Raw genomic sequence first — 112,071 nt, 5'->3', positions numbered from 1 at the left:
GACGGCATCAGGGACGCGGGCGCTCATGTCGTGTCGATGGCGAACACCTGTCCCAACACCAAAATGGTGCTCGGCGGCTACTCCCAGGGCGCGGCCGTGATGGGCTTCGTCACGTCGCCAACGGTGCCGGACGGGGTTGATCCTGCGACAGTGCCCAAACCGCTCTCGCCTGCGGTGGCCAACCACGTCGCCGCGGTCGTTCTGTTCGGAACCCCGAATGTGCGGGCGATGAGCTTCCTCAACGAACCGCCCCTCACCATCGGCCCGCTGTATCAGCCCAAGACCCTGCAGTTGTGCGTTCCAGAGGACCCGGTCTGCTCTGACGGGATGAACTTCGCCGCGCACAACACCTACGTCGACGAGGGCAGCCTGATCAACCAGGGCGCGGACTTCGCCGCAAGCCACCTGCAATCGAGCCCCGGCGCCGCAGTGCCGGCGGCGTCTCCGGGCGGGGGTTTTGGAGAATGACTCGCGCCTGACTCGGTCCATACGACGCACCATCGAATCCACTTGGCGCAGCCAGATTAATCTGGCTCGCCGCCACAGCGCGATCGGCGAACTGCACCGCCAGTTGCTGACCGTGCTGATTGACCCAGGATGGCGCTACGACGTCGCCACTGGCGTTGACGTGGCCCTGGTCGGTCGGCTCGATGAGCGTTTCGCCGACCACGCGGTACAAATCGCTGAGCGTTTCGTCTTCCAAACCAACGGCCACCGCTCTGGCTATAGCACGCGGTAGCTTGCGGTGGCCCGGGGCAGCGCTTGGCGCAAGCGGGATGAAGCAATCCCGCGCGCATTGTGCCGAGTTCCGACTGGAGAATCGACCGAACCCGTAACGGATCAAACATAAAACGCGGCATCGGCGTTGCCGAAGAACCTCCTGGACATATTGCCTCATCTTTGTTAAGAAAAAGAGGTCGTGGTCTGTCTTTCAGACTGCCGGCAGCCATCCATCACGGCGCTCGGGGGCACCGCGCTACGAAAGAACGCCCCATGAGCCGTGTTATCGAACTCTCCCGGCCGGTAGTCGCGCGCACTGTTGACTGGCGTCGGTGTGCCACCAGCGGTTCGACGGTCATTGTCTCGGTGGTGGCTGACGTGGATGCCAGCAGTGAAGGCATCTGCAGCAACGTGCTGAGCAAGATTCCCCCGGCCATCAACGCGCCTGGACCTTGGCGGTGCACGTCGGCAATCCGCTGAAGCCGTCTGGTGGATGAGCCAACGCCGGAAGGGTGGTGGATGACGAAGTTCGTTGAGCTGAAACGAAATCCGCGGATCAGACTGATGGGCGGGAGCCCAACCGGACGGAAGGGATAGAGATGGATGCGGACAAAAGACGGTGGATGCGTCGACTGCTGAACGCCGGAGTTGTGGCCGCCGCACTACCGGGACTGGCTGGGTTGGTCGGGACTGCACCGCCGGCGCGAGCCGCTGCGCCCGAATTCCTCGCGGTGCCCTCGCCGTCGATGGGCCACGACATCACCGTCGAATTCCAGGGCGGCGGAGCGCCGGCGGTCTACTTGCTCGACGGGCTGCGCGCCCGCGACGACCGCAGCGGCTGGGATATCGAAACGAACGCCTTCAACGACTACGCCGGTTCGGGTATATCTGTGGTGGCGCCGGTCGGCGGACGCTCCAGCTTCTACTCCGACTGGTATGGCTCGGCGAATGGCCAAACTTACAAGTGGGAAACATTCTTGACGAATGAGCTTCCCGGCTATCTTTCCAGCAGAGGTGTGCGGTCGAATCGCAATGCTGTGGTGGGCGTTTCGATGTCCGGATCGTCGGCGTTGACCTTGGCCGCCTACCATCCGGGGCAGTTTGCCTACGCCGGTTCGCTGTCGGCATTGCTGAACCCCTCCCAGGGCAGCGGGCCGACCTTCGTTAAGTTCGCAATGAACGACGAGGGCGGTTTCAACCCCGAGGACATGTGGGGGCCGGCAGGCGGCCCCGGATGGCAGCGCAACGACCCCACTGTGCAGGCCGGCCGGCTAGCCGGCAATAACACCCGGCTGTGGATCTACAGCGGCAACGGCACGCCCTCGGAAAACATCGGCGAGGGCAGCGTCCCGGGCCAGGTCATCGAGCAGGTGATCTTGCAAAGCAACGATGCTTTCCGGAACGCTTACACCGCGGCCGGCGGACACAACGCGACGTTCAACATCGACAGCAACGGCGTTCACAGCTGGGGCTACTGGGGTAGCCAGCTGGCGGCCATGAAGCCAGATATGCAGCGGACGCTGGGCGCCGGTGGCGGAGCACAGACTTGACAGCGTCGTGGCCCCACGTCATTCATCTGCCGCGTGAACCACGACGGATACGAGCGTCATCAGCTATCCGACGGTGAACAGGGCATGGTCGACATGGCCCACCGAATCGATCGACACATTGCCGGCGATGGCCGAGAGAAAGCGGCCAGCAAGATCGCGGACCTTGATGTTGGTTTCTTGTGAGCGACAGACCAAGATGTCGAACGCCCGCTCCGCGGAGATGCCATGGGCCACCATCAGTACGCCCTTGGCCTGCTCGATTTGGGCGCGCGACGACGCGATTTCGGAAAGGGCAGTGCTGATATTCGACTGCAGTGACTCGGTGACATCGACGTAAAACCCGGTCGTGCCGGTAGCCGCGCCCGCTTCGCCGTACAGCACGTCGCCCACGACCACCACCCAGTGCGTGCGTCCGGCGGTGTCAATGATGCGATGACGGCTGCAAAACGGTTCGCCGGAGAGCACTCGACCCAACACAGCAGCGACTCGCTGCCGGTCGTCGGGATGCTTATGCTGCAGCAACAGTTCCGTGGTGGGTGCCACCGTTCCCGGCTGGTAGCCGTGCATGCGTGCGACCGCATCCGACCACTCCCAACGCTGCCCGTCGAGGAAGAACCAGAACCTGCCGACGCGTTGCGGCTCACCCGAGGCGATGACCGACTGAGCGGCACTCAGTTCGTCCGGCGTGAGCGCGTCCAGCATCGGCTCTGACGAGCCGGCAGCCGGGGTCTGACCGGACTTCGCATTGAGATGGTTCTCCATCGGCGACACCGTCCTTACCTGTCGCGTCCCGACGAAACTCGTCCGCTGGAGTACCCGCCGACGCCTGTGTCGAAGCCGGGTGGTAGGCGGGCATTAGTGCCCAAATATTTTCTGGTTTGACGGTGCGATCCGGTGGGCACCTCCTGCGGCATGATTGCACGTCACCTCGTCCGATTCCTTGGCCCTGCGGCAGTCGCCGCGTGGGGCCTCAGCGCTTGGTTCCTTTCTGACTCTGCTATTCCCACCGCTTCCGCACAGCCGTGCCCCGACGTCCAGGTGGTGTTCGCCCGCGGCACGGGGGACGATCCGGGCGTCGGCCCGGTTGGGCAGGCGTTCGTCGACAACCTGCAGCAGCGCGTTGGCCCACGGTCGTTCGACGTATATCCGGTCAACTATCCCGCCAGCGAACAGTGGGATACCGGTGTCGACGGGATCAGAGATGCCGGCGCGCACGTCCTTTCCACGGCGAACAGCTGTCCGCAGACCAAGATGGTGCTCGGCGGTTACTCCCAGGGCGCGGCCGTGATGGGGTTTGTCACCTCGGCTGCAGTCCCCGATGGCGTCGATCCGGCGACCGTCCCCAAACCACTGGACCCCGCCGTGGCCAACCACGTCGCCTCGGTCGTCTTGTTCGGAACGCCCAATGTTCGCGCCATGAACTTCCTCGGTGAGCCGCCGGTCGTCATCGGCCCGGCGTATCAGGGCAAGACCATCAAGGTGTGCGCCACCGAGGACCCGGTCTGCTCTGACGGGATGAATTTTTCTGCCCACAAAACCTACGCAGACGACGGCGCGGTGATTGACCAGGGAGCGGCCTTTGCCGCGAGCAGCCTTGGTGCAGGTCCCCCCGTCCCCGTGTCGGTGGCTGCTCCACCGCAAGGCTTTGGCGAGTGAGCTACCGCAGCTGCAAGCCCAGCACCGCCGCCAACACGGTCAGCGCAGCGAACATCCACGCGACGTAATCGCCGACATGGCCGGAGTGCGCTCTCCGTAGCGCGACGACACCCGGCCGGGTCACCGCCGCCGTGGCACACGGCAGTGCTGAGCCGTTGCTCCGCAACGCGATAGCCGCTACGCCGGCCGCGGCCAACACTCCGATGACGGCAAGGATCACGCCGGTGGCCGTCCAGCCGGGCGCCGGACCGGTCGGCCCGGCGGCACTCGAGCGTCCGAGGATGGCCGCGACATAGCCGGTGGTGTCGACGAATCCTCGGCCCGCGGCATCTGCGGCCTCGCCGGCACGGGGCACTATGCCGACTGCGAGGCAGCCCAGCAGCAGCACGCCGATCGGGACATACATGCTCGGCGGTATCCGGCGCAACACCGTGTCCGGTTCCTCCTCCCCTTTGGTCGCCTCCGATGCATCGGGGGGCGCGTCGGCGCCGTTGCCCCACCTCGTGAAGCAGCGCACTCCGGCGCGCAACACCGCACCGCCGGTCATCGCCGAAATCGCCAGGAACAACGCCGAACCCCATCCGGCACCAACGGCTTCCTCGCACAACGACTTTCCCAGCGCAGTGCCGAACGGCGGCAGACCGGCCAGCGCCAGCGTCGCCACCAGATACAGCGCCGCCAACAGATGCTGGCCGCGTCCGCGACCGGACAACTCCAGCTCGTCGACCGTCTGGTGGCGGTCGAGCAAGATCCCCACGATCAGAAACAGTGCTGATTTCGCCCCGGCATGGCCCACCACGTAGACCGCCGCTCCGCTGACCGCGTCGGGCCGCAGGGTCGCGGCAGCCACCAGAAACAAGCCCATGTGGCCGATCGTCGAATAGGCCAGCAGCCGCTTGAGATGGCGCTGCAGCACGCACATCACCGCGCCGACCACCGCAGTCAGCACGCCCACCGCCATGAACGTGTGCATGACCGCAGTCCGCGGCAGCGCGTCGGCGAACGTCACCCAATACACCCGCCACATCCCGTACAGGCCGAGTTCGACCATGACGCCGGAGAACAGCACGCATACGCCGGCCGGTGCGACGGCGTGCGCGTCCGCCAACCAGAAATGCAGCGGCACAATGGCGGCCTTCACCAGAAGACCGGCGAGAATCAGCACGAAGGCCGCGACGGTGGCCGTCCTCGGCGCCCCCTGGCCCAGCGCTATCCCGGCCTGAGCCATGCCGAGCTGGCCCGTCTGGGCGTAGAGAATCGCGATGCCCACCAGCGAAAGGCACGCCGAAAGCGATTGGATGATGCCGAAGTTGAGCGCACCCTGGATCGCCGACTTGTCTTCGATCTTGATGCCGGTCAACGCATACGCCACCGCGCCCATCAGTTCGAGAAATACAAAGAGGTTGAACAAGTCCGTTGCCAGCACGAAACCGTTCATCGCGGCCAGAAAGAGCAGCATCAGCGCGTCGAAGCGCGGTCCGGCCTCATCCAGCCCCAACCGGCTATAGAGCGCCGCGCAAGCCATCAGCAGGCTCACCAGCGTGGCCATGCCCGCAGACAGCGGGTCCGCGGCGAGTGCGATTCCGACCGTCGTGCGGCCCTGCATGGACCAGCCGCCGATCCAGGTGACCACCATGTGCTGACCGGCCGCCACCGTCGCGAACCCTGCGACCGCGGCCGCCGCGAGCGACACGGCCAATGTCAGCCAGGTGGCTGTCGCTCCGGATACCCGTCCGCCCAGCGCAAGCAGCAGGCACCCCGCAACGATGGGAACCGCGACCAGTAGCGGCAACAGCATGGCCGCGGTTGTCTGCACGGCCGGCTCAGCCCCTCAGCGCCGACAGTTCGTCGGGATCCAGGGTGCCGTGCCGTTTGTGGATCTGAATGGCCAGCGCCAGCAACAGCGCGGTGACAGTCGCCTGGATGACGATGTCGGTCAGCGTCATCGCCTGGACGACGGGATCGACGACATCGGCCGGCGCCGGCGGCTTCGAGCCGGCGAAGATCGGGGGCGCCGCACCACGTTGGTATCCGATCGCCAGCAGCAGCACATAGGTTCCGGATTGAGCGATCGACAGGCATACCACGGCGTGAATCAGGTTGCGGCTGCGCATGACTCCGAGCGCACCGAGCAGCACCAGCCAGCCGGCCACGCAATATGGGTAGACGCTCACGTGCTGTCACCCCGCTTGGCGACGGTGATCTCCTGGGCCAGAAATTGCGCCAGCAGCACCGTCATCCCGCAGGCAACCTCCACGCCGACAGCAAGGTTGAGCAGCGGCACCGAGCCGGACGACAGCAGGTTACCCAGCTTTCCGGTGGGCAGCAGGTTCGCCAGGAAAACGCCGCCGAAGACCAGCCCCGCCAACCCGATCGCCACGAAAGCCGCGGCGCCCAGAGCCTCTCCGATGTCGAACGCATTGACCGGCCGCAGCCGATCCAGCGCCCGGAAACTGCCGGTGATGTACAGCAGGTGCAACCCGGCGGCCAGCACCACCCCGCCCTGGAACCCGCCGCCCGGGGTGAGATGGCCGTGCACGACGATGTCGATGCCTAACGCGATGGTCACCGGCAGCATCAGATAACCGACCAGGCGAGTTGCGTCCAGCGCCGTGCGGCGGCCCGACGATTGGTATTCACGCTCTTCGATGGCCGGGCGCAACAGAGCCATCACCCCGGTCACCGAACCGAGCAGAATCGTCTCCTCCCCCAGCGTGTCCAGGGCACGCTGGTCGAAGTTGACCGACGCGACGACATTGGCTGTGGCCCGTGAAATTGCGGCCGGCACAGCCAGATCCCGGGATAGGTGCTGGTTTTGGCCGAACGGCGGCAGCTGGGCGAAGCTCAGCCACATCAGGATGCCCAGCCCGGCGGCCCCGGCAAGGAACAATGCGGTGCGCAGGCCGCGACTCACGGTGCCGTCTCCTGCTGTCTGGGCTCGTCAGTATCGGAGGCCTGCCGACGGACCGCCCGCAGGGTCAACATGACCATCAGCGGAACGACGACGCCACCGATTGCCAATTGCGACAACGCGACATCGGGGGCTTGTAGAACCACGAAAAGCACTGTGAGCACAAGCCCGAACACCGACAGCGGTATCGCCTGGCGCTCCGGCCGGTCGGTCAGCGCCACGACCGTTCCCATCACCCCGACCAGTGTCACGACAACCGACAGCAGAAGAGTCATGACGGCGAGTCCTGATCCACCAGTCGCTCATGTTGTGCCGTCAAGCGAGCCGTCGCCGCTGATATCACCGGGGAGCTGACCACGACGAGCACGACCGTCACGGCGATCATCGCCGACGGCTCCGAGAGGCCCTGCGACACGATCAGTCCCACACCGATCAGCGGCACCCCCAACGATGTGGTCGCGGTCAGCAGGTGCAGCCGGTCGAACACCCGCGGCAGCGCCGCCGCCCCCAGCGCCGAGCACACCATCACCGCGACGCCGGTGAAAACCAGCACCCAGGCGATCACGACTTACCCGCCAGCAGCCGGGTGAACACCAGCGTGCCCGGCAACGTCACCACCGCCAGCGTCAGCGCCACAATCAGATCCAAATCGCGTTGCCACCCAACGGCAATCAACATCACGGTGATGGTCGCACCGACACTGGCGAACTCCAGTCCTACCAACCGGGCATGCGGTTTACCGCGGGAAGCCATCCACGCGCCGGGCACGACCACGCCGAGCAACACCAGCACTGCGGCGAGTTCGCCCGCCGTCATCGCTGCACCGCCGCCGTCAGCCGGTCAGGTCGCGGCCGGACTCGGTGCAGTAGCACGGTCTGATCGGATGGATCACTGTCGAGCACAACCGTTCCCGGCGTCGTGGCGAATGCCAATACCGCCGCCGCGCGGCGCGCCGCCGCCACGGGCTCGGCTTCGGCCGGCAACACCACAGCACTGATCACGCCGCGCCGGCGCCCGACCGGGACGGTGGGAAGCGCTTTGAGCGCATACCCCCAGGCTTGGATCGTTTGTACCGGCACGGCCCACGCCACCGCGGCAACCCAACGGACCCAGCCGATTCGGAACCGCCAATAGCCCCCGTTGGCTTGTCGCGCCGCCCGCGCAGCCACCGCACAGGGCAGTGTGCACACCACCATCACCACCAATTCGGCGGGCGTGCGGGAACTCAGCGTCGCCAGCCAGACAACGGCGGTGACCACCCACCACAACAGAATTTCGCCCGATGCCCGGGCCAGCCGGTAGCGCGCCGGCTGCTCACCGGCCCCGGGCACGACGGTTGTGCTTTTTGATCGCGTCGACGAGTTCCGACTTGCTCATCGTGGACCGCCCGCGGACATCGAGGCGACGGGCGACGTCAAGCAGGTGCTTCTTGCTGGCGTTGGCATCAACGCCTTCCTCCGACGGGATCGGGTTACGCAGGCCGCCGCGCTCGGCGCGCTTGTCCGACGGGCCCTTCTTCTTCTTGGGCAACCAACGATCGCCGACTTTTTCGAAGCTGTGCTTGAGAGCCGAATAGGCGACGCGGTGGGCGCGCTGCTCGCTGCCATACTCTTTGGCGGCCGCGTCGTGCGCCTTGGCGAACGTACGCTGCGCCTTGGCGCCGGAACGTTGCAAAGTGCTCGGCAACTCGCCCTGCTTGGGTTTGCCGCCCTTCGTTGTCTTGGGCATGACTGACCTCCTCGCCTCCTCAACCCTCCGCGGACTGCTGGGCCATTGCGTACGCGAGCTGCAAAAAGTCAGCCCCCGCCAGCGCGGTGAAACTTCCGGCTACCAAGCGGGTGAATCTCGGCGCGAAAATCAGCCCGATGACGAATCCGGTGGCCACCCACATGTCCAGGCAGAACGGGCACGTAAGCAATTCGCCCAGGCTGTGCCGCAATTGGCTGGAGTGCCGCGTTTCCTCCTGCACCTCGGCGGGACCGCCGGTGCCGGCATAGTGGGCGAACGGAGCCCGCAGCGGGCTGGTCACCGCGTCCTTGGTCAGAGCGCGGGACAGCTTATGGGTGCCGCACATCACCGTCAGCAGATCCTGAGTCCGCCACCGTTCGGGCAACCGGCGGCCGGTGACCGCGGCCATCACCGCGCTGAGCGCGACGACCGTCCCGTAGACGACGAGAACCACCAGATAGCCGCCCAACGGCCGGGAACTGTCTCCGCGATACGCATCTGCTTCCTGACGCGCCCGCTTGGCCATGTCCGCCACGTCGCCCACTGCCACTCCTCGAGTCGGGTTTCGCACGCCGGTTACCCGATGTCGGGGCGCGGCAATCCCCGACCGGCTACCGGCCGCGTCGGCCGGCCGCCGACGGGGTACCCAGTAGCGGCCCACCACCCACGGAAGGATTGTTCGTAATGGCGCAACCCGCCCAGGTCGAGCCGGCGCGTGACAGCGGCGCCGGTGATAAACCGGCTGTCTTGTTCGACGTCGACGGCACGTTGGTCGATTCCAACTTTCACCACGTCGTCGCCTGGCATCGCGCCTTTCTCGACATCGGCAAAGAGGTGCCCTGCTGGCGCATCCACGGACTCATCGGCCGCTCAGGTTCTGAACTCGTGCGCATTCTGCTGGGCGACGAGTTGGCCGACGCCCACGGCGCACAGGTCGAGAAGTCACACACCCGCTACTTCCTCGACAGCGGGTCGACGCTGCGCCTGCTGCCTGGTGCGCGCGAGTTGCTCGAGGCGATCGCAGAACAGGGCTGGCGCGCGGTACTCGCCACGTCCGCCGGTGAAGACGAGCTTGCTCTGCTGCGCAGCGTCCTCGACGCGGAAGACCTGGTGGCCGCCGTGACGTCGGCCGCTGACGCTGACCGGGCCAAGCCGGAACCTGACATCGTCGCCAGCGCACTGGAGTGTGTCGGGGCACAACCGTCGCAGGCCGTCTTTCTCGGCGACACGGTGTGGGATGTGCAGGCGGGCCGGCGCGCCGGGGTCCCGACCGCAGCGGTGCTCAGCGGCGGAATCGCCCGCGAGGCACTAGAACACGCCGGCGCGGCGGCGATCTACGCCGGACCGCTCGACGTGTGGGCGCACCTCGACGAGTTCAGCCAATTGCTGCGGTTGTGACCCGCCGCCGCTCAGCCGAGGTGTGCGGAGAGCAACCAGCCCGCCACCGACTTGCGCCCGTTGCCCTCGTCGCGCAGATCCACCACCGGAAACTCGGCGGAAGCGCCGTCGGGGAAATTGGCGTGTATCCGGGCGGCCCGGATTTCGTCGATAACCCAGTACTTGGAGACCACGTCGCGCAACTCATCCTCGGTGACCGGATTGGCCGGGCTGTCCGGCATGCCCGCCCGGTCGAAGACCAGCACGAAATACGCCGCACCGGGAGCAGCGGCACGCACGATGGAGCGCTGGTATCCGTCGCGCAGCTCCACCGGCATCGAATGAAACAGCGTGCTGTCGACGATCGTGTCGAACCGACCGTCATAGCCGGTGAAGGCCGAGATGTCGGCGACCTCGAAGGAGGCGTTGGTCAATCCACGCTTGGCGGCCTCGGCCCTGGCCAACTCGATCGCGGTCGGCGAGGCGTCCAACCCGACCGTGTTGTGTCCCGATGCCGCCAGGTGCAGGGCCAGCGCGGCCTCACCGCAGCCGGCATCGAGCACATCGCCCCGGATTTTGCCCGCCTCGATCAGCGCCGCGATCTCCGGCTGCGGCTCGCCGAGACTCCACGGCGGTCGGACACCCGCGCCGAACTGGGCGGCCTCGCCGCGGTAGGCGGGATCGAAGTCGAAATCGAAATTCTTGGTTTCAGTCATACCGTCCGGTATATCAACCAGCCTGATATATGTCAAGATGGTTGACATGGGACGGATCGACGATGCACCACTCGGCTATCTGCTGTACCGGGTGGGCGCCGCACTCCGTCCGGAGGTAACCGCGGTACTGCGCCCCCTCGAACTGACACTGCCCGAATTCGTCTGCATGCGAATACTTTCCATGTACCCGGGGATGTCCAGCGCCGACTTGGCGCGGCAGACCAACGTCACACCGCAGGCGATGAACACTGTGCTGCGCAAGCTCGAAGACGTCGAGGTGGTGGCCAGGCCGGCAACAGTGCCGTCCGGGCGAGCGCTGCCGGCCACCCTGACCGGCGCCGGCCGGGCGCTGCTCAAGCGCGCCGAGGCGGCAGTGCGCGAAGCCGACGCGCGCATTCTGAGCAAGCTGTCAACGTCCGAGCAGCGTGAGTTCAAACGGATGCTCGACGCGCTGGGATCCGACTAGCGCCGGCGCCGTCAGCCCCCGCCGGCCTGGATAGCCGCCCACGGCCGCGCTTCTTCGAGCTCGTAGGCCAACTCCAGCAAGCGGGCCTCCGCACCGCGCGCCGCCGAGAACATCATGCCCTGCGGTAAACCGTTGGCGGTTTGGGCCAGTGGCAACGAGATCGCCGGATCACCGGTGGCGTTCTGTAGCGGTGTGAACGCGACCCACTCCATCAGCCGGTCGATGATCTGCTGATAGTCCGCGGTCGGGTCAAGGTGCCCGACGCCGGGAGTCTCGGTGGCCAGCGTCGGCGTCAACAACGCGTCGTAGCTGCGGAAGAACCGAGCGCTGCGCCGCGGCGAAGCCTTTAGCCGGGCGATAGCCAGCGGCAGCCGGTGCAGGCGGCGGCTGGCGTAGTGATCCAGCCCCAGCGTCAAGTTGTCCAGCCGGGTGCGGTCGAACGAGGGGCCGAATACGCGCCTCCCCCGCCGCACCAGCGCGGTAGACAAGAACGCCCAGTACAGCAGGAAGTCATCGGCGAAAGAGGCTGGCACCGGCGGGTTTTCGACGTATTCCACCCGATGGCCGAGTCCCTCCAGCAGGGCCGCGGTCTTCAATGTCAGCTCGCGCACTTCCGGGCTGGCTTCCCGGCCGATCGACTGGGTGACGACTGCGAGCTTCAACCGCCGCTTGGCGGGGCCGGTCACATTGCCGACCGCCGACAGCTTGCGGTTGGGCCAGATGCGTTCGGCCTCCCGGTAGAAGGCGGCGGTGTCGCGTACCGAACGGGTCACCACGCCGTTGTAGACGATGCGCACCGGCATCTGGCGGAAGTCGTTGTCCAGCGGCAATCGGCCGCGGGACGGCTTGAGACCCACCAGGCCGTTGCAGGACGCCGGAATACGGATGGAGCCGCCGCCGTCGTTGGCGTGCGCGATCGGCACCACCCCGGCGGCGACGAACGCCGCCGACCCCGACGAGGACGCGGCGGCGGTGTGGTCGGTGTTCCATGGGTTGCGGACCGCGCCCAGCCGGGGATGCTCGGCGGCGGCGCTGAATCCGAATTCGCTCAACTGGGTTTTGCCCAGCGGGTTCAGCCCGGTGGCGAGATACATCTGCGCGAACGCGCCGTCGACGGCGGCCGGGCGGGGGTCCCACGCGTCGGTGCCCTGCATGGTCGGCATGCCGGCCATATCGACGTTGTCTTTGACGAACGTCGGCACGCCGCTGAAAAAACCATTCTTCGGCGACGCGGACGCTTCGGCCCGTGCGCGGTCGAATGCCTCATACGCCAAGCCGTTCAGGACCGGGTTGACCGCCTCGGTGCGGGCGATGGCAGCTTCGATGACCTCGGCGCGAGAAACTCTGCCGGACTGGATGGCCTCAGCCAGTGCAACCGCGTCGAGATCGCCGAGGGCATCGTCGCCAAATGCGTGTACGTGTCGCATCCGGCTGATGCTACTGCTGACCCACCTCGAAGCGGACGAATCGCGTCACGGTGACACCAGCCTCGTCGAGCAGGGCTTTGACCGTCTTCTTGTTGTCGGACACCGACGGCTGCTCCAGCAGCACGACATCCTTGAAGAATCCGCCCAGCCGGCCCTCCACGATCTTGGGCAGTGCCTGCTCGGGCTTGCCCTCGGCGCGCGAGGTCTCCTCCGCGATGCGGCGTTCGCTGGCTACGACGTCTTCGGGCACGTCGTCGCGGGACAGGTAGCGGGCCTTGAGCGCCGCGATCTGCAGCGCGGCCGCGTGCGCGGCCTCGGTGTCCGAGCCCGTGTACTCCACCAGCACGCCCACCGCCGGCGGCAGGTCGGCCGACCGCTTGTGTAGGTAGGTCTCCACGGTGCCGTCGAAGAACGCGACCCGGCGCAACTCGAGCTTCTCGCCGATCTTGGCCGACAGCTCGGCAATGGCCTGCTCGACGGTCCTGTCCCCGGCCTGCGCGCTCTTGAGCGCCTCGACATCGGCAGCTTTGGCGGCGACGGCAGCGCTTACTACCTCGTTGGCCAGCTGCTGAAACTCGGCGTTCTTGGCGACGAAGTCGGTCTCACAGTTCAGCTCGATCAGCGCACCGTCCTTGGCGGCGACCAGACCTTCGGCGGTCGCGCGCTCGGCGCGCTTGCCGACATCCTTGGCGCCCTTGATCCGCAGCGCCTCGACGGCCTTGTCGAAGTCGCCGTCGGTTTCGGCCAGCGCGTTCTTGCAGTCGAGCATGCCGGCGCCCGTCAGCTCGCGAAGCCGCTTGACGTCGGCAGCGGTGAAGTTCGCCATCTCAGCCTTCCGTGGTGGTCTCGGTGGTGGTCTCCGACGGAACGGCGGCATCGGGCGCAGACGCGGTGGCACTGGCCAGCAGCTCCTGCTCCCACTCGGCCAGCGGCTCGGCCGAGTCCGCTTCCGGTTTGCCGTCACCGCGGCCCACGCCGGCCCGCGCCTGCAGCCCCTCGGCCACCGCCGAGGCGATCACCTTGGTCAACAGCGCCGCCGAGCGGATCGCGTCGTCGTTGCCCGGAATCGGGTAGTCGACCTGGTCGGGGTCGCAGTTGGTGTCCAGGATCGCGATCACCGGAATGCCCAGCTTGCGGGCCTCACCGACGGCGATGTGCTCCTTGTTGGTGTCGACGACCCAAACCGCCGACGGCACCCGCGCCATGTCGCGGATACCGCCCAGGCTGCGCTCCAGCTTGTTCTTCTCCCGAGTCAGACCAAGGATTTCTTTCTTGGTGCGACCCTCGAAGCCGCCGGTCTGCTCCATCGCCTCGAGCTCCTTGAGGCGCTGCAGCCGCTTGTGCACGGTGGAGAAGTTGGTGAGCATGCCGCCCAGCCAGCGCTGGTTGACGTACGGCATCCCGACTCGGGTGGCCTCGGCGGCGACGGACTCTTGCGCCTGCTTCTTGGTGCCGACGAACAACACCGTGCCCCCGTGGGCGACGGTCTCCTTGACGAACTCGTACGCCTTGTCGATGAACGTCAGCGTCTGCTGCAGGTCGATGATGTAGATGCCGTTGCGGTCGGTGAAGATGAACCGCTTCATCTTGGGATTCCAGCGACGGGTCTGATGCCCGAAGTGGGTGCCGCTGTCCAGCAGCTGCTTCATGGTTACTACGGCCATGCTTATGCCTTTATGTTGTGTCGGTTGTCGCCCGGCGACGGGTGAAGCCGGGCCCTGGTGTCTGCGGGATGCCGGACCCGCCTGAGGACGGGACCGCGCGGCATCCGTTCGGCTGCAGAGACGCGAAGTCAGCCCGCTTGGGCGAGCTGCGCGGACGAGTTTACACGGTTCAAGCAGGTGCTTTGTCCACAGCCCGGCTGGCGGACCCGCTCGCTGCGCATTGGACTGGGCCGGTGCGATGTGTTGTGGCGCTGCTTTTTGCGCTGCTGTGCGCTGCCCCGGCGGTTGCCGATGACGTCCGGCTGCAGTGGCCGCTGCGGCCGCCCCCGGCCGTCGTGCACCGCTTCGATGCTCCCTCGCCGAACTGGAATCCCGGGCATCGGGGTGTTGACCTGGCCGGAGTCGCCGGTCAGCCGGTGTACGCGGCGGGCAACGCGACGGTGGTGTTCGCCGGGATGCTGGCCGGTAGGCCGGTGGTGTCGCTGGCCCACCCGGGCGGCTTGCATACCAGCTACGAGCCGGTCCGAGCGGCTGTTCAGGTCGGTCAACGGGTGACCAGCTCGACGGTGATCGGCGAATTGGTGGCCGGCCACCCGGGGTGCGGGGCTGCAGCGTGCCTGCATTGGGGCGCGATGTGGGGCCGGGCGGCCCGAGCCGACTACGTCGACCCGCTCGGGCTGCTGGCGTCGACGCCGATCCGGCTCAAGCCGCTGCGCGGCTAGTTGCCGAGTGTGAAGTTAGGTTCACTTTCAACGCCGGGGGTGAACCCAACTTCACGTTCGAGAAGCTTGCCGCTCAGGCCCGCGGGTGAGCCTGATCATGGACGGCCCGCAGCCGAGCAACCGTGACATGGGTGTAGAGCTGGGTGGTGGCCAGGCTGGAATGGCCGAGCAACTCCTGCACGACACGCAGGTCAGCTCCGCCCTCGAGCAGGTGGGTGGCGGCGCTGTGCCGCAGCCCGTGCGGGCCCATGTCGGGCGCGCCGGCCACGGCAGACACGGTCTGGTGCACGACGGTGCGGGCCTGACGGACGTCGAGCCGGCGGCCCCGCGCGCCCAACAACAGCGCCGGCCCGGACTCGGCAGTGGCCAGTGCAGGCCGCCCCTCGGCCAGCCACACGTTCACCGCCTCGGCCGCCGGACCCCCGAACGGCGCGGTGCGCTGCTTGTCACCCTTGCCGAGTACGCGCAGCAGCCGATGCGCCGTGTCGACGTCGTCGATGTCCAAACCGCACAGCTCGCTGACCCGGACTCCGGTGGCGTAGAGCAACTCGACGATCAGCCGGTCCCGCAACGCTAGTGGATCACCTTGCTGCGAACCGGATTTCGCAGCTGCCATGGCCGCCAGCGCCTGATCCTGGCGCAACACCGACGGTAACGTGCGATGCGCCTTGGGCATCTGCAGTCGCTCGGCCGGGTCGGCGGTCAACAGCCCACCGCGCACGGCCCACGCAGTGAACGTCTTGACCGCCGACGTGCGGCGCGCCAGTGTCGTGCGCGCTGCACCTGCGCCGGCCTGGGTGGCCAGCCAGGACCGCAACAACGGCAGGGTCAGCGCGGCCAGGCCGGATCCGGGCGCATGCTCCTCGGCGAAGGCGAAAAACGACCGCAAGTCGCCCAGGTAGGCACGACGTGTGTGCGCCGAGCGATTGCGCTGCAGCGACAAATAGTCGTCGAACTCGTCGAGGACCGTCTCCACTCCCCCACGGTCGCAGACCGCGACCATCTGGCTCAGCTGACGCGCCGCAGCGCCTCGCGCGTCAGATCAGCCAGTGTCGGGTAGCCGTCGACGGCCATGGTCAGATCGGCCTCGGCCAGCAGCGCCCGCAGTACGTGCACGATGCCGTCGACGCCGCCGAGCGCCAACCCGTAGGCGTACGGACGACCGATGCCGACCGCCGTCGCGCCCAGCGCAACCGCCTTGACGATGTCCGCGCCGCTGCGGATGCCCGAGTCGAACAGCACCGGCAGGCCGTCGGCGGCATCGACGACGGCCGCCAGGCAGTCCAGCGCGGGCAGTCCGCCGTTGGCCTGCCGGCCGCCGTGGGTGGAGCAGTAGATGCCGTCGACGCCGCCGTCCTTGGCGCGACGCGCATCCTCGGGGTGGCAGATGCCCTTGACGATCAGCGGCAGACTGGTCAGCGAGCGCAGCCACGGAAGGTCATCCCAGGTAAGCGAATTACCAAAGAGCTGCGCCCAGCGCAGCACCACGGCCCGCGGATCGTCTTCCGGCGGCTGCTGCAGCCCGGCCCGGAACACCGGATCGCTGGTGTAATTGCTCAGGCAATGTCCGCGCAGCTGAGGGAAATTGGCGGTCGACAAGTCGCGCGGCCGCCAACCGGGCACCCAGGTGTCGAGCGTGACGATGATGCCCTGGTAACCGGCAGCCTCCGCGCGGTGCACCAGGCTTTCGGCGAGTTCCCGGTCGGTCGGCGTGTACAGCTGGAAAAAGCCAGGGGTACCACCGAATTCGGCGGCGACATCCTCCAGCGGGTCGGCGGTCAACGTGGAAGTGACCATCGGGACGCCGGTACGCGCCGCCGCGCGGGCGGTGGCCAAATCGCCGTGGCCGTCCTGAGCGCAGATCCCGATGACACCGATGGGTGCCATGAACATCGGCGACGGCAGCGTCATCCCGAACAGTTCGATGGACAGGTCGCGCTGCGTGGCGCCGACGAACATCCGTGGGATCAATCCCCAGCGCTCGAAGGCCTCGCAGTTGGCCCGCTGGGTGCGCTCGTCGCCGGCACCGCCGGCGACGTACGACCACACCGACGGCGGCATGGCGGCATGCGCCTTGGCCTCTAATTCGGCGAAACCCATCGGCAGCTTTGGCGCCACCCCGGCCAGGCCTTGCAGGTAGATCTCGAACTGGTAATCGCCGAATGCCATGACAGTGAGGATGCCAGCCGCCGATCAGCCTCCGCCTTCGGCTTCCTCTTTGGCGGCGAGCTCCTTCTTCCACTGCCGAAACGTCTCTTCGGTGCGGCCCCGCCGCCAGTAACCCGAGATCGACGCCCATTTGGCGTCGACTTCACGCTCTTTGCGGATGTAGGGGCGCAGGTTGTGCATGACGGCCTGTGCTTCGCCGTGCACGAACGCGTGCACCTGCCCTGGCAGCCACTGCGTGGTCGTGACCGCCTCGATCAACGGAGCGTGGTCACCGGCGCGATCCTCGGGAACCAGATCGGCACGCCCACCGCGGTAGATCCAGTTCACCGACACACCCTCGGGCGCGGTCAGCGCAATCTCGTCCTCGGGGTCGGCGGTTTCGATGAACGCCTTGCCGACGGCGTTGGGCGGCAATGCTTCCAGCGCCACGCTGATGGCCGGCAGTGCTGATTCGTCGCCGGCGAGCAGATGCCAATCGGCGGCCGGGTCCGGAGCGTAGGCGCCGCTGGGCCCCATCAGATAGGCCGGCTGCCCGGGTTCGGCCCCGACGGCCCACAGCCCGGCTGTCCCGTGTTCACCGTGCACGACGATGTCGATGGCGATTTCGCGCGCCGCCGGGTCGGCGCGGCGCACGGTCATGGTGCGAACGACGGGCTGCCGTTCGGCGGGCAGCTCGGCGAAGCTGTCCAATGTCAACGGGTGCGGCAGGCTGGTCACGTCGACGTCGTCGGCGACGAATATCAGCTTGACGTAGGAGTCGGTGAAGTCGCTGGGCGTGAAGGTGTCGAAGCCGCTGCCACCGAGTACCACGCGGACCATGTGCGGAGTGATTTCTTCGCTGCGCACCACTTCGAAGGTGTGCACTGGTCGACCGGCCACTTTGTCGACTATACGAGCCGCGCCGCCTGACGGACGATGCGCCATCGGCCTTCGCGGCGCTCGGCCAGCCCGGCCAGCTCCAAGATCGCCAACGGGCCCAGCGCCCGCGCGGGCGCCAGGCCCGCGGTGACTGCGATCTCGTCGATCGTGGCGGCGCCGCGACCCGGCAGCGCTTCATACACGTGGCGTTCGATGTCGCTGAGGCCGTCCAGCGCTGTGGTCGGCCGGGTCTGCTCGGATGCCAATTCGCCGATGCGGCCCACCAACTCGACGACGTCGGCTGCACGGGTGACCACTTCGGCGCCGTCGCGCAGCAGGACATGGCAACCCGCCGATACCGAGGAGGTCACCGGCCCGGGTACCGCGCCAACTACCCGACCCAGCGACCTGGCCCACGCGGCGGTGCTCGCTGCGCCGCTGCGTAAACCGGCCTCCACCACGACGGCTGCGTTCGCGAAAGCTGCCACCAGACGGTTGCGGGTCAAAAACCGGTGCCGCGCAGGCCGCACGCTTGGTGGATATTCGGTGACCAGCAACCCGTGTCTGCTGATGCGATGCAGCAGTCCGGAATGCCCTGCCGGATAAGGGATATCGATGCCCCCGGCAAGGACTGCGACCGTGACGCCATCTGCGGCCAGCGCGGCCCGGTGCGCCGCGCCGTCGATCCCGTAGGCAGCGCCCGATACCACCGCCACGTCGCGGTCGGCCAGTCCTGCTGCCAGATCAGCCGCCACGTACTCGCCGTATGTGGTGGACGCACGAGTGCCGACGACGGCAGCCGCGCGCTGCGCGACCTGGTCCAGCCGCTGTGGCCCGACCACCCACAACACCATCGGCGCTCTGCCCTGCGGTTTGGCCGCCGCGGCCGCGCCACTGAATGCGGCGAACGCCAGCACCGGCCACTCGTCGTCGGCGGGTGTGAGCAGTCGCCCGCCACGGCGGGCGAGCAGTTCGAGATCCTCGGCAGCCCGGTCGATTTCGCGCCTGGCTTCAGTGAACCGCGCCAACGTGTCGTCGACTTGCCCACGTCGAACCCGTTCGGCGGCCTCCTGCGGCCCCACACGTTCGACCAGCCCGGCCAGTTCGGTGCACGGTGGGTCGACAACGCGCGACAGGTATGCCCAAGCCCGCAGCGTCGGATCGCTCATCGCGACACTCCGGCTTGGCGGAAGCTCAGCGCGGCGGCCACCTCGTCGAGCCCCGGAGATGCATGGCCGGCCAAATCAGCCAGTGTCCACGCGACGCGCAAGGTGCGGTCGACGCCACGGACACTCAGCAGTCCGCGATCCAGGGCGGCGCGCAGCGGCTCCATCGCGGTGGTGCCGAGCCGGAACCGCCGCCGCAGCAACGGTCCGCTGACTTCGGCGTTGCTGTGAAAGCCGTGTGCCCGCCAGCGCTCAGCCGCCGCACCGCGGGCCACCGCTACCCGGTTGCGGACCTGCGCCGTCGACTCGGCCTGCGTCGTCGAGAACGCCGCGGTGCGCACGGAATGCATCTCGACCCGCAGGTCGACGCGATCCAGCAGCGGCCCGGACAGCCGGCCCAGGTAGCGGCGTTTGGCCGCCGCCGCGCAGATGCAATCCTGCGGGTCCGTCGGCGCACACGGGCAGGGGTTGGCCGCCAGCACCAGCTGGAACCGGGCCGGGTAGCGCGCCACGCCGTCGCGGCGGGCAAGCCGAATCTCGCCGTCCTCCAACGGCGTTCGCAGCGCCTCCAGTGCGCTGACACCGATCTCCGCACACTCGTCGAGAAACAGCACCCCGCGGTGTGCGCGGCTGATAGCACCGGGCCGGGCCAGGCCCGATCCCCCACCGACGAGCGCAGCGACGCTGGAACTGTGATGCGGCGCCACAAACGGTGGCCTGGTGATCAGCGGTGTGGCATCCGAGAGCAGGCCGGCCACCGAGTGGATTGCGGTGACCTCCAGCGACTCGCTGTCTGACAGTGTGGGCAACAGACCCGGAAGACGTTGAGCCAGCATTGTTTTTCCGACGCCGGGCGGCCCGGTGAGCATGAGATGATGTGCACCGGCTGCGGCCACCTCGACGGCGAAGCGCGCTTGGGACTGTCCCACCACATCGGCCAGATCCGCCGACGGTTCCGGCACCGGGAGTGCGCCGCTGATCCGCTCGTCCAGCCGCGCCGATCCCCCGAGCCAGGCTTGCAACTGACCCAGAGTGCGCAGGCCCCACACCTCGATACCGTCGACCAAGCTGGCCTCGGCCAAGTTCTCCGTGGGCACTACAACGGTTCGCCAGCCGTCGCGTTTCGCCGCCAGCACGGCCGGCAGTACTCCGCGCACCGGCCGCACCCGGCCGTCCAACGCCAGCTCGCCCAGCAGGACCACCGTCTCCAGCCGCTGCCAAGGTGTTTGGCGCTGCGCCGACAGCACCGCCGCCGCCAACGCGATGTCATAGACCGAACCCATTTTCGGCAGGGTGGCCGGTGACAACGCCAGCGTGAGACGTGCCTGCGGCCAACTGTTGCCACAGTTGGTGATCGCTGCCCGGACTCGGTCGCGCGACTCCTGTAGGGCCGCGTCGGGGAGGCCGACGAGGTGCACCCCCGGCAAGCCCGAGCTGATGTCGGCTTCGATCTCCACGATCTCGCCGTCTAACCCGCGCACCGCGACCGAGAACGCACGGCCCAGCGCCATCAGCCGACTCCTTGCAGGTGGGTGATCTCCGGGGTACGCCGGCGACCGATCCGCACTCCGATCACGTCGATGCGGATCGCCGCCCAGCTGCGGCCCTGACCGGCCAGCCAGATTGCGGCCAGCCGCCGCAGCCGGCGCACTTTTTGCTCGGTCACCGCATAGGCCAAGCCGCCGAAACCGTCACCCGTGCGGGTTTTGACCTCGACGAAGACCACCGCACGCGCGGCCGGGTCAGCGGCGATCACATCCAGCTCGCCGTAGCGGCAGCGCCAGTTTCGGACCAGGATCTCTAATCCCAAACCAATCAAGTGGTCGACGGCCAGCTGTTCGCCGAGAGCTCCCAACTGGGTCCGCGTCAACGTCGTCATACGGCCACCCTGCGTGACGGCACCGACACCGCGGAGCGCCCACCGCGCTTCCGCGGCCAGTTATCCCCAGTTGGCTGTCGATCCACAATTGATTGCGCGCCTGGTTGAACGCGGCGTAGCATCCCGCTAGGCGATGAAGCTCGCCTTAACCGCCGCACCTGGCTGATGGCTTCTACCCGTGAGTGAGTCGGGGTGGAAGGCGGGTAGCGGCGAATGGCACGACATTCCAGCATCTTTTTTAGGCGTCCTACGCCGCTGCGGAATGGCGGCCTGACTATTTCCTCGAAATTCCCTGTGGTGCATTGCCTCCCAGTTCGTGCACCCCCGGAAGCTTTCTCGGCACCGCCGCAACGACCAACGTCATCCAGAAAGGAATAGTCATGTCTTTCGTTACCGCGCAACCGGAAATGCTTACCGCAGCAGCAAGCAGCCTACAGGGGATCGGCTCAGCAATGACCGCTCAGAACGCCGCCGCGGCCGCTCCGACCACCGGAGTGATTCCCGCTGCCGCAGATGAAGTTTCGGCGCTGACCGCAGCGCAGTTCGCCGCGCACGCCCAGCTGTATCAAGCGGTCAGTGCCCAATCCTCGGCCATTCACGAGATGTTCGTCACCGCCTTGGGCACCAGCGCCGGCTCCTATGCGGCTACCGAGGCCGCCAACGTCATCGCAACCGGCTGAGCTGGCGGGCTCGTGTTCGATTTCGGGGCCTTACCACCGGAGATCAACTCAGCCAGAATGTATTTCGGCCCGGGCGCAGGCCCGATGCTGGCCGCCGCGGCGGCTTGGGATGCGCTGGCCGTAGAGCTGTCTGCGACCGCGGCCGGATACGGTTCCATCGTCTCCGAATTGAGTAGTGGCGGGTGGCTGGGACCGGCGTCGTTGTCGATGGCCGCCGCGGCGGCACCGCATGTGGCGTGGCTGCACAGCACCGCGGCTCTGGCCGAGCAGACCGCCATCCAGGCGAAGGAGGCAGCAGCCGCCTACGAACTGGCGTTCGCGATGACCGTTCCACCGCCGGTGATTGCCGCCAACCGCAGCTTGCTGATGGCTCTGGTTGCGACGAATTTCTTCGGGCAGAACACGCCGGCGATCGCGGCGACCGAAGCGCATTACGCCGAGATGTGGACCCAAGACGCGGCCGCCATGTATGGCTACGCCGGGTCCTCGGCGGCGGCGATTCGGTTGACCTCATTCGTCTCCCCGCGACCCACTACCGATCCGACCGGGCTAGCGGCCCAATCCGGTGCGGTCGTCAACGCCGTCAGCAATGCCGTCGCGGCGCAGCCGACGACAGTGCCGCAGCTGATGTCCGCTACGCCCGCCACGCTGCAGCAACTCGCCGCACCCGCTGCTTCGCTGTCGCCCTCGTCGGCACTCAGCACCGGTCTTTCGGTCACCAAGATCATGAACACGGTGTTCTCGACGAGCAACGCCGCAAACACCGGGCGCAGCATCGTGATCCAAGATGAGCGGCTCGCGTTCCAAGAGGCCCGGGACGCGGAAAAATCTGCCCTGTCTGGTGGCCGCCTTGTCTCGACCGCTCCTGTGAGAGGACTCGGCCCGCCCGTATCAGCGGGGATAGGCCGGGCCAGCGCCGTCGGGTCGTTGTCAGTGCCGTCCAATTGGACTATGGCCGCGCCAGAGATCCGAACGGTCGCACTGACCATGCCGGAGTCCGTCGGCGCAACGCCGGCAACGGCCACGAATATGCCGCCCGTTCCTGGAAATGCGTTCAGCCAATCCGTCTTGGGGACGCTGTCTCGATCCGGGTTCGACGGTCCCCGCGCGAAAAGTAAACCGGTGATCGTCCGCTCGCCGGCCGCCGGATGACGACGACACCACTAATAACATCCGATTGAGAAAGGTTTGCAGACATGGACTTTGGAGCATTGCCCCCAGAAATCAACTCTTCCAGAATTTATGCCGGTCCCGGTTCGTCCCCAATGTTGGCCGCGGCCTCCGCATGGAGCCAGCTGGCCCACGAACTGAATGCGTCGGCCGCCGGTTACGGGTCAGTGATCACCGGCCTGACAACCAGCGGCTGGCAGGGCCCGTCGTCGATGATGATGGCGAATGCGATTGCGCCTTACGTGGCGTGGATGCACAGCACCGCGGCTCAGGCCGAGCAGACCGCGTTACAGGCCACGACCGCCGCAGGCGCCTACCAAACCGCCTTCGCAATGACGGTGCCCCCGCCGCTGGTCGAAGCCAATCGCACGCAACTGCAGTCGCTGGTGGCGAGCAACTTTTTCGGTCAGAACAGCCCGGCGATCGCGGCAACCGAAGCCCAGTACGACGGAATGTGGGCTCAAGACGCCGCCGCGATGTACGGCTACGCCGCTTCATCAGGCACCGCATCGAGGCTCACACCGTTTATCAACCCGCCACGGACCACGGACCCCGCCGGGGTGGCCGCACAAACCGCTGCGGCCGCGCATTCGGCCGGCAGCCCAGCGCAGTCGGTCGCACAACTACCCACGACGCTGCAGCAACCTGCGGCGCCCGCGCCTACTCCGTTGCTGACTCCGACCGACGTCTTCAACGACACCGTGAGTTCGACGAGCGGCGCCGCGTCCATTACCAGTGCATCCTTTTCTGGATCGTCGATAGGCGTGACGAACCACGCAGTGGCGATCAATGCCGAACGCGACGCCACGCAAGGAATAGGACCATTCCTGGGAGGGCCGGCCGGGCCGCTGACACTGGCATCGTCTGCCGGACCGGCGAATGTTGGTGCGCCGACCGTGTCGGCGGTGACGGGGCGGGCCAGCCTGGTCGGCACTTTGTCGGTCCCGCAAACCTGGGCCGCCACGGCCACCCCGACGGTTAGCCCCGCGGCACTAACCTTGCCGAGCACCAGCGCCGCAGCCGTTCCGGCGGCCTCCGGTGTCATGTCTCCCGGCATGTTCGGTGAAGCCCTGCTGGGTACGCTGGCAGGACGTGGTGTCAGTAACGTCGCTGCGAAGCTGCGTACGAAGAGCGTCATACCCCGCTCGCCGGCCGCCGGCTGACATCACCGTTGTCGACTGATCCAGCCAGCCGGGCCGACGCCCGGTATACCGTGGTTTCCGGCCGATCAGGCGACGGACGACGTGCGAGTTCCTCAACGGGGGCAGCACCTGAAATGAGGAAGAACGTGGCAGAAGAGGCCAATAGCAACTCCGAGGCAATATCGCAGCCGGTCAAAGCCGACCCCGCGACGGTGTTCGCCGCGCTGGCCGAAATCATCTACCAAGGCTCGGACCCCGGCGAGGTGTATGCGGCTATCTGCATCGCGGCCACCCTGATCGTGTCCGGCTGCGACCACGCCAGCCTGCTGGTGCGCCGCGGCGATCGCTACGTGACTGTCGGCGCCAGCGACCAGGTCGCGCAGCACATCGACGACCTGGAACGCGCAGTCGGCGAAGGGCCGTGCCTCGACGCGATCGAGGAGGAGACTCCGCAGATCGAAACCGACCTGGCCACACCGTGCCAATGGCCCAAACTGGCCGCCCGCCTACTCGACGAGACGCCGGTCCGCGCAGCGATGGGCTTTCGAATCCTGGTCGATCGCCGCAAGTCCGGCGCGCTGAACCTGTTCAGTGACACTCCCAACGGCTTCAACACCCAGTCCGCCGGTCAGGCGATCGTGCTGGCGTCCTTCGCCAGTGTGGCGATCAACGCCATCGCCGCAGGCGAGGACGTCACCACCCTGCGGCGGGGGCTACTGAGCAACCGGGAGATCGGCAAGGCGGTGGGCATGTTGATGCTGCTGCACGGGGTTTCCGAGGACGAGGCGTTCGATGTGCTGCGGCGCTACTCGCAGGACCTGAACATCAAACTGGCCGACGTGGCACGAACGGTCATCGAGCATCGCGGCAACCCGGCCTTCAGCGACGACCAGCCGTCGCTGGAGAGCTGACCTGCGGCTACTCGGGCAAGCGCAACTCGGGCTTTTCCACCTCTTCGATATTGACGTCCTTGAAGGTGACCACCCGCACCTGCTTGACGAACCGCGCCGGCCGGTACATGTCCCAGACCCACGCGTCGGCCAACCGCAGCTCGAAGTACACCTCGCCGTCGGCGTTGCGTGGCACCATCTCGACGCTGTTGGCCAGGTAGAACCGCCGCTCGGTTTCCACGACGTAGCTGAACTGGCCCACGATGTCTTTGTATTCGCGGTACAGCGAGAGCTCCATCTCGGTTTCGTACTTTTCGAGATCTTCGGCACTCATCTGCTCGGTCGTCCTTTTACTCGGCTCGATGTGATGACCCGGCTTTCCCGGGCCGTTTGGATGGACCGCATCGTCGTCAGGCTAGCCCCATCGCCGGGCCCGGCTGGTCCGGATCGCCGGGCCGGCACTCGGCCACTACCCGGGTACCCGATCCGGTCGCCACCCGGCGGACGTTGATGAACGAATAACGGTGCTCGGCACAGGGACCAAGCTCGGTCAACGCCGCGGAGTGGGCCGGCGTGCTGTAGCCCTTGTGCTCGGCGAAGCCGTAGCCGGGATGCTCGGCATCCATCGCCACCATCAACCGGTCCCGGCTGACCTTGGCCAGCACACTGGCAGCAGCAATGCAGGCGGCCGCCGCATCGCCACCGACGACCGGCAGCGACGGCACCGGCAGTCCCGGCACCCGGAAGCCATCGGACAGCACATACCCCGGGCGCACCGGCAGGCCGGCCACCGCGCGTCGCATGCCCTCGATGTTGGCCGCGTGCACTCCGCGCCGGTCCACCTCGGTGGACGGGATGAACACCACGTGGTAAGCCAGCGCGTAACGGCGAATCAGCGGATACAGCTTCTCCCGCGCTTTTTCGGTGAGCTTTTTCGAATCATCAAGCAGAGCAAGGCTTTCCAGCCGGCCGGCACCCAACACACACGCCGCGACGACCAGCGGGCCCGCGCAGGCTCCGCGACCGACCTCGTCGACCCCGACCACCGGTCCCAAACCGTTGCGGTACAGAGCGGACTCCAAGGTGCGCAAGCCCGAGGATTTGCGGATCACCGTCCGCGGCGGCCAGGTGGTGGCCATGGCTACTGGCTCTGCTGTGGATTGACCGAACGCACACCACCCCAGCGCGACGGTGGCCACACGATGAACCTGGCCTTGCCGATCACATTGGCCACCGGCACCGTGCCAGACACCGGATCGCCAGTGCACAGCAGGCCCTTCATCGCATCGGCCGGGGTGCTGGTGCAATGGGCGCGGGAGTCCGCCGAGTGGGTGCGGTTATCGCCCATCACCCACAACCGGCCCTGCGGGACGGTGACCGGCCCGAACTCGTTGCCCAGGCATGGGTACACCGCGGGGTCGGTCATCAGCGTGGCCGGATCCAGATACGGTTCGGTCAACCGCGCGCCGTCGACCGTCAACCCGCCCTCGTTGCGGCACTGCACGGTCTGGCCGCCCACCGCGATGACTCGTTTGACCAGGTCGTTCTCGTCGGGCGGCACGAATCCGACGAACGACAACCCGTCTTGCAGCCAACGCACCACGGTGTTGTGTGAGCGGATCGACTTGTAGCCGAGGTTCCACGAGGGCGGTCCCTTGAACACGACGACGTCGCCGGGTTGCGGCGATCCGAAGTGGTAGCTGACCTTGTCGACCATGATGCGGTCGCCGACACAGCCCGAGCACCCGTGCAGCGTGGGTTCCATCGATTCCGACGGAATGAGGTAGGGCCGCGCCACGAACGTCAACATGACGTAGTACAGAATCACCGCGATCGCCGCGAGGATCGCGACCTCGCGCAGCGCCGCCCGCTTATTGCCTTTCGGCTCGTCGGCAATGTTCGCGTCGGGCTCTCGGGTGGCGATGTTGGGCTCCGCCGGACCGGAATCGGGTTCGCGCTCGGATGACGAGTCCGTGGTTTCGGTCACCAGATCAGCGTAGCCAGGGCGGTTCGCGCCGCCGTCAGCCGCATCCGCCCGACGTCGAAGGGGCCGCGATTCAGCGCTTTTCCTTGATCTTGGCCTTCTTGCCGCGAAGCTCCCGCAGGTAGTACAGCTTGGCCCGACGGACATCGCCGCGGGTCACGACCTCGATGTGGTCGATGTTGGGCGAGTGCACCGGAAAAGTCCGTTCCACGCCGACGCCGTAGCTTTCCTTGCGCACCGTGAACGTCTCGCGGACACCGCCGCCCTGGCGGCGGATCACCGCACCCTTGAACACCTGGATGCGCTCCTTGGCGCCCTCGATCACCTTGACGTGCACGTTGACCGTGTCGCCGGCGCTGAAGGCCGGGATGTCGTCGCGCAGCGACGCGTTGTCGACGAAGTCCAGCGTGTTCATTTCCGAAGACACTTCCTTGCGGTTCGCGGCTGGGGTTTCTGCCCGCGCCGGCGGCGCATGGGCGGTCAACCGAGCCGATGGATTCGGGCATCTTGACGCATCTCGCAGCAGGCGGAAGCAGCCCGGCCGCCCGGCAACCGCTGGAGACAACTGGTCAATTGTGCCAGATGGCGCGCACGCAGTGAAATCAGGCAAAATCACCGCTCAGGCCTGCCATCCGAAAGGGTGGCCGGGTGGTACACATTAAGGGGCCTGACCACCGCGTCCGACAGCCGGGCGGCTGGTGGCAACCCCCAGTTCAGGTGTTTCTTGCAACTCTTTCGAGGAGACGCATGCGAGCGCGGGCCCCGATGCTGCTCATCGCCGCGGCAGCGGCGCTGACGGTGTTGGTGGCCGGCTGCGAAGCCAAGGTGTACGGCGCATCCACCGCCAGGCCGGCGGAACCCCGGACGAGCCGGGTAGCCCCGCTGGTGGCTGCGCTGATCCCGCCCGAGTCGGCGTTCGTCGAGTTCGGCGCGGCGCTGGGCGGGCTGCAAAGGCGCATCCAGCAGGCCACCGACGAGGCCGCCGCGGACGGCGCGACGATCTCGGTGGCGCTCTTCGACCGCAACACCAGCCGGATGTTCTCCAATGGCAGGGACAAGCTGATCGGCATCGCGTCGGTGGCCAAACTGTTCATCGCCGACGATCTGCTGCTGGCCGAATCCCAGGGCAGGATCCGGCTGTCGCCGGCGGACCGACAAGCGCTCGACATCATGCTGCGATCTTCGGACGACAACGCTGCTGAGAATTTCTGGAATCAGCGCGGCGGCCAGGCGATCATCGCCGAGGTCGCCGAGCGGTATGGGTTGACCGCCACGACACCACCGGGCGACGGGCGCTGGTGGGACACCATGAGTTCGGCATCCGATCTGATCCGCTACTACGACATGCTGCTCAGTGGGTCCGGCGGCCTGCCGACGGACCAGGCCGACATCATCGTGCAGAATCTGACCCGGTCCACCCCGATCGGCATCGACGGCTACCCGCAGCGGTTCGGCATCCCGGACGGCTTGTACGCCGAACCGGTTGCCGTCAAACAGGGATGGATGTGCTGCATCGGCAGCGATTGGATGCACTTGTCGACCGGCGTTATCGGCGCGGATCGGCGCTACATCATGGTGATCGAGTCGCTGCAGCCGTCCGATGAGGCCACCGCGCGGGCCACGATCACCCAAGCGGTCAAGACGATGTTCCCGACCGGCCGGATCTGAGCCCCATCGGCGCGGCACCCCTATTGCAGTAAGTCCGGCCGACGCTCCCGGGTGCGCTGCAGTGCGGCCGCCCGCCGCCATTCGGCGATGCGCGCGTGGTCGCCGGACAGCAGCACCTCGGGCACGTCGAGTTCGCGCCAGCTGGGCGGCCTGGTATACGACGGGCCCTCCAGCAGGCCACCGGCATGCGAATCGTCTTGAACCGACTGCGGATTGCCGATGACATCCGGCAGTAGCCGGATGACCGCCTCGATCATCACCAGCGCCGCAGATTCCCCTCCGGGCAACACATAGTCGCCGATCGAAACTTCTTCCACCCGCATCCGTCGAGCGGCGTCGTCGATGACACGTTGGTCGATGCCCTCATAGCGTCCGCACGCGAACACCAGATGCGCCTCGCTGCTCCACCGTTGGGCGGTCTCCTGCCGGTAAGGCGTGCCGGCCGGCGTCGGGACGACGAGAAGGGTGTCCTCCGAACAGATTTCGTCCAGCGCTTCGCCCCAGACCGGCGCTCGCATCACCATTCCCGGACCGCCGCCGTAGGGCGTGTCGTCCACCGAACGGTGTACGTCATGGGTCCAGCGTCGCAAGTCGTGCACCCCGAGCTGCACCTGACCCGATTCGATTGCCTTGCCCGGCAACGATTGTCGTAGCGGGTCCAAGTAGCTTGGGAAGATCGTCACGACGTCGATTTTCATGTCGATGTGCCCCTCACTGCCCCAAGTCCAGCAGTCCGTCGGGCGGATCGATCTCGATGGTGTGAGAGTCCAGCGACACCGAGGTGACGATCGCGCCGACGAACGGCACCAGCAGCTCGGCCGCGTCGTCGCGGCGGACCGCCAGCAACTCACCGGCGGCGGTGTGCAGTACCTCGGTGACGCTGCCGATGTCCTGTCCGGTGATCGTGCGCACCGCAAGACCTTCCAGCTGGTGGTCGTAGTAGGTATCCGGCTCGTCGATGGGCGGCAGGTCCTGCGAGTCGACGAGGAACTGGGTGCCGCGCAGCGCATCGGCGGAGTCGCGGTCGCCGACTCCAACCAACCGAACCAGCAGCCGTCCGCCGTGCGCACGGGCGGTGTCGACGACATAGCTGCGCTCTCCGCCGTCGGATCCCTTGGCGCGCAAGACCGTTCCCGGCGCAAACCGGGTCTCGGGATCGTCGGTGCGGACCTCGACGACGACCTCGCCGGTGATGCCGTGCGCTTTAGCCACCCGCCCGACCAGCAGCTCCATCGGGGCTACTGGTCGGTGTCCACCACGTCGACGCGGATCCCACGACCGCCGATCCCGGCCACCAGCGTGCGCAACGCAGTCGCGGTGCGCCCGCCGCGGCCGATCACCTTGCCGAGATCGTCGGGATGAACGTGCACTTCCACGGTCCTGCCACGCCGGTTGGTGACCATGTCGACCCGAACATCGTCGGGGTTGTCGACGATCCCGCGGACCAGATGTTCGACGGCGTCAACGACGACGGTGGCCATGATCAGCTTTCGGCGGCCGGCTCGGCCTGCTCGGCCTGCTCGGCGGCCGGCTCGGATTCGTCGGCTTTATCGGCCGGTTTATCGGCGGCCTTCTTGGCCGGAGCCTTCTTCTTCTTGGGCGTTGCGGCCTCGGTGCTCGGCGCACCCTCGGCGGCAGCCAGCGCGGCGTTGAACAGCTCCAGCTTGCTTGGCTTGGCTTCGGCGACCTTCAACCGGCCCTCGGCGCCGGGCAGCCCTTTGAACTTCTGCCAGTCACCGGTGATCTTCAGCAGCTTGAGCACGGGTTCGGTGGGCTGAGCACCGACCGAGAGCCAGTACTGGGCGCGCTCGGAGTCGATCTCGATGAGGCTCGGCTCTTCCTTGGGGTGATAACGGCCGATGACCTCGATGGCACGGCCGTCGCGACGGGTGCGCGCGTCGGCGACCGAGATGCGGTACTGGGGATTGCGGATCTTGCCAAGCCGGGTGAGCTTGATCTTCACAGCCATGGTTAGCGACTTCTCCTATGCGTGTCACGCTGCAATTCAGCGATCCGGGCAGGATGCCGGGATCCGGTTTTGCCTCGCGTGTGCAGCCGCTCATTGTGCCAGAACGCCGCCCTTTGGCGCGAACAGACGCAGAGTCGCATGTCCAAGGGCGGAATCGTGCGATTCTGCGTCTGCTCGGCGGAGGTCAGGGGCGCCGGTCGAAGCACTTGGTCTCGACACGCCGACTCATCCGCCAGCCATCGGAGGTGCGGACGAACTCGTCGTCGTACCACAGGCCCAGCAGCATGGTGCTGGGCGTCTCTCCGCCGAACACCATCGGGTTGAAGCAGAAGGTCCGCGCGCTCGCGGAGTCACCGTCGACCCGGATCGACGGCAAACCCAGCATGTGGGCGTAGTTGGCGAAATTGGGCAGCACCTCCGCCAGCCAGGCCTTCACCTGCGGGTACTGCCCGTCGATGCCGCCCATTGCCCGGTAGTCGATGTAGGCGTCCGGAATGAATACCGCATCCAGGTCATCGAAGCGGCGCAGATCGATCGCCGTGGAGTAGTCCACCAGCAGCTGCTGGATTTCCCAGCGGTCGGAGATCTCGTCCTGACTCACCATGGCGGTTAGGCTAATCGCCCATGCGGAGGCTCTTTGCCGCGGTGGCGGCTCTTCTGGCGATCAGCTGCGCGACGGCCCGCGCCGATACCAGCGTGCAGCCCGTCGGCTCGGTGCCCATCCCGGACGGCCCGGCACAGACGTGGATCGTCGCCGACCTGGATTCCGGCCGGGTGCTGGCCGGTCGCGACGAGAACGTCGGGCACCCGCCGGCCAGCACCATCAAAGTGCTGCTGGCGTTGGCCGCCCTCGACGAGCTGAGCCTGGATTCCACCGTGGCCGCCGACGAGTCCGACACCCACGTCGAGTGCAACTGCGTCGGCGTCAAGGCCGGCCGCACCTACACGGCACGCCAGTTGCTGGACGGTCTGCTGCTGGTGTCGGGCAATGACGCCGCGAACACGCTGGCGCGGATGCTGGGCGGTCAACAGACCGCGGTGGCCAAGATGAACGCCAAGGCTGGCGCCCTGGGCGCGACCAGCACCCACGCGGCCACCCCGTCCGGACTCGACGGGCCCGGCGGTTCAGGCGCTTCGACCGCGCACGACCTGGCGGTCATCTTCCGCGCGGCGCTGGCCAACCCGGTGTTCGCGCAGATCACGGCCCAGCCCTCCGCGATGTTCCCCGGTGATAATGGCGAACACCAGATCGTCAACCAGGACGAGTTGCTTTACCGGTATCCGGGCGCGATCGGCGGCAAGACCGGCTTCACCGACGCCGCCCGCAAGACGTTCGTCGGCGCCGCGGCGCGCGACGGCCGCCGGTTGGTGATCGCGATGATGTACGGACTGGTCCGCGACGGCGGCCCGTCCTACTGGGATCAGGCCGCCAGCCTGCTCGACTGGGGCTTCGCGCTGGGCCCCCAGTCGGGCATCGGCGCCCTCTGAGTGCAGCGACGCTCCCAAACCCATCCCCTCCCCTGTGGATTGCAGCTTTGTGGGCTAGTCTTCTGATGCCGTGGCATCCTGTTGTCCGCGAGTCGGGTGTGCGGCGTGCGCTGGCAGCCGTCGGCGCTGGTTATCGGGTTGAGGCCACAGCCCACGGCCGAACATGCCGGCGCCGCGAGCATGCCGCGCAGACGCGTGCAAGGAACGAGGAAATGATGGCCGAACACCAGCAGGCTCCACCGGGTTCCACACCACAGCCCGGCAAGAATGACTTCAACGTCGACGAGCACTGGGTTGATCAGCTGGCGGTGGTCGCGGTGAGTGGCAGCGTGGACATGCTCAGCGCCCCCTGGTTGACCGAGGCGCTCGATGCCGCAATGGCGAAAAGCCCGGCCGGTTTGGTTGTCGACCTCTCCCGGGTGGAGTTCCTCGGGTCGGCGGGGATCAGTGTCATCATCACCGCCCACGAAAACATCGGTGACACGGACCGTTTCGCCGTCGTCGCCGACGGGCCGGCCACCCATCGGCCGCTCACCCTGCTGGGCCTCAACGAGATCATGTCGCTGTGCCGCACCCTGGACGATGCGCTGGGCAGGCTTTCCGGGATATAGCCGGGGCCTTAGCCCGCTGGGGCGTCGGCGACGTACATTCCGCTCAACAGTGACGCCAAGAGCGCGATCCGCTGAGCTTCGATTTCGGGTTGCGGCAACACCGCCCGCACCAAAGCGGCCCCGTCGAACGTATTGGTCAGCACCGCCACCAGCGCGGGGAAGACATCTTCGGGGATGCTGTCGGCGCCGGGCAGCGCCTTCGCCGCGTCGTGGATCTTGGCGCCGTACTGTGCCAGAACGTTTTGCAACGTGGCTTTGAGTTTTTCGTCGGTGCGTGCGGCAACCATGAGTTCGTACATCACGGTATTCGTCGAATTTGCCGTGAGATCGCGCAGGATCGCCAGCGCAGCCTCCAGAACCGGCTTGTCGGACGGTATTTCGGCGACCTTTTTGCTGAACTCGTCGAGTTGGCGGCGCATCACTTCGTAGGCGGTGGCCGCCATGAAATCACCCATGGTGTCGAAGTGCCGAAACAGTGCGCCCACAGACACGTTGGCGCGCTTGGTGATCACCGCGGCCGAGGCGCGGGCGTAGCCGACTTCGGTGATCGTCGCAATGCTGGCGTCGAGCAGGCGCGAAACGGTCTCCTCGCGGCGCTGCTGCTGGGTTCGGGCCATCTCACGCCTGCTGTAGTTGACGGGTGCCCGCACGCAGGAAACGGCCGGACTTCACCGTCGTGCCGTAGCCGTCGCGGAAGCGGCCGTTGCGGAACACAATCTCACCGCCGACCGCGGTAGCGACGACGGCGGCGTCATTGCGATTCACCATCCGGCTCAGATCGCCGTAGAACGGCACCTTCTCCTCGTAGTAGCCGTCCACCGCATCGTCGAGACCGGCCGGATCGATCACCGCGAAGTCGGCACGGTCACCGTGCCGCAGCGTGCCGGCATCCAGACCGAACCAGTCGGCCACCTCGGAGGTCAGCCGGTGCACGGCATGTTCGAGGGTGAGGAACGGCGCCCCCGCCTGCGTGGCATCCAGCGTGCGTTTGAGCAGTCGCACACCGTAGTTGTAGAACGCCATGTTGCGAAGATGCGCGCCGGCATCGGAAAACCCCATGTGGATGCTGGGGTCTGCGGCCAGCTTGTTGAGCTGCTTGGGCCGGTGGTTGGCGACAATGGTGGTCCACCGGACATTGCGCTCACCGTTATCGACGAGTACGTCCAGGAATGCATCGAGCGGGTGCAGCCCGCGCTCGTCGGCGATCTGCCCGAAGCTCTTGCCGATCAACGCCTTGTCGGGGCATTCGACGATCACGGCGTCGTGAAAGTCGCGGTGCCACAACGTCGGCCCGAGCTTACGGCGGTCGAATTCGCGGCGGAAGTTGCGACGGTATGCGGTGTCCTTCAGCAGCGTATTGCGCTCCAGTTGATCGCGAAGATGCAGCGCCGCGGTGCCCGCCCCGAACTCTTCGAAGACGGGAAGATCGATGCCGTCGGAATACAGCTCGAACGGCACCGGAAGGTGTTGAAACCGCACACTGGCACCGAGAACTGTGTTGAGTAGCCGGATGATCGGCCCGAAGACAGTGGCCGCTCCCGGCATCGACTTCGCGTCGGTCGACACCAGCAAGCTCATCCGAACTCCCTTGCGGCGTCCGAACAATCCGCTGCTGGACAAAAAGAACAGCAGCCCCGAGAGCGGATTGGCAACGTCGGGAGCGCTCTGCAAAATCCGACCACGCTTGCGCAGCACATTGATCAGCTTTCGGCGCTCCCGCCAGGTCGCGAACGTCGACGGCAGCGCCCGCGATCGGTAGCGATCACCGTCGAGCTTGTCGATGGCCGCGTCCATCCCGGACATGCCGAGCAGGCCGGCGTCCAGCGCCTCATCCAGCATGGCCGCCATCCGGTCGAGTTCGGCGTCGGTCGGCCTGGTGGTGTCGTCGGTGGCGCGGTCCAGCCCCAGCACCGCCGTCCGCAGATCCGAATGCCCCAGCAGCGAGCCCACATTCGGCCCCAGCGGCAGCGCATCGAGTGCCCGGACATAGTCGGCGGGCCCGGACCAGGTCTTGTTGTCTTCCAGCGCACCGAGCACAAATTCGTGGGGCACCGCCTCGACCCGGGCGAACAAGTCGGCGGCATCAGCGGAGTCGGCGTAGACCGTCGACAGCGAGCAGTTCCCCAACAGCACCGTGGTGACACCGTGTCGCACCGATTCCCGCAATCCGGGATCCAGTAGTACCTCGGCGTCGTAGTGCGTGTGCACATCGATGAAGCCGGGGACGACCCATTTGCCCGCGGCGTCGATCACCTCGGGGCAGCCGGTCTCGTCGAGCGCGCCCGCCGAAGTCGTCGCCACGACGCCGTCGCGAATGCCCAGCGTGCGGATCTGTGGTGGGTTACCGGCGCCGTCGAACCACAAGCCGTCGCGCACGATCACGTCGTAAGTCATTGCGCCGCTCCTCCTCATCACTTTCGCCCACGCTAACATAGATAGTAAGCGCTCACAATCTTTTGACGCTCGGAGGTTCAGCGGCCCGGCGTAGGTGGGGTTTGGCTGGACGCCGTGGGTTGACTCGGGGTGCTCGGCGCCGGAGACTCCGCGACCGGTGGCACACCGGGCACCGTGACCCCGGGCGCCACCGGCCCCAGCCGTCCGGCCACCGCCGGAATCACGATCCGGCCGCCCTGCTGGCCGCACTCATCGGTTTGGACCGTCACCGTCATCACGCCGCGCAACGGGCCGTGACTCTGCGGCTCAAGTGACAACACCTGGGTCATGGTCTGCTTATCCGCCGCTCCGTTGGGTCCTACGCAGGGGAACTGCAGAGTTTCCGGGCGTGACTGCCAGGCGCCGTCGTGGAAATCGAAGACAAGTGGCCGAAGCCCGGCTGTTCGGTGTGGGTTCTGGTGGTCCTGGTCGTCGAGCTGGATCCCGGTGGCAACACAACCAGTCGACGTGCACGACGAGTGAAACGCCCACCATGTCGTGACGTTGGGCGGTTGCGGATCAGGAAGATCGTTGAATGTCTGCTGGGCGCGGTTGACGTCTACTTGGTAGGTGCCATTGAGCTGTTGGCTCGCCGGAGGTAGCGCGGGGGCGCTGCTCGTCGGGAGGGCCGCCGGAGCCTGAGGCATCGAGGGGCCGTCCGCCTGTGCGGGCGACGCGTCGTGCTTTCGGCCGATCATGATGCCGGCCAGCAGACCGGTGAGTAAGAGCAGCAGCGCCGCCCCGGCCGCGGACCCCAGCAAAGTCCAGCGCCGTGTGCGCTTCGCCGGTACCGGCGCTGTGGCAGCGGCTGTTTCGGGCTCCGGGTCGTCCGGATAGTCAACGACGCCGAAAACCGCTTCCGGGCTGCGATCGCCCATCCACCCGCCGGCCCGCTCGGACAGGGCCGCGGCGAACTCGCTGCAGCGTCCGAACCGGTCGGCGGGATTGTTGGCCATGGCGGTGGCCAATACCTCGTCGAGCCGCGCCAGCTCGGGTCGCCGGTCGCTGAGCTTCGGTGGCGCGAAGCCGGAATGCTGCGGCGGCCCACCGGTGAACAGGTGATAAGCGGTGGCCGCCAAGCCGTACTGATCGGCGCGCCCATCGATGGACCCACCGGTCAACTGTTCCGGCGCGGCATAGGCGGCCGTTTCACGCTGCTGACCCGAATATCGGGCTAGTCCGAAGTCGGTCAACAGGATCCGTTGTTCACCCTCCTGCGGGTCGGTAAGCAAGATGTTGGTGGGTTTGACGCCGCGGTGCAGGATCCCCCGTCGGTGGGCGTAGTCGAGCGCGCCGGCCGCGGCTGCGACGACGACAAGGGCTTCACCGGTCGGCATGCCGGCCGGGTAGCGGTCGGCGACGAGTTGGGCCGCGGTGATCCCGTTGACGTAATCCATCGCGACCCACAGGTGGCCGTCGGATTCACCGCGGTCGGCCACCTCGACGATGTTCGGGTGATACAGCGTCGTCACCGCCCACGTCTCGGCGGTGAACCTCCGGCGTAAACCGTCGTCGGCTGACGCTGCGACAGGCAGCACCTTCAAGGCGAACTCACGCGGCAGGGTGGAGTGCCGAGCCAGGTAGACCTCGCCCATCCCGCCGAAGCCCAGGAATTTCTCGATGGTGTATCCAGCAAACGTCGCGCCGGCGGCCAACGACATCCTTCGATGCTAACGGGCCGTCGCCGGATGCGCCGGTCAGAACACCCGCCCACGCAGAATCAGCACGTCCGGCCGGTTCAGCACGGCCGCACCGCGGCGGGGATCGTCGCTGTAGCACAACAGGTCCGCGGATGCGCCGTGCTCCAGGCCCGGCCGTTCCAACCAACGACGGGCGTCCCAGCAGGCAGCGCCCAGCGCCTCGGTGGCGGTCATCCCGATCCCGGTGAGCGCGTCGACCTCGTCAGCGATCCGACCGTGGCTGACCATGCCGCCCGCGTCACTGCCGGCGTAGATCGGTACGCCGGCCTGGCGGGCCGCGGACAGCCGCTGCTTGCTCTTCGCGTACAGGTCACGCATATGAGCCGCATAGACCGGATACTTCCCGGCGGAATCGGCGATACCGGGGAAGTTTTCGACGTTGATCAGCGTCGGCACCAGGGCGGTGTTGTGTTCGAGCATCAACTCGACGGTGTCGTCGGTGAGCCCGGTGCCGTGCTCGATGCAGTCGATGCCGGCGTTGAGCAGTCCCGGCAGGGCGTCTTCGCCGAAGACATGGGCGGTCACCCGCGCGCCGTGGGCGTGCGCGGCGTCGATTGCCGCCTCGAGTACGTCGTCGGACCACAACGGCGCCAGATCGCCCACCGCGCGGTCGATCCAGTCGCCGATCAACTTGATCCACCCGTCGCCGCGCTGCGCCTGTTCGGCCACCGCTGCGGGAAGCTGTGCTTCGTCCTCGACGTCGATCGACAGGCCTGGGATATAGCGCTTGGGCCGGGCCAGATGACGCCCGGCACGGATGATGCGGGGCAAGTCGTCACGGTCATCGAGGCTCCGGGTGTCGATCGGCACCCCGGGGTCACGTAGGAGCAACACCCCGGCGCCGCGCTCGGTCTCGGCGTACCGGATGGCCTCGTCTCTTCCGACCGGTCCGTCGGGACCAATGCCGAGGTGGCAGTGCGCGTCGACGAGCCCGGGAATGATCCAACCGCCGTCGAAAACGGTGTCAGCGTCGGCGACCGGCTCGGCGCTGAGCTTCCCGTCGGCAATCCACCACTGCACCGGTTCGCCGTCGGGCAACCCGCGGCCGCGCACGTGGAGCCCCATGCGGCTACTTCTTGCCCGGGAACTTCAGCTTGGACAAGTCGAAATCGGCCAATCCGGGCGGCAATTCGTCGAGACCCTCGGGCATCTGGGAGAGGTCGGGGAAACCGGCGGGCATCGCCGGCATCCCGGGGCCGAAGGGACTCCGTGCCTTGGGTGGCGTCGGTCCGCGCTTCTTGTTCTTTTTCCCTTTGCCGCCCTTGCTCTTTCGGGAAGATGACTTACGGCCAAGGCCGGGAATTCCCATCGAGCCCACCATCGACGACATCATCTTGCGGGCCTCGAAGAAGCGGTCGACGAGCTGGTTGACCTCTGACACCGTCACCCCGGAGCCGTTGGCGATGCGCAGCCGGCGCGACGCGTTGATGATCTTCGGATCGGCCCGCTCCTGCGGGGTCATCCCCCGGATGATGGCCTGCAGCCGGTCGAGTTGTGTGTCGTCGACGGCGGCCAGCGCGTCCTTCATCTGGCCGGCGCCGGGCAGCATGCCCAGCAGGTTGCCGATCGGACCCATTTTGCGAATCGCCAGCATCTGTTCGAGGAAGTCCTCCAGCGTCAGCTCGCCGGACCCGATCTTGACCGCGGCGGCCTCGGCCTGCTGTGCATCGAAGACCTGCTCGGCCTGTTCGATCAGGCTCAACACGTCGCCCATGCCCAGGATGCGGCTGGACATCCGGTCGGGATGGAAGACGTCGAAGTCCTCCAGCTTCTCGCCGGTGGACGCGAAAAGGATTGGCACACCGGTTACTTCGCGAACCGACAGCGCGGCACCGCCGCGAGCGTCGCCGTCCAGCTTGGTCAACACCACGCCGGTGAAACCGACACCCTCACGGAATGCCTCGGCGGTGGTGACGGCGTCCTGGCCGATCATCGCGTCGAGAACGAACAGCACCTCGTCGGGGTCGACGGCCGCGCGGATGGCGGCGGCCTGGGTCATCATCTCGTCGTCGATGCCCAGCCGCCCGGCGGTGTCGACGATGACGACGTCGAAATGTTTGGTCTGCGCCTCGGTAAGCCCCGCCGCCGCGACGGCGACCGGATCACCGGGGCCGGCCTGCTGCGTCGGGTCCGCTTCAACGGAGGTGCCCGGATGCGGCGCGAACACCGCGACGCCGGCCCGTTCGCCGACGATGCGCAACTGGTTGACGGCGCCCGGCCGCTGCAGATCGCAGGCCACCAGCAGCGGCGTGTGGCCCTGGCCACGCAGCCACGCGGCCAGCTTTCCGGCCAACGTCGTCTTACCCGAGCCTTGCAGGCCGGCCAGCATCACCACGGTCGGCGGGGTCTTGGCGAACGCCAATTGGCGGGTCTGGCCACCCAGGATGCCAATGAGCTCTTCGTTGACGATCTTGACGACCTGCTGCGCGGGGTTGAGCGCCGCAGAGACCTCAGCGCCCTTGGCGCGGTCTTTGATCCGGCTGACGAAACCCCGCACCACCGGCAGCGACACGTCGGCTTCCAGCAGCGCCAGCCGGATCTCGCGGGTGGTGGCGTCGATGTCGGCGTCGGTCAGCCGGCCCTTGCCGCGCAGCCCCTGCAGTGCACCGGTGAGGCGGTCGGACAGCGATTCAAACACGTCGCCAGCCTAGTGGCTTGCCGACGGCGGCTGCGTTGGACGCGGGCGTGACGCCGGCATCAGTCGCTACGGCGCAACATCGCGACCAATTCCCGCTCGATCGCCGCTCGCACCCTGGCGGTTTGCGTGGCCGTCCCGGTCGGCAGCACGACGCAGAACGTGTCGTCCACCGTCGAACCCCGGGTGGCGACCTTCGCCCAGATGATGTCCGCTCCGCCCCGCTCCAACACCCCGGCCACCCGCGCGAGCAAGCCGGCGCGGTCCGTGGCGCGGATCTCGACGCTCAGCCGGTTGCCCGTGCCGTCGAACCACAAAACCCGTGGCGGGGCGGTTGGCAGATCGGCAGGAACTCCGGTCGGCACGTCGCGGACGGGCCGGGCATCGCCGTCACGCTGCGCCAGCGCGCTGAGGACGTCGAGGTCGCCGTCCAGGGCGCTGACGAACTGCTGGCGCAGCAGTCCAGTGGCCGGCGGCGCCCCGAAGTGCGGCGACACCACGAACTCGTTGATGGCCGAACCGTCATGAATGTTCACCGAGGCCGAATGGACTCGCAGCCTGTTCAACGCCAGCACGCCAGCGGCTTTCGACAACAGGCCGCGTTGATCGGGGGCAATCATCGTCACCCGGTAGGTGCGTCGTCCGCCGCCGCTGCCGATCTCGACATGCACTCCGTGGTCCGCTGCCAGCAAAAGATAATCAGGATCGATCGGGTCGGGCTGCGGCAGCGGCTCACCGGCCATCACCAACCGGCAGCCCCGCACCAGCTCGCCGACCAGCGATGCTTTCCAATCGCTCCACACTGCAGGGCCGGTGGCCAGCGCGTCGGCTTCGGTGAGCGCGTGCAGCACGTCGAGCAGTACCGGGTCGCCGTCGAGGGAGTCCGCGACGTTCGAAATGACTTCCGGGTCGTTCAGGTCATGCCTGGTGGCGACCTTCGACAACAGCAGGTGATGCAACACCAGCCGCGAAAGCATCTCGACGTCCGAGGGCCACATGCCCAGCCTGGTACCGATCTGAGTGGCCAACTGGGCACCGACAACGCTGTGATCGGCGCCTCGGCCCTTCCCGAGGTCATGCAGCAACGCGGCAAGCACCAGTAGGTCGGGTCGCGCCACCCGGGTCGTGAAAATCCTTGCGCGGGCGACAGTTTCGACCAGATGGCGGTCCACTGTCCAGACATGGGCGATGTCACGTGGTGGCAGGTCTCGGATTGCGGTCCATTCCGGGAATAGCCGGCCCCACAAGCCGGTGCGATCGAGCGCTTCGATCGTCGTCACCACCGCGGGGCCGGCAGCCAGCAGAACCAGTAGGTCGTCCAACGCCTCGCGCGGCCAGGGCGTGGGCAGTTCCGCTGCAGTATGGGCCAACCGGTTCAGCGTGGACGCCGCGATGGGTAATCCCGTGACGGCCGATGCAGCCGCTGCTCGCAACGCCAGACCGGGATCACGTTCGGGCCGGGCTTGGCGGGCAAGCACCACTTCCCCGGCATGCTCGACCACGCCGTCGTCCAGCGGTCGGCGCAGCCGCCGCCGCACACTCGACATCCCGTGGCGCGGCAACGCATTGGCAGCGGTCCGCAACCCGGCGTCGACGCGGTAGCTGATGGTCCGGGCCGCGTCGGACAGCAGGCGCGATAGGTCGTATCTGTCGCCGACATGCAGCACCTCGCTGATCTCGTCGGCGTACTGGGCCAGCAGCAGATCACGCCCGCGCCGCGAAACGCGGTGCAGTTCGGTGCGGACGTCGAGCAGGTTGAGGTATGCACCGGTCAGCGAGGCTGTCGGACTGCCCGACGGGAGGCGGTCGGCCAGCTGGGCGATGGCCAGCGCGTCGAGCAGCTGAACGTCACGTAGGCCGCCGCGGCCGCATTTCAGGTCGGGTTCGGCGCGGTGCGCGATTTCGCCACTGCGGTGCCACCGGGATTGCGTCGCATCGACGAGTTCCTCGAAGCGGGAACGTATTCCGGTTCGCCACTGGTGGCGCACGCCGTCGATCAGCCGGGTCGATAACCGCTGATCGCCGGTGATGTGGCGAATGTCGAGCATCGCCAGGCCCGCGGAAATGTCCGCACCCGCGACCTCCAGTGCCTCGGCGACCGTGCGCACACTGTGGTCGAGACGAATGTTGGCATTCCACAGCGGATACCACAAGGACTCAGCGATCTGCTCGATGATTCCTTCCGGCATGTCGTCGTGCATGAGCACCAGGTCCAGGTCGGAATACGGCGGCAGCTCGCGACGGCCCAGAGAACCAGTGGCGACGACAGCAAACCCGCTGCCGGTGGTGATACCGATCTCGGTCGCCTTCGCGGCCAGCCAGGACTCGTGCAGCTCTCCCCAGGCTTTGCGCAGCGCCCGCGAATCCAGCTGGTCCGGCGCGGCGGCGAGCAGCTGCTCCCGGGCCGCGACTAAATCGATTGCCGCGCTGGTACTTCCGCCTGTCCCTGTCTCCCACTCACCCGGCCCTGGCGGGTCCTGGCCGCGTGATGTCATTGCAGCCCGGCCGGGGGCAGAAAGTCAGAACGAATCTCATATCGCATCCGGCCCACGCTCGCCGGTGCGCACCCGCACCACGGTTTCCACGGGGCAGACCCATACTTTGCCGTCACCGATCTTGCCGGTGCGCGCCGCTCGCACGATACTGTCGACGACCTTGTCGGCGGCAAAGTCGTCGACCAAGACCTCGATTCGCACCTTCGGCACGAAATCAACCGAGTATTCAGCACCGCGGTAAACCTCAGTGTGACCTTTCTGCCGTCCGTAGCCCTGGACTTCGCTGACCGTCATCCCCAGTTGTCCCGCCTCCTCCAGGCTGGCCTTGATGTCTTCCAGCGTGAACGGCTTGACGATCGCGGTAATCAGCTTCATCGTTGTGTCCCTCTGCTCCGTCCGCTACGTCGTGATGTGCGAGAACCGAACTGCCGACAACAGCGAAGTCGTAGCCACCTTCGGCGTGTTGAGCTTCGTCGATGCCTGAGGTTTCATCCTCTGCACCCAGTCGCAGTCCGATCGTGTATTTCACGATCAGAGCCAAGATAGCGGTGCCGATAGCCGAATAGACGAGAACACCGCCTGCGCCGATGATCTGCCGCCACAGCTGATCGAAACCGCCGCCATAGAGCAAACCCGGCGACACCCCTGCGACGCCGGCGATGGCAACGGTTTCCGGGGCCGCGAGCAAGCCCACCAGCAAGGTGCCCACCAGACCGCCGACCAGGTGCACCCCGACCACGTCGAGCGAATCGTCAAAACCGAATCGGTATTTCAGGCCGACGGCCAACGCGCATGCGACGCCGGCCACCGCGCCGATCACCAGCGCGCCCACTACGTTGACCGACGAACATGACGGCGTGATCGCGACCAGCCCGGCCACAATGCCCGACGCGGCCCCGAGTGACGTCGCGTGGCCGTCGCGGATCCGTTCGGTGAGTAGCCAGCCGAGCATCGCCCCGGCCGTCGCGACCGTGGTGGTAATGAACGTCGAGCCGGCGGCGCCGTTGGCGGACAGCGCCGAACCGGCGTTAAAGCCATACCAGCCGAACCACAGCAAACCGGCGCCGAGCATCACCAGCGGCAAGTTGTGCGGCCGCATCGGCATGGCAGGCCAGCCCCTGCGCTTACCGAGGATGATGGCCAGCACCAGGCCCGCCGTGCCGGCGTTGATGTGGACGGCGGTACCACCGGCGAAGTCGATGGCGTGCAGCTTGTTGGCGATCCACCCGCCGTGCGCCGCCGTCACCTTGTCGAACGCGAAGACCCAGTGCGCGACCGGGAAGTACACGAAACTCGCCCACAGTGCGGCGAACAGCATCCAGCTGCCGAACTTCAACCGATCGGCCACGGCTCCGGAGATCAGCGCCACCGTGATGATCGCAAACATCAGCTGGAATGCGACGAACACGCTTTGCGGCACGGTTCCCGCCAGCGGAATCTCGACGGACGCCGAGTGGCCGGCCGGGTCGGCTGCGACGGCATTGACGCCGATGAGCCCCCTGAGGCCCCAGTATTGGGTCGGATTGCCCGCGATGGACCCGACATCGTCGCCGAAGGCGAGCGAGTAGCCGTAGAGCACCCACAGCACCGTCACCACGCCCATCGCGCTGACGCTCATCATGATCATGTTCAGCACGCTCTTGGCGCGGACCATGCCGCCATAGAAAAAGGCCAGGCCCGGTGTCATCAACAGCACCAGCGCGGAGCTGGCCAGCATCCAAGCGGTATCGCCGGTGTTCGGCACCCCCATCGTCGGGTATTGGTCCACGCGCCCAGACCTCCTTCGCCGAAGCCACCAATGACCTGGTCAAACAATGCGCAGTCGTTGTTTCGGCTCCGACGCGGCGTGGTTTCGCCAGCGTTACAGGATGCTCACGGGTGCCGATGGGTGGCGACCCGTCCCCCTCGCCGCTCCGCGGCTGGGGGTGCCCCCGGCGCCCGGCTGCGCCGCGCTGGCGATCGCACCGGGGGGCGTCAGCCCAGTAGGGCATCGACGAAGGCGGCGGGCTCGAACGGCGCGAGATCGTCGGGTCCCTCGCCGAGGCCGACGAGTTTGACCGGCACACCTAATTCCTGCTGCACCCGGAACACGATGCCGCCCTTGGCGGTTCCGTCCAGCTTGGTCAGCACGGCTCCGGTGATGTCGACGACGTCGGCGAACACCCGCGCCTGCGCCAGCCCGTTCTGCCCGATGGTGGCGTCGAGCACCAGTAGGACCTCGTCGACGGCCGCGCGCCGCGTCACCACCCGTTTGACTTTGCCCAGTTCGTCCATCAGCCCGGTCTTGGTGTGCAATCGCCCTGCGGTATCGATGACGACGACGTCAGCACCCGCGGCGATGCCCTTGTCCACCGAATCGAAGGCCACCGAGGCGGGGTCGGCGCCTTCCGCGCCACGCACCACTTCGGCGCCCACCCGGGCGGCCCAGGTCTGCAGTTGGTCGGCCGCAGCGGCCCGGAACGTGTCGGCGGCGCCCAGCACCACCCGGCGTCCGTCGGCGACCAGCACCCGCGCCAATTTGCCGACCGTGGTGGTTTTGCCGGTGCCGTTGACACCGACGACCAGCAACACCGACGGATGATCGGCGTGCGGCAGCGCACGGATTGAGCGATCCAACTCGGGTTGCAGCTCGCTGATCAGGACCTCCCGCAGCACCGCGCGGGCATCGGCCTCGGTCTGCACGTTTTGGCTGGCGAGCTCGCTGCGCAGGCGGGACACCACCGACGTGGTGGCCGTCGGCCCCAGGTCGGCCACCAACAGCGTCTCTTCGACCTCCTCCCAGGAGTCCTCGTCGAGATTCCCACCGCCCAGTAGGCCCAGCATGCTGCGCCCCAACGCGTTCTGCGATCTGGCCAGCCTCCCGCGCAACCGCTCCAACCGGCCTTCGGCCGGGGCAATCGCCTCGAGGTCCGGAGCTTTCGGCGCGGACGGTGCGGGCGGTGCCGGCGGCGCGGGCGGTGCTTCGGTTTCGGGTTCGGGCAGCTGAACATCGGCGACGGTGCGCTTCGGAGCGTCACGCGGGATGGTCGCGTCGTCGCCGACACCGGGCAGGCCGGTGGTGTCGATGCGCTCAGCCGGCTGGACCGGCGGAGCCGTCTGGCTGAAGGTGATGCCCGCTGACGTGGTGTAGCCGCCAGAGCGGTCGAGCGTTGCGGGCTGCTGCGACAAACTGATCCGTCGCCGGCGGTAGCGGACCAGGCCGAAGATCAGTGCGGCGATGACGACCAGTGCAGCGATGACCGCGACGGCGATCCACAGAGCTTCGGACACCACGCCATTGTTCCAGGGGCCACACGCAACACCGAGGGCCGGTCATTGGCGGCGCTATCCGGCGGTGACCAACTCCTGGCCGCGCATTCGCTGCGAGATCACCGCGGTGATGCCGTCGTCGCGCATCGTCACCCCGTACAGCGCGTCGGCCACTTCCATCGTCGGCTTCTGGTGAGTGATGACGATGAGCTGCGATTGGGCGCGCAGCTGTTCGAACAGCTGCAGCAGCCGGTGCAGGTTGGTGTCGTCGAGCGCGGCCTCGACCTCGTCCATGATGTAGAACGGCGACGGCCGGGCTTTGAAGATCGCCACCAGCATCGCCACGGCGGTCAGCGACTTCTCGCCACCGGACAGCAGCGACAGCCGCTTGATCTTCTTGCCGGGCGGGCGGGCCTCCACCTCGATGCCGGTGTGCAGCATGTCGTCGGGATCGGTCAGCCGCAGCCGGCCCTCTCCGCCCGGGAAAAGGCTTGCGAACACCCCTTCGAACTCGCGCTCCACATCGGCGTAGGCGTCGGTGAACACCTGCAGGATGCGGGCGTCGACGTCGGCGACGACGTCGAGCAGATCCTTGCGGGCGGCCTTGACGTCCTCGAGTTGGGTCGACAAGAAGTTATAGCGTTCCTCCAGCGCGGCGAACTCCTCCAGCGCCAACGGGTTGACCCGGCCCAGTTCGGCCAGCTCACGTTCGGCGCGTTTGGCCCGACGCTCCTGAGTGGGCCGGTCGAACGGCATCGGCGCCGGCGCGGTGACCTGCTCGCCGCGCTCGCGGGCCTGCTCGTATTCGGCGATCTCGAGTTCGGTGGGCGGCAGCGCGACATCGGGACCGTATTCGGCGACCAGGTCGTCGGGCGCCATCCCGAACTGTTCGAGAACCATCTGTTCGAGCTGCTCGATGCGCAGCGCCGCCTGCGCCTTGGCCACTTCGTCGCGGTGCAGCGCTTCGGTCAGCGTGGCGATCCGCGCGTTCAGGGTGTTGACCTCGTCGCGCACCGCCGTCATCGCCGTCGATCGCTGCTGGCGCTCGGTGGTCAGCGCGTCGCGGTTGCGCGATGCAGCGCCAACCACCCGATTGAGCCGCCCGGCCAACAGTTGCCCGGCGTCGGCCACCGCGGCTGCCACCGCCGCGGCGCGCTCGCGGGCGGCGCGGGCTTGCTGGGCGCGCAGCCTCGCCTCCCGTTCGGCGGCAGCGGCCCGGCGCAGCGAATCCGCTCGTCCGCGAACGGCATTGGCGCGTTCTTCGGCGGTGCGCACCGTCAACCGGGCTTCCACTTCGGCGGTGCGGGCAGCCTCTAAACCAGTGCGGGCCGCGGCAATCTCCTGCTGGTCGACGGGTTGCGTGGCCGACACATCTTGGGTCTGTTCGGCGTTGCGTAGCCGGGTCTCCAGCTCACCGAGCTCCTCGAGGGTCCGGGCGCGACCGGCCTCCAACTCCTCGCGCTGGTGCAAGAGCCTGCGCCATTCGTCGTCGGCGGCGCGGGCCTCCTGACCCAGCCGGCCCAGTTGCTCGTAGATCGCTGAGATCGCGGCATCGGATTCGTTGAGCGCGGCCAGCGCCTGCTCGGCGGCGTCCTGCCGCGCGCCCTGCTCACTGAGCGCGCCCGACAGCGCGGCGGATAGCTGGTTGACCTGAGCCTCGGCGGCCGCCAGTTCGGCACCGGCCTTGTCGATTTCGCCGGCCACCTCCAGCGTCGAGGGCTTGCGGTCTGATCCTCCACTCACCCAGCCGGCCCCGACCAGGTCGCCGTCGTGGGTGACCGCGCGCAACCGCGGGCTTGCCGCCACCAGATTCAGCGCCGCACTCAGATCGGCAACTACCGCGACGCCGGAAAGCATCGCCGTCATCGCGCCGCGCAGCCGCGGCGGCGCCTCGATGAGGTCCAGCGCCCAGCGGGCACCGTCGGGCAGCACGGCCGGGACCCGTTCGGGCTCGGCCGACCAGTCGCCCAGCACGATCGCCGCCCGTCCGCCGTCGGCCTGCTTGAGCGCGGTCACCGCTGAGCGGGCGGCGCCGAAGCTGTCAGCGGCGACGGCGTCGGCAGCCGCGCCCAGCACCGCGGCCAGCGCCGTCTGGTAGCCGGACTCAACCCTGACCAGCTTCGCAATGGTTCCGAAAATCCCTGCTTCGCTGCGGTTTTCGGTGAGCCAGGCGGCGCCGTCCTTGCGTTCGAGTCCCACCGACAGCGCGTCGATGCGGGCCCGCAGCGACGCCACCTGACGTTCGGCCCCCCGCTCGGCGGACTGCAGTTCGGCGACCCGCTCGTCGGCCAGTCGCAGCGCCGCCACCATCCGGTCGTGATGCTCGTCGAGACCTACCTCACCCTGATCGAGCTCACCCACGCGGCTCTGCACGGTTTCGAACTCCGCCACCGCGTGCTGCACTCGGGTGGCGGCCTCCTCGATGCGCTCCGACAACTTGGCGACGCTGTCGTCGATCGATTCGACCCGCGCGCGCATGGTTTCGACTTGGCCGGCCAGCCGGGCCAGGCCCTCCCGGCGGTCGGCCTCGGCGCGCACGGCCGCCAGGTGTGCCTGTTCGGCATCGGCGGCGCTGCGCTCACGGTGCGACAGCTCCGCCCGGGCGGCCTCCAACCCGGTGCGAGCGCCGGCCAACTCCGCCAGCAACCGCTGTTCTTGTGCGGCCACCTGTTGCGCTTCGGCGTCCAACGCGTCGGGGTCCGGACCGCCGGCAACAGCGGGCTCGACGTCGAGGTGCTGCGCGCGCTCGCTGGCGATACGTATGGTCGCGCTGACCCGTTCGGCCAACGCGGACAACCGAAACCATGTCTGCTGTGCGCGTTCAGCGCGTTCAGAAAGGCGGGCCAACGCGCTCTCGTGGGTGGCCAGCTCGTCGGAGGCCACCGCGCACCGGGTGGCGGCCTCGTCGTGCTCGCGGCGTAACACCGCTTCCGCCTCGTTGGTGTCGTTGAGCTCGGCCTGCCGGGTGACGACGTCGTCGGCGGCCAGCCGCAGCTTCGCGTCGCGCAGGTCGGCTTGGATGGTCTGGGCGCGACGGGCCACCTCGGCCTGGCGACCCAGCGGCTTGAGCTGGCGACGCAGTTCGGTGGTCAGATCGGTCAGCCGGGCCAGGTTCGCCGACATCGCCTCCAGCTTGCGGACAGCTTTTTCCTTGCGCTTGCGGTGCTTGAGCACCCCGGCGGCTTCCTCGATGAACGCCCGACGGTCCTCCGGCCGCGACTCCAGGATCTCGTTGAGCTTGCCCTGCCCGACGATGACGTGCATCTCGCGCCCGATACCGGAGTCGCTGAGCAGCTCCTGGACGTCCATCAATCGGCAACCGCTGCCGTTGATTTCGTATTCGCTGGCGCCGTCGCGGAACATCCGCCGGGTGATCGACACCTCGGAGTATTCGATCGGCAGCGCGTTGTCCGAGTTGTCGATGGTGACCGTGACTTCAGCGCGGCCCAGCGGCGCGCGCGACGACGTGCCGGCGAAGATGACGTCTTCCATCTTGCCGCCGCGCAGCGTCTTGGCGCCCTGCTCGCCCATCACCCAGGCCAGGGCGTCGACCACGTTGGACTTGCCCGAGCCGTTGGGCCCGACCACGGCGGTGATGCCCGGCTCGAAACGCAGAGTCGTCGGCGAGGCAAAGGACTTGAAGCCCTTGAGCGTCAGACTCTTGAGGTACACGGCGTGCAGACTACCTTTCGGTGAAGCCGCTGATCGGTTCGCCGCGCGGCGACCAATCGACAACTACGTTGTCGACGTGGCCAGGTGTTTTACCGGTTTGCAACAGCTGCAACAGCTGTTCACAGGCGTCACGTGAGCCCTGCGCGACGACCTGGACCCGCCCGTCGGGCCGGTTGGCGGCGTAGCCGGTCAGACCCAGTTCCAGAGCCCGGCAGCGGGTCCACCAGCGGAAGCCGACACCCTGCACCTTGCCGTGCACCCAGGCGGTGAGCCGCACCTCACCCACTGGTCACCTCGAAAGTCACGTTGGTGCCCGACTTGAGGGTGCGGCCGACCGTGCAGACCTGGTCGACGGCGCGCTCGACGACCGTCAGCACGCGCGCCTTCTCGTCGTCCGTCAAGCCCGACAGGTCGATCTCGAGGGTCTCCTCCAGCAGCGGATACCGCTCCTGCTCACGGTCAGCCACGCCGGAGACTTTGATGGTGGCCGGGTAGTCGTCTCCGAGCCGGCGGGCCAGCGGCTGGTCGCTGGCCATTCCGCTGCAGGCGGCCAGCGCGATTTTCAGCAGCTCCCCCGGTGTGAACACCCCGTCGACGTCCTCGGACCCGACGAGGACCTGCGCGCCCCGCGAGCTGTGGCCGGTGTAGCGACGGACCCCGGTGCGTTCCACCCACAGTTGCGTCATGGGTCAGTTCTACAGTGTGCGGCAATCGACGAGGTCGGGTAATACTGCAACCCATGGCCACCGTCGTCGCATTTCACGCCCACCCGGACGACGAGGTCATCCTGACCGGCGGCACGCTGGCGCGAGCGGCGGCAGCCGGGCACCGCGTGGTCGTCGTCACGGCAACCGACGGCCATCTGGACAATACTGAAGAAAGACCTCGGCTGGACGAATTACGTTCGAGCGCAGGCATTCTCGGAGCGCAGCGGGTCGAGTGCCTCGGCTACGCCGATAGCGGATACGGCCCTGAGTTCTATCCCGACCCGCCCGGACGCGTCAGGTTCGGACGAGCGGATGTCGAGGAGGCCGCGCAACGACTGGCGACGATACTTCGCGACGAAAACGCGGACCTGCTGCTGAACTACCAATCCAACGGCGGCTATCACCACCGTGATCATGTGCAGGTCCACCATGTCGGCAAGCGGGCGGCCGAACTCGCTGGCACGCCGCGAGTGCTCGAGGTGACGATGCCGCGGGAATGGCTGTGCCGGATCAGCGATCTCGCTCGGGTGCTGCGACTGCCGGCGCCGTACGAGCCGGACGTCGTCCGCACCGCATACGCTCCGCGGGCAACCATCACCCACCGGATCGACGTTTTCCGTTTTGCGCGGCAGAAGCGGGATGCGTTGGCCGCTCATCGCTCGCAGATCGGCAGTACCGGTATCGCCGCGCGCATGTTCGGGGTGCTGCTGCGCCTGCCACCTCAGGTGTTCGGGCTGCTGTTCGCTCGGGAATGGTTCGTCGATCCGGACGCGCCGCCGGGGTCGGTACGCCGCGACATCTTCGACTGACGCCCTCTGCGCGAGCGTGCGTGTTCCCGGTAATTTGCCCGGCGTGTCGCCCGGGATAGCGCACGCTCGCGCCCGGCCAAACAGGAGTCAGCGCGGGCGGGGCTGGCAGCGAGGGCAGTAGAACGACGAGCGGTTCATGAACTTTTCCCGGCGGATCACCGCGCCACAGCGCCGGCAGGGTTTGCCGTCGCGACCGTATGCATCCAGCGACCGCTCGAAATAGCCGGACTGGCCGTTGACGTTGACGTACAGCGCATCGAATGAGGTACCGCCCTGGGCCAACGCGTCACGCATCACCTCGGCGGCCGCGTCCAGTACCGCCGTCAACGTGCGGCGGGTCAACGCGTCGGCGAGACGGACCCCGTTCACCTTGGCCCGCCACAGCGCCTCGTCGGCATAGATGTTGCCGATACCCGACACCACGGTCTGGTCGAGCAGTTGGCGTTTGATCTCAGAATGCTTGCGCCGCAGTACGTTAACCACGGCGGCGAGGTCGAATCGCGGGTCGAGCGGGTCGCGGGCCAAATGCGCCACCGGCGCGGGGACCACGCTGCCGTCCACAGTCACCAAATCGGCCAGCAGCCACCCGCCGAACGTCCGTTGGTCGACAAAGCTCATCGTGGCCCCGTCGTCGAGCACCGCGGCGACCCGCAAATGGCCGACATTGGGGACAGTGCCGAGCAGCATCTGTCCGCTCATCCCCAGGTGGATGACCAGCGCCGCGTCGCCGTCCAGCGTCAGCCACAGATATTTGCCGCGGCGGTCGGAGCCGGTGATCCGCGCGCCGAGCAGCCGCGCCGTGAGGTCGGCCGGACCGGCCTCGTGGCGGCGCACCGCGCGGGGATGATGCACCCGGACCGCGGTGATCGTCTTGTCGACCACATGGTCCTGCAACCCGCGCCGCACCACCTCGACTTCGGGGAGTTCGGGCATCTACATCACGCGCTGTCGAGGGCAGTCCAGGCTGCTGCAGCGGCCTTCTGTTCGGCTTCCTTTTTGGATCGACCCACACCGGTGCCGTACTTGGTGTCCATGACGACGACGACGGCGGTGAACTCCTTGTCGTGATCGGGCCCGGTGGAGGTGACCTGGTAGGACGGCGCGCCCAAGCCGCGCGCCGCGGTCAGCTCCTGCAGGCTGGTCTTCCAGTCCAAGCCGGCGCCCAGCGTGGGCGCGGCGTCCAGCAGCCCACCGAACAATCGCAGGATCACCTGCCGGGCCGTGTCCATCCCGTGGTGTATGTAGACCGCGCCCAGCAGCGACTCCATCCCGTCGGCCAGGATGCTCGATTTGTCGGCGCCGCCGGTGTTGGCCTCGCCGCGGCCCAACAGCAAGTGGGCTCCGAGTCCCTGGTCAGTCAGCCCACGTGCGACGTCGGCGAGCGCTTGGGTGTTGACCACGCTGGATCGCAGCTTGGCCAGATCGCCCTCCGAGCGGTCGGGGTGGCGGCGGAAAAGTTCGTCGGTGATGGTCAGTCCCAGCACCGCGTCGCCGAGGAACTCCAGGCGCTCGTTGGTGGGCAGCCCGCCGTGCTCGTAGGCGTAGCTGCGGTGCGTCAGCGCCAATGTCAGCAGCTCGTCGGGCAGGTCCGTCCCGAGCGCCTCGAGCAGGCTGTTCACGACTGCGCCGTGTCCTCGTCCGGGCGCACCATGCCCGCCAGCTTGGCCCAGCGCGGGTCGATCTGGTCGTGGTGGTGACCGGGTTCGGCGGTGGCCAGCGGAACCCCGCAGTCCGGGCACAGCCCGGGGCAATCCGTGCGGCACACCGGCGACAGCGGCAGTTCCAACCCGACGGCGTCGATGACGGGCTGCTCGAGGTCGACGATGTCATCGACGACGCGGCCGAACTCGTCGTCCTCGGTGGTCACGTCGGTGGCGCTGTCGGGGTAAGCGAACAGCTCAGTCAGGTCGACCTGCACCTGCCCGGTGACCGATCCCAGACAACGGGTGCATTCGCCGCTGGTGGGCGCGGCCACTGTGCCGGTCACCAGCACGCCTTCGGACACCGACTCCACCCGCAGATCCAGCTGCATCGGCGCCCCGCGCTCGATTGCGATCAAGTCCAGCCCGATGCGCGACGGGCTGGCCACGGTGTCATGCACCGAGAACATCGCCCCCGGCCGTCGCGGCAGCCGCGCGACGTTGATCGCGAGCGGTGACGTTGGCCGCCGGTGCCTTGTCGAGCTGTGCTGCCTAGGCATGCCCGCGATTTTACGGGCGGGGCAGGCAGCAGTCCGAATCCGAACTAACGCGTCGCGTAGTCGTGGGTGCCGGCCCCGGTCCGCAGTTGGTGTCGACCGCGGTTGACCGAGCGCAGCGTGCCGTTGAGGTACTCCTCGAATTCGGCGAGCTTGGCATCGACGTAGATATCGCACTCGCCGCGCATCCGGTCGGCTTCGGCGTGCGCGGAGTCGATGAGCCGGGTGGCCTCCGCGTTGGCCGACGCCACGACTTCGGTCTGCGAGACCAGCCGCTGCTGTTCTTTGATGCCCTCTTGCACGGCCTTCTCGTAGGAGATGTTGCCCTCTTCGACCAACCGGTCGGATTCCGCCTTGGCGCGGCCGGTGGCGGCCTCGTATTCACGCTTGGCCGAGGCAGCGATGCGGACCGCCTCCTCGCGAGCTTCGCCGACCATCCGGTCACTGTGTTGGCGCGCCTCGCCCACCATCCGGTCGGCCTGCGACTTGGCGTCGGACAGGATCCGGTCGGCCTCCGAGCGGGCGTGGTTGAGCATCGACTCGGATTCGGTGGTCGCCGAGGACACCATGGAGTCGGCGTGGGTCTTGGCGTCGTGGAGCAGCGAATCGCGGGCGTCGAGCACATCCTGGGCATCGTCCAACTCACCGGGGATGGCGTCCTTGATGTCGTCGATCAACTCCAGCACGTCGCCGCGCGGCACCACGCAGCCGGCCGTCATCGGCACTCCGCGGGCTTCTTCGACTATCGCGCCCAGTTCGTCCAGGGCTTCAAAAACTCGGTACACGGCAACACCCTTCCGGCATCGTTTGTTGTTACCAGTGTGCCTGGTGTTGCTTCTGTGACTGGGTTGCCGTGCCCGGTGTGTCGGACATTGGCTGCTATGCCGCTCACCTGCACACTTGGCGTCATTATGTCGGCCCACGGGATCGGGGGCAACGCCGATAGGCCGGGACCAGCTAGCCGCCCGCCACTTCCTTTGCCAGGTGGCTCGGCAACACCCTTGGGCATGGTCGTCAGCTCCTCGTTTTATGAATACTCGTACCCCTCAAATCACTTGTGTCACTGTAGTTCTTCCTGTGGATAACCGCAGCGGTTGTCGCCGCCTTCCGGTATCATTCGAATATGCGTTCGAATAGCCGGGAAGAGATCGACGAGGTCTTCGATGGGCTGGCCGCCTACCTCAAACGCGCCCTGGACCTGTGCTTTGACGGGCTGACCACGCCTGAGCGGCTGGTCATGCTGCAGCGGTGTGAGACGCTGCGCCGCCAGCTGCCCGCCGTCGAGCATCCGCTGATCAACCAGCTCGGCGAGCAGGCCGACGAAGCCGAACTGGGGGGCAAGCTGTCATTTGCGCTGGCCGAGCGGTTACAGATCACCCGCGCCGACGCCGCCCGCCGCATCGGCGAAGCCGCCGACCTGGGTCCGCGCCGGGCGCTCACCGGTGGACCGTTGGAGCCGCTGTTGGCCGCGACTGCCGAGGCCCAGCGCGCCGGCCGCCTCGGGGCCGGTCATGTGGCGGTGATCCGCAGCTTTTATCACCGGCTGCCCGACGCCGTGGATGTGGAAACCCGCGAGCGCGCCGAAGCCCACCTGGCCGAGTTGGCCGGCGAGCATCGCCCCGACGACTTGGCCAAGCTGGCCGACCGGCTCACCGACTGCCTCAACCCCGATGGCGATTTCACCGACACCGACCGCGCGCGGCGTCGCAGCCTGATCCGGGGCAAACAAGACATCGACGGCATGTGCCCGATCACCGGATACCTGACCCCCGAAGCCAGCGCCACCCTGGATGCCGTGTTGGCCAAGCTGGCCGCCCCGGGCATGTGCAACCCCGACGACCCCACCCCCTGTGTGAGCGGCACTCCCTCGCAGGAGGCCATCGAGCGCGACACCCGCAGCATTGGGCAGCGCAACCATGACGCGCTGATCGCCGCCGGCCGTGCGCTGCTGGCTTCCGGCGATTTGGGTCAGCACAACGGGCTACCGGCGACGATCATCGTGTCCACCACGCTGGCCGAGCTCGAAGCCGGCGCCGGCAAAGCCCTCACCGGCGGGGGCACCTTGTTACCGATGTCTGATGTGATTCGGCTGGCCTCCCACGCTCATCATTACCTGTCGGTTTTCGACAAGGGCAAGGCGATCGGGCTGTATCACGTCAAACGGCTGGCCTCACTGGGTCAGCGAATCGTGTTGCACGCCAAGGATCGTGGCTGCACGTTCCCCAACTGTGATATGCCGGGCTACCTCACCGAGGTTCACCACGTCACCGACTTCGCCCAATGCCGGGAAACCGACATCGATGATCTGACCCTGGGTTGCGGGCCGCACCACAAACTGGTCACCTCCGGTGGCTGGAAAACCCGCAAACTCAAAAGCGGTGATACCGAATGGATCCCACCCCCACATCTCGACCACGGCCAACCGAGAACCAACAGCTACCACCATCCCGAGCGGCTCCTGCGTGAAGGCGACGGCGAGGATGACGAGGTTCCGTAACGAATTAGCTACCGCGCGAGAGTTTCAAATGCCAAGGGCCGCTGCAATATCGCTGAGACGTCGCCACAACCTTCCCTGGTCGAGGTCACGAAAGCCGCAGTGCCGGTGGAACTCTGCAGCGCGCTCATCGATGGCGTCTACGACGACGGCACGCGCACCGAACTCTGCGCCACCGCGGACACAACGACGAAGACAGTCGACCAGAAGATGGCCATCGAGGCGTCGCCCCTGCTCGCTACGGTCGAGCGCTAAACGTGCCAGAAGTACAACGGGCACTGGGTCAGGCATCCCCCGCCGTAGCCTTGACGGGGCGTCGCCGTGAGTGACCGAACTCATCGCCAGCGCGTAGTAGCCCACTACCGTTTCACCTCGGCGCAGCACATAGGTGGCCGCGGTCCCGGCTGAGGCGGCGACGAGCGCAGAATTGCGCAACCAACGATCGAGCCCGGCGATTCCAGAATCGAATCGATCAAGACGATCCTCACGAGAGAGCAACTCGACGGGTCGAAGGTGACTGCTACTCACCGGGAGGAGATCGGGCTGGACTCTTGCGCGTAGCGGCTCAGAGTTGGCATCGGCTCCGCCTGCCCGTCAAGCGCGGCGACGAACCGTTGGAATTCCGCGTTCTTCAAGGCGATTCGCCCGGCACGTTCGAGGACATCGTCGGCGCGCTCCCCGGCGGCCGAAAGCAAGAACCCGGTCAACGTTTCCCCGGCCGCCTCAGCGGCGGCTCGCAGACGTGCCTCCTGATTTGCATCGATCCGCAGGTTGATGCGTCCGCGGCTCGCGCGTTCTACCGAACTCATACCGTGAGTGTACTCACCTGGTACGTACGCGCAACAGAGTTCTGCAGGTCCGCAGATGGACAAGGCACATAGCCGAGCGACGACCAGACAAACGGCTGCCACGACGTGGTCGCGACGCAGAACGCGTCATACGTCCCGACGTTTCAGAAGCCGGCCCCCCTGTCGGTGCGTCTCGATAGGCTCGCAGCACCATGACGCAGGCAGTCATCCGCCGAGACGTGGTCCAAGAATCAAAGCAACGAAACGGGGAGCTTCACCAGTGGCCCTGAAGAAATCTGACCTCTATAGCTCGCTCTGGAAGTCGTGTGACGAACTGCGCGGCGGCATGGACGCCAGCCAGTACAAGGACTACATCCTGACGCTGCTGTTCGTGAAGTACGTCTCGGACAAGGCCAAGGCCGACCCGAACAGCTTGATCGACGTCCCCAGGGGCGGCTCGTTTGACAACATGCTGGCCGCCAAGGGCGACAAGGAGATCGGCGACCGGATCAACAAGATCATCGCCAAGCTTGCCGAGGCCAACGGCTTACAGAAGGTCATCGACCTGGCCGACTTCAACGACGAGGAGAAGCTCGGCAAGGGCAAGGAGATGCAAGACCGGCTCTCCAAGCTGGTCACCATCTTCGGCGACCTGGACTTCCGAGGCTCCCGCGCCGAGGGCGACGACCTGCTCGGCGACGCCTACGAGTACCTGATGCGCCACTTCGCCACCGAGTCCGGCAAGAGCAAGGGCCAGTTCTACACCCCGGCCGAGGTCTCCCGGGTGGTGGCCAAGGTGGTCGGCATCGGCGCGCAAACCCGCCGGGACGCGACGGTCTACGACCCGGCGTGTGGGTCGGGTTCGTTGTTACTCAAGGCCGCCGCCGAGGCGCCGCACGGCATGACGATCTACGGGCAGGAGAAAGACAACGCCACCTGGGCACTGTGCCGGATGAACATGATCTTGCACGGCAACGCGATCGCCGACATCCGCAAGGGCGACACGCTGACCAGTCCCCAGCTCACCAAGCAGGGCCAGCTGCAGACGTTCGACTTCGCCGTGATGAATCCGCCGTTCTCGGTCAAGTCGTGGACCAATGGGCTGGAGAACGAGTACAGCCGCTTCGACGGGTTCGCGCGCCCGCCGGAGAAAAACGGCGACTACGCCTTTCTGCTGCATGTGCTCAAGTCGCTCAAGAGCACCGGCAAGGCCGCGATCATCCTGCCGCACGGGGTGTTGTTCCGGGGTCACGCCGAGGCGACCATCCGCAGGGAGCTGCTCAAGCGTGGCTACATCAAGGGTGTTATCGGCTTGCCGCCCAACCTGTTCTACGGCACCGGCATCCCGGCCTGCATCGTGGTGCTCGACAAGGAGAACGCGGCCGGGCGCACCGGCGTGTTCATGGTCGACGCGTCCAAAGGCTTCATGAAAGACGGCCCGAAGAACCGGCTGCGCAGCCAGGATATCCACAAGATTGTCGACGTCTTCACCAAACGGCTGGACGTCGAGCGTTACTCGCGGATGGTGCCGCTGGCGGAGATCGCTGATCCGAAGAACGACTACAACCTCAACATTCCCCGCTACATCGACTCCTCGGAGCCCGAGGACATCCAGGATCTATACGCGCACTTGCATGGCGGCATCCCCAACCGCGATCTCGACGCGCTGGCCGGCTACTGGGATGCGTTCCCGGATTTGCGCACGGCGTTGTTCAAACGCAAACGAGCCGGCTACAGCGCCCTGCGAGTGGACATCGGTGAGGTTCAACAGACCGTCCTCGACTCCGACGACTTTGCGGTGTTCGCTAAAAGGGCGGCACGCAAGGTCGACAGCTGGTTCGCCAAGCACCGTCCGATACTGCAGAGCATCGACGCGACGACGGTCCCCAACGAACTGATCGCCATAATCAGCGACGACTTGCTGGCCAGGTTCAAGCCGGTGGCGCTGCTCGACGAGTACGACGTCTACGAGCAGCTGATGACCTACTGGCACACCGTCATGCACGACGACGTTTTCCTGATCATGAACGAGGGCTGGATGGGCGCGGCTAAGCCTCGCAAGACGATTGAGGACAAAGACCGCAAGCTCTCGGAAATACCCGATCTCGTCACCGGCTCGGGCCGCAGCGCTGCGAAGTACAAGATGGACCTCATCCCGCCTGCGCTGATCGTCGCGCGCTTCTTCGCCCACGAGCAGGCGGAGGTCGACGACCTCAACGCCGAAGTCGAAGAGTGCGGCCGTGCGATCGAGGAGTACGTCGAAGAGCACGCCGTCGAGGACGGGCTGCTCGCTGACGCGATGGACGACGACAAGATCACTAAAGCGCTTGCGGCTGCGCGACTTAAAGACGCCCGGCTTGAGAAGGCCGACGCCGACGAGATCGACGCGCTGACGCATCTGATCGGGCTTTATGACGCCGAGGCCGGAGTTAAGAAGAAAGCCAAGGAAGCGCAGGCGGCGCTGGACGTGGCGACCCTGAAGAAGTACGGGAAGTTGACGCTGCCGGAGATCAAACAGCTTGTGCTCGATGACAAGTGGCATGGGGCGGTGGCTAATCGGATTGCTGGAGAGGTCAAGGAGCTGACGCTCGGGCTAGTTTCGCGGATACAAGAACTTGGCGAACGCTACGGAGAAACCGTCGGCGCTCTCGACGTTGACATAGAGAGGCTCGAAGCGAAGATCGCGGGCCACCTCGAAGCCATGGGAATCAGATGACGACTGGGGCGCTACTAAGCAGGCGCACAAACATCGCAGCGATCGGTGCGCTACCTCGGGATTGGGAGATACAGACCCTTGCCGGTCTTGGTGGGAATGTAACGAGCGGTTCACGCGGTTGGGCGAGTTATTACTCCGATCACGGCGATCTATTTGTGCGCATCACAAACCTCAGACGAGAGAACATTCACCTTGATCTCTCAAATAACAGGTTCGTCATGCTAAGCGGAAACGATGCCGAAGCTGATCGAACACGCTTGCGTGTCGGCGATCTTCTTGTCTCTATCACAGCCGATATCGGAATCATCGGATATGTAGACGATGGCGTGCCGAGCCCTGCATACATCAACCAGCATATTGCGAGAGTACGATTAGATACCAAAAGAGTAGACAGTCGGTTCGTCGCATATTACTTGTCCAGCTGGCGCCCGCAAAGACAATTCGTTGCCTCAACCGATACCGGCGCAAAAACGGGAATGAATCTAACAGCGGTCGGCAATTTACAAACAGTTGCTCCACCGCTAGCGGAGCAGAAGCGTATCGCCGATGCTCTTACTGACTGCGATGACCTGATCGCCTCGCTAGAGCGCATGTTCGCCAAGAAGCATGCGATCAAGCAGGGCATGATGCGGCAACTTCTCACCGGCAGAACGCGTCTGCTTGGCTTCACAGCAGAGTGGACCCTCACAACCGTCGGGGATATTGCCGATGTGAAGACGGGGCCATTTGGCTCAACACTGCATGAGAGGGACTACGTCTCCGATGGCACCCCAATTATCACTGTGGAGCACCTCGGAGAACGAGGAGTAGCAGCCAAAGACGCGCCAATGGTTTCGAACGGAGATTGCCAAAGACTACACGCCTATGCCCTGCGTTCGGGTGACGTGGTATTCAGCCGCGTGGGTTCAATCGACCGCAATGCATTGATCTCTCCTTTCGAGGAGGGCTGGCTCTTCTCTGGCCGCTTGCTTCGTGTCCGGTTCGACAAGAAGCGGGCAGATCCCGCCTTCATGAGTGCACAGTTTCACTCTCAACGATTTCGTGAGTCAGTCCGGTCGGTGGCTGTTGGCCAGACAATGCCGTCGCTGAACACATCGATCCTTCGGGGCATCACCGTCGACCTGCCACCTATGGACGAGCAGAGTGCGATCGGCGAAATCGCCGCCGACATAAACCGTGAACTTGGTGTTCTCGACGAACGCCTTACCAAAGCCAAAGCCATTAAGCAAGGCATGATGCAGCAACTCCTCACGGGTTGTACCCGGCTGCCAGTCCCGGACTCGAGCGGATGAGCGAGCTAGAGCCCACACGCAGTCAGTTCCTCGTCTACCAAGACGAGGCCGGCGCCATCCGGATCGACGTCCGATTCGACGACGAGACGGTGTGGTTGACGCAGGCGCAGATTGTCGAGCTGTTCGATTCGTCCAAGCCCAATATCAGCGAGCACATCAAGAACGTCATCGACGAGGGTGAGCTTGGCCCGGCGCGAACTGTTCGGGATTTCCGAACAGTTCGACGTGAGGGCGGACGCGATGTGCAACGGTCGCTCACCCACTACAACCTCGACATGATCATCTCGGTCGGATACCGGGTGAAGTCGCGGACGGCGACGGCGTTCCGCATCTGGGCAACGCAGCGGCTGCGGGAGTACATCGTCAAGGGCTTCGTGCTGGACGACGAGCGGCTGAAGAACCCCGACCTGCCGTTCGACTACTTCGACGAGCTGCTCCAACGCATCCAGGACATCCGCACCTCGGAGCGACGGTTCTACCAGAAGATCACCGATGTCTATGCGACTTCGATCGACTATGACTCGGCCGCCGAACTGACGCAGACGTTCTACGCCACCGTTCAGAACAAGCTGCACTGGGCGATCACCGGGCAGACCGCCGCCGAGGTGGTTCGACGGCGCGCCGACGCGTCGAAGCCGAACATGGGATTAACCAGCTGGCGCGGCGCGCGGATCAAGAAATCCGACATCGCGATCGCCAAGAACTACTACGAACAAGACGAGCTACGGGCGCTGAACAATCTCGTCGAGCAGTACCTGGTGTTCGCCGAAGGCCAGGCGCAACGGCGGATACCGATGAGAATGGCCGACTGGGTCGCCAAGCTCGACGGGTTCCTGACCCTGAACGACCGCGACATCCTGACCTCCGCCGGAACGATCTCCCACGAACTGGCTACTGAACATGCGGCGGCCGAGTTCGAGAAGTTCAAACTGGACGAGTCTCGCGCCGTCGAATCGGATTTCGACCGGTTCAGCAAGAAGATGCTCAGCCAGCGCAAGCCAGATGACGAGGGACGGCAACTGTCGGGAGACCAACCATGAGCGTCGGTAAATCAGTCCGCCTTTTTCTCGCCGACGGCACGCCAGGCGGCTTGCTAACCGCCGAGATCATGAACTGGACAGGCCATGTCGTGGCCGCGCCCCGATCCGACCTGGCCGCGCTCGTCAAGCGGCCTGAGACGAATAGAACCGGTGTGTACGTCCTGCTCGGCGACGACCCGGGCAGCCTTGGCGGACAACTGGCCTACATCGGCGAAGGCGATGACATCAGCAAGCGGCTGTATCAGCATGCGCGGCCAGAAGAACTGGGCGGCAAGGACTTCTGGGACCGCGCCGTCGTCCTGACCAGCAAGGATGCCAACCTGACCAAGGCGCACGCCCGCTATCTGGAAAGCCGCTTCATCGCCTTGGCGCATACGGCGAAACGGGCGCGCCTGATTAATGGGACCGCACCCACACCGATCGTCCTACCCGAAGCCGACGTGTCGGACATGGAGTACTACGTCAGCCAGGTCAAAATCGTCCTGCCGGTGCTTGGTGTCAACCTCCTTCGTTCTGCCGCTACGAGCAATCCCACGACCGCAGCGTCCACAGGTGGGCAGACTACCGACACACCTGCTGAATCACCGTTGTTCGAGCTGTACCTCAAGAAGGAAGGCATCGTCGCTAGGGCTCGCGAGATCGACGGCGAATTCACCGTGCTGGAAGGTTCCCAGGCGCGCAACGCATGGGTAGGCGCCAGCAATCATGCCTATAAGGCGCTCCATCAGAAGCTGCTGCAGGACGGCTCGATCGCTGCCAACGGGGACGGTTTATTGCGATTCACCCACGACCAGGTCTTCGCCAGTCCGAGTGCGGCTGCCGGTGTTGTTTTCGGACGGACCGCCAACGGCCGTATCGAGTGGAAGATCCCCGACTCCGGGATCAGCTACGGCAGCTGGCAGAACGCGGGGGTTGAAGACGCCGCCGGAGACCAATCATGAGCACCGTCGGCCAGATCGAACGCAAGACCCAAGACCACGTCGTCGAGCTATTCTGCAACTCCCTCGGCTACGAGTACCTCGGCAACTGGTCAACACGCGAGCACAACAGCAACGTCGAAATCGAACTACTGAAGCAGCATCTCAAAAGCCATAGCTACAGCGACACGCTGATCACCAAGGCCATCGATCGGCTGAAAAGCGACGCGTCCCTCGGCGGTGGCCGAGACCTGTACGAGTCCAACCGCGACGTCTACGGCTTGCTACGCTACGGCGTCAAGGTCAAGGCCGGCAAAGGCCAACACAACGAGACGGTATGGCTCGTCGACTGGAAACATCCGGACGCCAACCACTTCGCGATCGCCGAAGAAGTCACCATCGCCGGCAGCCACACCAAACGCCCAGACCTGGTGCTGTATGTCAATGGCATCGCAATCGCCACCATCGAGCTCAAACGGTCCAAAGTGGCTGTCTCCGAAGGCATAAGACAGACCATCGGTAACCAGAAAGCCGACTTCATCCGACCGTTTTTCACGACGGTCCAGCTAACCTTTGCGGGCAACGACGTCGAAGGCTTGCGCTACGCAATCATCGACACCCCTGAGAAGTACTGGCTGAGCTGGAAGGAACCGTCAGACACCCAAGAGCCGCTCGACCGCGGGCTGACCCAGATGTGCGCGAAAGACCGCCTGTTGGAGCTTATTCACGACTTCATGGTCTTCGACGCCGGCGTCAAGAAGACCGCCCGCCACAACCAGTATTTCGGTGTCAAGGCCGCGCAAAAGCGCGTCGCCAAACGCGAGGGTGGCATCATCTGGCACACCCAGGGCTCGGGCAAATCGCTGACCATGGTGTGGCTGGCCAAGTGGCTGCGCGAGCACCAACACGACGCGCGGGTGCTGCTGATTACCGACCGCACCGAACTCGACGAGCAGATCGAGAAGGTCTTCGGCGGTGTCGATGAGCAGATCTACCGCACCACCTCTGGCGCGGATTTGCTCGCCACGTTGAACCAGAGCCCGCCGTGGCTGATCTGCTCGCTGATCCACAAGTTCCGCGCCTCCGAGGATGACACTGACGACGACCGGGCCGACTTCATCGCCAAGCTGAAGTCGAAGGTACCGAAAGACTTTGCCGCCAAGGGCAATATCTTCATCTTCATCGACGAAGCGCACCGCACCCAGTCCGGCACAATGCATGAAGCGATGAAGAAGCTGCTGCCAGGCGCTATGTTCATCGGCTTCACCGGCACCCCGCTGCTCAAGGCCGACAAAGCCACCAGCATCGAAACTTTCGGCAGCTTCATTCACACCTACAAGTTCGACGAGGCGGTACAGGACGGCGTCGTCGTCGACCTGCGGTACGAGGCACGCAACATCGACCAAGACTTGACCTCGCCGACCAAGGTCGACCAGTGGTTCGACGCGCAGACCAAGGGCATGACCGACCTATCCAAGGCCGAACTCAAGAAGCGTTGGGGCACCATGCAGAAGGTGGTCAGCGCCGAGCCGCGTGCCCGTCAGATCGTCGACGACATTCTCATCGACATGAACACCAAGCCGCGCCTGATGGACGGTCGCGGCAACGCGATGCTCGTCGGATCCAGCATCTACCAAGCTTGCACGTTCTATGAACTGTTCTGCCAGGCCGGCTTCAAGGGCAAGTGCGCTATCGTCACCAGCTACGCACCGAATCCGGCGGATATCTCGAAGGAAGACTCCGGTCACGGTGCAACCGAAAAGCTGCGCCAGTACGAGATCTACCGTCGCATGCTCGCCGATCACTTCGGTGAATCCGAGGACGCCGCGATGGGCAAGGTCGAACAGTTCGAGAGGGACGTCAAGCACGCGTTCGTCAACGAGCCGGGCCAGATGCGGCTGCTGATCGTGGTAGACAAGCTGCTGACCGGTTTCGACGCCCCCAGTGCCACCTACTTGTACATCGACAAGAAGATGGCCGATCATGGCCTGTTCCAAGCGATTTGCCGGGTCAACCGGCTCGACGGCGACGACAAGCGATACGGCTACATCGTGGACTATCGGGACCTGTTCAACTCACTGGAATCGGCGATTACCGACTACACCAGCGGCGCACTCGACGGCTACGACAAGGAAGACATCGAAGGGCTATTGACGGACCGTCTGACCGGTGGGCGTGAGGATCTCGATGAGGCACTGGAGCAGATCCGTGCGCTGTGTGACCGGGTCGCGCCGCCGAAGGACACGCTGCAGTATCAGCAGTACTTCTGCGCGCAGGAGGCGGGTAACGCCGAGCAGATCAAGGCCAATGAGGCCAAGCGCGTCAAGCTTTACAAGTCGGTTGCAGCCCTTACCCGCGCGTACGGCGAACTGGCCAATGATATGTCGGCCGCCGGGTACAGCGACGCTGACGCCGCCGCCATCAAGGCTGAGGTGGAGCACTACACGTCGGTGCGCGACGAGGTGAAGCTCGGCGCCGGGGAGAAGGTCGACTTCAAGCAGTTCGAGGCTGGAATGCGGTACATCCTCGACACCTACATCAGCGCTAAGTCGTCCGAGGTGGTGTCGAATTTCCGGGACGCCGGACTGGTGGAGTTGATCGTCAGACTCGGTAAGGGCGCCATCGACAAGCTGCCGCCGGGGATCAAGAAGGATCCCGAAGCCGTCGCCGAGACCATCGTCAACAACATGCGGAAGCTCATCATCGACGAGCACGCCGCCAACCCGAAGTACTACGACAAGATGTCCGATCTCCTCGACGCGCTGCTCGAAGAGCGGCGCAAGGGCGCATTGGAGTACAAGGAGTACCTGGCCAAGCTGGTCGAACAAGCCGCGAAACTCGGCAAGGGCGAGACGGACACGGTTTATCCCGACTGGGCCGACAGCCGCGCCCGTCGGGCACTGATCGACTTCGGTTGGCCAGACCCGGCTACACCGATCAAGGTCAACACCGTGATCCTGACCAACAAGCCGCACGACTGGGTCGGCAACACGATGAAGGAGAAGGTCGTGCGGCGTGCGATCAGCGGCGTCCTGCCCGACGGCTTCGACCGGCTCGATGAGCTGTTGGATCTGGTGAAGGCCCAAGATGAGTACCAGTAGCGGCTATCTCAGCGTCGCCGGTATCGACGTCGATATCGTCTACAAGGACATCAAAAACCTGCACATCGGCGTCTATCCTCCCCTAGGCCGAGTGCGGGTTGCCGCGCCACAGCGGCTTGACGACGACCATGTGCGCCTGGCGGTCATCGAGCGGCTACCGTGGATCAAACGACAGCGCAAGCAGTTACAAGATGCTGAGCGCCAATCGCAGCGCGAGATGGTCACCGGGGAATCGCACTATGTCTGGGGCGTTCGTTATCGCCTCAAGGTCGTCGAGCGACCCGGCCGGGCGCACTACGAGATCGACGGTGATCGCCTCATGCTCTACACGCCCGACGGCACCAGCCCGGAGCGGCGACGTCTACTGCTCGACCACTGGTATCGCCAACAGCTGCGAACCGTTGTGCCGGATCTGATCGCCAAGTGGGAGCCCGTGCTCCGCGTGTCGGTGCCGCGCTGGAGTATCCGCCGCATGAAAACCAAATGGGGCTCGTGTAACCGAGGGACCAGACATATCTGGTTCAATGTCGAGCTCGCGAAGAAGCACCCGGACTGCCTGGAGTACATCACTGTTCACGAGATGACCCATTACCTCGAGCGCAATCACAGCGAACGCTTCACCATTCTCATGGACGGCTTCCTGCCGGATTGGCGTGCCCGGCGCGATCTGCTGAACGAGTCGCCGCTGGCCCACGAGGAATGGGCCGGGTGAAACACCAGGCGATATATTAGGGTGTCGGCACTCGTTGCGGGAGATCCTATTCAACGTCAAACTGCTCGTCACGGAGCCGCTGGAGCGCCCGGCCATCGGTCAGTTCGGCGCGGCTTTCCGGGTGTTTCCAATAGTGACGGATCATCCAGTACAACGCAGTGCCGCGCGGAACGAAGTAGTCCAGACCGTTGATGACTTGCGGTGCGTCATCTTTCATGACCATGACGGCCGGAAATCGCCCTTTGCCGTCAGGAGCTTCATCGGTGATGTCAGTGACGTCGGCCCAGGATCCACGTTTGGTGAAGAAAATGTCAGCAGTTTCGAACCCACGTGGTGTTAACCGGACATGGCCTACTCCACCCCGAGCCATGGCACTACCCAATCCGATGAAACACCAGAGCACGATGAATCCCATGACGATCGGATAAAAGACCCGCTGCCCGGCGGTCATCATCGGGATGTCGAGCCCACCACCCGGCACAAACACGGTAAATAGCGTCCCGCTTGGAATAAACGCCACGATGGCGATACAAAACAGCCAGCTGACGGTCCGGTCGGCGCTCAGCATTGTTCCGGTGGAGTCGGATTCGGCCCGCAGCCTGACATGACCGAGATGGACCATGATCATCGCTAATACGATGCTGCACAAGGAAATCGCGAACCCAAGCATAACGATTGCTGTCAGGTATTCGCCACGAGCCACGACGATCGCCGACCAGGTAGCGCATAGCACACCGAAGGCTGCAGCGCCGATCAACGTAACGACCACAAGCACCGGTAGCCTTTCACGCCAGTGCTCGGGTCTTGGCAGCTCTAATACGGACAAACCACGTCACCCACTTTTGCGCCGACGCCACCGAGACCAAAACTTCCTCCAATCGCGCCGACACCAGCGAGGAAGGGGACAAAGAACGGAGCGCCTGGACCTGTCGCAGCGCCGGCCGCCGCACCGCCCTCAGCAGCAGCCCAACCACCCCCTGATCCGAAGATCCCGGAGATTGCCGCTACGCATGCGTCATGGCGGCTCTCAGCAGTCGCCATGTCGTAGGCCATGGTTCCGATGCCCAGCGCTGGACCGGCGAACCGTGCGGCTTTCCCGACGTCCTCCACCGATCCTGCGGTCAGCATGGGTATCCCGCCGCCTCTTTCGGCATGTTTCTCCAAGCCTGTGAGTGCGCCTCCGACTGTGGTAAGCACCGGATGAGAGAAGAAGGGGCTACTGGCAGGAACTACTCCGTGTCGACCGTCGGCGGTCGTCACCCCCGCAGTGCGGGATCCGTCGGGTGTCTCCGTCACCGTCAAGTTCGTCCTGTCTGCCCAAGTGACGCTGGTGTACTTGACCTTGGTCGAGGGGTCCCGCCACGAGCCGGTGTCCGAGATCAGGGCGCCGTCTCTACCGATGTGCTCGACGGACACGAAGTCCGACTTGGACGGGTCGAACCACGGATCGTATTTGGTGATTATCTGTTTGCTGCCGTCCTGCATCGTCACCGTGGTGACGTCGTTATTCCATTTGTCTTTGGTCCGTCTGCTCTCGCGGACCGCGACTCCCATGTCTTCGCCGCGAATCCTTCCCTGCTCCGCCAGACCCTGCATGGTTCGGGGATTGGGCACCTCGTCGGCGGGCTGAGACGGTCCTTGAGGGAAAAGTGATTCCATCGACTCCGGGCCTGGCTGCGTATAGCCGGCTTTTTTTGCAGCAGCCTGTACGCCGGCCGCAGTCTCATCGTCGGCGTCGCCAACCGCCGACAGCAGCCGATTGATGGTCGCTTGCTCTTGCTCCGCCTGCTTCTGAAGGGCCGCTGCCTTCTCCGCAGAGATCCGCGCCGGCTTGATTAATACCACCCACTGATCGGTGACGTGGAGTTCTCCTTGGTCGATCTCGTTTGCCTCGTTCAGTAAGGCAGTTCGCGCGCTACCGATGGAGCTAGCACCTTTCGAGAGTGCGGTGGCGATCCCATTCATGTAATGGGCGAAATCCGAAGCTTCCCTGGTCCCGCGCTGGAACATTCTGGTCGCCGCAGCGTGCGAAGCGCCCTCCCACGTCCCCGCATCCGGCAGGCGCTCACATCCGTCATCGATCCCGCGAACGGCGCCGTAGATCGACTGCCCCCCAGCGTTGACGCCTGAGGCCGCGGCCGTCAACGATTCCGGATTCCAGCCTTGCAGCCGAGGACGCGACGGCAACACCGCTCAGAACAATCCGTCGAAGCCGTTTGCCAGAGCATCATCGGTCACCTCGAACCGATCACCGGCACCACGTACGGCAACCCCCATATCGCTGACATTCTTTGCGATCGTTTTCGCGAGCGTCGCCACATGCTCGCTAACCACATGGGCCGCCACTTGGGTTGCAGATCCGGCAAGACCATCGGCGGCCGTGCTAACCATGTGCCCGACATCTGCACCATGTATCGCCGCGGACGCGGTTTCAATCTCACCCGCGAAACCACGCAGAAGCTCAGGGTTCACTCGCATTGTTGGCCCCCTCGCGCCCACCGTTCACATACGGCCTTAAGTTCACATCAGCCAAACGCTTCTCTGGACGACAATATTCGAACTTGTGCGTGCCGTCGCGGAAGAATCACACTATGTGTGGTTGGTCGCCATGCAAGATCGTCGAGCGACCGAGCTGGGCGCACTACGAACTCGACGGTGATCGCGTCGCGCTCTGCGCCTCCGAAGGAACCGTGGCAGAACACCGGTACACGTTGCTCGGCGTCCTGTTCCGCCAACAGGTGCGAACCGCTCTGCTGGATGTGATCGCCGAGTAAGAACCCGCGCTCCACGTGTCGGTCCCGCGCCGGAGTATTCGCCGCATCAAAACCAGTTGGGGCTCCTGCAACCGAGAGACCAAGCGCTCTTGGTCACCGTCGTCCTGGGACCGACGTGTTGCTGGGCACTGCGGAATTCGCCACGGCAGCCGTTTAGCAGATCAGGAACAGCGAGCTCTTAAATCACTGAATTAACTTGTGTCACTGTAGTTCTGCCTGTGGATAACCGCAGCGGTCGTCGCCGCCTTCCGGTATCATTCGAATATGCGTTCGAATAGCCGGGAAGAGATCGACGAGGTCTTCGATGGGCTGGCCGCATACCTCAAACGCGCCCTGGACCTGTGCTTTGACGGGCTGACCACGCCTGAGCGGCTGGTCATGCTGCAGCGGTGTGAGACGCTGCGCCGCCAGCTGCCCGCCGTCGAGCATCCGCTGATCAACCAGCTCGCCGAGCAGGCCGACGAAGCCGAACTGGGGGGCAAGCTGTCATTTGCGCTGGCCGAGCGGTTACAGATCACCCGCGCCGACGCAGCCCGCCGCATCGGCGAAGCCGCCGACCTGGGTCCGCGCCGGGCGCTCACCGGTGGACCGTTGGAGCCGCTGTTGGCCGCGACTGCCGAGGCCCAGCGCGCCGGACGCATCGGGGCCGGGCATGTGGCGGTGATCCGAAGCTTTTATCACCGGCTGCCCGACGCCGTGGATGTGGAAACCCGCGAGCGTGCCGAAGCCCACCTGGCCGAGTTGGCCGGCGAGCATCGCCCCGACGACTTGGCCAAGCTGGCCGACCGGCTCACCGACTGCCTCAACCCCGATGGCGATTTCACCGACACCGACCGCGCGCGGCGTCGCAGCCTGATCCGGGGCAAACAAGACATCGACGGCATGTGCCCGATCACCGGATACCTGACCCCCGAAGCCAGCGCCACCCTGGATGCCGTGTTGGCCAAGCTGGCCGCCCCGGGCATGTGCAACCCCGACGACCCCACCCCCTGTGTGAGCGGCACCCCCTCGCAGGAGGCCATCGAGCGCGACACCCGCAGCATTGGGCAGCGCAACCATGACGCGCTGATCGCCGCCGGCCGTGCGCTGCTGGCTTCCGGCGATTTGGGTCAGCACAACGGGCTACCGGCGACGATCATCGTGTCCACCACGCTGGCCGAGCTCGAGGCCGGCGCCGGCAAAGCCCTCACCGGCGGGGGCACCCTGTTACCGATGTCTGATGTGATTCGGCTGGCCTCCCACGCTCATCATTACCTGTCGGTTTTCGACAAGGGCAAGGCGATCGGGCTGTATCACGTCAAACGGCTGGCCTCACCGGGTCAGCGAATCGTGTTGCACGCCAAGGATCGTGGCTGCACGTTCCCCAACTGTGATGTGCCGGGCTACCTCACCGAGGTTCACCACGTCACCGACTTCGCCCAATGCCGGAAAACCGACATCGATGATCTGACCCTGGGTTGCGGGCCGCACCACAAACTGGTCACCTCCGGCGGCTGGAAAACCCGCAAACTCAAAAGCGGTGATACCGAATGGATCCCACCCCCACACCTCGACCACGACCAACCAAGGACCAACAACTACCACCACCCCGAAAAACTGCTACGCGAAAGCGACGGCCAGGATGACGACGTTCCGTAACGAATTACCTACCGCGCGAGAGCTTTTCGGCCAGCCGACGGTTGACGGGTTCGGGCAGCAGCTCCGATACGTCGCCACCCATCGACGCGACCTCCTTGGCCAGCGACGACGACACGAAGGAATACCGCGGCGCGGTTGCGACGAAAAACGTGTCCACCCCGGCGATGTGCTTGTTCATCTGCGCCATCTGCAGCTCGTACTCGAAGTCGGTGCCGGTGCGCAGCCCCTTGACGATCGCGGTGAGCCCCCGCGACCGGACGAAGTCGACCACCAGGCCCTCGCCCGACTCGACGCGAACATTCGCCAAATGTGGAGTGGATTCCTCGATCATCGCGATTCGCTCGTCGACGCTGAACATGCCCTTTTTATTTGGGTTGACCAGTACGGCGGCCACCACTTCGTCGAATTGCACGGCCGCGCGCTCGAGGATGTCGACGTGTCCCAGCGTCACCGGGTCGAAGGATCCTGGGCACACCGCGCCGCTCATGGCTGACGACGCTACACGCTGGCTCAGGACCGTTCGGCGAGCTCCAACCGGGTGTCACCGTAAACCCGCTGCTGCCAGGGCCGCCAGCCGGTCGGCCAGGTCAGCGGCGGGCTGCCGGCCGCCCGCTCCAGCACAACGACGGCGCCGGGTGCCGTCCACCCGTGCGCGGTCAGCGCAGCCAGCAGCGCTTCGATTTCGGCGGCGTCGACGGCATAGGGCGGATCGGCCAGCACAAGGTCGACCGGCGCGGGTGTGCCCGCTGCTACAACCGTCGAGACGTTCCCGCGGCGCAGCGCCGCGCCGGGCAGCCCGAGGGCCGCAATGTTGCGCTCGACGACGGCCGCGGCCTGCCGATCGGACTCGACGAACAGCACCGACGCCGCGCCCCGCGACAACGCCTCCAACCCCAGGGCGCCCGAGCCCGCGTAAAGGTCCAGCACCGACATCCCGGTCAGATCGATCCGTGCCGTCAACACGTTGAACAGCGATTCGCGGACCCGATCGGTGGTTGGTCGGGTTCCCCGCGACGGCACCGCGATGCGCCGGCCCCCGGCGACACCGCCGATGATGCGGGTCAGCGCAGCACCACCAGCAGGTCACCGCCCTCCACCTGGGCGGTGGCCGATACCGCCACCCGTTCGACCGTCGCATCGGCGGGAGCGGTGATCGGCGCTTCCATCTTCATCGCCTCGATCGTTGCGATGGTCTGCCCGGCGCTCACCTGGTCGCCTTCGGACACGCCAATGGTGACGACGCCGGCGAACGGGGCCGCGACGTGGCCGGAATTGCCACGGTCGGCCTTTTCTGCCGCCGGCACCGTGCTGGCGATGCTGCGGTCGCGCACCTCCACCGGTCGCAGTTGGCCGTTGATGATGCACATCACCGTTCGCACGCCGCGCTCGTCGGGCTCGGAAATCGCCTCCAACCCGATCAGCAGTTCCACACCGGGTTCCAACTGGACGCGGTGTTCCTCGCCTTGGCGCAGACCGTAGAAGAACTGGTTGGCCGACAGCTGCGACGTGTCACCGTAGGCTTCCCGATGCGATTCGTATTCCTTTGTCGGACCGGGGAATAGCAATCGGTTCAGGGCGGCCTGTCGTTTGGGCCCGGGCTCTGCCAGCACCGTCTCGTCGTCTGCGGAGAGCTCCGGTGCGGGTTTGGCGGGCGCACGACCGGACAACGTCGCGGTGCGCAGCGGCTCAGGCCAGCCGCCGGGCGGATCCCCCAACTCGCCACGCAGGAAACCCAGCACCGACTCGGGTATGTCGAATCGGGCCGGCTCCGAGGCGAATTCCTCGGCGCTGACCCCGGCCCCAACCAACGCCAGCGCAAGGTCACCCACCACCTTCGAGGTCGGCGTGACCTTGACCAACCGGCCCAGCAGCCGATCGGCGGCGGCGTAGTTGACTTCGATCTCTTCGAAACGATCGCCCAGACCCAGGGCAATGGCCTGCTGGCGCAAATTGGACAACTGCCCGCCGGGGATCTCGTGGTCGTAGACCCGGCCGGTCGGCGCGGGCAGCCCGGATTCGAAGGGGGCGTACACCTTTCGCAGCGCCTCCCAGTACGGCTCCAGATCGCACACCGCAGCAAGCGACAGCCCAGTGTCGTATTCCGTGTGCGCGGCCGCAGCCACGATCGAACTCAGCGCGGGCTGGCTGGTCGTTCCCGCCAATGGTGCAGCGGCACCGTCGACGGCGTCGGCCCCGGCATGCCAGGCCGCGACATAACTGGCCAGTTGCCCGCCCGGGGTGTCGTGGGTGTGCACATGCACCGGCAGGTCGAAGCGGCTCCGCAATGCGCTCACCAGTGCGGTCGCGGCGGGCACCCGCAACAGCCCGGCCATGTCCTTGATGGCCAGTACATGCGCTCCGGCGTCGACGATCTGCTCGGCGAGTTTGAGGTAGTAGTCCAGCGTGTAGATGTTCTCGTCCGGATCGGCCAGGTCGCCGGTGTAGCACATCGCGACTTCGGCGATGGCAGAACCGGTTTCGCGTACCGCGTCGATCGCCGGACGCATCGACTCGACGTTGTTGAGCGCGTCGAAGATCCGGAAGATGTCGATTCCGGTTGCGGTGGCCTCCTCGACGAACGCCGTGGTCACCACTTCCGGGTACGGCGTATAGCCCACGGTGTTGCGGCCACGCAGCAGCATCTGCAGGCAGATGTTGGGCAGCGCTTCACGCAGCGCCGCCAACCGCTCCCAGGGATCCTCCTTCAGAAAGCGCAGCGCCACGTCGTACGTCGCGCCGCCCCAGCACTCCATTGACAGCAATTGCGGTGTGAGCCGCGCAATGTAGGGCGCCACGGTGAGCAGCCCGAGGGTCCGCACCCGGGTGGCCAGCAGCGACTGGTGGGCGTCGCGGAAGGTGGTTTCGGTCACCCCGACTGCTGCGGATTCCCGCAGCCAGCGCGCAAAACCCTCCGGCCCCAACTCGACCAGCCGTTGCTTGGAACCCGGCGGTGGAGCGGCCTCGAGGTCGACCTCGGGCAGCTTGTCGTGCGGATACACCGTCGACTGCCGAGCGCCATGCGGCTGGTTGACGGTGACGTCGGCCAGGTAGTTGAGGATTTTGGTGCCGCGGTCGGCCGACGCACGCGCCGTCAGCAGTTGCGGACGCTCGTCGATGAACGACGTGGTGATGCGGCCGGCGCGAAAATCCGGATCGTCCAACACTGCTTGCAAAAACGGCACATTCGTCGACACACCGCGGATCCGGAACTCGGCAAGCGCGCGCCGGGCACGGTTCATCGCCGTCGAAAAGTCACGGCCCCGGCAGGTCAGCTTGACCAGCATGGAGTCGAAATGCGCGCTGATCTCCGCACCCAGATGGGTGCTGCCGTCCAGCCGGATGCCCGCCCCGCCCGGGCTGCGGTAGGCGCTGATTCGTCCGGTGTCGGGCCGGAACCCGTTGGCCGGGTCCTCGGTGGTGATCCGGCACTGCAGCGCTGAGCCGTGGGGCCGAATCGCGTCTTGGCGCAGACCCAAGTCGTCGAGAGTCTCCCCGGCGGCGATCCGCAGCTGGCTGGAAACCAGGTCGACGTCGGTGATCTCCTCGGTGACGGTGTGTTCGACCTGGATGCGCGGATTCATTTCGATGAAGACATGCTCGCCGCGCTCGTCGAGCAGGAACTCCACGGTTCCCGCGCAGCTGTAGTCGATGTGGCGGGCGAAGGCGACCGCGTCGGCGCAGATCTTCTCCCGCACCTGCGGGTCGAGGTTCGGCGCGGGCGCCAGTTCGATGACCTTCTGGTGGCGACGCTGCACACTGCAGTCCCGCTCGTAGAGATGGATGACATTTCCGTGGGTATCGGCCAGGATCTGCACCTCGATGTGGCGCGGGTTGATCACCGCCTGCTCGAGATAGACCGTCGGATCCCCGAACGCCGACTCGGCCTCACGGCTGGCCGCTTCGATGGCCTCGGGCAGCGCGGTGATGTCGTTGACGCGACGCATCCCCCGTCCGCCGCCACCAGCGACCGCCTTGACGAACAATGGGAACCGCATATCGCCGGCCGCCGCCACCAACTCGTCGACCGATGCCGACGGCTCCGAGGATGTCAGCACGGGCAGGCCCGCTTCGCGCGCCGTCGCGATCGCGCGGGACTTGTTGCCGGTCAGCTGCAACACCGCGGCGCTCGGGCCGACGAACGTGATCCCCGCCCTTGCGCAGGCGTCAGCCAATTCGGGGTTCTCCGACAGGAATCCGTATCCGGGGTACACCGCGTCGGCGCCTGCGCGGCGGGCGGTTTCGACGATCTCGTCGACGGACAAGTAGGCCCGAACCGGATGCCCGACATCGCCGATCTGGTAGGACTCGTCAGCCTTGAGCCGGTGCACCGAATTGCGGTCCTCGTATGGGTAGACCGCGACGGTGCCCACGCCCAGCTCGTAGGCGGCGCGGAACGCACGGATCGCGATCTCACCGCGATTGGCGACCAGCACTTTGGAAATCACACGCGCCCCTTCGTTCTAAAGAAGTGTCGACCAGTAATCCCAGAACCGCGTGAAGATCAGCAGAATGAGCGCCGTGAACCAGAGCGCGGTGAGCGACCACCGCCAATGGTAGAGCGCCCGGACGACCGGGCCCCTGTCGGCAACATTGAAAGCGATCGACCCGACGACCACCAGCAGCGGGACGGTGACCGCCCACACCACCATGCAGTACGGACACAGCGCACCGATCCGGTACAGGCTTTGGAAGATCAACCAGTGCACGAATCCCGTGCCGGCCAAGGTACCAAGCGCCAGTCCGATCCAATACCACTGCGGCAGAGCCACTTTGGCGATAGCCAGCACACCGGTGACCACGACGACAGTGAAGGCGACAATACCGATCAACGGGTTGGGGAAGCCGAGCAGCGATGCCTGCGGGGTCGCCATCACCGAGCCGCATGACAGCACGGGATTGAGGTTGCACGACGGCACATACGACGGGTTCATCAACAGCTGGATCTTCTCCACCGTCAGTGTCCCCGAGGCGATCAGCCCGACCACTCCGGCGACCAGCACCCACCACGCGCTGCTGGCCGCTACCGCAACTTTGGGCGCCGAATCTTCGAGCGGCTCACCGGGTTGCGCCGACACCGCGGTGGTCACGGCGCCGGCGGCCTCACCGCCGTGTCGAGGCCCGGCACATTCCCGACGATCTCTTTGATCTTGGCGACCAGCGCGTCAGGTGTCGAGGGGTCGTAATCCTGTCCGTTGATGCGGATGGTCGGTGTGGCATGAATATCGGTGGCCGATGCCATCCCGTCGACCATCGGGGCATATTTGCCGCTGTTGATGCAATCGGGAACTTTGCCAACGACGCCGGCTTGGCGGGCGAGTTCGATCAATCGAGCATTGTCCGGGTAGGTGCCGCCGACTTCCTCGGGTTGCACGTCTTTGGTGAACAGCTTGGCGTGGAAGCGGCCGAAGGCGTCGATGGACTCGTCGGCGACGCAATAGGCTGCCGCGCCGGCCCGCGTCGAATAGTCGTCGTTCTGCGGCCTGCTGAGAATGCCCACCATGTAGTAGTCGGCGGCGATCGCGCCGGACTCGATCAGCTTGGACACCGTCGGACCGAACGTCCGCTCGAAGTTGCCGCACGCCGGGCACAGGAAGTCCTCGTAGAACGACACGACGGCTTTAGGGTCCTTGGTTCCGTCCTTGGTGACCAGCGCGCTCGAGGTCACCCGCACCGCCCGGCTCTCGCGGTCACCCTTCTTGTCGTGCGAGATGACGATGTAGCCGACCAGCACGACGGCGAAGATCAGCACGATCGCCGTCAGCCCGGTCCGGATCGCGATGTCGCGTCGCCGTCCGGCTTTCTTCAGGTCATAGGCGGGGCGTTTCGGTTTGTCGGCCACAGGTTTGCTGATCCTCCGTTGTCGATGGCGCTGGCGATCGACACTAGAGTAACGGAGCTCAGACCCGGCTGAGGTGGGCGCGCAGCGCCGAGACCAGTTCAGTCGTCGCGGTCGCACTGCCGCCGCCGAGCGGGAACAGATTCGCGAATACATGGGTAAGTGATCGGAAGCAACGCAGGTCGACGGCGTTGCCGGCGGCTTGCAGGGCCCTCGCATAGCGCTCGCCCTCATCGCGCAGTGGGTCGAAGCCCGCAATCGCGATAAGCGCGGGCGGCAGCCCCGACAGGTTGTCGGCTTGCAAGGGCGACACCCGCGCGTCGTCCGGTTCGACGCCAGAACCGCCGAGGTATTGCTCATGGAACCAGTCGATATCGTGCTTGGTCAGCACGAAACCGTCGGCAAAGAGGGTGCGTGAGCGGGTCGGAACGGTGTGATCGGTGATCGGGTAGATCAGCCACTGCAGCACCGGGGCCGGGCCGCCGTTGTTGCGTGCCAGCTGTGAGACGACCGCCGCCAGGTTGCCGCCCGCACTGTCGCCCCCGACCGCGACCCGGCCGGGGAGGGCGCCGAGTTCGCCAGCGTGCTCGTGTGCCCATTGGAAGGCCGCATAGGCGTCGTCGACCGCGGCCGGCGCCGGATGCTCAGGCGCCAGCCGGTAGTCGATCGACAGCACGTGAATATCGGCGTCGCGGCAGGCCAACCGGCACAGCGCATCATGGGTATCCAGGTCGCCGATCACCCAGCCACCGCCGTGGTAGAAGACCAGTAGCGGCGTCGGCTCGGTGCTGGCCGGGCGGTAATGGCGGACCGGAATGTCGCCGACCGGTCCCGGTATCAACACATCGGTAACTTCGACGTGAATCTGCGATCCACCGAACCCGAGGGACATCATCCGTGCCTGGGCCCGCGAGGCGCTCGGGTCGTTGTCGACGACCAGGCTGTTGATCCCCGCCGCCCGTTGCGCAGCCAGCGTGAGCTGCAGTGTGGGATCCAGTGTGTTGCCGTCGATGGTGACCGAACGGCCGCCGGTCAGCAGTCGCTTGGCGCGGGTCGGGATCCAGGGGATGATCTTGACGCCGATGTTGGTAGCGGTGTTCTGCAGGCGGCCTGGCAGACTCCTTGTCATGGCTGCTCCCCTAGTCAGGCTGAACGACGGTAATTGCGTTCCGGCGGTCGGATTCGGTGTTTTCCAAATTCCACCTGCGGACACCGAGCAGGCGGTGGGCGCCGCCCTGCGAGCCGGTTACCGGCATATCGACACAGCGGCGGCCTACCGTAATGAACGTGAGACCGGGCGTGCGGTAGCGGATTCCGGTGTGCCCCGCGACGAACTCTACTTGGTCACCAAGTTGTGGAACGCCGACCAAGGCTACGACAGCACATTGGCGGCTTTCGACGCCAGCATGGATCGGCTCGGAATCGACTATCTCGACCTCTACCTGGTGCATTGGCCGCTGCCTGAGCTCAACAAATTCGTCGACACCTTCAAGGCGTTCGCCAACCTCCGCGACCAGGGCCGGATCCGGTCCATCGGGGTGAGCAATTTCGAGCCCGAGCACCTGCAGGTTCTGATCGATGCCACGGGCATCGTGCCCGCTGTCAACCAGGTGGAACTGCATCCGCGGTTGCCCCAGACCGCGCTGCGGGAAGTCCACGCCCGCCTTGGCATCGCGACCGAAGCCTGGAGCCCGCTCGGGCAGGGCTCGCTGCTTACCGACCCGACCATTACCGCCGTCGCCGATAGCTGCGGCCGCACGCCCGCGCAGGTGTTGATTAGGTGGCATATCCAACTCGGTAATATCGTGATCCCGAAGTCGGTAAACCCTTCGCGGATTGTGAGCAATTTCGACGTGTTCGATTTCGAACTCAGCGCAGAGCAGATGGCGTCGATCTCCTCGCTCGACGACGGGACCCGGCTTGGTCCTGATCCACGTACCTTCAATTTCACAGGCAGGTGAGACGATGACGGGCGCCGCTAGCCCCTCTATCCCTTCCGTATTACTCAATGACGAGAACACCATGCCGGTGCTCGGTCTCGGCGTCGCGGAATTGTCGGACGACGAGACCGAACGCGCGGTATCGGCGGCGCTGGAGATTGGGGTCCGGTCGATCGACACCGCGGCGGTGTACGGCAACGAGGCCGCCGTCGGCCGCGCGATCGCAGCATCGGGGATTCCCCGCGCTGAACTGTTCGTCACGACCAAGCTGGCCAATGCCGACCAGGGATTCAGCACCTCACAGGAGGCCTGCGACGCCAGCCTGGAGCGGTTGGGCCTCGAGTACGTCGACCTGTATCTGATCCATTGGCCGGCCGCGCAGTTGGGCAAATATGTGGATAGCTTCGGCGGCCTGATCCAGGCGCGCGGAAACGGCCTCACCCGGTCGATCGGCGTGTGCAACTTCGCCGAGGAACATCTGTCGATGGTCACCGACCTCACCTTTGTGACACCGGCGGTCAACCAGATCGAGCTGCACCCGCTGCTCAGCCAGGTCGAGTTGCGCGAGGTCAACGCCCGGCAAAACATCGTCACTGAGGCCTACAGCCCGCTGGCGGTCGGCAGGCTGCTGGATCATCCGACGGTGACGTCCATTGCCGGCGAGTACAGCCGGACGCCTGCGCAAGTGCTGATCCGGTGGAACCTGCAGTTGGACAATGTCGTCATCCCGCGATCGAGCAAACCCGAGCGCATCGCGGCTAACTTCGACGTGTTCGATTTCGAGTTGGCCACCGAGCACATGGACGCCCTCAACGGGCTCAACGACGGCACCCGGGTGCGCGAGGATCCGCTGACCTACACCGGCGTGTAGCTGTTCGTCAGTTCGCCCGACCAGCTATCCGATCGGACATTTGTCTGCCGCCTGACGCAGTACGTCGGCCGACGCCTGGTCGATTGGCAGCGCGTAACCACGCAGCACGGCGATGAACTGCATGCCGTACTGGCACCAGAACGCGGTGTTGGGCGGCATCCACAACGCCGGCTGAGAATCGCTCTTGTCCTCGTTGGCTTTTCCGGCGACCGCCAGCAGGTTGGCCGGATCGTTGGCGAAGCGCAGCCGCTGCGGAAACGGCCAGGCGTATGCGCCCATGTCCCAGGCCAGCGCCAGCGGGACGATGTGGTCGATCTGCACCGACGCGCCCACCCGCGCGCCGCGCCGAAAGTCGACGGTGGCATTGGTGTAGGGGTCGTGCAGCGTGCCGGTCGCCACGGCATCCGGGCAGCGTTTGATGAACACATAGGTCTTGTCGAGCAAATCACGATTGAGGATGTCGTCGCGGGTGTCGCATCCGTTGTGTCCATCGGGCGCGTCGTTGTCGTCGGTCCATGCATCGCCGAACGCGTCACGCCGATAGTCATAGCGATGGAGTCTGCTGGGCACCACTACAATTCCGGCCAGTACGTCGACGCCGGGTTGCACCGTCGGGACGTCGGCACGCGCGGCGAACTCCTCCGCCCGATCACCGGCAGACGATGCCAACACCTGATAGGCGATCACCACCGCAAGCACCGCGACCGCGGAAAGCCAGAGCAGCGACTTCCGGGTCATGATTTATCCAGGTATTCGATGCGCTCGGTGCCGGTGAACGGTGCGGCCAGCAGCGCCAGCCCGGCGTTCGCCGGGTCTTCGTCGTAGGCGTGCTCGCAGATGTCGCGCGCCGCCTCGATGATTTCCCGGTGATCGGCCAGTGAGAGCAGTCGTAGGGTAATCGCACGGCCGGATTGGTTGCGGCCCAGCACATCACCTTCGCGCCGCTCCTTGAGGTCGAGATCGGCCAACGCGAACCCGTCCAGCGTCTCGGCGACGGCGCCCAGTCGCGCGCCCGCGTGAGAAGTCGGCGACGACCAGCTTGCCAGCAGGCACAGGCTGGGATGAGCGCCGCGGCCGATGCGGCCCCGCAGTTGATGCAACTGGCTGATGCCGAAGCGGTCGGCGTCCATCACGAGCATCACCGTCGCGTTCGGAACGTCGACGCCCACCTCAATCACCGTGGTGCATACCAGCACATCGATTTCACCGGTACGGAACGCTGTCATCACAGCATCTTTTTCGTCGGCGGGTAACCGACCGTGCATGAGCCCCAGCCGCACACCGGCCAGCTCATGACGCTGCAGCCGGGCGAACAGCTCTACCGCTGTCGTTGACGGCCGTTGGCCTTCCTCAGTCTGGCCCTCATCGGTCTCGTCGATGCGGGGTGCGACCACATAGGCCTGGCGGCCGGCGGAAACCTCCTCGATGATGCGCTGCCAGGCGCGGTCCAGCCAGGCGGGCTTGTCTTTGACGAAGATCGTTCTGGTGGTGATCGGTTGCCGCCCGCGGGGCAGCTCGCGCAAGGTCGAAGTCTCCAGATCGCCGTAGACCGTCAGCGCGACGGTCCGCGGGATCGGCGTTGCGGTCATCACCAGCAGGTGGGGCGTAATACCCGCGGGAGCCTTGGCGCGCAATTGGTCTCGCTGCTCGACGCCGAACCGATGCTGCTCGTCGACCACCACCATGCCTAGCCGGTGAAACTCGACCGCGTCCTGCAGCAGCGCGTGGGTCCCGACGACGATACCGACCTGCCCGGAGGTGATCTCGTCGCGAACCTGTTTCTTCTGCCCCGCCGACATCGACCCAGTGAGCAGCCCAATCCGGGTAGCGCGGTCAACTCCGCCGAGCTGGCCACCCATCGCCAGCGGGCCCAGCACATTACGAATTGATCGGACATGCTGTGTTGCAAGGACTTCCGTCGGCGCCAACAGTGCGCACTGGTAACCGGCGTCGACCATCTGCAACATGGCGAGCACCGCGACGATGGTCTTGCCCGAGCCGACTTCACCCTGTAGCAGCCGATTCATCGGGCGAGTCGCATCGATTTCGCGGGTCAAGGTATCGAGCACGTCACGCTGGCCGGCGGTCAACTCGAACGGCAACTGCCGCAATAGTTCTTGCGCCAAGCCGTCCGCGCGGGGCGGCGCGGCCGGACCGGATTCCGACAGCTCGCCGTGCCTGCGCGTCACCAGCGCCCATTGCAGACCCATGGCCTCGTCGAAGGTCAGCCGCTGCCGGGCGTGTCGCCGCTCGGCTTCGTCCTCGGCGAGGTGAATCGCCCGCAGCGCGCGGTCCTCGGAGATCAGATCGTGCTCGGCGAGCACCCCGTCAGGCAGCGGGTCAGGTATGGGGTCGAGCACCGCGAGCACCTGCCGCACGCACGAGTAGATGTCCCAGCTTTGCACTTTCGTGCTGGCCGGATAGATCGGGTAAAACGCCCGTTCGAACGCCGACTGCAGCACCTCGCCGCTGACCGCCTGCGACGCTTCGGCGATCATGCGCAGTGACCTGCTGCCGTGGTCTTTGCCATCCGGGGAGTTCAGCACGAGGAAGTCGGGATGGGTGAGCTGCATGGCGTTCCGGAAATACCCAACCTCCCCGGACAGCATGACCCGGGTTCCTTTGGTGAGCCGCGCCTCGGTCCACTTCTTGACGTGAAAGAACGTGGCGGTCACCTTGTTTCGCCCGGAGCCGATGGTGATGACCAGATACTTTTTCTTGGGCTTCTTGGTCGTCCACCGTGTCTCCGCGCCGGCGATGGTGTCGACAAGCGTGACATGTTCGCCCGCCGGAGGCCGTTCGGGGCCGACACCGCGAACCGTCGTGCCTTCGATGTAGCTGCGCGGGTAGTGCCGCAGCAGGTCGTCGACGGTGCGGATACCGAACACGTCGTCGAGTGGTCCGGCGGCTTTGGCGCCGAGAACGTAATCCAGTCGGTCGGTCAGCACCGCCATCGCTACTCGACCCCGATCAGCAGCGCGTCACCCCGATGCCCGGTGCGGTAGGTGACCAACTCGGTGCCGGGATGGTCGTCGTGGACATGCTGTTGGAGGGCGTCCCCGACCGCGGCGTCGACAGCGGTGCCGGTCAATACCGTCATCAGCTCACCGCCGGCTGCCAGCAGCAGATCGATCAAACCGATTGCCGCCGCGGTGATGTCGGGGGCCACAATCAGCACCTCGTCGCCGGCGATGCCCAGACCGTTGCCGGGCTCGCAGGGTCCGGCGAAAGTCAGTGCCTTCTCGGTCGCGATGCGCACCGACCCGTGCCGCGCGCCCCCGGCGGCGTGGGCCATGGTGTAGCCGTCGTCGACGGCCGGCCTGCCGGGCTCGTGGACCGCGAGCGCGGCCAGCCCCTGCACCATCGACCCGGTCGGCAACGGCACCACGTCGATGCCCCAACCGATGGCCGCGGTGCAGCCGGCCACCAGTTCTTCGGCGGCCACGTACCCGTTGGGCAGCACCATCACTTGTGCCGCACCGGTGTCCACCACCGCGCGCAGCAGCTGCTGGGCACTGACGACCGTGGATGGGTCGGCGGCGTCGGGGTCCGGTTGCAGCACACAGGCGCCCTCGCCGGCGAACAACTGTGCCGCGCCTTCCCCGTCGACGACGGCCAGCACGGCCCGTTCCCGCGTCCAACTGCCCGGCGGCATCCCGGTCGCGCCGCCGGTCAGCGCCGAGATCTGGATCCGGCGCGGGCTGCCGAATGCCAGACCGGCCTCGACTGCGGCACCGGCGTCGTCGGTGTGCACGTGTACCGAGTAGCCGCCGGCGGCATCCGCGGCCTCCGACGCCGAAGTGGCGATCGCCACCGAATCACCCAGCTCTGCGAGTCGGTCCCGCAGCGCATCCGCACCATCGGCGTCGCAACCCTCCAACAGGTACATCACCTCGAACTTCGGAGCGCGCTGTTCGGCGACCGGCTCGGCCGGTGCCCGGCGCGGCGACGGCTCGTACACGGTGCGGGCGGATGCCTGGCCGGTGATCGTGGAGTGCAAAGCGTCCAGCAAAACCAGCAAACCGCGCCCGCCGGCGTCGACCACGCCGGCGTTGCCCAGCACATCGAGCTGCTCCGGGGTTTTCTCCAGCGCAATCACCGCAGCGTCCGCGGCGGCGATGGTCGCGCGGGCCAACCCTTCGTCGGCGTTCGCGCACTGCTCGACCGCGCTGGCGGCGGCCTGCAGCACGGAGACGATTGTCCCGGCAACTTCTTGGCCGCCCATCGAGGCGACAACCAGAGCCACCCCCTGCCGCAGCGCCGAGCCGAGAACCGCTGCGTCGATGTGGCGCAGCTCACCTTCGGTCTGGGCGGCGGCGCCCGCGGTGACGTCGGCGATGCCGCGCAGGATCTGGGACAGGATCACTCCGGAGTTGCCGCGGGCGCCGTTCAGGGCGCCGGCCGACAGCGCCGCTGCTACTCGCAAAACGTCGCCGGAGCCGGCTTCGGTGTTGGCCTCAGCCAGCGCGGAGCGCATGGTGAACAGCATGTTGGTGCCGGTGTCGGAATCGGCGACGGGGAACACATTGAGGCGATTGATCTCGTCGATGTGGGTGATCAGGTCGCTGACCGCGGTATGCGCCCAGTCTCGCAGGGCAGACGCGTCCAGCAGGCGATCCGGCGTGTCCACCTCGGCGCCCATCTGTCACCTCCTCCCGCCTCCTCCGGTGGGCGCAAGCCTAACCAGTGACGACGACAGGACTGGTCATAAGGTGTCCCGGGGTTGTTGGTCGTTTTGGCGCTTGCGCCGCACGGCGGCTATTCTGGCCAGGTTGTTCGGGCCACCCGTCTCGGTAGCGCGCTGCGACGATGCAGGCCGGAACGGCCTGAGGAGGAGCAGGGCTACCTGCCCCGGCCCAAGAGACTCGAGGAGTTATACACATGGCCGCCGTCTGTGATATCTGCGGGAAGGGCCCCGGCTTCGGCAAGTCGGTGTCGCACTCGCATCGCCGGACCAGCCGCCGCTGGGATCCCAACATCCAGACCGTGCGTGCCGTGAGTCGCCCGGGCGGCAACAAACAGCGGCTCAACGTGTGCACCTCGTGCATCAAGGCGGGCAAAGTCAGCCGCGGTTAGCTGCCTCAGCCCGGCCTGCTTCCTGCAGGCCGGCACGTTCAACGGTCAACAAGCTTTCTTCTCGATGTTCCTTGTGGTACGCCTTTGCGCCGCCGTTGAGCCCGAATAGCCGTTTACTCCACAGCAGCCAGATCACCGCGATGATGTTGACCAGCAGCGCGGCTACTCGCAGAGTTGTCACCTTCTCGGTGAGTTCGTAAATTTCCAGCGGAAGAAAAACGCTGGTCGCGATCACCGCGAAGTACTCGCCCCACCTTTGCACCAGCCACAATCCAACGGCTTCGACAAACTCGATCAGGGCATACGCGGCCAGGCCGAGCACGATCCACAGCAACGTCGACGACGACAGCGTGAGCGCGTGACCGATGTGGCTCACGATTTTCGAGTTATCCGGGTCCCAGCCGAGCTGGTTGGCCAGCGGACGAAGGAGAGGGAGATCCTGCTCGAAGGCCTGCTGCAACCGTTCGCGTGAGCCGCGGACCTTGAGCACACCGGCCGCCACGAGCAGCACGATGATGCCTCGAATCGCGCGTTCCACGGCGAGCGCTCGCATCAATGTCCGGTCCCGTAACAATCGCCCGCGCGGCACTTCCGGTGCGGTGTCTGCCGGACCGCGCTGCCGCGGTGCACCAACCACAAAGGTTTCGCATCGCAGACAACGCCATGCCTCCCCGACCGGAGTATCGACCTTCAGCCGCTCCCGAAGCGCCGGCTCATCGGGCGCAAATGTCGCATGCCCGCGCAATCCGCATGAGCGCAAAGCGAAATCCACCATGCCCGAACGCTAGTGTTCCGGCGGCGGGAACCGCAGCGAGTCAGGGCAATCGCCAGTCGATTGGTTCGGCGCCCATCTGGGTCAGCAAGTCGTTGGCGCGGCTGAACGGCCGCGAGCCGAAAAACCCGCGCGACGCCGACAGCGGCGAGGGGTGCGGCGATTCGATTGCGACACAGTCTTGGCCGGCCAGCATCGGTTTGAGCGTCGAGGCATCGCGGCCCCACAAAATAGCCACCATCGGTTTGTGCCGATCCACCAGCGCGCGGATGGCGCACTCGGTGACGGCCTCCCAGCCCTTGCCCCGATGCGACGCCGCCTTGCCCGGCTGCACTGTCAGCACCCGGTTGAGCAGCATCACCCCCCGTTGCGCCCACGGCGTGAGATCACCGCACGACGGCGCGGGATGGCCAAGGTCTTTGGTGTATTCGGCGAAGATGTTCTCCAGGCTGCGCGGCAGTGGCCGGACCTGTTCGGCCACCGAAAAGCTCAAGCCGACTGCATGCCCAGGCGTCGGATACGGGTCCTGGCCGACGATCAAAACCCGCACCTGGTCGAACGGGAAAGTGAAGGCGCGCAGGACATTCTGCCCCGCAGGCAGGTAGTGCCGCCCGGCCGCGATCTCTGCGCGCAGAAATTGCCCCATCTCGGCGACCTTTGCGCCTACCGGTTTTAGCGCACGTGCCCAGCCGTCTTCCACCAGATCAGCCAGCGGCAGCGCGGTCACGTCAAGCCTTTGACCAGCAGCACCACGGTATCCGCACCCGCTCGGCGATCCGTCGAAATGTCTTGGTATTCCGGCGATTCGGCCCAACCGCGGAAAGCCTGCTCGTCGGGGAAGGACATCAGCACCACCTTCTCCCGATCCCAGCGGCCCTCCACCACCCGCGGTGACTCGTCGGCCGCCAACAGCGTTCCCGGATGGCGATTGAACACCTCCATGAAGTTCGCCTGATACCGGTCGTAGGCGGCTCGATCGGTGAACCGCAGCTGGGCAATGGCATAGACGGTCACCGCGTCACCTTAGCGGGCAAAGGATTCCCAGCCCGCATCTCCCGTCCATTCTTTTCCGTCGACGAGCACGCGCGCTGGGCCGTCGAGCACCCGCCCGATGACCCGCCAGTGCGCCGGGACCGGGCCGGCGAACGCGGCGACCAGCGCGTGGTCTTCTCCCCCGCCGAGCACCCACGACCACGGGTCGGCGCGCACGGTCTCGGCGGCGGCCGCCACCGCATCGCGGTCAACCGACAATGCATCGGCGTCCAGGTCGACGCCAACGCCCGACGATTCGGCGAGGTGGCCCAAATCGGCTACCAGACCGTCGGAGATGTCGATCATCGCCTCGGCGCCGGCCTCGGCGGCGGCACGGCCCTGCCCGTAGGGCGGTTGCGGCACCAGATGTCGCCGCCGCAAGTCGTCAAAACCTTCGATACCGCTGTGCCACAGCGCATATCCGGCTGCCGATCGGCCGAGCTGACCGGCAACGGCGATGCGCGACCCGGGCCGTGCCCCGGCGCGCCGCACCGGCGCGCGGCCGCCAAGGTCGCCGAGCACCGTCACCGCCACCACCCACTGCGGGCAGCTGACCAGATCTCCGCCGGCGATGCCGGCGCCCACCCGTTCGGCCTCCTGCCACATCCCGTCCGCCATTGCGCTGACGTCTTCGACCGGTGTCTGCCGTGGTGCGCCGAACCCGACGACGAACGCGGTCGCCCGCCCACCCATCGCCTCGATGTCGGCGGCATTCTGGGCGATGGCTTTGCGGCCGACGTCGTGCGGTGTCGACCAGTCCAGCCGGAAGTGACGCCCCTGCACGAGCATGTCCGTCGACACCGCGACCCGCCCGCCGCCGGCGAGTACCACCGCGGCGTCGTCACCCGGGCCGAGAGCAACGGCATCCGGTTGCCGTCGGCCCCGCACCAGCTGGCCGATCATGCCGAATTCGCCGAGATCGCCCAGAGTGCTCACGCCACCTCCTGGCGGGTACGTTTTGTAGGACTGCGGGGAGTGTAAGCACGCATGGACAACCACGACGGACCGCCGCGCGCCTTATTGATCGTCGCGCTGATATTGGCGGTCGGCGCGATCGGCGCGGTCCTGGCGGTCGCCGCGACCCGCCACCCGTCCCGGCAACCAGTCGCGATCGCCGCTGCGCCCGCACCACAGGCGCAGAATCCGGCCTGCCGGGCCTTAATGGCCGCGCTGCCCGAGCGACTCGGCGATTACCAGCGCGCCGCGACCGTGCAGCCGTCGCCGGCCGGCACCGCCGCATGGCAGACCCAAAGCGACAGCGAGCCCGTCGTGCTGCGTTGTGGTCTCGACCGGCCGGCCGATTTTCTGGTGGGCGCCCCCATCCAGGTCGTCAACCGGGTGCAGTGGTTCCAGGTGCGCCAAGACGACAGGTCTACCTGGTACGCCGTGGACCGACCCGTTTATGTGGCGCTCACGTTGCCGCCGGCCTCGGGACCCGCACCGATCCAACAGATATCGGATGCGCTCGACCACACCATGGCGGCGGTGGCGATCACCCCGGCGCCGCCCGGCTGATTCGCCGCAATTCAGCGCAGGCCGACTCCGCGGGCCAATGCGGTCTCGACCATGGTCGCCAACAGCGTCGGGTAGTCCACGCCGCTGGCCGCCCACATCCGGGGATACATCGAGATCGTGGTGAACCCGGGCATGGTGTTGACCTCGTTGATCAGCGGCCCGTCCTCGGTGAGGAAGAAGTCCACCCGGGCCAGTCCTTGGCAGTCGATCGCCTTGAACGCCCGGATCGCCAGTTCGCGCACCGCGTCGGCCACCTCGTCGTCGACTTTGGCGGGCACGTCGAGTTCGGCGGCGTCGTCGAGGTATTTGGTGGCGAAGTCGTAGAAGGGGTCTTCGCGGCCGCGCACCCCGGCCACCCGGATCTCGCCGAGTGTGCTGGCTTGCACTGTGCCGTCGGGGAATTCGAGCACTCCGCACTCCAATTCCCGGCCCACAATCGCGGCTTCGACGATCACCTTGGGGTCGTGCCGCCGGGCGTCGGCGACAGCGGCGGGCAGCTGGTCCCAGCTGGTCACCCGGCTCACGCCGATCGAGGAGCCGCCGCGCGCGGGCTTGACGAAGACCGGCAGGCCGAGTCGCTCACGGTCGGCGAGATCCAGTGTCTTCTGCGCTGGCCGCAGCACAGTGTGAGCGCCCACCGGAAGCCCCTCGGCCACCAGCAGCTTCTTGGTGAACTCCTTGTCCATGCCCGCCGCGCTGGCCAACACTCCGGCGCCGACATAGGGCACCCCGGCAAGTTCGAGCAAACCTTGAATCGTGCCGTCTTCGCCGTACGGGCCGTGCAGCACCGGAAACACGACGTCGACCGAGCCCAGCACCTCCCCGGCCCCCGGCGACAGCGACACCAATTGACCGGCCCGCTCCGGGCTGGCCGGCAGCGCCAACTCAGCTCCCGATGCCGCCGTCACCCCTGGCAGCTGCCGGTTGGTGATCGCCAGCGCGTCCGGATCTCCGTCGGTGAGCACCCACGACCCTTCCGGGGTGATACCGACCGCCAGTACCTCGAACCGCCGCGGATCGAGGTTGCGCAGAATGCTGCCCGCCGACACGCACGAGATGGCGTGCTCGCTGCTGCGTCCGCCGAACACGACGGCGACGCGGGTACGGTCACGGGCACTCACAACCTAGAGAGGCTACCGGGTCGGTGCTGGGAAGCCGGGTACGGCGCTGCTGCCTGCGGATTCAGTTTGCTAACGCGTGTTCGATGTCGGCCAGCAGGTCGCCGGTGTCCTCGATGCCCAGCGCGATGCGCGCGAAACCGTCCGGGACGCAATCTCCCCAGCGGGCGCGGCGATCGACCGAGGTATGCAGGCCCCCGAAGCTGGTGGCCGCGGTCAGCAGCTCGCTGCGCTCAACGAGTCGATGCACCGCAGCGGCGTCGGCCAACTCGACGGACACCATGCCGCCGAATCTGCTCATCTGCGCCGACGCGGCCGGATGGGCCGGGTCGTCGGCCAACCCGGGGTACCGGACCGCACGCACCGCCGGATGGTCATTCAGCATCGTCGCGAGGGCCTGCGCGTTGCGGCATTGGCGCTCGAATCGCAGACCCGCGCTGCCGACGCTGCGCAGCACCAGCCAGGCTTCGAAAGCACCCAGGATGGCCCCGGCCAGCAGCCGTTCCCGCTCGACGGCGGCGATCAACTCCAGCTGGTTGCCGGCGACATATCCGGCCACCACATCACTGTGACCCGACAGCGCCTTGGTTGCGCTTGCCACCGCAAGCTCGGCGCCCAGCGCCAGCGGTTGCTGCGCCAGCGGTGTGGCGGTGGTGTTGTCGACGACCAGGCGCGCACCGCGTCGGTGGCAGGCCGCGGCCAGCCGGCGGAGGTCCACGACGTCCAGCCGTGGATTGGCCGGTGTCTCGGCCAGCACCACATCTGCGCGTTCGGCTGCCTCATAGATCTGCGCACAGTCCGCTTCGATGACCGTCACACCGAGCGGCGCCAGGTATTCGGCGGCGTAGTGGCGCACCTGGTAATACCCGTCGGCCGGAATGACCAGCACCGCTCCGGGTTTGGCCAGCACGCGCAGCACGGCGCTGATCGCCGCCATGCCGGAGCCGAACACCAATGCCGCAGCGGCGCCTTCCAGCTGGGCCAGCGCCGATTCGAGCTGCCGCCAGGTCGGATTCGAGTTGCGCCCATAGGCGTCCAGCGGCGCGGACTCGTCGGTGGACAAGTGGTAGGCCGACGCCAGCACCGGCGACGGCGCCATCGGCAGCCCCGGAACCGCCGGCGAACTGACGGCTTTCAGGGTGCGAGTGGAATCGCCGTAACGCGTCATTCTGGTTTGGTGCTGCGACCCAGCAGCAGCAGTACGGCCTCGCCGACCGACAGCCCCTTGTGACAGACACGGTGAACCGCGTCGGTGAGCGGCATCTCGACGTCGTAGCTGGAGGCCAGGGCCAGCACCGACTCGCACGACGTCACACCTTCGACGGCCTGGCCGTCCCGGGCCTGCAGCGCCGATTCCATTGTTCCCCCGCGGCCCAGGCATTCACCGAACGATCGGTTCCGCGACTGCGGCGACGTGCAGGTGGCCACCAAGTCCCCCACTCCGGCCAGGCCGGCCAGCGTTGCGCCCTTGGCTCCCACTGCTATCCCGAGTCGCATGATCTCGGCCAGCCCGCGAGTGATGATCGCTGCCGCGGTGTTTTCGCCGAGGTCCACGCCGACCGCCATTCCACAGGCCAGGGCGATGACATTCTTGCATGCGCCGCCGATCTCGGTCCCGATCACATCGGCGTTGGTGTACGGGCGGAAGTAACCGGTGTTCAGCGCGCGCTGTATTGCCACGGCGCGTCCGGAGTCGCTGCAGGCGACGACGGTGGCGGCGGGTTGGCCGGCTGCGATCTCGCTGGCCAGATTCGGTCCGGACAGCACCGCGACCTGTGCCGGATCGACACCGGTGACCGCGACGATCACCTGGCTCATCCGCATCAGGGTTTCCAGCTCGATGCCCTTGGCCAGACTGACCAGCGTCGCGCCCTCGCTGACCAAGCCGGCCCATTGCTCGAGATTGCTCCGCATCGTCTGCGCCGGAACGCCGACCAACACCGTCGACGCGCCGCTGAGCGCCTCGGCGGCGTCGGAGGTGGCCCGGATGGCCGGTGACAACCGCACGCCCGGCAGGTAATCAGAGTTACACCGGGTGGCATTGATTTCCGCGGCGACGTCGGCGCGGCGTGCCCACAGCGTCACCTCACTGCCGGCGTCGGCCAGCACCTTGGCCAGCGCCGTGCCCCATGCGCCGGCGCCCATCACTGCGATGGAGCCTTCCGTCATTGCGTTCACCCTAGTCTGCCGGGTGGACTGCGCCGGGCGACGAAACCGGGCTGGCAGGATTGCGGCATGAACGGCAGGCACGCCGACGCGGAGGCTGATGTCGGCTTGATCATCGCCGTCAAACGGTTGGCGGCCGCCAAGACCCGGTTGGCGCCGGTGTTCTCGGCGCAGACCCGTGAAAATGTGGTGCTGGCCATGCTGACCGACGCGTTGACCGCGGCATCCCGTGTCGCGTCGGTGCGCTCCATCACCGTCATCACACCTGACGATGCCGCTGCCGACACGGCGGCGGCCCTCGGAGCCGAGGTGCTGTCGGACCCCACGCCCGAAGGTCATCGTGACCCGTTGAACAACGCGATCGTGGCCGCCGAACGGGTAGTGGTCGACTCCATCCCGAATGTCGTTGTGCTGCAAGGGGATTTGCCGTCATTGCAAACTCAGGAACTCGCGGAGGCGATCGCCGCCGCACGCAGCTACCAACGCAGCTTCGTCGCTGACCGGCTCGGCAGCGGAACGGCGGCGCTGTGCGCGTTCGGCGCGGCGCTCGACCCGCGGTTCGGGCCGGATTCAGCCGCGCAGCATCGGCGTTCGGGCGCCATCGAGCTGACCGGCGCGTGGCCGGGCCTACGCTGCGATATCGACACTCCCGACGATCTGGCTGCCGCTCGCCGCCTCGGTGTGGGTCCGGCGACAGCTCGGGCGATCGGCGGCGTCAGGTGAACAGCACACCAACGGCGGATGGATGTCGGTCGGCTGGTGGCAGTAGCACCCGTCGATGAGTCATGATCGAACAGTGACCGAAACCGAAGCCAGGGAGGCAGCCGAGGCGCGCCCGGACGCCACGGTGTGGCACCCGGGCGACTCGGCACCAGGCGCGCCGCCCGCCGCAACTGCTGCTGCCGCAATCGAGAACGCACTTCCCGAGCACCGATATCTCAACCGCGAGCTGAGCTGGCTGGATTTCAACGCGCGCGTCCTGGCCCTGGCCGCCGACACGTCGCTGCCGTTACTGGAGCGGGCCAAGTTTCTGGCGATCTTCGCCTCCAACCTCGACGAGTTCTACATGGTCCGGGTGGCCGGCCTCAAGCGCCGCGACGAAATGGGACTGTCGGTGCGGTCGGCCGATGGCTTGACCCCACGCGAACAATTGCGTCGCATCGGGGAGCAAACTCAGCACATCGCCAGCCGGCACGCACGGGTGTTCCTCGATTCGGTGCGCCCCGCGCTCGCCGAGCACGGTATCCACGTCGTCACGTGGACCGAGCTGAACGAGGATGAGTGCAAGCAACTGTCGGAGTATTTCCACGAGCAGGTCTTCCCGGTTCTGACACCGTTGGCTGTTGACCCGGCTCACCCGTTTCCGTTCGTCAGTGGCCTGAGCCTGAATCTGGCGGTCACCGTCAAGCAACCCGACGACGGCGGCACTCACTTCGCCCGGGTCAAAGTGCCGGACAATGTTGATCGCTTCGTCGAGCTCGCTGCCCGCGAAAATGCCGACGGCAAAGCGCAAGTCCGATTCCTGCCGATGGAGGAACTGATTGCGGCTTTCCTGCCGGTGCTGTTCCCCGGCTTGGAAATTGTGGAGCACCACGTGTTCCGCATTACCCGCAATGCGGACTTCGAGGTCGAAGAAGACCGCGACGAGGACCTACTGCAAGCCCTCGAGCGGGAACTGGCGCGCCGGCGATTCGGGTCGCCGGTGCGGCTCGAGGTCGCCGACGACATGACCGAGAACATGTTGGAGTTGCTGCTGCGCGAACTCGACGTGCACCCCGGCGACGTGATCAACGTGCCAGGGCTGCTGGACCTGTCGTCGCTGTGGCAGGTCTACAAACTCGACCGTCCGGCATTGAAGGATCCGACATTCGTGCCGGCCACTCATCCGGCGTTCGCCGAGCGGGAGACGCCCAAAAGTATTTTCGCCACCCTGCGCGAAGGCGACATATTGGTGCATCACCCGTATGACTCGTTTTCCACTAGCGTGCAGCGCTTTATCGAACAGGCGGCAGCCGACCCGGGCGTGCTGGCGATCAAACAAACGCTGTACCGCACGTCGGGTGATTCGCCGATCGTCACTGCGCTCATCGACGCTGCCGAGGCCGGCAAACAGGTGGTGGCGCTGGTCGAGATCAAGGCCCGCTTCGACGAGCAGGCCAACATCAAGTGGGCACGTCAGCTCGAGCAGGCCGGCGTGCATGTGGTGTACGGGCTCGTCGGGCTCAAGACACATTGCAAGACATGTTTGGTGGTGCGTCGTGAGGGGTCGACGATCCGGCGTTACTGCCACGTCGGCACCGGCAACTACAACAGCAAGACCGCGCGACTCTACGAGGACATCGGCTTGCTCACCGCAGACCCTGACATCGGTGCGGACCTGACCGACCTGTTCAACTCGCTCACCGGCTACTCACGAAAACTGACCTACCGCAATCTGCTGGTGGCTCCGCACGGTATTCGCACCGGCATCATCGAACGCGTGCAGCGAGAGGTCGAGGCGCACCGCGAAAGCGGCAACGGAAGGATCCGGCTGAAAGCCAACGCACTCGTCGACGAGCAGGTCATTGATGCGCTCTATCACGCGTCGCAGGCCGGGGTCTGCGTCGAGGTGGTAGTGCGCGGAATTTGCGCACTGCGTCCCGGCATGGAGGGGTTCTCCGAAAACATCACCGCCCGCTCGATTCTCGGTCGCTTCCTCGAGCACTCGCGGGTCTTCCACTTCGGCGCCATCGACGAGTTCTGGATCGGCAGCGCCGACATGATGCACCGCAACCTCGACCGTCGCGTCGAGGTGATGGCCCAAGTCAAAGATCCCCGGCTGACAGCACAAATGAACGACATGTTCGAGTCGGCACTGGACCCGGCCACCCGCTGCTGGGAATTGGGATCGGACGGCCAGTGGACCGCGTCACCGCAGGCCGGTCACACCGTACGCGACCATCAGGTATCGCTGATGGAGCGGCACCGCAGTCCTTGACTGAAATCTCTACCGACCGACCGGCCAGGCGCTGTGTACCAGCGGCGCCCCGATTGACCTGCAGGAGTGAGGGTGTCGACACAGAACTCGCCGGAGCGTCCAGCGAGCAAGATCGTTTGTGCCGGTGGCGCGGTGCTGTGGCGGCCAGGGCACCACGAAGCCGATGTCGAAATCGCGCTCATCCACCGCCCGCGCTACGACGACTGGTCACTGCCCAAAGGCAAAGTCGATGCCGGTGAGACCGAACCGGTGGCCGCCGTACGCGAGGTCTTCGAAGAAACCGGCCACCGCGTGCATTTGGGTAGGCGTATCGCAACGGTGAGCTACCCGATCGAGCAAGGCACCAAGAAAGTGCTGTACTGGGCGGCATGCAGCCTCGGCGGGAATTTCAGCCCGAACCGCGAAGTCGACGAGTTGCTGTGGTTGCCGGTCGCGGCGGCGATGAAGAAGGTGTCCTACCCGCAGGATCGAAAGGTTTTGCGCCGGTTCGTCAAACACCCGGCCGATACCCAGACCGTATTGGTGGTCCGGCACGGCACCGCGGGCAGCAAGAAGCGGTTCTCCGGAGACGACACCAAGCGCCCCTTGGACAAGAAGGGGCGTGCGCAGGCCGAGGCACTGGTCGGTCAGCTCTTGGCCTTCGGCGCCGACGATGTCTACGCGGCCGACCGGGTGCGGTGCCACCAGACGGTGGAACCGCTGGCCGAAGAGTTGGGTGTGGTCATCTGCAACGAGCCCATGCTCACCGAGGAAGCCTATGCCGATAACCCCAAGCAAGCCCGGCGCCGGGTTTTGCAGATCGCCGGCCTGCGCGACGGTGCGCGCCGTCAATCGGCCCGACGGCAGGGCAGGCGGTCGGAGCCGAGCCCGACGCACATCCCGGTGATCTGCACGCAGGGCAAGGTGATTCCGGATCTGATCGATTGGTGGTGTGACCGCGACGGCGTGCGCCCCGACAAATCGCGCAACCGCAAGGGCAGCACCTGGGTGCTGTCGCTATCGGCGGGGCGTCTGGTGGCTGCCGATCACATCGGCAGCGCACTGGCCACCAACGTGGTGACCTAGCACGCGGATTCGCCGCGGCCGGCCCAAGCTAGGGCCGAACCGCGGCGAATCTGCGTACTGTGATTACCTGCGACCGCGCCGGGCGGTGGCCTTCTTGGCCGGCGACTTCTTGGCGGCAGACTTGCGGGCCGGAGCCTTGGTTGCAGTCTTGCGCGCCGTCGACTTCGTCGCTTTCCTTGCCGTCGACTTGGTGGCCTTCTTGGCCGGCGCCCGCTTGGTTGCGGCCTTCTTAGCCGGCGTCCGCTTGGTCGCGGCCTTCTTGGCCGGCGACTTCTTCGCGGCGGCCTTCTTGGCCGGAGCCTTCTTCGCAGCCTTCTTGGCGGCCGACTTGGTCGCCTTCTTGGCCGGTGATTTCTTCGCCGCCTTCTTGGCGCCGCTTGCTACCACACCACGTTTCACGGCAGGTCCTTCCGATGGGAGACGCTGTGCGCCAGAGACAACGGCTTTAAATTGTGCGCCGGGGCGGAATGCCGGCACCGATGTCGGCTTGACCTTCACCGTCTCGCCGGTGCGGGGATTACGGGCGACGCGTGCTGCGCGCCGCCGCTGTTCGAACACACCGAAGCCGGTAATGGTGACGCTGTCGCCCTTGTGCACCGCGCGCACAATGGTGTCGACGACGTTCTCCACGGCGGCGGTAGCCGACCGACGATCTGAGCCCAATTTGTCTGTGAGTACGTCAATGAGCTCTGCTTTGTTCATCCAAACCCTCCGAAGCCAGTGGCCCTTGTTGGACCGACTAGTGGACACGGTAAACCCTGACACCACTGATTTCCAAGAGCCACGCGCAATTTCAGGCGGCAATAACGGACTTTTTTGCAATCCGGTTGCCGCCCTTGGTCGGTGGCGAGGCGGCCAAATGGTCCGGGTGTAAGGCCGGAATTCGGGCCTTTACGGGTGGGTTAGGAAGCCGGAAGAGTGCGCGGTTTCCAGGCTTTCCGCGCCTCCTCGAAAGACTCGATCTGATCAAGTTTCTGCAGCGTAAGGCCTATATCGTCGAGGCCTTCGGCCAGTCGCCAGGCGGTGTAATCGTCAATCGTGAACGGCACCACCACCGTTCCGGCGGTCACATTCCGATCTTGAAGATTGACAGTGATTTCCAACCCCGGATGCTGCTCGATGAGCTTCCAGAGCAGTTCGACATCATCTTGGGCGACTTCGGCCGCTAAGAGGCCTGCCTTGCCCGCGTTCCCCCGGAAAATGTCGGCGAAGCGCGATGAGATCACCACCCGGAATCCATAGTCCATCAGTGACCACACCGCGTGCTCGCGTGAGGATCCGGTTCCGAAATCAGGCCCGGCGACGAGTACTGAACCCCGGTCGAATGGGCTGAGATTGAGCACGAATGACGGATCGCTGCGCCAGGCCGCGAACAATCCGTCTTCGAAACCCGTTCGGGTCACCCGCTTCAAATAGACGGCAGGAATGATCTGATCGGTGTCGACATTGGACCGCCGCAGCGGAACTCCGATACCGGTGTGGGTACGAAAGGCTTCCATGCCCGTTCCTTTCCTGCCAGCTCAGTCCAAGTCGGCGGGGGCCGACAGTTTCCCGCGCACGGCCGTGGCGGCGGCCACCACCGGAGACACCAGATGCGTGCGGCCGCCTTTGCCCTGCCGCCCTTCGAAGTTGCGGTTGGAGGTCGCGGCGCACCGCTCCCCTGGCGCAAGCTGGTCGGGGTTCATCCCGAGACACATCGAGCAGCCGGCCTGACGCCACTCGGCGCCTGCCGCCGTGAAAACCTCGGCCAGCCCTTCTGCTTCGGCCTGGGCACGCACTCGCATCGATCCCGGAACCACCAGCATCCGCACACCGTCGGCGATGTGCCGGTCACGCAACACGTCGGCCACGGCACGCAGGTCCTCGATGCGACCGTTGGTACAGGATCCGATGAACACCGTGTCGACGGCGATCTCCCGCATCGGGGTCCCGGGCCGAAGGTCCATGTAGGCCAATGCCTTCTCGGCGGCCTGGCGCTGCGCGTCGTCAGTCATCAACTCGGGGTCCGGCACCGCCGCGGCCAACGGGACACCCTGCCCGGGGTTGGTGCCCCAGGTGACAAACGGACTCAACTCGGCCGCGTCGAGATAGACCTCGGTGTCGAATTCGGCGCCCTCGTCGGTGCGCAGCCCTTCCCAGGAGGCCATCGCGGCATCCCATTGGGCCCCGGTCGGCGCGTGCGGTCGGCCACGCAAGAACTCGTACGTCGTCGCATCGGGGGCCACCATTCCGGCGCGCGCGCCGGCTTCGATGCTCATATTGCAGATCGTCATCCGTGCTTCCATCGACAGCGATTCGATGGTGCTGCCGCGGTATTCGATGACATGACCCTGGCCGCCGCCGGTGCCGATTTTGGCGATCACCGCCAGGATGATGTCCTTGGCGGTCACGCCCCGCGGCAATTGCCCATCAACGTTGACCGCCATCGTCTTGAACGGCCGCAGCGGCAGCGACTGGGTGGCCAGCACGTGTTCGACTTCCGACGTACCGATACCCATTGCCAAAGCACCGAATGCGCCGTGGGTGGAGGTGTGGCTGTCGCCGCACACGATCGTCATGCCGGGCTGCGTGAGACCCAACTGCGGCCCGATGATGTGCACGATGCCCTGGTCGATATCGCCCATCGGGTGCAGTCGGATACCGAATTCGGCGCAATTGCGCCGCAGTGTCTCGACCTGAGTCCGCGATACCGGGTCGGCGATCGGCTTGTCGATGTCGATGGTCGGCACGTTGTGGTCTTCGGTGGCGAGCGTCAGATCGGGTCGGCGCACCGGGCGGCCGGCCAGCCGCAGACCTTCGAAAGCCTGCGGGCTGGTGACCTCGTGCACCAGATGTAAGTCGATGTAGATCAGATCCGGTTCGGTGCCGCCGCCGGAGACCACAACGTGGTCGTCCCAGACCTTCTCGGCCAGAGTGCGTGGCCGGTCCGTCGCTGATGTCGTCATGTCAAAGCCTTCTCGAGTCTTGTTCTCACAATATGAGACGTTAGTATCTCTATGTGAGACATGATAGCGGCATCGGCGTCCTCGACAAAGCCGTGGGCGTGCTGCACACGATTGCGGAAACACCATGCGGATTAGCCGAATTGTGCGACCGCACCGGCCTACCCAGGGCCACTGCGCACCGGTTGGCCGCCGGCCTGGAGGTCCATCGGCTGCTGGTGCGCGACGGCATAGGTCGGTGGCGGCTTGGCCCGGCGGTAAGCGAACTCGCGGCTGCGGTCAGCGACCCACTGCTGGCGGCCGGCGCAGCGGTACTGCCGCAACTGCGCGAGATCACCGGTGAAAGCGTGCAGTTGTACCGCCGCGAGGGCAGTTGGCGGATCTGCGTTGCGGCGCTGGAACCGCCTGCGGGCCTTCGCGATACCGTCCCGGTCGGGACGCGGCTACCGATGACCGCGGGGTCGGGCGCCAAAGTGCTGTTGGCTTACAGCGATGCCGCCACCCAGCAGGCGGTGTTGCCGGATGCGAAATTCACCGACCGGACCCTGGCCGAGGTGCGTCGGCGCGGTTGGGCCCAAAGCGCCGCCGAGCGCGAGGCCGGCGTCGCCAGCGTGTCGGCGCCGGTACACGATGGGCGCGGTGCGGTGATCGCCGCTATTTCGGTGTCCGGCCCGATCGACCGGATGGGACGACGACCCGGTGCGCGGTGGGCGGCCGACCTGCTGGCCGCGGCCGACGCGTTGACTCACCGGCTTTAGTCCATCCCCGCCGAGACTGCGTCCAGCGCGTGATCCGACCCGAAACCCCGCGCTGGACGCAGCCTCGATGCCGTCGTCGCAGTCTCGAATCGCCGACCTGCCACACTGTCAAGCCATGGGTAGCAACCAGCGCGCGCAGATTGTCATGTCCGAAGCCGAGATCGCCGACTTCGTCGCCACCAGCCGCACCGGCACGTTGGCCACCGTGGGTCCCGACGGGCAGCCGCACCTGACCGCCATGTGGTACGGCGTGGTCGACGGCGAGATCTGGCTGGAGACCAAGGCGAAATCGCAGAAGGCGGTGAACCTCCGGCGTGACTCGCGGGTGAGTTTCCTACTCGAGGACGGCAACACCTACGACACGCTGCGCGGGGTGTCTTTCGAAGGACACGCCGAGATTGTCGATGACCCCGAGGCGATCTTCCGGGTCGGCGTCAGCGTATGGGAGCGCTACACCGGGCCTTACACCGACGAGATGAAACCGGCGGTGGACCAGATGATGAACAAGCGGGTCGCGGTGCGCATTGCCGCGCGGCGCACCCGCTCCTGGGATCACGGCAAGCTCGGACTGCCGCATATGCCGGTGGGCGGTTCGACTGCGCCGAGTGTGGTGGCGCCGTAACGCCGCAACGGCCGGATAAGTAGCCCCGATGGGATTCGAACCCACGCTACCGCCGTGAGAGGGCGGCGTCCTAGGCCGCTAGACGACGGGGCCAGAACCGATCCGAGCTGTCAGCATAGCTCACCGCGGTATACCCACCTAATTGCTTGTGGTGGACAAACTTTGCTGGGGTACCAGGACTCGAACCTAGAATGGCTGAACCAGAATCAGCTGTGTTGCCAATTACACCATACCCCATTGGCTGCCTATAACTGCTGGTCAGCGCATCATGCGGCGGCTGCCGCCAGCGGTTGTGGGCCGACGTGCAGACTACCAAAGAAATCCAGCCGCCATGCTCACGGCTGTGCCCGGGTACCGGCGGCCCGGATTCGGTGCAGACTGCGGTCACGTCCCAGCAGCTCCAGCGATTCGAACAGCGGTGGGCTGACCAACGCCCCGGTGGCCGCGACTCGGATCGGGCCGAAGGCCTTGCGCGGTTTGAGCCCCAGACCATCGAGCAGCGCATCTTTGAGGGCAGTTTCGATGCCCGCCGCGGTCCATTCCGTCACGACGTCCAGGGCCGCCGCGGCGGCGTCGAGCACCGGACCGGCATCCGGTCCCAATTCCTTGGCGTTGGCCTTCGGGTCGATTGCATACTCGTCGTCATTCAGAAACTTCAGCAGCGCCCAGGCGTCACCGAGCACAACAATGCGCGTCTGCACCAGTCCGGCCGCCGTCGCGAAAGCCGCGTCGTCCAACCCGGTCCGATACCCGTGGGCGGCGAAGTAGTTGCGCAGCCTGTCGCTGAACTCGTCCGGGTTGAGGAGCCGGATGTGCTCGGCGTTGATCGCGTCGGCCTTCTTCTGGTCGAACCTGGCCGGATTGGCGTTGACGTCGGCGACGTCGAACGCGGCCACCATCTCCTCGAGGCTGAATATGTCGCGGTCACCGGCGATCGACCAGCCGAGCAAAGCCAGATAGTTCAGCAGTCCCTCCGGAATGAATCCGCGGTCCCGGTGCGCGAAAAGATTCGACTGCGGGTCCCGCTTGGAGAGCTTTCGGGTTCCTTCGCCTAAAACTGTTGGTAGGTGGGCGAACTCGGGAACACGCTGGGCCACCCCGATGCGAATCAGCGCCTGGTACAGCGCGATCTGCCGTGGGGTGGACGGCAGCAGATCTTCACCGCGCAGCACGTGGGTGATCTTCATCAGTGCGTCGTCGACGGGATTGACCAAGGTGTACAAGGGATCTCCGCTGGCGCGAGTCACGGCGAAATCAGGTACGGTGCCGGCCGCGAAGTTGGTCGGTCCGCGGACCAAATCGTCCCAGCCGAGATCCTCGTCGGGCATCCGCAAGCGCACCACTGGTTGGCGACCTTCGGCCAGATATGCCGCGCGCTGTTCGGCGGTCAAATCCCGGTCGAAGTTGTCATAGCCTAGCTTGGGACTGCGCCCGGCCGCGAGATGGCGTGCCTCGACCTCCTCGGGCGTCGAAAAGGCCTGGTAGGCCTCGCCTGCCGCCAGCAGTTGCGTCACCACGTCGCGGTAGATGTCACCCCGCTGCGACTGCCGGTAGGGACCGTAATCACCGCCGACTTCGGGGCCTTCGTCCCAATTCAGGCCGAGCCAGCGCAATGCGTCCAACAGCGCCAGATAGCTTTCCTCGCTGTCGCGCTGAGCGTCGGTGTCTTCCAGGCGGAAGACGAAGGTGCCGCGGGTGTGGCGGGCATAGGCCCAATTGAACAGCGCAGTGCGGATCAGCCCGACATGCGGCACACCCGTCGGCGACGGGCAGAACCGGACCCGCACCTCTCCGGTCATGACTTCCCTTTGCGGGCAACAGGATTGGTCAACGTACCGATCCCCTCGACGGCGACGGTCACCGTGTCGCCGTCCTCGATGGGTCCGACTCCTTCGGGCGTGCCGGTGAGGATGAGGTCGCCTGGCAGCAGGGTCATCACCGCCGAGATCCATTCCACGATCGCTCCGATGTCGTGGATCATCAGCGAAGTGCGACTCCGTTGTTTGACCTGCCCGTTGACCTCCGTGCACAGCTCGAGGTCGGAGGGGTCGACGTCGGTGACGATCCACGGCCCCACGGGGCAGAACGTGTCGTGGCCTTTCGCCCGCGTCCACTGCCCGTCGGACTGCTGTTGATCGCGGGCCGTCACGTCGTTGGCAACGGTGTACCCCAGGATGGACTCGGCAGCGCGGTCAGCCGTGACGTCTTTACAAGGGCGACTGATGACTGCGGCCAACTCGCCTTCGAAATGTATGGGAGATGCTGTGGCGGGCAACCGGATCGGCACATTGGGCCCGATGATCGCGGTATTGGGCTTGAGGAAGATCACCGGGTCGGGAGCGGCTGCACCGCCGCCCATCTCGGCGATGTGCGCAGCGTAGTTCTTGCCAACGCAGACCACCTTGCTGGCCAGCATCGGGGCCAGCAGCCGCACGTCGGCCAGCGGCCAGCTGCGGCCGGTGAACGTCGGTGTGCCGAACGGGTGCTCGGCGATCTCGCGGGTGGTCATCCCGTCGGGATCTCCCGGCTCGCCTTCGATGCTGACGAAGGCGACGCCGTCGGGGCTGGCAATTCGGCCAAGGCGCATTCGTCAGAGCCTAAGACCTGTCGCTGCGCCGAGCACCGGTGACCACCGCCGCCCCGACACGCTGGCCGCCACAGGGCGACACTTTGGAACAACTGGAACCATGGAAAAGTGGTGACAGCTTCGATCAGCTCGGCACGGCGTTGGTCATTGCTGGCAATCTCGCTGGTGGCGACATTGTCGGCCACCGTCTTCGTCAACGGCATCGCCTTCTTGATCCCCGCTCTGGATGCCGAACGCGGCATCAACCTGGCCCAAGCCGCTCTGCTTTCGGCGATGCCCAGCTTCGGCATGGTGCTCACGCTGATCGCCTGGGGCTATCTGCTGGATCTGGTCGGCGAGCGGATCGTGCTCGGAGTCGGTCTGGCGCTGACCGCGGCGGCCGCCTTTGCCGCGGCGTCGGTGCCTCCTTCCATGCTGGTGGAGGCGCCGTGTCTGTTCGTCGGCGGGATGGCGGCCGCCAGCGCCAACACCGCCAGCGGCCGGCTGGTGACCGGTTGGTTCCCGCCGGACCAGCGCGGCCTGGCCATGGGTATCCGCCAGACCGCCCAACCGCTGGGGATCGCCTTGGCGGCGGTGGTGCTGCCCGAGCTGGGCGAACGCGACTTCTCGGTGGCGCTGCTGTTCCCGGCGGCGCTGTGCGCGGGCGCCGCGGTGCTCAGCGTGATCGGCGTCCTCGATCCGCCGCGCAAGAACCGGGCGACGGCCAACGACGACGAACTGGCCAATCCATACCGCAGCACGGCGGTGTTGTGGCGGATCCACCTGGCCTCGGCACTGCTGATGGTGCCGCAGACCGTGGTGTTGACGTTCATGCTGGTCTGGCTGATGCGCGATCATGGCTGGTCCACAGCCTCGGCGGGTGTGTTGGTGAGCGCGTCGCAGCTACTCGGCGCGTTGGGCCGGGTTGTCGTCGGGCGGTTGTCGGACCGGGTCGGCTCCCGGATGCGGCCGATCCGCACGATCGCGATGATCGCCGCGGCGGTCATGGCGCTGCTGGCGCTCACCGACCATCTGGGTTCGTCGCTTGCGGTGCTGGCCATGGTCGCCGCCTCGGTGGTCACCGTGCTCGACAATGGGTTGGCGTTCACCGCGATCCCCGAGGTCGCCGGGCCGTATTGGAGCGGCCGCGCGATGGGCGCTCAGAACACCAGCCAGCGGCTGACCGCGGGCGCCGGACCGCCGATTTTCGGCGAGGTGATCGACGTCGCAGGCTATCCGCTGGCATTCGCGGTGTGCGCGCTGTTCCCGCTACTGGCCCTGCCGTTGGTGCCGGTGGGCGCGCGACTGCGCGCGAAGAGCTGACACTACTGTCGGCGCGGTGACTAATTCCGTGGACCTCGACTTGCGCGCACCTACCGTCGCCGATGGGCCGACGTTGTGGCGGATGGCCTCCGACAGCGCCACCCTCGACGTCAACCCGCCCTACGCGTACCTGCTGTGGTGCCGGGACTTCGCGGCGACGTCGGTGATCGCCCATATCGACGGCCGCCCGGCCGGGTTCCTCACCGGCTACCGCCGCCCCGAGCAGCCCGACACCCTGATGGTGTGGCAGATCGCGGTCAGCTCCGCGCACCGCGGCGCCGGCGCCGCCGGCCGGATGCTCGATCACCTGGCCCGGCGATTGCAGCCCGCGGGCGTCACGAATGTTGAGGCGTCAGTCACACCGGACAACGTTGCCAGCCAGCGGTTGTTCAGCGCATTCGCCCGTCGCTGGAATGCGCCGCTCGAGCGTGATGAGCTATTCAGCTCGGAACAATTTCCCATCGATCATGCCCCTGAACAGCTGTTTCGCATTGGCCCGTTGAGGGTACCCCAGGACGGTTGACCCGAGCAGACCCGCCGACGGAGGAGCTTGAGACCGGCTGTGGGTTCTCGGTAAGGTTGCTGATTGCGCGACGTGAACCCTCCGGCAGACCGAGTCGGGGCGTCCGAGCGGGGTGGTAGGCCGAAAAAGATCGACGACTGGCAACGGAGCCCAGTCGTCTTCGCCCTTACCGGCGTCGAAGACGAACCGGAACCCGCTGCCGTACCCGTCGCCGTACGGATTCGGCTTACGTTCTCGTTCCGTCGTGTTGCACAAACGGACGGAAGGTTAAACCACATTGTCCATTTTTGAGGCACTTGAATCCGAGGTGCGCAGTTATTGCCGCTCGTGGCCGGTCGTATTCGACCGGGCATCCGGCAGTCACATGTGGGACACCGAGGGACGGAAATATTTGGACTTCTTCGCCGGTGCCGGCGCGCTTAACTACGGGCACAACCATCCCGATCTCAAAGCGGCTCTACTGGAGTACCTGACCGCCGATCGGGTGGTGCACAGCCTGGACATGAACACCGTCGCCAAGGCGCGGTTCCTGGAACGCTTCGACGAGGTGATCCTGCGGCCCCGCGGACTGGACTACAAAGTGCAGTTCCCCGGGCCCACGGGCGCTAACTCGGTGGAGGCGGCGCTGAAGCTGGCCCGCAAAATCACCGGCCGAGAAAGCGTGATCAGCTTCACCAACGCCTTTCACGGCATGACTCTGGGCGCACTGAGCGTCACCGGCAACTCGATGAAGCGGGGCGGGGCCGGCATTCCCCTGGTGCACGCCACCCCGATGCCCTATGACCACTACCTCGACGACACCACGCCCGACTTCATGTGGTTCGAGCGGTTGTTGGAGGACAACGGCAGTGGGCTGAACCAGCCGGCCGCGGTGATCGTCGAGACCGTCCAGGGCGAGGGCGGCATCAACGTCGCGCGGCTGCAGTGGTTGCGGGGGCTGGCCGAGCTGTGCCGTCGCCACGACCTGCTGCTGATCGTCGACGACGTGCAGATGGGCTGCGGGCGCACCGGGCCGTTCTTCAGCTTCGAGGCCGCCGGCATCGTGCCCGACATCGTGTGCCTGTCGAAGTCGATCAGCGGCTACGGGCTGCCGATGGCGCTCACCTTGTTCAAGCCCGAACTCGACCAGTGGGAGCCCGGTGAGCACAACGGCACCTTCCGCGGTCACAACCCGGCGTTCGTCACTGCGACTGCTGCACTGGACTTCTGGACCGACGACCAGCTCAGCAAAAGCGTTCTACGCAAGGGCGAGCAGATCGAACGGACGCTGAGCGACGTGGTCGCCCCCGTCGACGGGGTGCAGGTCCGCGGACGCGGTCTGGTGCAGGGTCTGGCGTTCGATCGTCCCGAGCTGGCTGGCGCGGTGTGCCGAGCGGCCTTCGAGCGCGGGATGCTGCTCGAGACGTCTGGCGCGCAGAGCGAGGTGGTCAAGATGATGCCGCCGCTGGTGATCGAGGACGGCGAGATCGAGCACGGCCTGGCGATCCTGTCGGAGTCGATCAGGGCGGCTACTGCGCGACCGCTGGCCGGGGTCGGCGCCAACGGGAAGGGCGACCGATGATCGTCCGTACCCTGGCCGAGATCAGCGGCACCGACCGCGATGTTCAGGCCGAAACCTGGAACAGCCAGCGGCTGCTGTTGGCCCGTGATGGGCAGTCGTTCTCGATGCACGAGACCGTGCTGTACGCCGGTACCGAAACCACCATGTGGTACGCGAACCACGTGGAAGCGGTGTACTGCGTTGGCGGCGAAGGCGAACTGGTGAACGACGAGACCGGAGAAGTCCACCCGCTGCGCGACGGGACTTTGTATCTACTCGACGGCCACGAGCATCATCGGGTCCGCGCCCACGCCGACCTGCGCATGGTGTGCGTGTTCACCCCGCCGGTGACCGGCCGCGAAGTGCACGACGAGACCGGGGCTTATCCATTGATCGTGGAGGAGACGGAGGCGACCGCGTGACGGCCACAGTGACCGATCGCTACGACCGCTACCCGACCCGCAGCGACGTCAAAATCGGGATCGAACCACGGCATGACCCGGTGGTGTGGGCTCGCGATCGGTTCAACGGTCCGCTCGAGGGGCCGGTCGTCGACCGTTTCGAGGCCGACGGGTTCCTGAGCGTGGACAACCTGCTCGACTCTGACGTCGTCGCCGACCTGCGGGCCGAGTTGGACACCCTGCGAACCGACCCGATCTTGGCCGACGACGAACGCTCGGTGCTCGAGCCCGACAGCCGCGAGATCAGGTCGATCTTCGAGGTCCACAAGGTGAGCCCGGCGTTCGCCGCGCTGATCGCCGATCACCGGCTAGTCGGCCCGGCCCGTCAGCTGCTCGGCTCGGATGTGTACGTGCACCAGAGCCGGATCAACTTCAAGCCGGGTTTCAACGGCCAGGAGTTCTTCTGGCATTCCGACTTCGAGACCTGGCACGCCGAGGACGGCATGCCCGCCCCGCGCGCGGTCAGCGTCTCGGTCGCGCTGACCGAGAACCTCGACTGCAACGGCTCGCTGATGATCATGCCCGGGTCGCATAAGTGGTTCGTGTCCTGCCCGGGCGAGACACCGCCCGAACACTACCGCTCGTCGCTGCGCCGCCAGGAGATCGGCACACCCGATGACGCCAGCCTCACCTGGCTGGTTGCCGAGCGGGGTATCCGCCAGTTCACCGGCCCGGCGGGGTCGGCGGTGTTCTTCGACAGCAACTGCATGCATGGGTCGAACAGCAACATCACGCCCTATCCCCGTTCGAACGTGTTCATCGTCTACAACAGCGTGGAAAACACGCTGGTCGAACCGTTCGGTGCTGCCGCTCCTCGTCCCAGCTTCATCGCCAGTCGCAGCTTCCATCGGCTCTGATCTCCCGTGTTTCGCCAACCGCACGCGGTGAATGCGTGTGGAACGATGGATTGAATGGCGACGGAGTCGATCGGTACCGGAGCGCGCTGGTCGATGGTGGCCATCTCGCTGGCGGTCACGGCAAGCGCCTTCATCTTCATCAACGGCGTCGCCTTTCTGATTCCGGCACTGGAAAACGACCGCGGCACCCCGCTGGCGCAGGCCGGTCTGCTGGCGTCGATGCCGAGCTTCGGCATGGTGGTGACCCTGATCGCCTGGGGCTACCTGCTCGACCGGATCGGCGAGCGGATCGTGCTCACGGTCGGTTCGGTGCTGACTGCGGCGGCCGCCTACGCCGCGACGACCGTGCATTCCCTGATGGCGATCGGCGCGTTCCTGTTCATCGGCGGCATGGCGGCCGCCAGCTGCAATGCGGCCGGCGGGCGGCTGGTCTCCGGCTGGTTTCCCCCGCACCAGCGCGGGCTGGCGATGGGGATCCGCCAGACCGCGCAGCCGCTGGGAATCGCGTTGGGCGCGCTGGTGATTCCCGAGCTGGCCGAACACGGGCCGATGGCCGGACTGACATTTCCGGCGCTGATGTGCACCGTGTCGGCGGTGGCGAGCGCGATCGGCGTGATCGACCCGCCGCGTAAGCCACGCACGGCGGCCAGCGAGGAAGAGCTGGCCAATCCGTACCGCGGACCGCAGGTGCTGCGCCGAATCCACGCGTCGTCGGCGCTGCTGATGATGCCGCAGACGGTGACCGTGACGTTCATGCTGGTGTGGTTGATCAACAAGCACGGCTGGTCGATCGCGTCGGCCGGGACGCTGGTCACTGTCTCGCAGCTACTCGGTGCGGTGGGCCGCGTCCTGGTCGGGCGGTGGTCGGATCGCGTGGGTTCGCGGTTGCGGCCGGTACGCATGATCGGCATCGCCGGCGGCCTGGCGCTGGTGTCGCTGGCGATCGCCGATCATCTGAAGTCGGCATATGCCGTGCCGCTGATGGTGGTCGCATCGGTGATCGCGGTGCTCGACAACGGGCTGGAGTCCACCGCGGTCACCGAATACGCCGGACCGTATTGGAGCGGACGTGCGCTGGGTCTACAGAACACCTATCAGCGCCTGATGGCAGCCGGCGGCCCCCCGGCGTTCGGCGCGCTGATCGTCGCCAGCGGCTATCCGGCGGCCTTCTTGGTGTGCGGGTTGTTTCCGTTGGTTGCGACGCCGCTGGTGCCGGCCTCGGTGCTGCCGCCCGAGCTGGAGGCTAAAGCTCAGCAGCGATCCGGTCGCCAACCTGACGGGTCGAAAACCGCTGCGACCCCCGAGTCTCCAGATGAGTCGCCACTGCCCGGTCCACTCGCCCAGCAGCGGCGTCTTCGCCGACGTGGGACAACAGCAGCGCCACCGACATAATCGCCGCGCTCGGGTCTGCGACGCCCTGACCTGCAATATCGGGTGCACTGCCGTGCACCGGCTCGAACATCGACGGATTGGTCCTGGTGGCGTCGATGTTGCCGCTGGCCGCCAACCCGATACCGCCACATACCGCGGCGGCCAAGTCGGTGACGATGTCGCCGAACAGGTTGTCGGTGACGATCACGTCGAACCGGCCGGGGTCGGTGACCATGTAGATGGTCGCGGCGTCGGTGTGGCAGTACGCGATCTCGACGTCGGGATACTCCTCCGCCTTGACCTGCTGCACGGTGCGCCACCACAGGTCTCCGGCGAACGTGATCACATTCGTCTTATGCAGCAGGGTCAGGTGTTTGCGCCGCCGCTGGGCGCGTTCGAACGCATCCCGCACCACTCGCCGCACCCCGTAGGCGGTGTTGACGCTGACCTCGGTGGCGATCTCCTGCGCAGTGCCGCGCCGGATGATGCCGCCGTTGCCGGCGTAGGGGCCCTCGGTGCCCTCCCGCACCACCACGAAGTCGATCTTCGGATCTCCGGCCAGCGGGCTGCTGACTCCCGGGTACAGCCGGGCCGGCCGCAGGTTGACGTAGTGGTCGAGTTCGAAGCGCAGCCGCAGCAGCAGGCCACGCTCGAGCACGCCGCTGGGCACCGACGGATCACCGACCGCGCCGAGCAGGATCGCGTCGTGCGCGCGCAACTCGCTGAGCACCGAGTCGGGCAGCACTTCGCCGCTGGCGTGAAAGCGCCGGGCGCCCAGGTCGTAGTTCGTCGTCTCCACACCCGGCAGCACCGCGTCGAGGACCTTGACCGCTTCGGCCACCACCTCCGGACCAATGCCGTCACCGCCGATGATCGCCAACTTCACTGGCGCTCCTCCTCATTTCGCCGTGTGTTGTCGCCGTCGCACGTCACGACAGGTCCACGACCTCGAGTTTGTTGGCCTCGACGGCCGCGCCGATCGCCGACCGGACATCCTCGGGCACATCGCGATCCAGGCGCAACAGGATCGTCGCGCCGGGGCCTTCGGCGTCCTCGGACAGTTGCGCGGCGTGGATGTTGACCCCGGCCGACCCGAGCAGTGTGCCGATCTTGCCCAGCGCCCCGGGCTGGTCGACATAGTTGATCACCAGGTTGGTGCCCTGCGCGCGCAGGTCGAAGTTGCGCTCGTTGATCTGCACGATCTTCTCCACCTGCTGCGGCCCGGACAACGTGCCGGCCACGTTGACGACGGAGCCGTCGGAGGCGACCGCGCGCACGTCGACGACGCTGCGGTGGTTGGGGCTTTCGGTGGCCGTGCTGATGTCGGCGGCGACCCCGCGTTCGGCGGCCAACGCCGGCGCATTGACGAATGTCACCGGGTCTTCGATCACCGCCGAGAACAGACCTCGCAGAGCCGAAAGTCGTAGCACCTCAACGTCTTCGGCAGCCAGCTCGCCCTGTACCTGTACCGACATCGTCACGGGAAGCTCGTCGGAGAGTGCGCCCGCCAGGACACCGAGCTTGCGGACCAGGTCCAGCCACGGCGCAACTTCCTCGTTGACGACCCCGGCGCCGACGTTGACCGCGTCGGGGACGAACTCGCCGGCCAGTGCCAGCTTCACGCTCGCCGCCACGTCGGTGCCGGCCCGGTCTTGAGCTTCGGCGGTCGAGGCGCCCAGGTGCGGAGTCACTACGACCTGTGGCAGGTCGAACAGCGGGCTGTCGGTGCACGGCTCGCTGGCGAATACGTCGATACCCGCGGCGCGGACATGCCCACTGGACACCGCCTCGGCCAATGCGGCCTCGTCGACCAGCCCGCCGCGTGCGGCGTTGACGATGATGACACCCGGCTTTGTCTTGGCCAGCGCTTCCTTGCCGATCAGGCCTGCCGTCTCGGGCGTCTTGGGCAGATGGACTGAAATGAAGTCCGCGCGGGCCAGCAGCTCGTCGAGGGTCAGCAGCTCGATACCCAGCTGCGCGGCCCGCGCCGGCGACACGTAGGGGTCATAGGCGGCGACGTGGGCGCCGAAGGCCGCCAGCCGCTGCGCGACCAGCTGCCCGATGCGGCCCAGTCCGACCACGCCGACGGTGTGGCCGAATATCTCCGTGCCGGAGAACGACGAGCGCTTCCACTCGTGCGCGTGCAGCGAGGCGTCGGCCACGGTGATCTGGCGGGACGCGGCCAGTAGCAGCGCGATCGCATGCTCTGCGGCGCTGTGGATGTTCGATGTCGGTGCGTTGACCACCAGCACGCCGCGGGCGGTGGCGGCCTCGACGTCGACGTTGTCCAACCCGACGCCGGCGCGGGCGACGATCTTGAGCTTGGGCGCGGCGGCCAGTACTTCGGCGTCGACGGTGGTGGCTGAGCGCACCAGCAGCGCGTCGGCGTCCGGTACCGCAGCCAACAGTTTTTCGCGATCCGGGCCGTCGACCCAGCGCACTTCAACCTGGTCACCGAGGGCGGCGACGGTGGATTCGGAGAGTTTGTCAGCGATCAAAACAACGGGCAGGCTCACCCGGCCAGCGTAGCGGCGACCTTGGGCCCGGCGACGATGCGGGCCGCGCTGGCAACACTTATGCGTTGACTCTGCGCTGACCAGGCGAGCTACTCGCACTTTTGCCTGGTGGCCGCAGAGTCAACGGCTAGGTCGGTACGTGCTGCCCTGACCGCGTGGCCCGCCGGTCCCTACCATCACGGGATGGACGTCACTGTCGTCGGTAGCGGACCCAACGGGCTGACCGCTGCCGTCATCTGCGCACGCGCCGGTCTGAGCGTGCAGGTCATCGAGGCGCAGCCGACGTTCGGCGGTGGCGCCCGCACTGCTGCCGACCCGGAGTTTTCCGGGGTGTCGCACGACATCTGCTCGGCGGTGCACCCGCTGGCGCTCGCGTCGCCGTTTCTGGCGCAGTTCGACCTGCCCGCTCGCGGTGTGCAGTTGGCGGTACCGGAGCTGGCATATGCCAATCCGCTACCGGACCGGCCGGCGGCGATCGCTTACCACGATCTCGAGCAGACCTGCGACGGCTTAGAGCACGGCGCGTCATGGCGGCGCCTGCTGGGCCCGCTGGTGGCTGACTCCGAGGCGGTGGTGGGATTGCTGCTCGGCGACAAACGCTCGGTGCCGACGGATGTGCTGCCGGCGCTGCACTTGGGCTTACGGATGCTCGCGCAAGCCACCCCGGCGTGGCGGTCGCTGGCCGGCGAGGACGCTCGGGCGCTGTTCAGTGGTGTTGCCGCTCATACGATTTCGCGTATACCATCGTTGGTGTCGGCGGCCGCCGGGCTGATGCTGGCGACGTTGGCCCATTCAGTTGGCTGGCCCATCCCCGTGGGCGGCAGTCAGGCGATCGCCGATGCGCTGATCGCCGATCTGCGAGCGCACGGCGGCGAATTGACCGCCGGGGTGGAGATCACCGAACCGCCGAGCGGTGTCGTGTTGTACGACACCGCTCCGACGGCGCTATTGCGTATCTACGGCGATGCGATGCCGACGGGCTACGCGAAAGCGTTGCGTGGCTACCGCTTCGGACCTGGGGTTGCCAAAGTCGACTTCGTTCTCAGTGACGACATTCCGTGGTCCGATGTCCGTCTTAAGCAGGTGCCGACCTTTCACCTCGGCGGCACCCGCGCGCAGATGGCGCAGGCCGAAGCGCAGGTGGCCGCCGGACGGCATGCGCAGTGGCCGATGGTGCTGGCTGCCACTCCGTACGTCTGCGATCCGGGGCGGATCGACGCTGCTGGTCGCCGGCCGCTGTGGACCTACGCGCACGTGCCGTCGGGATCGCCGATAGACCAAACCGAGGCCGTCACAGCGATATTCGAGCGGTTCGCGCCCGGCTTCCGCGACATCGTGGTCGCGGCTCGCAGCGTGCCCGCGGCGCGGTTGGCCGATCACAATGCGAATTATGTCGGTGGTGACATCGGGATGGGCGGGAATTCCGCCTGGCGTGCGATCGCCGGCCCGACGCCGCGGCTCAACCCGTGGACGACACCGATTCCCAAGGCGTACCTGTGTTCGGCGGCCACTCCCCCGGGCGGTGGCGTGCACGGCATGTGCGGCTACTACGCCGCGCGCAGTGTGCTCAAGCGCGAGTTCGGGATCACCGCGATGCCTACGATGGCGCCATGACGAAACTCGCGGTCATTTACTACTCCGCTACCGGTCACGGCACCACGATGGCCAAACACGTTGCTGCAGCCGCCGAGTCCGCGGGCGCCGAGATACGGGTCCGACCCGTCGCGGAAACCCGTGACCCGGAATCGTTTGCGGGCAACCCGGCTTGGACGGCGAACTATAACGCCACTAAGGATTTACCGGTCGCGACCGGAGACGACATCGTTTGGGCCGACGCGGTGATCTTCGGCTCACCGACCCGGTTCGGTTCGCCCGCATCGCAGTTGCGCAACTTCCTCGACTCGCTGGGTGGGCTGTGGGCCGAGGGCAAGCTCGCCGACAAGGTGTATGCGGGCTTCACGTCGTCGAACACCGTCCACGGCGGCCAAGAGACCACGTTGCTGGCGCTTTACATCACGTTGATGCATTTCGGCGGCATCCTGGTGCCGCCGGGATACACCGATCCGTGCAAGTTCGTCGACGGCAATCCCTATGGGGTGAGCCTGGTCTCCACCCACGACAACATCCACGAGTTCGACGATCCCATCAACCACGCGCTGGAGCACCTGGCTCGGCGGGTGGTGTCGGTCGCCGATCAGCTGGCGCGGTGACCGTGCCGAGCGTGCGCGAACCCGGCAATTCGCC

Annotated in this window: 113 protein-coding genes, 2 tRNA genes, 2 pseudogenes and 1 riboswitch (1 of these 118 only partly in view); of the genes and pseudogenes, 43 read left to right on the top strand and 74 right to left on the bottom strand. The window is 66.1% G+C overall.

Annotation, left to right across the window (positions count from 1 at the left end):
- From AC5Y42_RS07405 to AC5Y42_RS07390, 4 genes are all read left to right on the top strand, one after another.
- Window positions 1-468, top strand: the 3' portion of a protein-coding gene (locus tag AC5Y42_RS07405; RefSeq protein WP_499896970.1) for a cutinase family protein. It extends 294 nt beyond the left edge of the window; only the last 468 of its 762 coding nucleotides appear in the window; its start codon lies off the left edge, out of view; it ends in the stop codon at window positions 466-468.
- A 112-nt stretch (window positions 469-580) separates the two neighbouring features.
- Window positions 581-739: a hypothetical protein gene (locus AC5Y42_RS07400; protein ID WP_499896969.1), complete on the top strand. Its 159-nt coding sequence runs from the start codon at window positions 581-583 to the stop codon at window positions 737-739.
- A gap of 254 nt (window positions 740-993) precedes the next feature.
- Window positions 994-1,200 (top strand): hypothetical protein, encoded by a 207-nt coding sequence (locus AC5Y42_RS07395; RefSeq protein WP_499896967.1) that lies wholly within the window; start codon window positions 994-996, stop codon window positions 1,198-1,200.
- 143 nt (window positions 1,201-1,343) lie between these two features.
- On the top strand, window positions 1,344-2,270 hold the full coding sequence (locus AC5Y42_RS07390; RefSeq protein ID WP_499896966.1) for an esterase family protein: 927 nt from the start codon (window positions 1,344-1,346) through the stop codon (window positions 2,268-2,270).
- Window positions 2,271-2,333: 63 nt separating this feature from the next.
- Here AC5Y42_RS07390 and AC5Y42_RS07385 read toward each other — a convergent pair whose 3' ends face one another.
- On the bottom strand, window positions 2,334-2,972 hold the full coding sequence (locus AC5Y42_RS07385; protein WP_499897545.1) for a PAS and ANTAR domain-containing protein: 639 nt from the start codon (window positions 2,970-2,972) through the stop codon (window positions 2,334-2,336).
- 192 nt (window positions 2,973-3,164) lie between these two features.
- Between AC5Y42_RS07385 and AC5Y42_RS07380 the strand changes: the two genes are divergently transcribed.
- The gene (locus AC5Y42_RS07380) at window positions 3,165-3,926 is read left to right on the top strand and encodes a cutinase family protein (RefSeq protein ID WP_499896965.1); all 762 of its coding nucleotides are present in this window, start codon (window positions 3,165-3,167) and stop codon (window positions 3,924-3,926) included.
- A gap of 1 nt (window position 3,927) precedes the next feature.
- Here AC5Y42_RS07380 and AC5Y42_RS07375 read toward each other — a convergent pair whose 3' ends face one another.
- From AC5Y42_RS07375 to AC5Y42_RS07335, 9 genes are read right to left on the bottom strand one after another with little or no spacing between them, the layout of a single operon-like run.
- Window positions 3,928-5,742, bottom strand: a complete 1,815-nt coding sequence (locus tag AC5Y42_RS07375) for a complex I subunit 5 family protein (protein WP_499896964.1) — start codon at window positions 5,740-5,742, stop codon at window positions 3,928-3,930.
- 7 nt (window positions 5,743-5,749) lie between these two features.
- The gene (locus tag AC5Y42_RS07370) at window positions 5,750-6,100 is read right to left on the bottom strand and encodes a sodium:proton antiporter (RefSeq protein ID WP_499896962.1); all 351 of its coding nucleotides are present in this window, start codon (window positions 6,098-6,100) and stop codon (window positions 5,750-5,752) included.
- Complete coding sequence (locus tag AC5Y42_RS07365; RefSeq protein WP_499896961.1) at window positions 6,097-6,840, bottom strand: MnhB domain-containing protein; 744 nt, start codon at window positions 6,838-6,840, stop codon at window positions 6,097-6,099. The genes AC5Y42_RS07370 and AC5Y42_RS07365 overlap by 4 nt, the downstream gene beginning before the upstream one ends.
- Window positions 6,837-7,112, bottom strand: coding sequence for a DUF4040 domain-containing protein (locus tag AC5Y42_RS07360; RefSeq protein ID WP_499896959.1), 276 nt, complete (start codon window positions 7,110-7,112; stop codon window positions 6,837-6,839). Before AC5Y42_RS07360 ends, AC5Y42_RS07365 begins: the two co-directional genes overlap by 4 nt.
- Window positions 7,109-7,402, bottom strand: coding sequence for a monovalent cation/H(+) antiporter subunit G (locus AC5Y42_RS07355; RefSeq protein ID WP_499896957.1), 294 nt, complete (start codon window positions 7,400-7,402; stop codon window positions 7,109-7,111). Before AC5Y42_RS07355 ends, AC5Y42_RS07360 begins: the two co-directional genes overlap by 4 nt.
- Window positions 7,399-7,653 (bottom strand): hypothetical protein, encoded by a 255-nt coding sequence (locus AC5Y42_RS07350; protein ID WP_499896955.1) that lies wholly within the window; start codon window positions 7,651-7,653, stop codon window positions 7,399-7,401. Before AC5Y42_RS07350 ends, AC5Y42_RS07355 begins: the two co-directional genes overlap by 4 nt.
- Complete coding sequence (locus AC5Y42_RS07345) at window positions 7,650-8,168, bottom strand: hypothetical protein (RefSeq protein WP_499896954.1); 519 nt, start codon at window positions 8,166-8,168, stop codon at window positions 7,650-7,652. Before AC5Y42_RS07345 ends, AC5Y42_RS07350 begins: the two co-directional genes overlap by 4 nt.
- A complete protein-coding gene (locus tag AC5Y42_RS07340) occupies window positions 8,152-8,565 on the bottom strand; it encodes a ChaB family protein (protein WP_499896953.1) in 414 nt (137 codons plus the stop codon). Before AC5Y42_RS07340 ends, AC5Y42_RS07345 begins: the two co-directional genes overlap by 17 nt.
- Before the next feature lie 19 nt (window positions 8,566-8,584).
- Window positions 8,585-9,091, bottom strand: a complete 507-nt coding sequence (locus tag AC5Y42_RS07335) for a DUF1360 domain-containing protein (protein ID WP_499897543.1) — start codon at window positions 9,089-9,091, stop codon at window positions 8,585-8,587.
- Between the two features lie 158 nt (window positions 9,092-9,249).
- On the opposite strand from AC5Y42_RS07335, the gene AC5Y42_RS07330 reads away from it, so the two are divergent.
- The gene (locus AC5Y42_RS07330) at window positions 9,250-9,963 is read left to right on the top strand and encodes an HAD family hydrolase (protein ID WP_499896952.1); all 714 of its coding nucleotides are present in this window, start codon (window positions 9,250-9,252) and stop codon (window positions 9,961-9,963) included.
- An 11-nt stretch (window positions 9,964-9,974) separates the two neighbouring features.
- Here AC5Y42_RS07330 and AC5Y42_RS07325 read toward each other — a convergent pair whose 3' ends face one another.
- The gene (locus AC5Y42_RS07325; RefSeq protein ID WP_499896950.1) at window positions 9,975-10,658 is read right to left on the bottom strand and encodes a class I SAM-dependent methyltransferase; all 684 of its coding nucleotides are present in this window, start codon (window positions 10,656-10,658) and stop codon (window positions 9,975-9,977) included.
- A 46-nt stretch (window positions 10,659-10,704) separates the two neighbouring features.
- Between AC5Y42_RS07325 and AC5Y42_RS07320 the strand changes: the two genes are divergently transcribed.
- Window positions 10,705-11,124, top strand: a complete 420-nt coding sequence (locus AC5Y42_RS07320) for a MarR family winged helix-turn-helix transcriptional regulator (RefSeq protein WP_499896949.1) — start codon at window positions 10,705-10,707, stop codon at window positions 11,122-11,124.
- An 11-nt stretch (window positions 11,125-11,135) separates the two neighbouring features.
- On the opposite strand, the gene AC5Y42_RS07315 is transcribed toward AC5Y42_RS07320, so the two are convergent.
- The 3 genes from AC5Y42_RS07315 to rpsB are packed head-to-tail and all read right to left on the bottom strand — an operon-like array spanning window position 11,136 to window position 14,215.
- Window positions 11,136-12,551, bottom strand: a complete 1,416-nt coding sequence (locus AC5Y42_RS07315) for an amidase (protein WP_499896948.1) — start codon at window positions 12,549-12,551, stop codon at window positions 11,136-11,138.
- 10 nt (window positions 12,552-12,561) lie between these two features.
- On the bottom strand, window positions 12,562-13,377 hold the full coding sequence (gene tsf / locus AC5Y42_RS07310) for a translation elongation factor Ts (protein WP_499896944.1): 816 nt from the start codon (window positions 13,375-13,377) through the stop codon (window positions 12,562-12,564).
- Between the two features lies 1 nt (window position 13,378).
- Window positions 13,379-14,215, bottom strand: coding sequence for a 30S ribosomal protein S2 (gene rpsB, locus AC5Y42_RS07305; RefSeq protein WP_499896943.1), 837 nt, complete (start codon window positions 14,213-14,215; stop codon window positions 13,379-13,381).
- 257 nt (window positions 14,216-14,472) lie between these two features.
- Here rpsB and AC5Y42_RS07300 point away from each other — a divergent pair.
- A pseudogene (locus tag AC5Y42_RS07300) lies at window positions 14,473-14,928 on the top strand (M23 family metallopeptidase); the annotation flags it as partial.
- An 82-nt stretch (window positions 14,929-15,010) separates the two neighbouring features.
- Here AC5Y42_RS07300 and AC5Y42_RS07295 read toward each other — a convergent pair.
- From AC5Y42_RS07295 to AC5Y42_RS07270, 6 genes are read right to left on the bottom strand one after another with little or no spacing between them, the layout of a single operon-like run.
- Window positions 15,011-15,913, bottom strand: a complete 903-nt coding sequence (locus tag AC5Y42_RS07295; protein ID WP_499897541.1) for a tyrosine recombinase XerC — start codon at window positions 15,911-15,913, stop codon at window positions 15,011-15,013.
- 32 nt (window positions 15,914-15,945) lie between these two features.
- Complete coding sequence (locus tag AC5Y42_RS07290; protein ID WP_499896942.1) at window positions 15,946-17,106, bottom strand: alpha-hydroxy-acid oxidizing protein; 1,161 nt, start codon at window positions 17,104-17,106, stop codon at window positions 15,946-15,948.
- A 24-nt stretch (window positions 17,107-17,130) separates the two neighbouring features.
- Window positions 17,131-17,985, bottom strand: coding sequence for a siderophore-interacting protein (locus AC5Y42_RS07285; RefSeq protein WP_499896940.1), 855 nt, complete (start codon window positions 17,983-17,985; stop codon window positions 17,131-17,133).
- Window positions 17,986-17,993: 8 nt separating this feature from the next.
- Window positions 17,994-19,133, bottom strand: coding sequence for a DNA-processing protein DprA (dprA, locus tag AC5Y42_RS07280; RefSeq protein WP_499896939.1), 1,140 nt, complete (start codon window positions 19,131-19,133; stop codon window positions 17,994-17,996).
- Entirely contained in the window at window positions 19,130-20,641 is a 1,512-nt protein-coding gene (locus AC5Y42_RS07275) for a YifB family Mg chelatase-like AAA ATPase (RefSeq protein WP_499896937.1), read from the bottom strand. The genes dprA and AC5Y42_RS07275 overlap by 4 nt, the downstream gene beginning before the upstream one ends.
- Window positions 20,641-21,009, bottom strand: a complete 369-nt coding sequence (locus AC5Y42_RS07270; RefSeq protein ID WP_499896936.1) for a YraN family protein — start codon at window positions 21,007-21,009, stop codon at window positions 20,641-20,643. Before AC5Y42_RS07270 ends, AC5Y42_RS07275 begins: the two co-directional genes overlap by 1 nt.
- A 120-nt stretch (window positions 21,010-21,129) precedes the next feature.
- A riboswitch (Fluoride riboswitch) is annotated at window positions 21,130-21,191 on the top strand.
- Window positions 21,192-21,389: 198 nt separating this feature from the next.
- On the opposite strand from AC5Y42_RS07270, the gene AC5Y42_RS07265 reads away from it, so the two are divergent.
- From AC5Y42_RS07265 to AC5Y42_RS07250, 4 genes are all read left to right on the top strand, one after another.
- Entirely contained in the window at window positions 21,390-21,689 is a 300-nt protein-coding gene (locus tag AC5Y42_RS07265; RefSeq protein WP_499896935.1) for a PE family protein, read from the top strand.
- A gap of 12 nt (window positions 21,690-21,701) precedes the next feature.
- Entirely contained in the window at window positions 21,702-22,841 is a 1,140-nt protein-coding gene (locus AC5Y42_RS07260) for a PPE family protein (protein WP_499896933.1), read from the top strand.
- Window positions 22,842-22,885: 44 nt separating this feature from the next.
- Entirely contained in the window at window positions 22,886-24,022 is a 1,137-nt protein-coding gene (locus AC5Y42_RS07255) for a PPE family protein (protein ID WP_499896932.1), read from the top strand.
- A gap of 125 nt (window positions 24,023-24,147) precedes the next feature.
- Window positions 24,148-24,912 (top strand): GAF and ANTAR domain-containing protein, encoded by a 765-nt coding sequence (locus tag AC5Y42_RS07250; RefSeq protein ID WP_499896930.1) that lies wholly within the window; start codon window positions 24,148-24,150, stop codon window positions 24,910-24,912.
- A gap of 7 nt (window positions 24,913-24,919) precedes the next feature.
- Here AC5Y42_RS07250 and AC5Y42_RS07245 read toward each other — a convergent pair whose 3' ends face one another.
- From AC5Y42_RS07245 to rplS, 4 genes are all read right to left on the bottom strand, one after another.
- Window positions 24,920-25,225, bottom strand: coding sequence for a DUF2469 domain-containing protein (locus AC5Y42_RS07245; protein ID WP_012393608.1), 306 nt, complete (start codon window positions 25,223-25,225; stop codon window positions 24,920-24,922).
- Between the two features lie 76 nt (window positions 25,226-25,301).
- A complete protein-coding gene (locus AC5Y42_RS07240) occupies window positions 25,302-26,030 on the bottom strand; it encodes a ribonuclease HII (protein ID WP_499896929.1) in 729 nt (242 codons plus the stop codon).
- A gap of 2 nt (window positions 26,031-26,032) precedes the next feature.
- Window positions 26,033-26,878: a signal peptidase I gene (lepB, locus tag AC5Y42_RS07235; protein WP_499896927.1), complete on the bottom strand. Its 846-nt coding sequence runs from the start codon at window positions 26,876-26,878 to the stop codon at window positions 26,033-26,035.
- Between the two features lie 70 nt (window positions 26,879-26,948).
- Window positions 26,949-27,290, bottom strand: coding sequence for a 50S ribosomal protein L19 (rplS, locus tag AC5Y42_RS07230; RefSeq protein ID WP_499896925.1), 342 nt, complete (start codon window positions 27,288-27,290; stop codon window positions 26,949-26,951).
- A 332-nt stretch (window positions 27,291-27,622) separates the two neighbouring features.
- On the opposite strand from rplS, the gene AC5Y42_RS07225 reads away from it, so the two are divergent.
- Entirely contained in the window at window positions 27,623-28,543 is a 921-nt protein-coding gene (locus tag AC5Y42_RS07225; RefSeq protein ID WP_499896924.1) for a serine hydrolase, read from the top strand.
- Between the two features lie 20 nt (window positions 28,544-28,563).
- Here the strand turns inward: AC5Y42_RS07225 and trmD are convergent, their stop codons facing one another.
- The 5 genes from trmD to AC5Y42_RS07200 all read right to left on the bottom strand — a co-directional run bounded on the left by trmD (window position 28,564) and on the right by AC5Y42_RS07200 (window position 31,116).
- Window positions 28,564-29,241, bottom strand: a complete 678-nt coding sequence (gene trmD, locus AC5Y42_RS07220; protein WP_499896922.1) for a tRNA (guanosine(37)-N1)-methyltransferase TrmD — start codon at window positions 29,239-29,241, stop codon at window positions 28,564-28,566.
- Between the two features lie 13 nt (window positions 29,242-29,254).
- Window positions 29,255-29,776: a ribosome maturation factor RimM gene (gene rimM, locus AC5Y42_RS07215; protein WP_499896921.1), complete on the bottom strand. Its 522-nt coding sequence runs from the start codon at window positions 29,774-29,776 to the stop codon at window positions 29,255-29,257.
- 5 nt (window positions 29,777-29,781) lie between these two features.
- Entirely contained in the window at window positions 29,782-30,024 is a 243-nt protein-coding gene (locus AC5Y42_RS07210) for an RNA-binding protein (protein WP_065015852.1), read from the bottom strand.
- A gap of 2 nt (window positions 30,025-30,026) precedes the next feature.
- Window positions 30,027-30,512 carry a 30S ribosomal protein S16 gene (rpsP, locus tag AC5Y42_RS07205; protein WP_499896920.1) on the bottom strand — a complete coding sequence of 162 codons (486 nt, stop codon included), beginning with the start codon at window positions 30,510-30,512 and terminating at the stop codon, window positions 30,027-30,029.
- Between the two features lie 184 nt (window positions 30,513-30,696).
- On the bottom strand, window positions 30,697-31,116 hold the full coding sequence (locus AC5Y42_RS07200; RefSeq protein ID WP_499896919.1) for a nuclear transport factor 2 family protein: 420 nt from the start codon (window positions 31,114-31,116) through the stop codon (window positions 30,697-30,699).
- Window positions 31,117-31,136: 20 nt separating this feature from the next.
- On the opposite strand from AC5Y42_RS07200, the gene AC5Y42_RS07195 reads away from it, so the two are divergent.
- Together AC5Y42_RS07195 and AC5Y42_RS07190 are read left to right on the top strand one after the other, a co-directional pair.
- Complete coding sequence (locus tag AC5Y42_RS07195) at window positions 31,137-32,000, top strand: D-alanyl-D-alanine carboxypeptidase family protein (protein WP_499896918.1); 864 nt, start codon at window positions 31,137-31,139, stop codon at window positions 31,998-32,000.
- Between the two features lie 212 nt (window positions 32,001-32,212).
- Complete coding sequence (locus AC5Y42_RS07190; protein ID WP_499896916.1) at window positions 32,213-32,611, top strand: STAS domain-containing protein; 399 nt, start codon at window positions 32,213-32,215, stop codon at window positions 32,609-32,611.
- Between the two features lie 8 nt (window positions 32,612-32,619).
- Here AC5Y42_RS07190 and AC5Y42_RS07185 read toward each other — a convergent pair whose 3' ends face one another.
- The 12 genes from AC5Y42_RS07185 to AC5Y42_RS07130 form a co-directional block, all read right to left on the bottom strand.
- On the bottom strand, window positions 32,620-33,228 hold the full coding sequence (locus AC5Y42_RS07185; RefSeq protein WP_499896915.1) for a TetR/AcrR family transcriptional regulator: 609 nt from the start codon (window positions 33,226-33,228) through the stop codon (window positions 32,620-32,622).
- A 1-nt stretch (window position 33,229) separates the two neighbouring features.
- The gene (locus tag AC5Y42_RS07180) at window positions 33,230-35,044 is read right to left on the bottom strand and encodes an N-acyl-D-amino-acid deacylase family protein (protein WP_499896913.1); all 1,815 of its coding nucleotides are present in this window, start codon (window positions 35,042-35,044) and stop codon (window positions 33,230-33,232) included.
- A gap of 38 nt (window positions 35,045-35,082) precedes the next feature.
- Complete coding sequence (locus AC5Y42_RS07175) at window positions 35,083-36,705, bottom strand: serine/threonine-protein kinase (RefSeq protein WP_499896911.1); 1,623 nt, start codon at window positions 36,703-36,705, stop codon at window positions 35,083-35,085.
- A gap of 36 nt (window positions 36,706-36,741) precedes the next feature.
- Window positions 36,742-37,809, bottom strand: coding sequence for a metal-dependent hydrolase family protein (locus AC5Y42_RS07170; protein WP_499896910.1), 1,068 nt, complete (start codon window positions 37,807-37,809; stop codon window positions 36,742-36,744).
- A gap of 4 nt (window positions 37,810-37,813) precedes the next feature.
- Window positions 37,814-39,382 (bottom strand): signal recognition particle protein, encoded by a 1,569-nt coding sequence (ffh, locus tag AC5Y42_RS07165; protein ID WP_499896908.1) that lies wholly within the window; start codon window positions 39,380-39,382, stop codon window positions 37,814-37,816.
- A gap of 59 nt (window positions 39,383-39,441) precedes the next feature.
- Window positions 39,442-41,874: a [protein-PII] uridylyltransferase gene (locus AC5Y42_RS07160; RefSeq protein ID WP_499896906.1), complete on the bottom strand. Its 2,433-nt coding sequence runs from the start codon at window positions 41,872-41,874 to the stop codon at window positions 39,442-39,444.
- A 36-nt stretch (window positions 41,875-41,910) separates the two neighbouring features.
- The gene (locus AC5Y42_RS07155) at window positions 41,911-42,192 is read right to left on the bottom strand and encodes a P-II family nitrogen regulator (RefSeq protein WP_499886305.1); all 282 of its coding nucleotides are present in this window, start codon (window positions 42,190-42,192) and stop codon (window positions 41,911-41,913) included.
- Complete coding sequence (locus AC5Y42_RS07150; protein ID WP_499896905.1) at window positions 42,119-43,642, bottom strand: ammonium transporter; 1,524 nt, start codon at window positions 43,640-43,642, stop codon at window positions 42,119-42,121. Before AC5Y42_RS07150 ends, AC5Y42_RS07155 begins: the two co-directional genes overlap by 74 nt.
- A gap of 206 nt (window positions 43,643-43,848) precedes the next feature.
- On the bottom strand, window positions 43,849-45,144 hold the full coding sequence (ftsY, locus tag AC5Y42_RS07145; RefSeq protein WP_499896903.1) for a signal recognition particle-docking protein FtsY: 1,296 nt from the start codon (window positions 45,142-45,144) through the stop codon (window positions 43,849-43,851).
- Window positions 45,145-45,198: 54 nt separating this feature from the next.
- Window positions 45,199-48,795 (bottom strand): chromosome segregation protein SMC, encoded by a 3,597-nt coding sequence (gene smc / locus AC5Y42_RS07140; protein ID WP_499896901.1) that lies wholly within the window; start codon window positions 48,793-48,795, stop codon window positions 45,199-45,201.
- A 10-nt stretch (window positions 48,796-48,805) separates the two neighbouring features.
- The gene (locus AC5Y42_RS07135) at window positions 48,806-49,081 is read right to left on the bottom strand and encodes an acylphosphatase (protein WP_499896899.1); all 276 of its coding nucleotides are present in this window, start codon (window positions 49,079-49,081) and stop codon (window positions 48,806-48,808) included.
- Entirely contained in the window at window positions 49,074-49,481 is a 408-nt protein-coding gene (locus tag AC5Y42_RS07130) for an OsmC family protein (protein WP_499896897.1), read from the bottom strand. The genes AC5Y42_RS07135 and AC5Y42_RS07130 overlap by 8 nt, the downstream gene beginning before the upstream one ends.
- Window positions 49,482-49,534: 53 nt before the next feature.
- On the opposite strand from AC5Y42_RS07130, the gene AC5Y42_RS07125 reads away from it, so the two are divergent.
- A complete protein-coding gene (locus AC5Y42_RS07125; RefSeq protein ID WP_499896896.1) occupies window positions 49,535-50,311 on the top strand; it encodes a PIG-L deacetylase family protein in 777 nt (258 codons plus the stop codon).
- An 87-nt stretch (window positions 50,312-50,398) separates the two neighbouring features.
- On the opposite strand, the gene mutM is transcribed toward AC5Y42_RS07125, so the two are convergent.
- The 4 genes from mutM to sepIVA are packed head-to-tail and all read right to left on the bottom strand — an operon-like array spanning window position 50,399 to window position 53,293.
- A complete protein-coding gene (gene mutM, locus AC5Y42_RS07120; protein WP_499896894.1) occupies window positions 50,399-51,244 on the bottom strand; it encodes a DNA-formamidopyrimidine glycosylase in 846 nt (281 codons plus the stop codon).
- 5 nt (window positions 51,245-51,249) lie between these two features.
- Window positions 51,250-51,930: a ribonuclease III gene (rnc, locus tag AC5Y42_RS07115; RefSeq protein ID WP_499896893.1), complete on the bottom strand. Its 681-nt coding sequence runs from the start codon at window positions 51,928-51,930 to the stop codon at window positions 51,250-51,252.
- The gene (locus AC5Y42_RS07110) at window positions 51,927-52,511 is read right to left on the bottom strand and encodes a YceD family protein (RefSeq protein ID WP_499896891.1); all 585 of its coding nucleotides are present in this window, start codon (window positions 52,509-52,511) and stop codon (window positions 51,927-51,929) included. The genes rnc and AC5Y42_RS07110 overlap by 4 nt, the downstream gene beginning before the upstream one ends.
- Before the next feature lie 44 nt (window positions 52,512-52,555).
- Window positions 52,556-53,293 carry a cell division protein SepIVA gene (gene sepIVA / locus AC5Y42_RS07105; RefSeq protein WP_499896889.1) on the bottom strand — a complete coding sequence of 246 codons (738 nt, stop codon included), beginning with the start codon at window positions 53,291-53,293 and terminating at the stop codon, window positions 52,556-52,558.
- 338 nt (window positions 53,294-53,631) lie between these two features.
- Here sepIVA and AC5Y42_RS07100 point away from each other — a divergent pair, with 338 nt between their 5' ends.
- Entirely contained in the window at window positions 53,632-55,005 is a 1,374-nt protein-coding gene (locus AC5Y42_RS07100; RefSeq protein WP_499896888.1) for an HNH endonuclease signature motif containing protein, read from the top strand.
- Window positions 55,006-55,104: 99 nt separating this feature from the next.
- Window positions 55,105-55,257: a hypothetical protein gene (locus AC5Y42_RS07095; RefSeq protein WP_499896886.1), complete on the top strand. Its 153-nt coding sequence runs from the start codon at window positions 55,105-55,107 to the stop codon at window positions 55,255-55,257.
- A gap of 269 nt (window positions 55,258-55,526) precedes the next feature.
- On the opposite strand, the gene AC5Y42_RS07090 is transcribed toward AC5Y42_RS07095, so the two are convergent.
- A complete protein-coding gene (locus AC5Y42_RS07090; protein WP_499896885.1) occupies window positions 55,527-55,811 on the bottom strand; it encodes a type II toxin-antitoxin system TacA family antitoxin in 285 nt (94 codons plus the stop codon).
- Window positions 55,812-56,070: 259 nt separating this feature from the next.
- Between AC5Y42_RS07090 and AC5Y42_RS07085 the strand changes: the two genes are divergently transcribed.
- The 6 genes from AC5Y42_RS07085 to AC5Y42_RS07060 are packed head-to-tail and all read left to right on the top strand — an operon-like array spanning window position 56,071 to window position 65,568.
- Complete coding sequence (locus AC5Y42_RS07085; protein WP_499896884.1) at window positions 56,071-58,506, top strand: type I restriction-modification system subunit M; 2,436 nt, start codon at window positions 56,071-56,073, stop codon at window positions 58,504-58,506.
- Window positions 58,503-59,798, top strand: coding sequence for a restriction endonuclease subunit S (locus AC5Y42_RS07080; RefSeq protein WP_499896882.1), 1,296 nt, complete (start codon window positions 58,503-58,505; stop codon window positions 59,796-59,798). Before AC5Y42_RS07085 ends, AC5Y42_RS07080 begins: the two co-directional genes overlap by 4 nt.
- Window positions 59,795-60,838, top strand: coding sequence for a virulence RhuM family protein (locus AC5Y42_RS07075; protein WP_499896881.1), 1,044 nt, complete (start codon window positions 59,795-59,797; stop codon window positions 60,836-60,838). Before AC5Y42_RS07080 ends, AC5Y42_RS07075 begins: the two co-directional genes overlap by 4 nt.
- Complete coding sequence (locus AC5Y42_RS07070) at window positions 60,835-61,779, top strand: GIY-YIG nuclease family protein (protein WP_499896879.1); 945 nt, start codon at window positions 60,835-60,837, stop codon at window positions 61,777-61,779. Before AC5Y42_RS07075 ends, AC5Y42_RS07070 begins: the two co-directional genes overlap by 4 nt.
- Window positions 61,776-64,856, top strand: a complete 3,081-nt coding sequence (locus tag AC5Y42_RS07065) for a type I restriction endonuclease subunit R (protein WP_499896877.1) — start codon at window positions 61,776-61,778, stop codon at window positions 64,854-64,856. Before AC5Y42_RS07070 ends, AC5Y42_RS07065 begins: the two co-directional genes overlap by 4 nt.
- Entirely contained in the window at window positions 64,843-65,568 is a 726-nt protein-coding gene (locus AC5Y42_RS07060; RefSeq protein ID WP_499896876.1) for a M48 family metallopeptidase, read from the top strand. The genes AC5Y42_RS07065 and AC5Y42_RS07060 overlap by 14 nt, the downstream gene beginning before the upstream one ends.
- Before the next feature lie 46 nt (window positions 65,569-65,614).
- Here AC5Y42_RS07060 and AC5Y42_RS07055 read toward each other — a convergent pair whose 3' ends face one another.
- Genes AC5Y42_RS07055 through AC5Y42_RS07045 form a run of 3 tightly spaced genes read right to left on the bottom strand, consistent with a single transcriptional unit; the run spans window position 65,615 to window position 68,046 of the window.
- A complete protein-coding gene (locus AC5Y42_RS07055) occupies window positions 65,615-66,343 on the bottom strand; it encodes a hypothetical protein (protein ID WP_499896874.1) in 729 nt (242 codons plus the stop codon).
- Between the two features lie 38 nt (window positions 66,344-66,381).
- A complete protein-coding gene (locus AC5Y42_RS07050; protein WP_499896873.1) occupies window positions 66,382-67,758 on the bottom strand; it encodes a WXG100 family type VII secretion target in 1,377 nt (458 codons plus the stop codon).
- Window positions 67,759-67,761: 3 nt separating this feature from the next.
- Window positions 67,762-68,046, bottom strand: coding sequence for a WXG100 family type VII secretion target (locus tag AC5Y42_RS07045; RefSeq protein WP_499896872.1), 285 nt, complete (start codon window positions 68,044-68,046; stop codon window positions 67,762-67,764).
- 113 nt (window positions 68,047-68,159) lie between these two features.
- Here AC5Y42_RS07045 and AC5Y42_RS07040 point away from each other — a divergent pair, with 113 nt between their 5' ends.
- Together AC5Y42_RS07040 and AC5Y42_RS07035 are read left to right on the top strand one after the other, a co-directional pair.
- Complete coding sequence (locus AC5Y42_RS07040; protein ID WP_499896870.1) at window positions 68,160-68,342, top strand: hypothetical protein; 183 nt, start codon at window positions 68,160-68,162, stop codon at window positions 68,340-68,342.
- Window positions 68,343-68,606: 264 nt separating this feature from the next.
- Window positions 68,607-69,980 (top strand): HNH endonuclease signature motif containing protein, encoded by a 1,374-nt coding sequence (locus AC5Y42_RS07035; protein WP_499896869.1) that lies wholly within the window; start codon window positions 68,607-68,609, stop codon window positions 69,978-69,980.
- A gap of 4 nt (window positions 69,981-69,984) precedes the next feature.
- On the opposite strand, the gene coaD is transcribed toward AC5Y42_RS07035, so the two are convergent.
- From coaD to AC5Y42_RS07005, 6 genes are read right to left on the bottom strand one after another with little or no spacing between them, the layout of a single operon-like run.
- Window positions 69,985-70,467, bottom strand: a complete 483-nt coding sequence (gene coaD / locus AC5Y42_RS07030; RefSeq protein WP_499896868.1) for a pantetheine-phosphate adenylyltransferase — start codon at window positions 70,465-70,467, stop codon at window positions 69,985-69,987.
- Window positions 70,468-70,490: 23 nt separating this feature from the next.
- Window positions 70,491-71,045 (bottom strand): 16S rRNA (guanine(966)-N(2))-methyltransferase RsmD, encoded by a 555-nt coding sequence (gene rsmD, locus AC5Y42_RS07025; RefSeq protein WP_499897540.1) that lies wholly within the window; start codon window positions 71,043-71,045, stop codon window positions 70,491-70,493.
- Window positions 71,042-74,425, bottom strand: coding sequence for a pyruvate carboxylase (locus tag AC5Y42_RS07020; protein WP_499896866.1), 3,384 nt, complete (start codon window positions 74,423-74,425; stop codon window positions 71,042-71,044). Before AC5Y42_RS07020 ends, rsmD begins: the two co-directional genes overlap by 4 nt.
- 15 nt (window positions 74,426-74,440) lie before the next feature.
- Window positions 74,441-75,067 carry a vitamin K epoxide reductase family protein gene (locus tag AC5Y42_RS07015; RefSeq protein WP_499896865.1) on the bottom strand — a complete coding sequence of 209 codons (627 nt, stop codon included), beginning with the start codon at window positions 75,065-75,067 and terminating at the stop codon, window positions 74,441-74,443.
- The gene (locus tag AC5Y42_RS07010) at window positions 75,064-75,819 is read right to left on the bottom strand and encodes a DsbA family protein (RefSeq protein ID WP_499896863.1); all 756 of its coding nucleotides are present in this window, start codon (window positions 75,817-75,819) and stop codon (window positions 75,064-75,066) included. Before AC5Y42_RS07010 ends, AC5Y42_RS07015 begins: the two co-directional genes overlap by 4 nt.
- A gap of 58 nt (window positions 75,820-75,877) precedes the next feature.
- Window positions 75,878-76,945, bottom strand: coding sequence for an alpha/beta hydrolase (locus AC5Y42_RS07005; protein WP_499896862.1), 1,068 nt, complete (start codon window positions 76,943-76,945; stop codon window positions 75,878-75,880).
- Here AC5Y42_RS07005 and AC5Y42_RS07000 point away from each other — a divergent pair.
- Both AC5Y42_RS07000 and AC5Y42_RS06995 read left to right on the top strand, forming a co-directional pair.
- Window positions 76,944-77,777: an aldo/keto reductase gene (locus AC5Y42_RS07000; RefSeq protein ID WP_499896861.1), complete on the top strand. Its 834-nt coding sequence runs from the start codon at window positions 76,944-76,946 to the stop codon at window positions 77,775-77,777. The genes AC5Y42_RS07005 and AC5Y42_RS07000 overlap by 2 nt on opposite strands.
- Window positions 77,778-77,781: 4 nt before the next feature.
- Window positions 77,782-78,627, top strand: coding sequence for an aldo/keto reductase (locus AC5Y42_RS06995; RefSeq protein ID WP_499896860.1), 846 nt, complete (start codon window positions 77,782-77,784; stop codon window positions 78,625-78,627).
- A 24-nt stretch (window positions 78,628-78,651) separates the two neighbouring features.
- Here AC5Y42_RS06995 and AC5Y42_RS06990 read toward each other — a convergent pair whose 3' ends face one another.
- Genes AC5Y42_RS06990 through AC5Y42_RS06980 form a run of 3 tightly spaced genes read right to left on the bottom strand, consistent with a single transcriptional unit; the run spans window position 78,652 to window position 83,269 of the window.
- The gene (locus tag AC5Y42_RS06990; RefSeq protein ID WP_499896858.1) at window positions 78,652-79,365 is read right to left on the bottom strand and encodes an HNH endonuclease family protein; all 714 of its coding nucleotides are present in this window, start codon (window positions 79,363-79,365) and stop codon (window positions 78,652-78,654) included.
- A complete protein-coding gene (gene recG, locus AC5Y42_RS06985; RefSeq protein ID WP_499896856.1) occupies window positions 79,362-81,581 on the bottom strand; it encodes an ATP-dependent DNA helicase RecG in 2,220 nt (739 codons plus the stop codon). The genes AC5Y42_RS06990 and recG overlap by 4 nt, the downstream gene beginning before the upstream one ends.
- 2 nt (window positions 81,582-81,583) lie before the next feature.
- Entirely contained in the window at window positions 81,584-83,269 is a 1,686-nt protein-coding gene (locus AC5Y42_RS06980; RefSeq protein WP_499896855.1) for a DAK2 domain-containing protein, read from the bottom strand.
- Between the two features lie 239 nt (window positions 83,270-83,508).
- Here AC5Y42_RS06980 and rpmB point away from each other — a divergent pair, with 239 nt between their 5' ends.
- Window positions 83,509-83,703: a 50S ribosomal protein L28 gene (rpmB, locus tag AC5Y42_RS06975; protein WP_499896853.1), complete on the top strand. Its 195-nt coding sequence runs from the start codon at window positions 83,509-83,511 to the stop codon at window positions 83,701-83,703.
- Here rpmB and AC5Y42_RS06970 read toward each other — a convergent pair.
- Genes AC5Y42_RS06970 through AC5Y42_RS06955 form a run of 4 tightly spaced genes read right to left on the bottom strand, consistent with a single transcriptional unit; the run spans window position 83,690 to window position 86,443 of the window.
- Window positions 83,690-84,478, bottom strand: coding sequence for a DUF2127 domain-containing protein (locus AC5Y42_RS06970; protein WP_499896852.1), 789 nt, complete (start codon window positions 84,476-84,478; stop codon window positions 83,690-83,692). The genes rpmB and AC5Y42_RS06970 overlap by 14 nt on opposite strands.
- 40 nt (window positions 84,479-84,518) lie before the next feature.
- On the bottom strand, window positions 84,519-85,202 hold the full coding sequence (locus tag AC5Y42_RS06965) for a uracil-DNA glycosylase (protein WP_499896851.1): 684 nt from the start codon (window positions 85,200-85,202) through the stop codon (window positions 84,519-84,521).
- Window positions 85,199-85,489, bottom strand: a complete 291-nt coding sequence (locus AC5Y42_RS06960) for a DUF1330 domain-containing protein (RefSeq protein ID WP_499896849.1) — start codon at window positions 85,487-85,489, stop codon at window positions 85,199-85,201. The genes AC5Y42_RS06965 and AC5Y42_RS06960 overlap by 4 nt, the downstream gene beginning before the upstream one ends.
- 9 nt (window positions 85,490-85,498) lie before the next feature.
- Complete coding sequence (locus tag AC5Y42_RS06955) at window positions 85,499-86,443, bottom strand: thiamine-phosphate kinase (RefSeq protein WP_499896848.1); 945 nt, start codon at window positions 86,441-86,443, stop codon at window positions 85,499-85,501.
- A 51-nt stretch (window positions 86,444-86,494) separates the two neighbouring features.
- Between AC5Y42_RS06955 and AC5Y42_RS06950 the strand changes: the two genes are divergently transcribed.
- Window positions 86,495-87,022, top strand: a complete 528-nt coding sequence (locus tag AC5Y42_RS06950) for a DUF3515 domain-containing protein (RefSeq protein ID WP_499896847.1) — start codon at window positions 86,495-86,497, stop codon at window positions 87,020-87,022.
- An 11-nt stretch (window positions 87,023-87,033) separates the two neighbouring features.
- On the opposite strand, the gene AC5Y42_RS06945 is transcribed toward AC5Y42_RS06950, so the two are convergent.
- The 3 genes from AC5Y42_RS06945 to AC5Y42_RS06935 form a co-directional block, all read right to left on the bottom strand.
- On the bottom strand, window positions 87,034-88,143 hold the full coding sequence (locus AC5Y42_RS06945) for a D-alanine--D-alanine ligase family protein (RefSeq protein WP_499896845.1): 1,110 nt from the start codon (window positions 88,141-88,143) through the stop codon (window positions 87,034-87,036).
- A 61-nt stretch (window positions 88,144-88,204) separates the two neighbouring features.
- Entirely contained in the window at window positions 88,205-89,308 is a 1,104-nt protein-coding gene (locus AC5Y42_RS06940; protein ID WP_499896844.1) for a cystathionine gamma-lyase, read from the bottom strand.
- Window positions 89,305-90,309, bottom strand: coding sequence for an NAD(P)H-dependent glycerol-3-phosphate dehydrogenase (locus tag AC5Y42_RS06935; RefSeq protein ID WP_499896842.1), 1,005 nt, complete (start codon window positions 90,307-90,309; stop codon window positions 89,305-89,307). Before AC5Y42_RS06935 ends, AC5Y42_RS06940 begins: the two co-directional genes overlap by 4 nt.
- Before the next feature lie 66 nt (window positions 90,310-90,375).
- Here AC5Y42_RS06935 and cofC point away from each other — a divergent pair, with 66 nt between their 5' ends.
- The 3 genes from cofC to mutT1 all read left to right on the top strand — a co-directional run bounded on the left by cofC (window position 90,376) and on the right by mutT1 (window position 94,348).
- The gene (cofC, locus tag AC5Y42_RS06930; protein WP_499896841.1) at window positions 90,376-91,029 is read left to right on the top strand and encodes a 2-phospho-L-lactate guanylyltransferase; all 654 of its coding nucleotides are present in this window, start codon (window positions 90,376-90,378) and stop codon (window positions 91,027-91,029) included.
- Between the two features lie 55 nt (window positions 91,030-91,084).
- A complete protein-coding gene (locus tag AC5Y42_RS06925) occupies window positions 91,085-93,283 on the top strand; it encodes an RNA degradosome polyphosphate kinase (RefSeq protein ID WP_499896840.1) in 2,199 nt (732 codons plus the stop codon).
- Between the two features lie 72 nt (window positions 93,284-93,355).
- Entirely contained in the window at window positions 93,356-94,348 is a 993-nt protein-coding gene (gene mutT1, locus AC5Y42_RS06920; RefSeq protein ID WP_499896839.1) for an 8-oxo-(d)GTP phosphatase MutT1, read from the top strand.
- Between the two features lie 63 nt (window positions 94,349-94,411).
- Here mutT1 and AC5Y42_RS06915 read toward each other — a convergent pair whose 3' ends face one another.
- The 3 genes from AC5Y42_RS06915 to leuC all read right to left on the bottom strand — a co-directional run bounded on the left by AC5Y42_RS06915 (window position 94,412) and on the right by leuC (window position 97,293).
- A complete protein-coding gene (locus AC5Y42_RS06915) occupies window positions 94,412-95,050 on the bottom strand; it encodes an HU family DNA-binding protein (RefSeq protein WP_499896837.1) in 639 nt (212 codons plus the stop codon).
- 200 nt (window positions 95,051-95,250) lie between these two features.
- Window positions 95,251-95,847, bottom strand: coding sequence for a 3-isopropylmalate dehydratase small subunit (leuD, locus tag AC5Y42_RS06910; RefSeq protein ID WP_499896836.1), 597 nt, complete (start codon window positions 95,845-95,847; stop codon window positions 95,251-95,253).
- Window positions 95,848-95,868: 21 nt separating this feature from the next.
- On the bottom strand, window positions 95,869-97,293 hold the full coding sequence (gene leuC, locus AC5Y42_RS06905; protein WP_499896835.1) for a 3-isopropylmalate dehydratase large subunit: 1,425 nt from the start codon (window positions 97,291-97,293) through the stop codon (window positions 95,869-95,871).
- A 53-nt stretch (window positions 97,294-97,346) separates the two neighbouring features.
- Here leuC and AC5Y42_RS06900 point away from each other — a divergent pair, with 53 nt between their 5' ends.
- The gene (locus AC5Y42_RS06900; protein ID WP_499896833.1) at window positions 97,347-98,048 is read left to right on the top strand and encodes an IclR family transcriptional regulator; all 702 of its coding nucleotides are present in this window, start codon (window positions 97,347-97,349) and stop codon (window positions 98,046-98,048) included.
- 115 nt (window positions 98,049-98,163) lie between these two features.
- The gene (locus AC5Y42_RS06895) at window positions 98,164-98,670 is read left to right on the top strand and encodes a pyridoxamine 5'-phosphate oxidase family protein (protein ID WP_499896831.1); all 507 of its coding nucleotides are present in this window, start codon (window positions 98,164-98,166) and stop codon (window positions 98,668-98,670) included.
- A gap of 20 nt (window positions 98,671-98,690) precedes the next feature.
- Here AC5Y42_RS06895 and AC5Y42_RS06890 read toward each other — a convergent pair.
- The 4 genes from AC5Y42_RS06890 to AC5Y42_RS06875 form a co-directional block, all read right to left on the bottom strand.
- A tRNA-Glu gene (locus tag AC5Y42_RS06890) sits at window positions 98,691-98,763 on the bottom strand.
- 72 nt (window positions 98,764-98,835) lie between these two features.
- A tRNA-Gln gene (locus tag AC5Y42_RS06885) sits at window positions 98,836-98,907 on the bottom strand.
- 98 nt (window positions 98,908-99,005) lie between these two features.
- Window positions 99,006-100,469 carry a glutamate--tRNA ligase gene (gene gltX, locus AC5Y42_RS06880; protein ID WP_499896830.1) on the bottom strand — a complete coding sequence of 488 codons (1,464 nt, stop codon included), beginning with the start codon at window positions 100,467-100,469 and terminating at the stop codon, window positions 99,006-99,008.
- Window positions 100,466-101,257, bottom strand: a complete 792-nt coding sequence (locus AC5Y42_RS06875) for a fumarylacetoacetate hydrolase family protein (RefSeq protein ID WP_499896829.1) — start codon at window positions 101,255-101,257, stop codon at window positions 100,466-100,468. The genes gltX and AC5Y42_RS06875 overlap by 4 nt, the downstream gene beginning before the upstream one ends.
- Before the next feature lie 108 nt (window positions 101,258-101,365).
- Here AC5Y42_RS06875 and AC5Y42_RS06870 point away from each other — a divergent pair, with 108 nt between their 5' ends.
- The 6 genes and pseudogenes from AC5Y42_RS06870 to AC5Y42_RS06845 form a co-directional block, all read left to right on the top strand.
- Window positions 101,366-102,559 (top strand): MFS transporter, encoded by a 1,194-nt coding sequence (locus tag AC5Y42_RS06870; RefSeq protein WP_499896828.1) that lies wholly within the window; start codon window positions 101,366-101,368, stop codon window positions 102,557-102,559.
- Between the two features lie 16 nt (window positions 102,560-102,575).
- A complete protein-coding gene (ectA, locus tag AC5Y42_RS06865; RefSeq protein ID WP_499896827.1) occupies window positions 102,576-103,082 on the top strand; it encodes a diaminobutyrate acetyltransferase in 507 nt (168 codons plus the stop codon).
- A 277-nt stretch (window positions 103,083-103,359) separates the two neighbouring features.
- Complete coding sequence (ectB, locus tag AC5Y42_RS06860) at window positions 103,360-104,643, top strand: diaminobutyrate--2-oxoglutarate transaminase (protein ID WP_499896825.1); 1,284 nt, start codon at window positions 103,360-103,362, stop codon at window positions 104,641-104,643.
- Window positions 104,640-105,044, top strand: a complete 405-nt coding sequence (locus AC5Y42_RS06855) for an ectoine synthase (protein WP_499896824.1) — start codon at window positions 104,640-104,642, stop codon at window positions 105,042-105,044. Before ectB ends, AC5Y42_RS06855 begins: the two co-directional genes overlap by 4 nt.
- Window positions 105,041-105,940 (top strand): ectoine hydroxylase, encoded by a 900-nt coding sequence (gene thpD / locus AC5Y42_RS06850; protein ID WP_499896822.1) that lies wholly within the window; start codon window positions 105,041-105,043, stop codon window positions 105,938-105,940. The genes AC5Y42_RS06855 and thpD overlap by 4 nt, the downstream gene beginning before the upstream one ends.
- A 54-nt stretch (window positions 105,941-105,994) precedes the next feature.
- A pseudogene (locus AC5Y42_RS06845) lies at window positions 105,995-107,050 on the top strand (MFS transporter); the annotation flags it as partial.
- A gap of 133 nt (window positions 107,051-107,183) precedes the next feature.
- Here the strand turns inward: AC5Y42_RS06845 and AC5Y42_RS06840 are convergent.
- Both AC5Y42_RS06840 and serA read right to left on the bottom strand, forming a co-directional pair.
- A complete protein-coding gene (locus AC5Y42_RS06840; RefSeq protein ID WP_499896821.1) occupies window positions 107,184-108,197 on the bottom strand; it encodes a 3-isopropylmalate dehydrogenase in 1,014 nt (337 codons plus the stop codon).
- Between the two features lie 43 nt (window positions 108,198-108,240).
- Complete coding sequence (gene serA, locus AC5Y42_RS06835; protein ID WP_499896819.1) at window positions 108,241-109,827, bottom strand: phosphoglycerate dehydrogenase; 1,587 nt, start codon at window positions 109,825-109,827, stop codon at window positions 108,241-108,243.
- A gap of 183 nt (window positions 109,828-110,010) precedes the next feature.
- Between serA and AC5Y42_RS06830 the strand changes: the two genes are divergently transcribed.
- Together AC5Y42_RS06830 and wrbA are read left to right on the top strand one after the other, a co-directional pair.
- Window positions 110,011-111,441, top strand: coding sequence for a phytoene desaturase family protein (locus AC5Y42_RS06830; RefSeq protein ID WP_499896817.1), 1,431 nt, complete (start codon window positions 110,011-110,013; stop codon window positions 111,439-111,441).
- Window positions 111,438-112,037 (top strand): NAD(P)H:quinone oxidoreductase, encoded by a 600-nt coding sequence (gene wrbA / locus AC5Y42_RS06825; protein WP_499896816.1) that lies wholly within the window; start codon window positions 111,438-111,440, stop codon window positions 112,035-112,037. Before AC5Y42_RS06830 ends, wrbA begins: the two co-directional genes overlap by 4 nt.
- Window positions 112,038-112,071: the final 34 nt, after the last annotated feature.

It is taken from the genome of Mycobacterium sp. NGS48, from assembly GCF_059812585.1.
Note: the sequence above shows the minus strand (reverse complement) of the source record. Positions and strands in the feature narration are given on the sequence as shown.

What these genes read in the sequence shown, in the direction of transcription:
- AC5Y42_RS07395 (WP_499896967.1), top strand. Translation starts at nt 994, where the DNA reads ATGAGCCGTGTTATCGAACTCTCCCGGCCGGTAGTCGCGCGCACTGTT.
- AC5Y42_RS07390 (WP_499896966.1), top strand. Translation starts at nt 1,344, where the DNA reads ATGCGTCGACTGCTGAACGCCGGAGTTGTGGCCGCCGCACTACCGGGA.
- AC5Y42_RS07385 (WP_499897545.1), bottom strand. Translation starts at nt 2,972, where the DNA reads ATGCTGGACGCGCTCACGCCGGACGAACTGAGTGCCGCTCAGTCGGTC.
- AC5Y42_RS07360 (WP_499896959.1), bottom strand. Translation starts at nt 7,112, where the DNA reads ATGACTCTTCTGCTGTCGGTTGTCGTGACACTGGTCGGGGTGATGGGA.
- AC5Y42_RS07350 (WP_499896955.1), bottom strand. Translation starts at nt 7,653, where the DNA reads ATGACGGCGGGCGAACTCGCCGCAGTGCTGGTGTTGCTCGGCGTGGTC.
- AC5Y42_RS07340 (WP_499896953.1), bottom strand. Translation starts at nt 8,565, where the DNA reads ATGCCCAAGACAACGAAGGGCGGCAAACCCAAGCAGGGCGAGTTGCCG.
- AC5Y42_RS07335 (WP_499897543.1), bottom strand. Translation starts at nt 9,091, where the DNA reads ATGGCCAAGCGGGCGCGTCAGGAAGCAGATGCGTATCGCGGAGACAGT.
- AC5Y42_RS07330 (WP_499896952.1), top strand. Translation starts at nt 9,250, where the DNA reads ATGGCGCAACCCGCCCAGGTCGAGCCGGCGCGTGACAGCGGCGCCGGT.
- AC5Y42_RS07325 (WP_499896950.1), bottom strand. Translation starts at nt 10,658, where the DNA reads ATGACTGAAACCAAGAATTTCGATTTCGACTTCGATCCCGCCTACCGC.
- AC5Y42_RS07320 (WP_499896949.1), top strand. Translation starts at nt 10,705, where the DNA reads ATGGGACGGATCGACGATGCACCACTCGGCTATCTGCTGTACCGGGTG.
- AC5Y42_RS07315 (WP_499896948.1), bottom strand. Translation starts at nt 12,551, where the DNA reads ATGCGACACGTACACGCATTTGGCGACGATGCCCTCGGCGATCTCGAC.
- tsf (WP_499896944.1), bottom strand. Translation starts at nt 13,377, where the DNA reads ATGGCGAACTTCACCGCTGCCGACGTCAAGCGGCTTCGCGAGCTGACG.
- rpsB (WP_499896943.1), bottom strand. Translation starts at nt 14,215, where the DNA reads ATGGCCGTAGTAACCATGAAGCAGCTGCTGGACAGCGGCACCCACTTC.
- AC5Y42_RS07290 (WP_499896942.1), bottom strand. Translation starts at nt 17,106, where the DNA reads ATGGCATTCGGCGATTACCAGTTCGAGATCTACCTGCAAGGCCTGGCC.
- dprA (WP_499896939.1), bottom strand. Translation starts at nt 19,133, where the DNA reads ATGAGCGATCCGACGCTGCGGGCTTGGGCATACCTGTCGCGCGTTGTC.
- AC5Y42_RS07275 (WP_499896937.1), bottom strand. Translation starts at nt 20,641, where the DNA reads ATGGCGCTGGGCCGTGCGTTCTCGGTCGCGGTGCGCGGGTTAGACGGC.
- AC5Y42_RS07270 (WP_499896936.1), bottom strand. Translation starts at nt 21,009, where the DNA reads ATGACGACGTTGACGCGGACCCAGTTGGGAGCTCTCGGCGAACAGCTG.
- AC5Y42_RS07265 (WP_499896935.1), top strand. Translation starts at nt 21,390, where the DNA reads ATGTCTTTCGTTACCGCGCAACCGGAAATGCTTACCGCAGCAGCAAGC.
- AC5Y42_RS07255 (WP_499896932.1), top strand. Translation starts at nt 22,886, where the DNA reads ATGGACTTTGGAGCATTGCCCCCAGAAATCAACTCTTCCAGAATTTAT.
- AC5Y42_RS07245 (WP_012393608.1), bottom strand. Translation starts at nt 25,225, where the DNA reads ATGAGTGCCGAAGATCTCGAAAAGTACGAAACCGAGATGGAGCTCTCG.
- AC5Y42_RS07240 (WP_499896929.1), bottom strand. Translation starts at nt 26,030, where the DNA reads ATGGCCACCACCTGGCCGCCGCGGACGGTGATCCGCAAATCCTCGGGC.
- rplS (WP_499896925.1), bottom strand. Translation starts at nt 27,290, where the DNA reads ATGAACACGCTGGACTTCGTCGACAACGCGTCGCTGCGCGACGACATC.
- AC5Y42_RS07225 (WP_499896924.1), top strand. Translation starts at nt 27,623, where the DNA reads ATGCGAGCGCGGGCCCCGATGCTGCTCATCGCCGCGGCAGCGGCGCTG.
- trmD (WP_499896922.1), bottom strand. Translation starts at nt 29,241, where the DNA reads ATGAAAATCGACGTCGTGACGATCTTCCCAAGCTACTTGGACCCGCTA.
- rimM (WP_499896921.1), bottom strand. Translation starts at nt 29,776, where the DNA reads ATGGAGCTGCTGGTCGGGCGGGTGGCTAAAGCGCACGGCATCACCGGC.
- AC5Y42_RS07210 (WP_065015852.1), bottom strand. Translation starts at nt 30,024, where the DNA reads ATGGCCACCGTCGTCGTTGACGCCGTCGAACATCTGGTCCGCGGGATC.
- rpsP (WP_499896920.1), bottom strand. Translation starts at nt 30,512, where the DNA reads ATGGCTGTGAAGATCAAGCTCACCCGGCTTGGCAAGATCCGCAATCCC.
- AC5Y42_RS07200 (WP_499896919.1), bottom strand. Translation starts at nt 31,116, where the DNA reads ATGGTGAGTCAGGACGAGATCTCCGACCGCTGGGAAATCCAGCAGCTG.
- AC5Y42_RS07195 (WP_499896918.1), top strand. Translation starts at nt 31,137, where the DNA reads ATGCGGAGGCTCTTTGCCGCGGTGGCGGCTCTTCTGGCGATCAGCTGC.
- AC5Y42_RS07190 (WP_499896916.1), top strand. Translation starts at nt 32,213, where the DNA reads ATGATGGCCGAACACCAGCAGGCTCCACCGGGTTCCACACCACAGCCC.
- AC5Y42_RS07185 (WP_499896915.1), bottom strand. Translation starts at nt 33,228, where the DNA reads ATGGCCCGAACCCAGCAGCAGCGCCGCGAGGAGACCGTTTCGCGCCTG.
- AC5Y42_RS07180 (WP_499896913.1), bottom strand. Translation starts at nt 35,044, where the DNA reads ATGTTAGCGTGGGCGAAAGTGATGAGGAGGAGCGGCGCAATGACTTAC.
- AC5Y42_RS07175 (WP_499896911.1), bottom strand. Translation starts at nt 36,705, where the DNA reads ATGTCGTTGGCCGCCGGCGCGACGTTTGCTGGATACACCATCGAGAAA.
- AC5Y42_RS07170 (WP_499896910.1), bottom strand. Translation starts at nt 37,809, where the DNA reads ATGGGGCTCCACGTGCGCGGCCGCGGGTTGCCCGACGGCGAACCGGTG.
- AC5Y42_RS07160 (WP_499896906.1), bottom strand. Translation starts at nt 41,874, where the DNA reads ATGACATCACGCGGCCAGGACCCGCCAGGGCCGGGTGAGTGGGAGACA.
- AC5Y42_RS07130 (WP_499896897.1), bottom strand. Translation starts at nt 49,481, where the DNA reads ATGACGCAACTGTGGGTGGAACGCACCGGGGTCCGTCGCTACACCGGC.
- AC5Y42_RS07125 (WP_499896896.1), top strand. Translation starts at nt 49,535, where the DNA reads ATGGCCACCGTCGTCGCATTTCACGCCCACCCGGACGACGAGGTCATC.
- mutM (WP_499896894.1), bottom strand. Translation starts at nt 51,244, where the DNA reads ATGCCCGAACTCCCCGAAGTCGAGGTGGTGCGGCGCGGGTTGCAGGAC.
- AC5Y42_RS07110 (WP_499896891.1), bottom strand. Translation starts at nt 52,511, where the DNA reads ATGCCTAGGCAGCACAGCTCGACAAGGCACCGGCGGCCAACGTCACCG.
- AC5Y42_RS07100 (WP_499896888.1), top strand. Translation starts at nt 53,632, where the DNA reads ATGCGTTCGAATAGCCGGGAAGAGATCGACGAGGTCTTCGATGGGCTG.
- AC5Y42_RS07090 (WP_499896885.1), bottom strand. Translation starts at nt 55,811, where the DNA reads ATGAGTTCGGTAGAACGCGCGAGCCGCGGACGCATCAACCTGCGGATC.
- AC5Y42_RS07080 (WP_499896882.1), top strand. Translation starts at nt 58,503, where the DNA reads ATGACGACTGGGGCGCTACTAAGCAGGCGCACAAACATCGCAGCGATC.
- AC5Y42_RS07075 (WP_499896881.1), top strand. Translation starts at nt 59,795, where the DNA reads ATGAGCGAGCTAGAGCCCACACGCAGTCAGTTCCTCGTCTACCAAGAC.
- AC5Y42_RS07070 (WP_499896879.1), top strand. Translation starts at nt 60,835, where the DNA reads ATGAGCGTCGGTAAATCAGTCCGCCTTTTTCTCGCCGACGGCACGCCA.
- AC5Y42_RS07065 (WP_499896877.1), top strand. Translation starts at nt 61,776, where the DNA reads ATGAGCACCGTCGGCCAGATCGAACGCAAGACCCAAGACCACGTCGTC.
- AC5Y42_RS07060 (WP_499896876.1), top strand. Translation starts at nt 64,843, where the DNA reads ATGAGTACCAGTAGCGGCTATCTCAGCGTCGCCGGTATCGACGTCGAT.
- AC5Y42_RS07045 (WP_499896872.1), bottom strand. Translation starts at nt 68,046, where the DNA reads ATGCGAGTGAACCCTGAGCTTCTGCGTGGTTTCGCGGGTGAGATTGAA.
- AC5Y42_RS07040 (WP_499896870.1), top strand. Translation starts at nt 68,160, where the DNA reads ATGTGTGGTTGGTCGCCATGCAAGATCGTCGAGCGACCGAGCTGGGCG.
- AC5Y42_RS07035 (WP_499896869.1), top strand. Translation starts at nt 68,607, where the DNA reads ATGCGTTCGAATAGCCGGGAAGAGATCGACGAGGTCTTCGATGGGCTG.
- coaD (WP_499896868.1), bottom strand. Translation starts at nt 70,467, where the DNA reads ATGAGCGGCGCGGTGTGCCCAGGATCCTTCGACCCGGTGACGCTGGGA.
- AC5Y42_RS07000 (WP_499896861.1), top strand. Translation starts at nt 76,944, where the DNA reads ATGGCTGCTCCCCTAGTCAGGCTGAACGACGGTAATTGCGTTCCGGCG.
- AC5Y42_RS07005 (WP_499896862.1), bottom strand. Translation starts at nt 76,945, where the DNA reads ATGACAAGGAGTCTGCCAGGCCGCCTGCAGAACACCGCTACCAACATC.
- AC5Y42_RS06995 (WP_499896860.1), top strand. Translation starts at nt 77,782, where the DNA reads ATGACGGGCGCCGCTAGCCCCTCTATCCCTTCCGTATTACTCAATGAC.
- AC5Y42_RS06990 (WP_499896858.1), bottom strand. Translation starts at nt 79,365, where the DNA reads ATGACCCGGAAGTCGCTGCTCTGGCTTTCCGCGGTCGCGGTGCTTGCG.
- recG (WP_499896856.1), bottom strand. Translation starts at nt 81,581, where the DNA reads ATGGCGGTGCTGACCGACCGACTGGATTACGTTCTCGGCGCCAAAGCC.
- AC5Y42_RS06980 (WP_499896855.1), bottom strand. Translation starts at nt 83,269, where the DNA reads ATGGGCGCCGAGGTGGACACGCCGGATCGCCTGCTGGACGCGTCTGCC.
- rpmB (WP_499896853.1), top strand. Translation starts at nt 83,509, where the DNA reads ATGGCCGCCGTCTGTGATATCTGCGGGAAGGGCCCCGGCTTCGGCAAG.
- AC5Y42_RS06970 (WP_499896852.1), bottom strand. Translation starts at nt 84,478, where the DNA reads ATGGTGGATTTCGCTTTGCGCTCATGCGGATTGCGCGGGCATGCGACA.
- AC5Y42_RS06950 (WP_499896847.1), top strand. Translation starts at nt 86,495, where the DNA reads ATGGACAACCACGACGGACCGCCGCGCGCCTTATTGATCGTCGCGCTG.
- AC5Y42_RS06940 (WP_499896844.1), bottom strand. Translation starts at nt 89,308, where the DNA reads ATGACGCGTTACGGCGATTCCACTCGCACCCTGAAAGCCGTCAGTTCG.
- AC5Y42_RS06935 (WP_499896842.1), bottom strand. Translation starts at nt 90,309, where the DNA reads ATGACGGAAGGCTCCATCGCAGTGATGGGCGCCGGCGCATGGGGCACG.
- cofC (WP_499896841.1), top strand. Translation starts at nt 90,376, where the DNA reads ATGAACGGCAGGCACGCCGACGCGGAGGCTGATGTCGGCTTGATCATC.
- AC5Y42_RS06925 (WP_499896840.1), top strand. Translation starts at nt 91,085, where the DNA reads ATGAGTCATGATCGAACAGTGACCGAAACCGAAGCCAGGGAGGCAGCC.
- AC5Y42_RS06915 (WP_499896837.1), bottom strand. Translation starts at nt 95,050, where the DNA reads ATGAACAAAGCAGAGCTCATTGACGTACTCACAGACAAATTGGGCTCA.
- leuD (WP_499896836.1), bottom strand. Translation starts at nt 95,847, where the DNA reads ATGGAAGCCTTTCGTACCCACACCGGTATCGGAGTTCCGCTGCGGCGG.
- leuC (WP_499896835.1), bottom strand. Translation starts at nt 97,293, where the DNA reads ATGACGACATCAGCGACGGACCGGCCACGCACTCTGGCCGAGAAGGTC.
- AC5Y42_RS06895 (WP_499896831.1), top strand. Translation starts at nt 98,164, where the DNA reads ATGGGTAGCAACCAGCGCGCGCAGATTGTCATGTCCGAAGCCGAGATC.
- gltX (WP_499896830.1), bottom strand. Translation starts at nt 100,469, where the DNA reads ATGACCGGAGAGGTGCGGGTCCGGTTCTGCCCGTCGCCGACGGGTGTG.
- AC5Y42_RS06875 (WP_499896829.1), bottom strand. Translation starts at nt 101,257, where the DNA reads ATGCGCCTTGGCCGAATTGCCAGCCCCGACGGCGTCGCCTTCGTCAGC.
- AC5Y42_RS06855 (WP_499896824.1), top strand. Translation starts at nt 104,640, where the DNA reads ATGATCGTCCGTACCCTGGCCGAGATCAGCGGCACCGACCGCGATGTT.
- AC5Y42_RS06830 (WP_499896817.1), top strand. Translation starts at nt 110,011, where the DNA reads ATGGACGTCACTGTCGTCGGTAGCGGACCCAACGGGCTGACCGCTGCC.
- wrbA (WP_499896816.1), top strand. Translation starts at nt 111,438, where the DNA reads ATGACGAAACTCGCGGTCATTTACTACTCCGCTACCGGTCACGGCACC.